The organism is Eubacteriales bacterium mix99, from assembly GCA_038396605.1.
Taxonomy (GTDB): domain Bacteria; phylum Bacillota; class Clostridia; order Caldicoprobacterales; family DTU083; genus UBA4874.
This window is the reverse complement of record CP121690.1, coordinates 1672474-1787816: the sequence shown is the minus strand read 5'-3', so window position 1 is coordinate 1787816 and position 115343 is coordinate 1672474. Positions and strand designations below refer to the sequence as shown.

The 115343-nt window shown below is 48.3% G+C and carries 120 protein-coding genes, 3 tRNA genes, 2 riboswitches and 1 other annotated feature (2 of these 126 only partly in view); of the genes, 17 read left to right on the top strand and 106 right to left on the bottom strand.

Annotated elements, in window-relative coordinates; all coding sequences use genetic code 11:
- The 9 genes from QBE55_07875 to QBE55_07835 all read right to left on the bottom strand — a co-directional run.
- Positions 1-265: the 5' portion of a zinc-ribbon domain containing protein gene (locus tag QBE55_07875; GenBank protein ID WZL77494.1), read on the bottom strand. Its footprint begins 14 nt before the window's first position; only the first 265 of its 279 coding nucleotides appear in the window; the start codon lies at positions 263-265; its stop codon lies off the left edge, out of view.
- A gap of 517 nt (positions 266-782) precedes the next feature.
- Positions 783-1526, bottom strand: coding sequence for a ComF family protein (locus QBE55_07870; GenBank protein WZL77493.1), 744 nt, complete (start codon positions 1524-1526; stop codon positions 783-785).
- Between the two features lie 85 nt (positions 1527-1611).
- On the bottom strand, positions 1612-3846 hold the full coding sequence (locus QBE55_07865; protein WZL77492.1) for an ATP-dependent RecD-like DNA helicase: 2235 nt from the start codon (positions 3844-3846) through the stop codon (positions 1612-1614).
- A gap of 110 nt (positions 3847-3956) precedes the next feature.
- Entirely contained in the window at positions 3957-4313 is a 357-nt protein-coding gene (locus tag QBE55_07860) for a hypothetical protein (GenBank protein WZL77491.1), read from the bottom strand.
- An 83-nt stretch (positions 4314-4396) separates the two neighbouring features.
- Positions 4397-5602 (bottom strand): methionine adenosyltransferase, encoded by a 1206-nt coding sequence (metK, locus tag QBE55_07855; protein ID WZL77490.1) that lies wholly within the window; start codon positions 5600-5602, stop codon positions 4397-4399.
- A 248-nt stretch (positions 5603-5850) separates the two neighbouring features.
- Positions 5851-5959, bottom strand: a riboswitch (SAM riboswitch).
- Between the two features lie 76 nt (positions 5960-6035).
- Positions 6036-6821, bottom strand: coding sequence for an ABC-2 family transporter protein (locus tag QBE55_07850; GenBank protein ID WZL77489.1), 786 nt, complete (start codon positions 6819-6821; stop codon positions 6036-6038).
- 4 nt (positions 6822-6825) lie between these two features.
- Positions 6826-7629 carry an ABC-2 family transporter protein gene (locus QBE55_07845; protein ID WZL77488.1) on the bottom strand — a complete coding sequence of 268 codons (804 nt, stop codon included), beginning with the start codon at positions 7627-7629 and terminating at the stop codon, positions 6826-6828.
- 13 nt (positions 7630-7642) lie between these two features.
- Positions 7643-8431: an ATP-binding cassette domain-containing protein gene (locus tag QBE55_07840; protein ID WZL77487.1), complete on the bottom strand. Its 789-nt coding sequence runs from the start codon at positions 8429-8431 to the stop codon at positions 7643-7645.
- Positions 8432-8574: 143 nt separating this feature from the next.
- Positions 8575-8659: transfer RNA gene (locus QBE55_07835), tRNA-Tyr, on the bottom strand.
- 235 nt (positions 8660-8894) lie between these two features.
- Here QBE55_07835 and murC point away from each other — a divergent pair.
- The 4 genes from murC to QBE55_07815 all read left to right on the top strand — a co-directional run bounded on the left by murC (position 8895) and on the right by QBE55_07815 (position 11126).
- Positions 8895-10286, top strand: coding sequence for a UDP-N-acetylmuramate--L-alanine ligase (gene murC / locus QBE55_07830; GenBank protein WZL77486.1), 1392 nt, complete (start codon positions 8895-8897; stop codon positions 10284-10286).
- A 72-nt stretch (positions 10287-10358) separates the two neighbouring features.
- Positions 10359-10514, top strand: coding sequence for a hypothetical protein (locus tag QBE55_07825; GenBank protein ID WZL77485.1), 156 nt, complete (start codon positions 10359-10361; stop codon positions 10512-10514).
- Between the two features lie 114 nt (positions 10515-10628).
- Positions 10629-10763, top strand: a complete 135-nt coding sequence (locus QBE55_07820) for a hypothetical protein (protein ID WZL77484.1) — start codon at positions 10629-10631, stop codon at positions 10761-10763.
- 18 nt (positions 10764-10781) lie between these two features.
- On the top strand, positions 10782-11126 hold the full coding sequence (locus QBE55_07815) for a cell wall hydrolase (protein ID WZL77483.1): 345 nt from the start codon (positions 10782-10784) through the stop codon (positions 11124-11126).
- A gap of 388 nt (positions 11127-11514) precedes the next feature.
- Here QBE55_07815 and QBE55_07810 read toward each other — a convergent pair whose 3' ends face one another.
- Both QBE55_07810 and QBE55_07805 read right to left on the bottom strand, forming a co-directional pair.
- On the bottom strand, positions 11515-12903 hold the full coding sequence (locus QBE55_07810) for an amidohydrolase (GenBank protein ID WZL77482.1): 1389 nt from the start codon (positions 12901-12903) through the stop codon (positions 11515-11517).
- A 73-nt stretch (positions 12904-12976) separates the two neighbouring features.
- On the bottom strand, positions 12977-14218 hold the full coding sequence (locus tag QBE55_07805) for an adenosylhomocysteinase (protein WZL77481.1): 1242 nt from the start codon (positions 14216-14218) through the stop codon (positions 12977-12979).
- A 502-nt stretch (positions 14219-14720) separates the two neighbouring features.
- Between QBE55_07805 and mgtA the strand changes: the two genes are divergently transcribed.
- Positions 14721-17366 (top strand): magnesium-translocating P-type ATPase, encoded by a 2646-nt coding sequence (gene mgtA, locus QBE55_07800; GenBank protein ID WZL77480.1) that lies wholly within the window; start codon positions 14721-14723, stop codon positions 17364-17366.
- 13 nt (positions 17367-17379) lie between these two features.
- Here the strand turns inward: mgtA and QBE55_07795 are convergent, their stop codons facing one another.
- On the bottom strand, positions 17380-18267 hold the full coding sequence (locus QBE55_07795) for a phosphatase PAP2 family protein (protein WZL77479.1): 888 nt from the start codon (positions 18265-18267) through the stop codon (positions 17380-17382).
- 180 nt (positions 18268-18447) lie between these two features.
- On the opposite strand from QBE55_07795, the gene QBE55_07790 reads away from it, so the two are divergent.
- Entirely contained in the window at positions 18448-18903 is a 456-nt protein-coding gene (locus tag QBE55_07790) for a Fur family transcriptional regulator (GenBank protein WZL77478.1), read from the top strand.
- Between the two features lie 42 nt (positions 18904-18945).
- On the opposite strand, the gene QBE55_07785 is transcribed toward QBE55_07790, so the two are convergent.
- The 62 genes from QBE55_07785 to QBE55_07480 all read right to left on the bottom strand — a co-directional run bounded on the left by QBE55_07785 (position 18946) and on the right by QBE55_07480 (position 65948).
- Positions 18946-20694 carry a glycoside hydrolase family 2 TIM barrel-domain containing protein gene (locus QBE55_07785; GenBank protein ID WZL77477.1) on the bottom strand — a complete coding sequence of 583 codons (1749 nt, stop codon included), beginning with the start codon at positions 20692-20694 and terminating at the stop codon, positions 18946-18948.
- 21 nt (positions 20695-20715) lie between these two features.
- Positions 20716-22062, bottom strand: a complete 1347-nt coding sequence (gene glmM / locus QBE55_07780; GenBank protein WZL77476.1) for a phosphoglucosamine mutase — start codon at positions 22060-22062, stop codon at positions 20716-20718.
- 65 nt (positions 22063-22127) lie between these two features.
- Entirely contained in the window at positions 22128-23051 is a 924-nt protein-coding gene (gene trxB / locus QBE55_07775) for a thioredoxin-disulfide reductase (GenBank protein WZL77475.1), read from the bottom strand.
- A 395-nt stretch (positions 23052-23446) separates the two neighbouring features.
- The gene (gene rpsI / locus QBE55_07770; protein ID WZL77474.1) at positions 23447-23839 is read right to left on the bottom strand and encodes a 30S ribosomal protein S9; all 393 of its coding nucleotides are present in this window, start codon (positions 23837-23839) and stop codon (positions 23447-23449) included.
- A 25-nt stretch (positions 23840-23864) separates the two neighbouring features.
- The gene (gene rplM / locus QBE55_07765) at positions 23865-24293 is read right to left on the bottom strand and encodes a 50S ribosomal protein L13 (GenBank protein ID WZL77473.1); all 429 of its coding nucleotides are present in this window, start codon (positions 24291-24293) and stop codon (positions 23865-23867) included.
- 164 nt (positions 24294-24457) lie between these two features.
- Positions 24458-25207: a tRNA pseudouridine(38-40) synthase TruA gene (gene truA, locus QBE55_07760; protein WZL77472.1), complete on the bottom strand. Its 750-nt coding sequence runs from the start codon at positions 25205-25207 to the stop codon at positions 24458-24460.
- Between the two features lie 77 nt (positions 25208-25284).
- Positions 25285-26085, bottom strand: coding sequence for an energy-coupling factor transporter transmembrane component T (locus QBE55_07755; protein ID WZL77471.1), 801 nt, complete (start codon positions 26083-26085; stop codon positions 25285-25287).
- Positions 26078-26941, bottom strand: a complete 864-nt coding sequence (locus QBE55_07750; protein ID WZL77470.1) for an energy-coupling factor transporter ATPase — start codon at positions 26939-26941, stop codon at positions 26078-26080. Before QBE55_07750 ends, QBE55_07755 begins: the two co-directional genes overlap by 8 nt.
- Positions 26932-27765: an energy-coupling factor transporter ATPase gene (locus QBE55_07745; protein ID WZL77469.1), complete on the bottom strand. Its 834-nt coding sequence runs from the start codon at positions 27763-27765 to the stop codon at positions 26932-26934. The genes QBE55_07750 and QBE55_07745 overlap by 10 nt, the downstream gene beginning before the upstream one ends.
- Before the next feature lie 201 nt (positions 27766-27966).
- Positions 27967-28479, bottom strand: a complete 513-nt coding sequence (rplQ, locus tag QBE55_07740) for a 50S ribosomal protein L17 (GenBank protein WZL77468.1) — start codon at positions 28477-28479, stop codon at positions 27967-27969.
- 20 nt (positions 28480-28499) lie between these two features.
- Positions 28500-29447 (bottom strand): DNA-directed RNA polymerase subunit alpha, encoded by a 948-nt coding sequence (locus QBE55_07735; protein ID WZL77467.1) that lies wholly within the window; start codon positions 29445-29447, stop codon positions 28500-28502.
- Positions 29448-29521: 74 nt separating this feature from the next.
- Positions 29522-30148: a 30S ribosomal protein S4 gene (gene rpsD, locus QBE55_07730; GenBank protein ID WZL77466.1), complete on the bottom strand. Its 627-nt coding sequence runs from the start codon at positions 30146-30148 to the stop codon at positions 29522-29524.
- Positions 30149-30166: 18 nt separating this feature from the next.
- Positions 30167-30562, bottom strand: a complete 396-nt coding sequence (rpsK, locus tag QBE55_07725; protein WZL77465.1) for a 30S ribosomal protein S11 — start codon at positions 30560-30562, stop codon at positions 30167-30169.
- A 12-nt stretch (positions 30563-30574) separates the two neighbouring features.
- A complete protein-coding gene (rpsM, locus tag QBE55_07720; protein WZL77464.1) occupies positions 30575-30952 on the bottom strand; it encodes a 30S ribosomal protein S13 in 378 nt (125 codons plus the stop codon).
- A gap of 42 nt (positions 30953-30994) precedes the next feature.
- Complete coding sequence (rpmJ, locus tag QBE55_07715) at positions 30995-31108, bottom strand: 50S ribosomal protein L36 (GenBank protein ID WZL77463.1); 114 nt, start codon at positions 31106-31108, stop codon at positions 30995-30997.
- Between the two features lie 15 nt (positions 31109-31123).
- The gene (gene infA, locus QBE55_07710) at positions 31124-31345 is read right to left on the bottom strand and encodes a translation initiation factor IF-1 (GenBank protein ID WZL77462.1); all 222 of its coding nucleotides are present in this window, start codon (positions 31343-31345) and stop codon (positions 31124-31126) included.
- Positions 31346-31367: 22 nt separating this feature from the next.
- Positions 31368-31640 (bottom strand): KOW domain-containing RNA-binding protein, encoded by a 273-nt coding sequence (locus QBE55_07705; GenBank protein ID WZL77461.1) that lies wholly within the window; start codon positions 31638-31640, stop codon positions 31368-31370.
- Positions 31641-31704: 64 nt separating this feature from the next.
- Positions 31705-32976, bottom strand: a complete 1272-nt coding sequence (secY, locus tag QBE55_07700; protein ID WZL77460.1) for a preprotein translocase subunit SecY — start codon at positions 32974-32976, stop codon at positions 31705-31707.
- 1 nt (position 32977) lies between these two features.
- Positions 32978-33418 (bottom strand): 50S ribosomal protein L15, encoded by a 441-nt coding sequence (gene rplO / locus QBE55_07695; protein WZL77459.1) that lies wholly within the window; start codon positions 33416-33418, stop codon positions 32978-32980.
- A 15-nt stretch (positions 33419-33433) separates the two neighbouring features.
- Positions 33434-33616, bottom strand: a complete 183-nt coding sequence (gene rpmD / locus QBE55_07690) for a 50S ribosomal protein L30 (GenBank protein WZL77458.1) — start codon at positions 33614-33616, stop codon at positions 33434-33436.
- A 13-nt stretch (positions 33617-33629) separates the two neighbouring features.
- Positions 33630-34130: a 30S ribosomal protein S5 gene (gene rpsE / locus QBE55_07685; protein WZL77457.1), complete on the bottom strand. Its 501-nt coding sequence runs from the start codon at positions 34128-34130 to the stop codon at positions 33630-33632.
- 13 nt (positions 34131-34143) lie between these two features.
- Positions 34144-34512: a 50S ribosomal protein L18 gene (rplR, locus tag QBE55_07680; GenBank protein ID WZL77456.1), complete on the bottom strand. Its 369-nt coding sequence runs from the start codon at positions 34510-34512 to the stop codon at positions 34144-34146.
- Positions 34513-34531: 19 nt separating this feature from the next.
- Positions 34532-35074, bottom strand: coding sequence for a 50S ribosomal protein L6 (rplF, locus tag QBE55_07675; GenBank protein ID WZL77455.1), 543 nt, complete (start codon positions 35072-35074; stop codon positions 34532-34534).
- A gap of 42 nt (positions 35075-35116) precedes the next feature.
- Positions 35117-35515 carry a 30S ribosomal protein S8 gene (gene rpsH / locus QBE55_07670; protein WZL77454.1) on the bottom strand — a complete coding sequence of 133 codons (399 nt, stop codon included), beginning with the start codon at positions 35513-35515 and terminating at the stop codon, positions 35117-35119.
- Between the two features lie 29 nt (positions 35516-35544).
- Entirely contained in the window at positions 35545-35730 is a 186-nt protein-coding gene (locus tag QBE55_07665; GenBank protein WZL77453.1) for a type Z 30S ribosomal protein S14, read from the bottom strand.
- Between the two features lie 29 nt (positions 35731-35759).
- Positions 35760-36305: a 50S ribosomal protein L5 gene (gene rplE / locus QBE55_07660; protein WZL77452.1), complete on the bottom strand. Its 546-nt coding sequence runs from the start codon at positions 36303-36305 to the stop codon at positions 35760-35762.
- A 26-nt stretch (positions 36306-36331) separates the two neighbouring features.
- Complete coding sequence (rplX, locus tag QBE55_07655; GenBank protein ID WZL79895.1) at positions 36332-36646, bottom strand: 50S ribosomal protein L24; 315 nt, start codon at positions 36644-36646, stop codon at positions 36332-36334.
- 36 nt (positions 36647-36682) lie between these two features.
- On the bottom strand, positions 36683-37051 hold the full coding sequence (gene rplN / locus QBE55_07650) for a 50S ribosomal protein L14 (protein WZL77451.1): 369 nt from the start codon (positions 37049-37051) through the stop codon (positions 36683-36685).
- Positions 37052-37080: 29 nt separating this feature from the next.
- Complete coding sequence (rpsQ, locus tag QBE55_07645) at positions 37081-37284, bottom strand: 30S ribosomal protein S17 (protein ID WZL79894.1); 204 nt, start codon at positions 37282-37284, stop codon at positions 37081-37083.
- Positions 37285-37362: 78 nt separating this feature from the next.
- Positions 37363-37566, bottom strand: coding sequence for a 50S ribosomal protein L29 (gene rpmC, locus QBE55_07640; protein ID WZL77450.1), 204 nt, complete (start codon positions 37564-37566; stop codon positions 37363-37365).
- Positions 37553-37990, bottom strand: a complete 438-nt coding sequence (gene rplP, locus QBE55_07635) for a 50S ribosomal protein L16 (protein WZL77449.1) — start codon at positions 37988-37990, stop codon at positions 37553-37555. The genes rpmC and rplP overlap by 14 nt, the downstream gene beginning before the upstream one ends.
- A 1-nt stretch (position 37991) precedes the next feature.
- Positions 37992-38657: a 30S ribosomal protein S3 gene (gene rpsC / locus QBE55_07630; protein WZL77448.1), complete on the bottom strand. Its 666-nt coding sequence runs from the start codon at positions 38655-38657 to the stop codon at positions 37992-37994.
- Positions 38658-38671: 14 nt separating this feature from the next.
- Positions 38672-39058 carry a 50S ribosomal protein L22 gene (gene rplV, locus QBE55_07625; GenBank protein ID WZL79893.1) on the bottom strand — a complete coding sequence of 129 codons (387 nt, stop codon included), beginning with the start codon at positions 39056-39058 and terminating at the stop codon, positions 38672-38674.
- A gap of 28 nt (positions 39059-39086) precedes the next feature.
- Positions 39087-39374 carry a 30S ribosomal protein S19 gene (gene rpsS, locus QBE55_07620; protein ID WZL77447.1) on the bottom strand — a complete coding sequence of 96 codons (288 nt, stop codon included), beginning with the start codon at positions 39372-39374 and terminating at the stop codon, positions 39087-39089.
- Between the two features lie 45 nt (positions 39375-39419).
- Entirely contained in the window at positions 39420-40250 is an 831-nt protein-coding gene (gene rplB, locus QBE55_07615) for a 50S ribosomal protein L2 (GenBank protein WZL77446.1), read from the bottom strand.
- 17 nt (positions 40251-40267) lie between these two features.
- Positions 40268-40561, bottom strand: coding sequence for a 50S ribosomal protein L23 (rplW, locus tag QBE55_07610; GenBank protein WZL79892.1), 294 nt, complete (start codon positions 40559-40561; stop codon positions 40268-40270).
- Positions 40561-41184 (bottom strand): 50S ribosomal protein L4, encoded by a 624-nt coding sequence (gene rplD / locus QBE55_07605; protein WZL77445.1) that lies wholly within the window; start codon positions 41182-41184, stop codon positions 40561-40563. The genes rplW and rplD overlap by 1 nt, the downstream gene beginning before the upstream one ends.
- Positions 41185-41212: 28 nt before the next feature.
- Complete coding sequence (gene rplC / locus QBE55_07600) at positions 41213-41842, bottom strand: 50S ribosomal protein L3 (protein WZL77444.1); 630 nt, start codon at positions 41840-41842, stop codon at positions 41213-41215.
- Between the two features lie 40 nt (positions 41843-41882).
- Positions 41883-42191 carry a 30S ribosomal protein S10 gene (gene rpsJ, locus QBE55_07595; protein WZL77443.1) on the bottom strand — a complete coding sequence of 103 codons (309 nt, stop codon included), beginning with the start codon at positions 42189-42191 and terminating at the stop codon, positions 41883-41885.
- 381 nt (positions 42192-42572) lie between these two features.
- Positions 42573-43784, bottom strand: coding sequence for an elongation factor Tu (gene tuf / locus QBE55_07590; protein ID WZL77442.1), 1212 nt, complete (start codon positions 43782-43784; stop codon positions 42573-42575).
- A gap of 31 nt (positions 43785-43815) precedes the next feature.
- Positions 43816-45882 carry an elongation factor G gene (gene fusA, locus QBE55_07585; GenBank protein WZL77441.1) on the bottom strand — a complete coding sequence of 689 codons (2067 nt, stop codon included), beginning with the start codon at positions 45880-45882 and terminating at the stop codon, positions 43816-43818.
- Positions 45883-45962: 80 nt separating this feature from the next.
- On the bottom strand, positions 45963-46433 hold the full coding sequence (rpsG, locus tag QBE55_07580; protein ID WZL77440.1) for a 30S ribosomal protein S7: 471 nt from the start codon (positions 46431-46433) through the stop codon (positions 45963-45965).
- A gap of 39 nt (positions 46434-46472) precedes the next feature.
- On the bottom strand, positions 46473-46847 hold the full coding sequence (gene rpsL, locus QBE55_07575) for a 30S ribosomal protein S12 (GenBank protein WZL77439.1): 375 nt from the start codon (positions 46845-46847) through the stop codon (positions 46473-46475).
- A gap of 52 nt (positions 46848-46899) precedes the next feature.
- The gene (locus QBE55_07570) at positions 46900-47187 is read right to left on the bottom strand and encodes a ribosomal L7Ae/L30e/S12e/Gadd45 family protein (GenBank protein WZL77438.1); all 288 of its coding nucleotides are present in this window, start codon (positions 47185-47187) and stop codon (positions 46900-46902) included.
- A 161-nt stretch (positions 47188-47348) separates the two neighbouring features.
- The gene (gene rpoC, locus QBE55_07565) at positions 47349-50930 is read right to left on the bottom strand and encodes a DNA-directed RNA polymerase subunit beta' (protein WZL77437.1); all 3582 of its coding nucleotides are present in this window, start codon (positions 50928-50930) and stop codon (positions 47349-47351) included.
- 23 nt (positions 50931-50953) lie between these two features.
- Positions 50954-54730, bottom strand: coding sequence for a DNA-directed RNA polymerase subunit beta (rpoB, locus tag QBE55_07560; GenBank protein WZL77436.1), 3777 nt, complete (start codon positions 54728-54730; stop codon positions 50954-50956).
- A gap of 321 nt (positions 54731-55051) precedes the next feature.
- Positions 55052-55423: a 50S ribosomal protein L7/L12 gene (gene rplL / locus QBE55_07555; protein ID WZL77435.1), complete on the bottom strand. Its 372-nt coding sequence runs from the start codon at positions 55421-55423 to the stop codon at positions 55052-55054.
- 31 nt (positions 55424-55454) lie between these two features.
- Positions 55455-55976 (bottom strand): 50S ribosomal protein L10, encoded by a 522-nt coding sequence (gene rplJ / locus QBE55_07550; GenBank protein WZL77434.1) that lies wholly within the window; start codon positions 55974-55976, stop codon positions 55455-55457.
- A gap of 51 nt (positions 55977-56027) precedes the next feature.
- Positions 56028-56160: a sequence feature (ribosomal protein L10 leader region), on the bottom strand.
- An 81-nt stretch (positions 56161-56241) separates the two neighbouring features.
- Entirely contained in the window at positions 56242-56931 is a 690-nt protein-coding gene (gene rplA, locus QBE55_07545; GenBank protein WZL77433.1) for a 50S ribosomal protein L1, read from the bottom strand.
- A 73-nt stretch (positions 56932-57004) separates the two neighbouring features.
- Positions 57005-57430, bottom strand: coding sequence for a 50S ribosomal protein L11 (gene rplK / locus QBE55_07540; protein ID WZL77432.1), 426 nt, complete (start codon positions 57428-57430; stop codon positions 57005-57007).
- Positions 57431-57473: 43 nt separating this feature from the next.
- A complete protein-coding gene (gene nusG, locus QBE55_07535) occupies positions 57474-58019 on the bottom strand; it encodes a transcription termination/antitermination protein NusG (protein WZL77431.1) in 546 nt (181 codons plus the stop codon).
- Between the two features lie 43 nt (positions 58020-58062).
- Complete coding sequence (secE, locus tag QBE55_07530) at positions 58063-58314, bottom strand: preprotein translocase subunit SecE (protein WZL77430.1); 252 nt, start codon at positions 58312-58314, stop codon at positions 58063-58065.
- Positions 58315-58346: 32 nt separating this feature from the next.
- The gene (gene rpmG, locus QBE55_07525; GenBank protein WZL77429.1) at positions 58347-58496 is read right to left on the bottom strand and encodes a 50S ribosomal protein L33; all 150 of its coding nucleotides are present in this window, start codon (positions 58494-58496) and stop codon (positions 58347-58349) included.
- A gap of 303 nt (positions 58497-58799) precedes the next feature.
- Positions 58800-60011 carry an elongation factor Tu gene (gene tuf, locus QBE55_07520; GenBank protein ID WZL77428.1) on the bottom strand — a complete coding sequence of 404 codons (1212 nt, stop codon included), beginning with the start codon at positions 60009-60011 and terminating at the stop codon, positions 58800-58802.
- An 86-nt stretch (positions 60012-60097) separates the two neighbouring features.
- Positions 60098-60173: transfer RNA gene (locus QBE55_07515), tRNA-Thr, on the bottom strand.
- Between the two features lie 108 nt (positions 60174-60281).
- Positions 60282-60355 (bottom strand) — tRNA-Gly (locus tag QBE55_07510).
- Between the two features lie 77 nt (positions 60356-60432).
- A complete protein-coding gene (gene sigH / locus QBE55_07505) occupies positions 60433-61065 on the bottom strand; it encodes an RNA polymerase sporulation sigma factor SigH (GenBank protein ID WZL79891.1) in 633 nt (210 codons plus the stop codon).
- 159 nt (positions 61066-61224) lie between these two features.
- Entirely contained in the window at positions 61225-61977 is a 753-nt protein-coding gene (gene rlmB, locus QBE55_07500; protein ID WZL79890.1) for a 23S rRNA (guanosine(2251)-2'-O)-methyltransferase RlmB, read from the bottom strand.
- A gap of 176 nt (positions 61978-62153) precedes the next feature.
- Complete coding sequence (locus QBE55_07495; GenBank protein WZL79889.1) at positions 62154-62561, bottom strand: ribonuclease III domain-containing protein; 408 nt, start codon at positions 62559-62561, stop codon at positions 62154-62156.
- Positions 62562-62774: 213 nt separating this feature from the next.
- On the bottom strand, positions 62775-64151 hold the full coding sequence (locus tag QBE55_07490) for an ATP-binding protein (GenBank protein WZL77427.1): 1377 nt from the start codon (positions 64149-64151) through the stop codon (positions 62775-62777).
- Positions 64152-64241: 90 nt separating this feature from the next.
- Positions 64242-65123 carry an ECF transporter S component gene (locus tag QBE55_07485; GenBank protein ID WZL77426.1) on the bottom strand — a complete coding sequence of 294 codons (882 nt, stop codon included), beginning with the start codon at positions 65121-65123 and terminating at the stop codon, positions 64242-64244.
- A gap of 169 nt (positions 65124-65292) precedes the next feature.
- A riboswitch (THF riboswitch) is annotated at positions 65293-65407 on the bottom strand.
- A gap of 115 nt (positions 65408-65522) precedes the next feature.
- Entirely contained in the window at positions 65523-65948 is a 426-nt protein-coding gene (locus QBE55_07480) for an ABC transporter permease subunit (GenBank protein WZL77425.1), read from the bottom strand.
- Between the two features lie 57 nt (positions 65949-66005).
- Between QBE55_07480 and QBE55_07475 the strand changes: the two genes are divergently transcribed.
- Together QBE55_07475 and QBE55_07470 are read left to right on the top strand one after the other, a co-directional pair.
- Positions 66006-66536, top strand: coding sequence for an AraC family transcriptional regulator (locus tag QBE55_07475; GenBank protein WZL77424.1), 531 nt, complete (start codon positions 66006-66008; stop codon positions 66534-66536).
- A gap of 206 nt (positions 66537-66742) precedes the next feature.
- Complete coding sequence (locus QBE55_07470) at positions 66743-67468, top strand: NAD-dependent protein deacylase (protein WZL77423.1); 726 nt, start codon at positions 66743-66745, stop codon at positions 67466-67468.
- A gap of 221 nt (positions 67469-67689) precedes the next feature.
- Here the strand turns inward: QBE55_07470 and QBE55_07465 are convergent, their stop codons facing one another.
- From QBE55_07465 to QBE55_07450, 4 genes are all read right to left on the bottom strand, one after another.
- On the bottom strand, positions 67690-69792 hold the full coding sequence (locus tag QBE55_07465) for a DUF4965 domain-containing protein (protein ID WZL77422.1): 2103 nt from the start codon (positions 69790-69792) through the stop codon (positions 67690-67692).
- A gap of 215 nt (positions 69793-70007) precedes the next feature.
- Complete coding sequence (locus tag QBE55_07460; GenBank protein WZL77421.1) at positions 70008-71408, bottom strand: DUF5808 domain-containing protein; 1401 nt, start codon at positions 71406-71408, stop codon at positions 70008-70010.
- The gene (locus QBE55_07455) at positions 71405-71797 is read right to left on the bottom strand and encodes a GntR family transcriptional regulator (GenBank protein WZL77420.1); all 393 of its coding nucleotides are present in this window, start codon (positions 71795-71797) and stop codon (positions 71405-71407) included. Before QBE55_07455 ends, QBE55_07460 begins: the two co-directional genes overlap by 4 nt.
- Positions 71798-71962: 165 nt before the next feature.
- Positions 71963-72388 (bottom strand): hypothetical protein, encoded by a 426-nt coding sequence (locus tag QBE55_07450; GenBank protein ID WZL77419.1) that lies wholly within the window; start codon positions 72386-72388, stop codon positions 71963-71965.
- Between the two features lie 483 nt (positions 72389-72871).
- On the opposite strand from QBE55_07450, the gene QBE55_07445 reads away from it, so the two are divergent.
- A complete protein-coding gene (locus QBE55_07445; GenBank protein WZL77418.1) occupies positions 72872-73669 on the top strand; it encodes an AraC family transcriptional regulator in 798 nt (265 codons plus the stop codon).
- 113 nt (positions 73670-73782) lie between these two features.
- Positions 73783-75288: an alpha-glucosidase/alpha-galactosidase gene (locus tag QBE55_07440; GenBank protein WZL77417.1), complete on the top strand. Its 1506-nt coding sequence runs from the start codon at positions 73783-73785 to the stop codon at positions 75286-75288.
- A gap of 351 nt (positions 75289-75639) precedes the next feature.
- Here the strand turns inward: QBE55_07440 and QBE55_07435 are convergent, their stop codons facing one another.
- From QBE55_07435 to QBE55_07425, 3 genes are read right to left on the bottom strand one after another with little or no spacing between them, the layout of a single operon-like run.
- Complete coding sequence (locus QBE55_07435) at positions 75640-76530, bottom strand: carbohydrate ABC transporter permease (protein ID WZL77416.1); 891 nt, start codon at positions 76528-76530, stop codon at positions 75640-75642.
- 13 nt (positions 76531-76543) lie between these two features.
- A complete protein-coding gene (locus QBE55_07430; protein WZL77415.1) occupies positions 76544-77515 on the bottom strand; it encodes an ABC transporter permease subunit in 972 nt (323 codons plus the stop codon).
- 32 nt (positions 77516-77547) lie between these two features.
- Positions 77548-79233: an extracellular solute-binding protein gene (locus QBE55_07425; protein ID WZL77414.1), complete on the bottom strand. Its 1686-nt coding sequence runs from the start codon at positions 79231-79233 to the stop codon at positions 77548-77550.
- 166 nt (positions 79234-79399) lie between these two features.
- Between QBE55_07425 and QBE55_07420 the strand changes: the two genes are divergently transcribed.
- Entirely contained in the window at positions 79400-79573 is a 174-nt protein-coding gene (locus QBE55_07420; GenBank protein WZL77413.1) for a hypothetical protein, read from the top strand.
- Positions 79574-79749: 176 nt separating this feature from the next.
- On the opposite strand, the gene QBE55_07415 is transcribed toward QBE55_07420, so the two are convergent.
- Positions 79750-80001: a hypothetical protein gene (locus QBE55_07415; protein WZL77412.1), complete on the bottom strand. Its 252-nt coding sequence runs from the start codon at positions 79999-80001 to the stop codon at positions 79750-79752.
- A gap of 79 nt (positions 80002-80080) precedes the next feature.
- Positions 80081-80896, bottom strand: coding sequence for a ZIP family metal transporter (locus QBE55_07410; GenBank protein ID WZL77411.1), 816 nt, complete (start codon positions 80894-80896; stop codon positions 80081-80083).
- A 229-nt stretch (positions 80897-81125) separates the two neighbouring features.
- Here QBE55_07410 and cls point away from each other — a divergent pair, with 229 nt between their 5' ends.
- The gene (gene cls / locus QBE55_07405) at positions 81126-82577 is read left to right on the top strand and encodes a cardiolipin synthase (protein ID WZL77410.1); all 1452 of its coding nucleotides are present in this window, start codon (positions 81126-81128) and stop codon (positions 82575-82577) included.
- Here cls and QBE55_07400 read toward each other — a convergent pair.
- The 7 genes from QBE55_07400 to QBE55_07370 form a co-directional block, all read right to left on the bottom strand.
- Complete coding sequence (locus tag QBE55_07400) at positions 82574-84529, bottom strand: CotH kinase family protein (protein WZL77409.1); 1956 nt, start codon at positions 84527-84529, stop codon at positions 82574-82576. The genes cls and QBE55_07400 overlap by 4 nt on opposite strands.
- Positions 84530-84547: 18 nt before the next feature.
- On the bottom strand, positions 84548-85219 hold the full coding sequence (locus tag QBE55_07395) for a DUF4956 domain-containing protein (GenBank protein ID WZL77408.1): 672 nt from the start codon (positions 85217-85219) through the stop codon (positions 84548-84550).
- Positions 85220-85280: 61 nt separating this feature from the next.
- Positions 85281-85928: a polyphosphate polymerase domain-containing protein gene (locus tag QBE55_07390; protein ID WZL79888.1), complete on the bottom strand. Its 648-nt coding sequence runs from the start codon at positions 85926-85928 to the stop codon at positions 85281-85283.
- 283 nt (positions 85929-86211) lie between these two features.
- Positions 86212-87666 carry a HAMP domain-containing sensor histidine kinase gene (locus tag QBE55_07385; protein WZL77407.1) on the bottom strand — a complete coding sequence of 485 codons (1455 nt, stop codon included), beginning with the start codon at positions 87664-87666 and terminating at the stop codon, positions 86212-86214.
- Entirely contained in the window at positions 87656-88330 is a 675-nt protein-coding gene (locus QBE55_07380; GenBank protein WZL77406.1) for a response regulator transcription factor, read from the bottom strand. Before QBE55_07380 ends, QBE55_07385 begins: the two co-directional genes overlap by 11 nt.
- Positions 88331-88403: 73 nt before the next feature.
- Positions 88404-90587, bottom strand: coding sequence for a glycoside hydrolase family 2 TIM barrel-domain containing protein (locus QBE55_07375; GenBank protein ID WZL77405.1), 2184 nt, complete (start codon positions 90585-90587; stop codon positions 88404-88406).
- A gap of 72 nt (positions 90588-90659) precedes the next feature.
- Complete coding sequence (locus QBE55_07370) at positions 90660-91376, bottom strand: GntR family transcriptional regulator (GenBank protein WZL77404.1); 717 nt, start codon at positions 91374-91376, stop codon at positions 90660-90662.
- An 819-nt stretch (positions 91377-92195) separates the two neighbouring features.
- Here QBE55_07370 and QBE55_07365 point away from each other — a divergent pair.
- Entirely contained in the window at positions 92196-93947 is a 1752-nt protein-coding gene (locus QBE55_07365; GenBank protein ID WZL77403.1) for a class I mannose-6-phosphate isomerase, read from the top strand.
- 235 nt (positions 93948-94182) lie between these two features.
- On the opposite strand, the gene QBE55_07360 is transcribed toward QBE55_07365, so the two are convergent.
- The 6 genes from QBE55_07360 to QBE55_07335 all read right to left on the bottom strand — a co-directional run bounded on the left by QBE55_07360 (position 94183) and on the right by QBE55_07335 (position 98800).
- The gene (locus QBE55_07360) at positions 94183-94977 is read right to left on the bottom strand and encodes a glucose-6-phosphate isomerase family protein (protein WZL77402.1); all 795 of its coding nucleotides are present in this window, start codon (positions 94975-94977) and stop codon (positions 94183-94185) included.
- Positions 94974-95939, bottom strand: coding sequence for an ROK family protein (locus tag QBE55_07355; GenBank protein WZL77401.1), 966 nt, complete (start codon positions 95937-95939; stop codon positions 94974-94976). The genes QBE55_07360 and QBE55_07355 overlap by 4 nt, the downstream gene beginning before the upstream one ends.
- Positions 95940-96677 carry a GntR family transcriptional regulator gene (locus tag QBE55_07350; GenBank protein WZL77400.1) on the bottom strand — a complete coding sequence of 246 codons (738 nt, stop codon included), beginning with the start codon at positions 96675-96677 and terminating at the stop codon, positions 95940-95942. It lies immediately after the preceding gene.
- Positions 96674-97243 (bottom strand): glucose-6-phosphate isomerase family protein, encoded by a 570-nt coding sequence (locus tag QBE55_07345; GenBank protein WZL77399.1) that lies wholly within the window; start codon positions 97241-97243, stop codon positions 96674-96676. Before QBE55_07345 ends, QBE55_07350 begins: the two co-directional genes overlap by 4 nt.
- Before the next feature lie 222 nt (positions 97244-97465).
- On the bottom strand, positions 97466-98431 hold the full coding sequence (locus QBE55_07340; protein ID WZL77398.1) for a sugar phosphate isomerase/epimerase: 966 nt from the start codon (positions 98429-98431) through the stop codon (positions 97466-97468).
- A 210-nt stretch (positions 98432-98641) separates the two neighbouring features.
- On the bottom strand, positions 98642-98800 hold the full coding sequence (locus QBE55_07335; protein ID WZL77397.1) for a hypothetical protein: 159 nt from the start codon (positions 98798-98800) through the stop codon (positions 98642-98644).
- Between the two features lie 432 nt (positions 98801-99232).
- On the opposite strand from QBE55_07335, the gene QBE55_07330 reads away from it, so the two are divergent.
- Complete coding sequence (locus tag QBE55_07330; GenBank protein ID WZL79887.1) at positions 99233-100579, top strand: citrate/2-methylcitrate synthase; 1347 nt, start codon at positions 99233-99235, stop codon at positions 100577-100579.
- A gap of 69 nt (positions 100580-100648) precedes the next feature.
- Positions 100649-101197 (top strand): flavin reductase family protein, encoded by a 549-nt coding sequence (locus QBE55_07325; protein ID WZL77396.1) that lies wholly within the window; start codon positions 100649-100651, stop codon positions 101195-101197.
- On the opposite strand, the gene QBE55_07320 is transcribed toward QBE55_07325, so the two are convergent.
- Positions 101194-102039, bottom strand: a complete 846-nt coding sequence (locus tag QBE55_07320; GenBank protein WZL77395.1) for a YihY/virulence factor BrkB family protein — start codon at positions 102037-102039, stop codon at positions 101194-101196. The genes QBE55_07325 and QBE55_07320 overlap by 4 nt on opposite strands.
- Before the next feature lie 168 nt (positions 102040-102207).
- On the opposite strand from QBE55_07320, the gene QBE55_07315 reads away from it, so the two are divergent.
- Positions 102208-102474: a hypothetical protein gene (locus QBE55_07315; protein WZL77394.1), complete on the top strand. Its 267-nt coding sequence runs from the start codon at positions 102208-102210 to the stop codon at positions 102472-102474.
- Positions 102475-102516: 42 nt separating this feature from the next.
- Here the strand turns inward: QBE55_07315 and QBE55_07310 are convergent, their stop codons facing one another.
- The 9 genes from QBE55_07310 to QBE55_07270 form a co-directional block, all read right to left on the bottom strand.
- A complete protein-coding gene (locus tag QBE55_07310; protein ID WZL77393.1) occupies positions 102517-103545 on the bottom strand; it encodes an exo-alpha-sialidase in 1029 nt (342 codons plus the stop codon).
- A gap of 89 nt (positions 103546-103634) precedes the next feature.
- Positions 103635-105041: a sialidase family protein gene (locus QBE55_07305; protein WZL77392.1), complete on the bottom strand. Its 1407-nt coding sequence runs from the start codon at positions 105039-105041 to the stop codon at positions 103635-103637.
- A 66-nt stretch (positions 105042-105107) separates the two neighbouring features.
- Complete coding sequence (locus QBE55_07300) at positions 105108-105869, bottom strand: IclR family transcriptional regulator (protein ID WZL77391.1); 762 nt, start codon at positions 105867-105869, stop codon at positions 105108-105110.
- Positions 105870-105905: 36 nt separating this feature from the next.
- Positions 105906-106856 (bottom strand): dihydrodipicolinate synthase family protein, encoded by a 951-nt coding sequence (locus QBE55_07295; protein WZL77390.1) that lies wholly within the window; start codon positions 106854-106856, stop codon positions 105906-105908.
- Entirely contained in the window at positions 106849-108129 is a 1281-nt protein-coding gene (locus tag QBE55_07290) for an FAD-dependent oxidoreductase (protein WZL77389.1), read from the bottom strand. Before QBE55_07290 ends, QBE55_07295 begins: the two co-directional genes overlap by 8 nt.
- A 66-nt stretch (positions 108130-108195) precedes the next feature.
- Complete coding sequence (locus QBE55_07285) at positions 108196-109776, bottom strand: extracellular solute-binding protein (protein WZL77388.1); 1581 nt, start codon at positions 109774-109776, stop codon at positions 108196-108198.
- Between the two features lie 153 nt (positions 109777-109929).
- Entirely contained in the window at positions 109930-110790 is an 861-nt protein-coding gene (locus tag QBE55_07280) for a carbohydrate ABC transporter permease (protein WZL77387.1), read from the bottom strand.
- Positions 110784-111752, bottom strand: a complete 969-nt coding sequence (locus QBE55_07275; protein ID WZL77386.1) for an ABC transporter permease subunit — start codon at positions 111750-111752, stop codon at positions 110784-110786. Before QBE55_07275 ends, QBE55_07280 begins: the two co-directional genes overlap by 7 nt.
- Positions 111753-112308: 556 nt before the next feature.
- Positions 112309-115029, bottom strand: coding sequence for a glycoside hydrolase family 38 C-terminal domain-containing protein (locus QBE55_07270; GenBank protein WZL77385.1), 2721 nt, complete (start codon positions 115027-115029; stop codon positions 112309-112311).
- Positions 115030-115267: 238 nt separating this feature from the next.
- Between QBE55_07270 and QBE55_07265 the strand changes: the two genes are divergently transcribed.
- Positions 115268-115343 carry the 5' end (the start) of an HAD-IIA family hydrolase gene (locus tag QBE55_07265; protein WZL77384.1) on the top strand. 785 nt of this gene lie beyond the right edge of the window, so 76 of the gene's 861 nt are visible here — the first part of the coding sequence; it begins with the start codon at positions 115268-115270; its stop codon lies beyond the right edge, outside the window.

The window sequence follows — 115343 nt, the reverse complement described above, 5'->3', positions numbered from 1 at the left end:
CTTGATAACAAGCATTGCAGTATATTGGTCTGTCATTTCTGGGTTCAAAGGGTACCTGAGTCGGAGCTCCGCACTCTGCGCAAATCGCATCGTACATCTGTCGGTTGCCGCCATTGGACCTTTTGTTCTTGCGTTCATCACGGCAACTCTTGCAGCGGGCCGGCTCATTCTGGAAACCCTTTTCTGCATAGAATTCCTGCTCACCGGCAGTGAATACAAACTCCTGGCCGCATTCCTTGCAGACTAACGTTTTGTCTTCGAACATGGATTGAATCCCCTCGCTTTATATAAGATATGACTGCTCTTATCTTAGCTGACCTGGTCTTTGCCCCCACACCCGCCGTCAGGAAGTCTCGCTCAGGGAATAACCCCTCCCACTACTGCTTCTCACTATATTTTTGAAGAGAAGAACTTTCAGGACAGTGCCAAATTCGGAACCTGCGTCTGCTCCATGAGTCGTAAGAATAAACCATGAGGACAGGAAATCAATGTTCGAAAACTGGAAACCACCGTGAATATCTGTCAACAAAACTATAGGCCGGACTTGCCTCTAAGCCGCACCATGATCATCGGAATTTTTCCGACTTACGTGGATCGTTTCGCCTGCGACTGGCATCGATTTTCAACCACAGACCTAAGAAAAGAACTCTGCTTTCATTATAACCCTATAATTGCCAGATAGCAATAGTTATAGCACAAATTACAAAATTAAAATGCATTTTAATTTATATATACCAACGGTTGAGTAAAACTGCCTGACAGCAATGGCAATGCCGCTGTTTTCATACATTTCGTCCCGTGGCAATGGTGAGCAGATAAATTCCTTTGGCTCCGGCCCGCCGCAGTACACGGCTGCAGCTGTCTGCCGTAGCTCCCGTAGTGTACACGTCGTCGATCAGCAGGATGCTTTTGCCCCGGATGGGTACCGGGTCCTTCACGATAAAGGCGTTTTTCAGATTTTCCGCCCTTTGCCGCCGGTTGAATCCGGTCTGGGTTTTCGTATCGATATTGCGGATCAGCACCTGGTCCATACAGGGAATGCCAAGATGTCCGGAAATGGAGTCTCCCAGCAGGACCGACTGGTTGAAGCCCCGGGACCGCAGCCTGTTTTTGTGCAGCGGTACCGGAACAATCCCATCGGCCTGCCAGCCGGACTCCCGCAGCAACTCCGACAGAAAGAAACCAAAAGTCCGGCTCAGACTGAACTCTTTTCCATATTTATATCGATGAATCAGTTCCCTTACTGACAGGGAAAATTCAAATACCGACAGGGCCTGATCAAAATCATGAGAATACCTCCGGCAGTCCGGACAATACCTTTGCTCCGTCACCTTCGTCCCTTCCGTTTCCTCCAGGGGTTTTCCACAGACCGAACACCTCGGCTCCCGGATAAAGGGCAAAAACTCCAGACAATTGCTGCAGATCCCCTGAACGGCATCCTTTTCCAGAGGCTGCCCGCAAAGAACGCAGTCCATGCGGGGATAAATCATATCCAGCACAGCATCCAGCAGCGGCCTCCAGTTCATGCGCTTCCGCATCCGCTTTACAAGCAGGGCAGATGCCTTTCCCCTCCCTTTTCGTGAAATAAAAATACGACTTAAAATACCATCATCAAAAGGTCGTCATCCCGTATGCCACCTTCAGACGTTCCGCCAGACCGGAGTACCTCCTGGCAATGTGATTGTTTGCCACCATCTGCCCGATGATTTTTTCCTTTCCAACCAGCACAACCATCTTTCTGGCCCGCGTCACTCCGGTGTAAAGAAGGTTGCGGGTCATCAGCATGGGCGGGCCGGATACAAGGGGAATCACAATAATGGGAAATTCACTTCCCTGACTCTTGTGAATGGTAATGGCATAGGCCAGCTCCAGCTCATCCATCTGGGAAAAGTCATACACCACGGTCTTTTCATCATCAAAGAGCACGGTCAGTGTCTGTTCCTCCCCGTCAATATCCTGAACAAAGCCCATATCGCCGTTGAACACGCCCTCCCCTTCCGCAGTGTCTTCTTTCCCCACCGCCGCCGGTTTGGACCAGGAAAGCTGATAATTGTTTCTGATCTGCATAACCTTGTCTCCCTGACGGAATATCGTTTCCCGGTAGCGTTTCTCTTTCCTGAAGGATGCAGGAGGATTCAGTACGCTCTGCAGCTCTGTATTGAGATGATTCACACCGACCATTCCCTTCCGCATGGGCGCCAGGATCTGGATATCCTTCAGCGGATCATAATCCCCATACCCGGGCAGTCTGCGGGTCAGCAAGTCGATCAGGGTCTTCAGGACATCTTCCGCCTTCTCCCTGCGGTCCAGAAAGAAGTCCTTGTTTTTTACATTGAGAATCGGCAGTTCTCCGTGATTGATCCGATGAGCATTCAGAACGATCATGCTTTCCCGCGCCTGGCGAAAGATCTCGGTCAGCTGGACGACACAGACGATTCTGCTCTGGATGATATCCTTCAGAACGTTGCCGGGTCCCACCGAAGGGAGCTGGTCCACATCGCCGACCAGGACCAGGCGGGTCCCCGAACGAAGGGCTTTCAGAAAATGATAAAACAACAGGATATCCACCATGGACATCTCATCAATAATCACTGCATCGGTTTTCAGAGGGTTGTCCTCATTCCGCTGAAAGCGATCCCCTTCCTTATCCCGGGAACCGTATTCCAATAGCCGGTGCAGGGTCCTGGCCTCCCGACCGGTTGCTTCCGTCATTCTCTTTGCCGCCCGGCCGGTGGGAGCAGCCAGTTCCACCGAAAGGCCCTCCTGCCTCAGAAGTTCAATGATGCAGTTGATGGTGGTGGTTTTTCCGGTACCGGGCCCGCCGGTTATGACCACCACTCCGTTTTGCATCGCCTGGACAACCGCTTCCTTCTGCCGGCCGGCCAGGCGGATATCGTGCTTTTTTTCAAAACGGCGGATCTTTTCCTCCATGCCCCGAACCGGGTCGGAGATCTCCTCCGAGGACAAATCCCGAAGCATTTTGGCCGTTCCGGCTTCCGCCTGAAAGAAAGCGGAAAGGTAAACGGCAGTATGGTCCTCCCTTTCTTCCATTACAATCCCTTGGGACAAGGCCAGGGATGTCAGGGCATTGTCTACAAGAGTCTCCTCCACGGACAGAAGCCGACAGGCTTTTTCCATCAGCTCCGTCTTTGGAAGATAGGTATGCCCGTTGGAAGCGGCCCGGGACAGGACATATTTTGTCCCGGCCGTAACACGGTAGGGAGAATGCATATCGATCCCCATGCTCACAGCAATCCGGTCCGCTGTCTTAAAGCCGATCCCCGTCACATCCTCCGCCAGACGATAGGGATTCTCCTGCACCAGATTCATGGTTCTGGCGCCGTATGCCTTGTAGATCTTCATGGCATAGGTCGTGGTAATCCCATAGGACTGCAGAAAAATCATCACTTCACGGATTTCCTTCTGCTCCGAAAAAGAAGAAGCAATCATTTCCGCCCTGGTGCTGCCAATGCCCTCCACCTCTTTCAGTCGTCCGGGATTGAACTGAATGATATCCAGTACATCCAGCCCGAAAGTCTCCACCAGCTTCCGGGCGGTGGAAGGCCCGACTCCCTTGATCAGTCCGGAAGCCAGGTAATTTTCCATGCCCACAAGATTGGAAGGCGCCACACTGCTGTAGGTTTCCATCTTCAGCTGCCGTCCGTACTCCGGATGAGTCGTCCATTCCCCCTCCAGCCGGACCCGTTCCCCCGGATTGATAAAGGGAAAATTTCCAACTGCAGTGACTTCCAGATTGGTGCTCTCTTCCCGCAACTCCACGACGGAAAAACCGTTGTCTTCATTGCGGAAGACAATATCTTCTATAATACCGATTACCTGTTCCATTCTTTTCACCTTGATTTGCCGTTGGGAAAACCCGATAGCCCATGACCGGAGATTCCCCTATTGTCTTCCCAGTGAATATGGTACCGGAAAAGTAAGGAAATTACAAGCTTTTAGAGCAAACTTCGAAGATACCCGGGTAAATCCTCCGGCTTGATCAGTTTGACCACGGAATAATCCCGACACAGGCTTTCCATGATCTTTGGCGTCCTGTCACCGGATCCAAGGTCAATCAATACAATCTGCAGCAGCTTCTCCTCCGTGGAATCCAGTCCGGCGTTCAGAAGTAAACCACGTACCATTCCCTCAATGACTTCTTCCTGATTTTTTGCAGAAATCACCAGGGTATAGACTTTGTTTTTCTTATTCCGGATTCCATCCAGACTGACAAAAATCCGAAACAGAAAATACAGGAATCCAAATATGGCGAAGATCCATAATGGAATCACTATGTACGGTTCTATATACATAAAAGACCCTCCTGTCTTACCGCATACTACCTTTCCATTGGATAATATATGGTATGCAGACAGGAGGATCCCGGTGACTTTGCCTATTTTACGAAGGCCTGTTGTCTTTCAAATGCCTGTTTGCGAAGCGTATCCGCCAGATCCGTTTTCTCCCACGGAAGATCCAGATCCGGGCGCCCAAAATGTCCGTAAGCCGCTATCTGCCGGTAGATCGGTCTTCTCAGGTCCAGACTTTTGATAATGGAAGCCGGACGCAGATCAAAGTTCTTATGGATCAGTTCCACAATCTGCTCCTCCGGTATGCGGTGTGTCCCGAAGGTGTTTACCGTAACGGAAACCGGCTTCGCAACCCCGATGGCATAGGCCAGCTCAATCTCGCACTGATCCGCGATATCCGCCGCCACGATGTTCTTGGCAAGGTAACGCGCCGCATAGGATGCGGAACGATCCACCTTGGTCGGATCCTTTCCGGAAAAAGCGCCGCCACCATGCCGTGCATAGCCGCCGTAAGTATCCACAATGATCTTCCTGCCGGTCAGACCGGAGTCCCCCTGGGGACCACCCACGGCAAAACGTCCGGTGGGATTGACCAGATATTTGGTGTTTTCGTCCAGAAGCTCCGCAGGAAGAACCGGCTTGATGACCCATTCAATGATGTCTTTTTCAATGGTGTCATGATCCACCTTCGGACTGTGCTGTGTGGAAACAACCACGGTATCCACCCGAACGGGCACATCCTCTTCGTATTCCACCGTAACCTGAGCCTTTCCGTCCGGCCGCAGATAATCCAGCTTCCCCTGCTTCCGCACGTCTGCCAGCCGTCTGGTCAGCTTATGTGCCAGGGCAATGGGCATCGGCATCAGCTCCGTAGTTTCCCTGCAGGCATATCCGAACATCATGCCCTGATCCCCGGCGCCGGTTTCCGTCCCGTCCTCCGAACCGCCTGTTTTTGCCTCCAGGGCTTTGTCGACTCCCAGCGCAATATCGGGAGACTGCTCGTGAATGGAAGTAAGGACCGCGCAGGTATCCGCATCAAATCCATACTTTGCCCTGGTATAGCCGATCTCCCGGATGGTATCCCGCGCAATTTTCGGAATATCCACATAGCAGTTCGTGGAGATCTCCCCCATAACCAGAACCATCCCGGTGGTAACTGCCGTCTCACAGGCGACCCTTCCATTGGGGTCCTGTTCCAGAATGGCATCCAGAACCGCGTCGGAAATCTGATCACAGATCTTGTCCGGATGTCCTTCCGTAACGGATTCGGAAGTAAACAGTTTTTTGTTCATAATTATAAACCGCCTTTCTGCGAAAGGCACCGACGAGGTTATGAAACACGGTGGCTTCCGCTCTTTTCGTTATATTAATGCTAGGTGGGCGTTCAGATATTTGTTTCAAGCTTTCTCCTCCCAGCATTTGGGCAATACATGCCCGGTTGATGTGCAAAAAATAAAGATAGCCTCTATCCCTGCCCTTCCCCAAAGGAACGAACGTTCGCATTAAAAAAAACCCATCCGAAAGATGGGTTCCTGTCTTGTCCTCATCTTTCAAGATATAAATATCTTGTGGGAATTGGCACCGGGCTTGAACAATCAAGCGGTTGCCGGGTTTCATCGGGCCCATCCCTCCACCTCTCTGGATAAGGTATCAATATTCTGCTATGCCTGTATTTTATCACAGCAAAAGGATTTGTCAAATAAAATCTAATCAAAAAGCCATCCATCAGCTTCCCGTTGATTTGTAGTGATAAACCCCAAACTTCCAGAGGCACAGGCATGGAATCAGAAACATCGCAGACAATAGGGGGAGAAAAGGATACCACCAGGAACTGTTTTTCTCCAGAATGTAACAGATGGGATAATACTGTATCAAGGCATAGGGAATGACAAAGGTACAAAACTGCAGCACCCGTTTCCCGTAGATGCTGATGGGGTATTTTCCGTATTCCCTGGCGCCGTCGGTCAGTATGTTCATGAATTCCAGCCCCTCTAGCGTAAAGAAACAGATCGCGGCATAAATCAGGAACAGTCCGGAAAACACTGCGGTCCCTCCAATGAGCATAAAAAGTACGGTGAGCACCTTATCCCACGACCACAACACATGACTTTTCATGATTCCATATATAAATAACACAACAGCCTGAAAAAATCTCCCTACTCTGGTGAGCTCGATCCTGCTGCCCAGCACCTGCAGGATTTCATTTCTGGGCCGCACCATGATCCGGTCAAACTCCCCGTTGCCGATGATCCCGGAAAAGGTATCAAATCCCCTGAAAAATGCCTCAGCCAGGGAAAACTCCATCAGGGTGATCGAAAAGCAGAGGAGGACTTCACTGTAGGTAAATCCCTCCACCGCATGAAACCGCTGAAACATAAAGTAGATGCCAAGAAAGACATTGAAAGAGGTGAGAAATTGTCCGATCGTTGTCAGAAGAAAAGAAGTTTTGTACTGCATCGCACTTTTTACCTGTATCAGAAAATACCTTTTATAAAGACGTAAGCCGCACATCCTGTCATCCTCCCTGTAATGTAACTTTTTTGGATGCCCTGTTCATCAGAATCACTCCCGTGCCAACCAGCACCACAAGCCAGAAGGCCTGCAGGGAAAGTGCACGGATTGCCTCGTATCCTGAAATATCCCCGCTGTAGATCCTTAAGGGCACATTCTGCATGGCTGCAAAAGGGAGAATCTCCAGGACTCTCCGCATTCCTTTGGGGAAAAACGGGATCGGAAGGATGGAACCGGACAGGATCTCCAAAGCGGACAATGCCACCATTCGGATTCCTGCTGGAGATATTGTAAAGAACGCCAGACTGTAAATCAGCATGGTAAATGCCACGGAAACGAAGAGGCCGAGCGCCATCCCCGGCAAAAACAGCATACCGGCGGCAGGGGTCGGCGGAAGGGAAATCCCGTAAGGCGAAGGCAAAAACGCGGCGATCAGTAAAATCGGAAAACATCGCAGCACAGTTCTTGACAGGCGATATGCCAGGGATCGGACAAACAGCATCCGGTAAAGACCGATGGGCCTGCACAGTTCATAGGCAATATTTCCATTTTGAATGCTCTCAAAGATTTCATTTTCCATGACCCATCCCATAAAAAGCGCCAGAAAAGCCTGCTGAAGCCATACATATGCACTGGTGGATTCCAGGCTCATCGGAAACGCTGAGGGATCGGCCCGGTAAAAGGCGCAGAACATCAGAATCTCCATGCCGCCCCAAAAAGCCTGTGTGGAAATGCCCGCAAGGGCCGCCGCCCGGTATTGAAGCCCCATGGAAAAACGGAGCCGGAAAAAAGAAACATACTTTTTCATCCCATCTGCTCCCTTATATCCCGTAGTCCCGGTAAAGGTCCGCCATGGCCTGTTCCATATTCCCATGGGATCCCGGAATATCCTCCAGAGTCCCGTCCAGGAGAATCTTCCCCCTGCCAATCAGAATGATTCGTTTCGTCAGTGCTTCGATATCCTGCATATCATGTGTGGTCAGAATCACAGTGGTATGATGAAACTGATTACGTTTCAGAATGAACTTCCGGACAGCCAGCTTCGAAACGGCATCCAAACCGATGGTCGGCTCATCCAGAAACAATATTTTCGGATTATGCAGAAGGGATGCCGCAATTTCACACCGCATCCGCTGCCCCAGCGACAACTGCCTTACAGGCGTTTTCAAAAGTTCCGACAGATTCAACAGATCCGTAAGCTCTTCCAGATTTTCCTGATAGACGGCTTCCGGAACTTCATAAATATCCCTCAGAAGCTCATAGGAATCCAACACCGGAACATCCCACCACAGCTGCGTGCGCTGCCCGAAGACCACTCCGATCTCCCGTACATGGGAAATACGGTCCTGCCATGGAACCCGGCCATTGATGATGCAGCTTCCGCTGTCCGGAACAAGGATTCCACTCAGGATCTTGATTGTGGAGGATTTCCCGGCGCCGTTTGGCCCGATATATCCGACCATCTCCCCTTCCTGAATGGAAAAGGAGACGTCGTCCAGCGCCCTGATCTCTGCATAATCTTTACGAAACAGTGAATGAAGTGCCTGCCCGAAACCGGCACCACGTCTGGCAACACGAAATGTTTTACATAGATGCTGCACTTCAATCATGATTTTGGTCCTCCCCAAAAACCTGTTCCAACACAGTACGAAACGTCTGAATTTTTCATTCCACAGAAAGCAGAAAATAAAAATGGAAAACGGAAAATAAAAAGCCGGCTGCTCATTCAACCGACTTATATCAATAACCAATATGGTGGAGGAGGGTGGATTCGAACCACCGAAAGCTTAGCTAACAGATTTACAGTCTGCCCCCTTTAGCCACTCGGGAACTCCTCCATGTCGTCCGCCCTTCCTGCTTACCTGCAGCAGGGCCAACCTCGTGACAATATGTAATTATAACGGAAGCCCGTCACAAAGTCAACCCAAAAATAAATTTTTTTGGATCCCCCGTTGATAAAAAGCGAGATTCGTGGATATAATAGGTATTATGAATCTTAGGTGAAGTATCGCCATTTTATTATGCCGTGGGAACCGCATCCAACGGCATGGAAATACATGAGGAGTGGTTGAAATGGAAGATTACCATGTCAGGGAATTTTTAGGAAAACATATACATTTTATCGGCATTGGCGGAATCAGCATGAGCGGACTGGCAGAAATACTGCATGAGAAAGGCTGCCATGTGTCCGGATCGGATCTTCGGCTGTCTCCCCTTACCGAGCGCCTTTCCAACAACGGCATTGCTGTTTTCAAGGGCCATGACCGCAAAAATATCGAAGGCGCCGATTTGATTATATATACTGCAGCAATCCATGAAGATAATCCGGAGCTGAAAGAAGCAAAAAAACGGAGCATCCCCTGTATGGACCGGGCAACCCTGTTGGGGCAGATCATGGAAACGTATCCATTTGCCATCGGTGTATCCGGCACCCATGGAAAAACAACAACGACCTCCATGCTGTCCATGATCATGTACCAATCCGGCCTGGATCCCACCATCCTGGTCGGAGGGGAACTGGATGAAATAGGCGGGAATGTACGGGCCGGCCACAGCAAATACTTTATTACCGAGGCCTGCGAATATGTGGACAGTTTCCTGAAATTTCATCCGGATATGGCAATGATTCTGAACATTGACCGGGATCATCTCGATTATTTCAGGGATATCGATCAGATTTACGATTCTTTTGTCAAATATGCCGCACTCGTCCCGAAGACGGGTTATGTCATCGGCTGTGGAGATGATCCCCTGGTGTCCCAATTGATGGATCAGGCAGACTGTCATACCGTTTCCTATGGAATCGATCATCCTGCCGACTGGACCGCAAAGAAGATTTCCTATGATCAGGAGGGCTGTGCACGCTTCGTGGCCGTAAAAAACGGAAAGATATTCGAAACCTTCGGATTGAAAGTGCCTGGCAGGCACAATATCTATAACGCTCTGGCTTCCATTGCCGCAGCAGATGTCATGGACATCCCGGCGGACCGAATCAAAAATGCCCTGTCCCTTTACCATGGTGCCCACAGAAGATTTGAAATCAAGGGAAAAACGGGAAACGGGGCAACCATTGTGGACGATTATGCGCATCATCCCACGGAAATCAAGGCAACGATCCAGGCAGCCCGCAACTATCCGCATAACCGATTGTGGTGCATCTTTCAGCCCCATACCTACACTAGAACGAAAAAGCTCTTCCGGGAGTTTACAGAGGCCTTTCAGGGAGTGGACACCCTGATCCTTGCTGATATCTATGCTGCAAGGGAAAAGGATACCGGCGAGATCAGTTCCCGTATGCTGGCGGAAGCAATCTCCGGAAAAGGCCAGGACTGCACTTATCTTCCTGATTTTCAGGAAATAGAAGATATGATCCGGAAACATGCCCGGCCCGGCGATCTAATCCTTACCATGGGAGCCGGCAATATCAATCAGGTAGGAGACGATCTGAAAAGCAGCGGGAAATGATTTGTCACCGTTTCCAAGGGCATTACATACTATGGAATCGTAAATCAATATCACGGAAATGAGGTGCGGTCCATGGATGATGTGAAAGGATTTGGCAGCGACAACGGAAATGGAATTCTCGGCGGCTTCGGCGGTGGAGGAAGTATCCTTACATTAATTATTATATTGTTTGTAGTTATGCTGTTATTCGGAGGAAAGGGTGGTTTCCGCCCTTATGAAGAGGAGTAGCATTCCTGCAAGCCAAGGGCTGTAAAAAGCCCTTTTTTTAAATTTTGTTTTTAAAATTTTTCCAGCTATATTCCCGCACATTCTGCAAATGATATTTTCAGAGGAGGGATAAATGTGAAAAACGTTATGTCTTTCTGCCTTGCTCTGCTGATATCACTGTTTCCCGGGCTGAGCCTGGCTCAGAACAAAAGCAATGAAGATGCGCAAATTGCTCCATTGGTTGATAAACTATCCCGGGAAACCGGTTGAAAGGCACAGGATATCCTTTTGCTGGCCCGTGTTGTTTCCGGAGAAGCCAGAGGAGAAGACTACATCGGTAAGGTGGCAGTGGCTGCCGTTGTTCTGAACCGCATGAAATCTTCCCGCTTTCCCAATACCCTTAAGGAGGTCATTTATCAAAATCATGCATTTACCTGTATGGAGGACGGTCAGATCCATCTGGAACCGGATCCGGAATCCTGCCATGCTGCCTCCGATGCCATATTGGGAAACGATCCGACCGGAGGGTGTCTGTTTTATATGAATCCCAGAACAGCAACCTCCCGATGGATGGTCAAACGGATATCCGCGGATGCCGCAACGGTGATTGGGAACCATATTTTTGCCCGATAAAGCAAAAAGCCGTATCCATGGATTGGATACGGCTTTTTTTACAGGAATATCAAATGTATTCCTATCTTTCTTCCAAAGCCCTGCTATTTGAAACAGGTTTACAGTGAGTGGAGGAGCTCCATCAGAAGCAATGGCAGAATGGCCACAACGACAAACCCTGCTGACAAAAACGCTGCGGTAATCCCCCGGCCAATATCTGACTTCAAAAACTTTTTCATCGCTGCTTCCTCCCTTTCCGGATCTCTTTTTCGTCTATAACTATGATACCCTATAATTGTTAAAAAAGTTTTACAGAATCTTTGTCAAACCAATAAAACCTTATGACATCGTATTCATAATCATGGAAAAAGAAAAGGGAAAAGGCATCACACCCGGGGAGCCCGCAGCATTACAGCATCCGATGGGCGATTCTTTCCACTTCCCGGTATACCCTGTCAGCATCAATGGTGACCAGATTGCCATCCTTCATTACAATTTGCCCATTAATCATCACGGTATTCACATCTGCAGAATCACCGCTGTATACCAAATGAACCACGGGGTCCTGCCTTGGAAAATAGTGGGGCTTTTTGAAATCAATCAACTGAATATCTGCCTTCTTTCCGGGCTCCAGACTGCCGATCTCCTTTTCCAGCATCAATGCCTTTGCCCCCTGAATGGTTGCCATTTCCATGGCTTTTTGGGCCGGCAGTGCTTTTGCATCTCCGCTGCGGCCCTTGGCAATCAGGGAAGCAAGGGACATTTCCTTCCATATGCTCAGATTGTTGTTGCTGGCGGCGCCGTCTGTCCCCAGCGCCACGGTCATCCCGCGATCTAGGAATTCATCCACCGGCGCAAAGCCGCTTGCCAGTTTCATATTGCTGGAGGGGCAATGAACCACTTTCACCCGGTGCGCATCCAGCAGTTCCATGTCCTCATACGTCAGATGAACGCAATGGGCTGCCGTAACCGGAAGCTCCAGGAGGCCCACATCCCGCAGGAGCTTTACCGGCGTTTTCCCATATTTCCGGACACAGTCCGCCACTTCCTTTTCCGTCTCGCACAGATGAATATGAATTCCAACGTGGTATTTTTCCGCCAGCTGCCGGCAGGTTTTCAGATAATCCGGGGTACAGGTATACACCGCATGCGGCGCAATTGTCATGTGAATCCGCCCCCGGGCATCCTTTTGCCGCTCGTACAGATCCTCCACTTCCCTGTGCCGCCGTTCCGTATCCTGATCCGGCCCGGAAAGACCTCTGCCCAGTACTGCGCGCATCCCACAGTCTGAAACGGCACGTGCGGTCTCGGACATGAAGAGATACATATCGGAAAAGGTTGTCACACCGGCGGATATCATCTCCGCCGCCCCCAGGAGGGACAGCCAGTAAGCATCATCCGGCCGCAGCTGATCCTCAAGGGGCCAGATCCTTTTGGACAGCCATTCCCACAAGGGCAGATTGTCTGCATATCCGCGGAACAGGGTCATGGAAACGTGACAATGGGCATTCACAAAGCCGGGAAGCGCCAGCATCCCCCTGCCATCCAATACCTCCGTATCGCCATTGTCGGTTTCCGTGCTGTCCGCAGCTGCAGCATGGCCTTTTCCCGGACTCTCCGGACTCTCCGGACCATCCGTCCGACGGAGCTCCACACTGCCCGGATTCGAAAGCCGGGGTCCGGCGTACTCAATGGTATCCCCGTTGATTTCAATCACACCATCCGGATAATAAGAATTTTCCTTATCCATGGTCAGGATATCCACGTGTTCGATCCGTTTCTTTGTTTGATCCTTCATTCGATTCCTCCGTTTGCTGTCCTTATTGAACTGCTTCATTCCTCTTTAATCTTTCTGTTCCTTTCCGGAGCAATTAATAAGCATGAAGATATTCTTCCTGTTCCTTCGTCAAATGGTCGATCTCCACCCCCATGGCTGCCAGCTTCATTTTGGCAACCCGGTCGTCAATTTTCTTTGGAACAGAATAAACACGATGGGAAAGGCTGCCCTGATTTTGCAGGAGATAGCGAACACACAATGCCTGAAGGGCAAAGCTCATATCCATGATCTCCGCAGGATGGCCATCCCCTGACGCAAGATTCACCAATCTCCCCTCTGCCAGCAAATTCAGGATCCTTCCGTCCTCCATCGTATAGCCCATAATATTCTGCCGCATGGGCTTCTTCGAAACACACAGCTCCTCCAGTGCAGGCTTCCAGACTTCCACATCAAAATGGCCGGCATTGGCAAGCAATACGCCATTCTTCATCTTCTCAAAATGTTCCCTGCGGATCACCTTTTTGCAGCCGGTTACCGTAATGAAAATATCCCCGACAGAAGCCGCTCTCTCCATGGGCATGACCCGGAAGCCATCCATCACCGCTTCAATGGCCTTAATGGGATCCACTTCCGTAACAATCACATTGGCACCCAGGCCTTTGGCCCGCATGGAAACGCCTCTGCCGCACCAGCCGTACCCTGCCACCACAACTGTTTTGCCCGCCACGATCAGGTTGGTATTCCTCATGATGCCGTCCCATACGGACTGTCCGGTCCCGTAACGATTGTCAAACAAATGCTTGCAGTATGCGTCGTTTACCGACATCATGGGGAAATCCAGCTTTCCCTCCTTTTCCCGTGCCCGAAGGCGCAGTATGCCGGTGGTCGTCTCTTCACAACCGCCTATGACATTCCTTTTTTGGGAGCTGCAGGTGGAATGAAGCAGGTTCACCAGATCCCCGCCGTCATCAATCACGATGTGTGGACAGAAGGCCAGTGCCCGGTTGAGGTGGTCTGCGTATTCCTCAGCTGTTGCGCCATGCCAGGCATAAACCGTCAGGCCTTCCTCTGCCAGCGCCGCCGCAACAGCATCCTGTGTGGACAGGGGATTGCTGCCCGTCACCGCCACATCCGCACCTCCTGCCGCCAGTACCAGCGCCAGATAAGCTGTCTTTGCTTCCAGATGTACGGATATGGTGATCCGCTTGCCCTGAAAGGGCTGTTCCGCCTGAAATTCCTTTTCCAGTGCATTCAGCAGCGGCATATACTGCCTCACCCAGTTGATTCTGGCCCTGCCTTCCGGTGCCAGTTTTCTGTCTCTGATGATGGATCCCATGTAAAATAACCTCCCCTGTATTTTCTCTTGTTTTCAGAATGCTTTCCTCTTAAGCTTTTACAGGAAACCTGCCTGCTTTTTGACTTGTATCCTGTGTTTTATCTTATCACGAAGAGATTCGCTTCACAAGATTCCATGACAGGCATGGAACGGATGGCCCATATTTTGTGCCGGATCACATTTCCTTGACCTCAGGCAAAATATTCTATATAATGGGGGCACAGAGCAATTCATGCTCAATTCAGATTAAAGGGAGTGAAACAATGGACGGCAGTCCTGACGGTTTGTGCAATATCCATGATTTGTGCAATATCTTTTTCAACTTCAATGAAACAGCAAACCGATCCGTCGGTGGAAAATTCAGGCTGTGGTTCATTGCATCTTCATCTATTTGTTGATGGCCACTGGGCCTGTTTATTATGCCGTCTGACCGGACGGCTTTTTTATTGCCGGTATTCTGCTCTCATTGGGGAATTCTACTGAATAGGAAGGAATGATTCCAATGGCTTTCAGAAACAAAAAATCGGTAAGCAGACAGGTTCAAAAAAGCAAACACGATACGGAAGCAAAACTACGGTTCTTATCGCTCCTTTCGCAGGAAGGGCTGCTGGACCATTTCGCTACGGGAAAAGCCGGTCTGACAAGCCAGGAGGCTGAAGAGCGGCTTGATGAGTATGGAGAAAACACAATCACTGCAGGACAGGGAAACACGGTGATGCATCGGCTGAGGGAAGCCGTTCTGACCCCCTTCAACATGATCCTTCTCGTCATTGCCGTTGTCACCTATTTTACGGATGTCGTTGCCTCTTCCAAACCCGATTATGCTACAGTACTGATTATTTTATGCCTGGTGGGCCTGTCCAGCCTGGTGGCCTTTATTCAAAGCCGGCGTTCGGACATTGCCGCAGAAGAACTGCTTTCCATGATCTCCAATCAGGCGGATGTCTGGCGGGACGGAGAGCTGACGGAAATTCCTTTCTCAGAAGTCGTGCCCGGCGATATCATCCGGCTATCTGCCGGAAATATGCTGCCGGCAGACGTCCGCTTTCTGACAACCAAGGATACCTTCGTTGCCCAGGCTTCCCTGACGGGTGAATCCAACCCTGTGGAAAAATTCAGCGCTCCTGAAAAAAATGAGGATGCAGGTCTGACCGATCTCTGCCATATCGGATTCATGGGCACCAATGTGGTGAGCGGCGTTGCCACAGCGATTGCCCTGCGGACCGGCGACGACACGTATGTCGGATCCATGGCAAAGTCCCTCTCCGGAGACCGGGCAAAAACCAGCTTTGAACGGGGCGTCTCTTCAGTCAGCAGCCTTTTGGTCCGCATGATGCTCGTCATGGTCCCCATTGTCTTCCTGATCAATGGTGTGGCAAAAGGGGACTGGGCACAGGCTCTGCTTTTCGCTATCAGCATCGCAGTCGGTCTGACCCCGGAGATGCTGCCCATGATCATGACCTCAACGCTGGCCAGCGGAGCAGTCTCCATGTCCCGGCACAAGGTCATTGTACGGACCCTCGGTGCCATACAGACATTCGGGGAAATGAACATACTCTGCACGGATAAGACAGGTACCCTGACTGAGGACAAAATCATTGTGGAAAAATATATGAATCTTCATGGGGAAGCGGACCCAAGAGTCCTGCGTCATGCCTATCTGAACAGTTATTTTCAGACCGGGCTCAAAAATCTCATTGATCTGGCCGTCATCAAACGGGCAAAGCAGTCTGATCTGGAACCAATCCTGAAAAACTATCAGCGTGTGGACGAAATCCCCTTTGACTTTACCCGCCGCAGAATGAGTGTGGTATTGAAGGATCAGAAAGGAAAGCGTCAGCTGATTACCAAAGGGGCTGTGGAGGAAATCATTGGAATCTCCTCTTTCGTAGAGATCAACGGGCGTGTGCTGCCAATGGACAGGGAAACGCGGCAAGTCGCGCTGGAAACCTACAGGCGGTACAATTCGGAAGGGCTGCGGATGATTGCCGTTGCACAGAAAAATGAGGTGCCGGACAGCGGTACGTTCAGTGTAAAAGATGAAAAGAATCTGGTATTGATCGGCTTTATCGGCTTTCTTGATCCGCCGAAGGAAAGTGCCGGGGCTGCTGTTCAGGCACTTTGGAATCATGGGGTCCGTACGGTGGTCCTGACAGGGGACAGCGAAGGAGTGGCAAGGAAAGTCTGCAGCAAGGTGAACATTAAAACCTCCCGTCTGCTGACCGGACAGGAAGTGGAGAAAATGGACGAGAACCAGCTGCGGGCGGCAACAAAAGACTGCGATCTGTTTGCCAAACTGTCTCCTTCCCAAAAGGAACGGGTGGTAAAAGCTTTTCAGGATACAGGAAATACCGTCGGATATATGGGGGACGGCATCAACGATTCCCTTGCGCTCCGACAGGCGGATGTGGGCATTTCCGTAGACAGTGCCGTGGACATTGCCAAGGAAACAGCCGATATTATTCTGCTGAAAAAGGACCTCATGGTGCTGGAAGAAGGAGTACAGGAAGGCCGCCGTACCTTCGGGAATATCGTCAAGTATATTAAAATGGCCGCCAGCGGCAACTTCGGCAATATGATTTCAGTCATGGCCGCCAGCTTTTTCCTGCCGTTCCTGCCGATGCTCCCGGTTCAGATCCTGACACAAAATCTGCTGTGTGACTTTTCTCAGATGGGGATCCCCTTAGACACGGTGGATCCGGAGTACATTCAAAAGCCGCATAAGTGGGAGACCGGATCCATCAGATCTTTTATGGCATACATGGGCCCCCTGAGCTCCATATTTGATATTCTGTGTTTTGCCATAATCCGTTGGGCATTCGGTGCCAACGGGCCGGTACCGCCCGCCATGTTCCAGTGCGGATGGTTTGTTTACGGAACACTATCCCAGGTATTGGTGATCCATATGATCCGTACGGCAAAGGTTCCCTTCCTGCAGAGCAAGCCATCCCGGTCCCTTTTCTTCTCCACGTTTCTTGTTTCGGTGACAGCCCTGCTGATCAGTTTTACGGACTTTGCCAAAGGGCTGGACATGATGCCCTTGCCGCTCAGGTTTCTTCCCTGGCTGGGACTGATCCTGGTGGGATATCTCTTCAGTGTGATGTTTGTCAAAAAATATTATGTGCGCCGCTATGGGGAATGGATGTAAACCGTTCCCGCTGTCAGCGGCTCTTTGCAGGATTGCGGAACAAACTGCGGAATAAAAGTGGGGCTCCTGCCGTCATCCACAGGACCATACCGGTATAGCTGACAAAATTACAAAGCAATCCGGCGGGCAAAACCGCCTTCAGCAAAAATCGGAGCACTGACAAACCGGCAAGTCCGATCCCCATTTTCGCGATCTGCCGGGGGAAAGATGCCTCCACACAATAATGGATGCACCGAAATTCCATCAGGTAGCCCAGCCAAAACCCGAAGGCCGACCCGGCCGCCTTGTAATAGGAAGGAATTCGGAGAAAGAGCAGCCCGATCAGCATGGGAACGATAAACACCGCCAGCAGGACCGGTTTTTCCTTTCGCTTTGACCAGTCGAATACCGCATTGGAAACAAGAACCCATGCCAGTCCGGTCAAAAGGCCTCCCACGACATCCAGAAGTGTGTGTACGCCAAGATACAGTCTGGACAGACCCACAAGGAATATCAGGATTCCGCCGGCAGGAGCCATCCATTTTTTCCGATATTTTAATATCAGCGAATACCAGAACACCCCAATCTGCTGCGTATGTCCGCTGGGAAAGGAATATCCGCCGGCGGTCTCCTTCCGCAGGGATCGGATCCCCGGATAGCCGATGGGCCTTGGGATTCGGCAAACCGCCTTGATCACCGTATTGACAATCACGCTTGTCAGACAGGCAAATCCCATCCGGTATCCGAAGTCCTTGTCAACGCACCAAAAAATCCATGCAACGACAATCAGGGAGAACATCGTTTCTCCCAGCATGGTAATCCACTGGAAAGCCACATCCAGAAATGGATTGGAAAAAGACTGGATCCATCGGATGATGGCAAGCATCTGCTCCTGAAATGGTATTCCGACCTGGAGGATCATATTTTCAGCCTTCCCTTCCTTATGTCTCTTAATGCCTCTTACAATACGATAGGTCTTACGATATCACTCATTTTTGCCCAATAAAGCCCCTTGCATTATTGCAACTATGTAGGTATAATAAAATTATAAGGATTACAATTATTGTATTGTCATACGAAATATAGGAAGGAAGGGTATATCATGTCGATTCCCCTGCAAGAAATTCAAAAGTACCTGTTGAAGAATCATATCAAGCCTTCCTTTCCCAGGCTGAAGGTGTTTGAATACCTTGCAGCCAACGCAAGCCATCCAACTGTGGACGATATTTACCGGGCACTGGTGGCGGAAATGCCGACCCTGTCCAAAACCACCATTTACAACACGCTCGATCTGTTTCTCCGGGCCAATGTAATCCGAGCCGTTACCATAGATGGCAACGAGCTGCGATACGATGTGGACATCACGGATCACGGACATTTTAAATGTGAGCGCTGCAACAGCATCTATGAATTTGACATCAATCCCGACGCTCTGTCCGCCAGTGAGCTGGATGGCTTTGAAGTACGGGAAAGGAATGTCTATTACCGGGGCATCTGTCCCAAATGCCGTGCTGAAGAAAAAGCGCCGGAGATCAGTGCCTCCGAAGCCAAAAAATGAGTCCCCCGATCCTTCGGCACCTTCAGCATATAGGGCGTAGCTTTACTCTATCGCTGCTTTTTGGCTGTTTATGGCCCTTATGATTTCCGGATCGAATTTGGGTTTCCGGTCATAGGTGTACAATCCGTTGACTTCCTGCTCCACGTCGTAGAGTTGGGTATAGCAGAAGGCACAGATCCGGGGATGCTTCAGCAGGGCTTCCGTCAACCCCCGATAACGTTCCAGAAACTCCTTTTCACTCCCGGGACGGGTCCCGTAACCCCAGCCCTGCTTATCCCCGGGTTTCCACCAGATCCCGCCGTATTCACTTACGAAATAGGGCTGACCCTCATATTTCTGCCGATCCGGGAAAGTGACATAAACCCCTTCACCGGTTCGCATCGGTTCCAGTTTGGCCCGCAGGGATTCCGGGTCCTGATCATAATCATGGATATCAAAAATATCGGTTTTCACATGAAAGTTCCCGCTGGTATCGATGACCGGCCGGGATGGATCCATGGATTTTGTAACCTGCCAGGCGATGCGAAGCACCTCGTCATCCTGCCGGGTTCCGTTTTTGTCCCAGGTCTCGTTGAATGGACACCAGCCGATGATGGACGGGTGATTGTAATCCCGTTCCACAGCCTCCATCCATTCCGGCAGAAAGCGTTCCAGTCCCATGGGAGCGGTAATGTCCAGCCCCCAGCTTGCGGACTCTCCCCAGACCAGATATCCCATCTTATCCGCCCAATACAGATATTCCGGCTCAAAAACCTTCTGATGAAGCCTTGCTCCGTTAAAGCCCATCTCCATGGAAATCCGGATATCCTTTTTCAGATCTTCCTCAGTGGGAGCCGTATAGATCCCATCCGGATAAAATCCCTGATCCAGCACAAGCCTTTGAAAAACAGGCTTTCCGTTGATGGCAACAGCGTGGTTCCGGATGGTTACAGATCGCAGCCCAAAATAACTCCGGACCCTGTCAATCGGTTCCTTCCCTTTCTGAACGATAAAATTCAAATCATACAGCTCCGGCTTTCCCGGTTCCCACAGATGGATTTCCTCCAACTCTATGGTAAGATATGCGGTTTCCCCCGCAATCCCAGCCACGGAGCTTCCCACGCGTCTGCCCTGATACCAGGCTTCCGCTTCCAGCAAAAGCCCATTTGTATTCCCCTTTATCCTGGATTCGATATGTACCCGTTTGTTTTCCGGATCCGGAAGGATTTTCAGGGCGGATAGATACTGCTGCGGAACGCACTCCAGCCAGACAGTCTGCCAGATGCCCGTGGTTCTGGTATAATCGCACCGTGCCTGGATGAAATGATGCTCCCTCCTTTGCTTGCCCACGGGCTGCAGTCCGGAGCGCGGTTCATCCTCCGCACAGACGGTCACGACATTGCTGCCGGGCCGGAGCTGCTCCGTGATATCAAAGGAAAAGGAAGTATATCCACCCCGGTGCGTGCCTGCGGATACTCCGTTGATCCAGACCTCCGTATCATAATCCACTGCCCCGAAGTGGATCAGAATACGACTCCCGTTCCAGCTGCCCGGGAGAGCAAACTCCCGGCGATACCAGACAGCCGGTATAAAATCCTCGTAGGCGATGCCGGACAGTCTGCTTTCCGGGCAAAAAGGAACCACAATCTGTGTCTTCAGCTTTTCCGACCGGTATACTTCCCTTGCTCTTCCGCTTCTTCCAAAATCCATTTCAAATTCCCAGGGTCCGTTCAAATTCATCCAACGGTCCCGAACCAGCTGAGGCCTGGGATATTCCGGCCTCGGAACAGTATTTTTCTGCGTTGTCTGCATGAAAATTCTCCTTTTCTCAGTCTAAGCCAGACGCTGTTCAATCAGCCCGGCCAGCCGAACAGCTTCCTTTTCCATAAGCTGTTGGTCCGTTCCCTCTATCATAATCCTTACCAATGGCTCGGTTCCCGAAGTCCGGATCAATACCCGGCCTTCTTCCCGAAACCTGGATTCGATTTTCCGGATTTCCTCCTGTATGACCGCATCCTCTGCATAACGATGTTTCTTTGCCTCGGAAACCCTGGCATTCACCAGTACCTGAGGCAGTTTTGTCATGCCGGCTGCCAGAGCGGAAAGCGGCTTTCCGCTGCGTTGGACAACGGACAGCATCTGCAGTGCCGTCAGGATCCCATCCCCTGTCGTGCTGTGATTCCGGAAAATAATATGTCCTGATTGTTCTCCGCCCAGACAATAATCCTTTTCCAACATTTTTTCCAGCACATACCGGTCTCCTACCCTGGTTTGCTCCAGTCTGCATCCCGCTTTTTTCAGGGCAATTTCCAGGCCAAGGTTGCTCATGACCGTCCCGACAACCGTATTTTGCTTCAGAAGGCCCCGGTCCTTCATATCCAGGGCGCAAATCAACAGAATCTGATCCCCATCCACCAGATTCCCGTTTTCATCCACGGCAATCAGCCGATCCGCATCCCCGTCAAAGGCAAGACCGGCATCCGCTTTCTCCTCCGTGACAAAGTCCTGAAGTCCCTCCGGATGGGTGGATCCGCAGCCATCATTGATATTGATTCCATCCGGAGCATTCTTCCGAATCCGTACCTCCGCTCCGAGAGATTCCAGCACTTTTGGAGCCACCCGATACGAAGCGCCGTTGGCACAATCCAGAGCCAGCTTCAATCCTTTCAGATGCCCATCAATGGTGCTCTTCAGAAACTCTGCATAATCCTTTTCGGCGGCCCACGCCGGAACCCTTCTGCCCACTTTTTCTCCCACCGGAACCGGTAATTTGCCGGTGCCGTCTGAAATAATACGTTCAATGCGGTCTTCCAACTCATCCGGCAGTTTATATCCGCGATGATCAAAAAATTTGATCCCGTTGTATTCCATTGCATTGTGAGAGGCAGAGATCACAACACCGGCGTCCAGACCATAGTGATGGGTCAAATAAGCAATGGCAGGCGTAGGCAGGACACCGGCTACAACAGCCTCTGCTCCCACAGAGCAAATGCCTGCAGTCAGTGCAGCCTCCAGCATATCGCCGGAAATGCGGGTATCCCGCCCAACCAATATCTTTGGCCTGTGCCTCGCCTTCGTCAGTACATAGGCGCCGGCCTGCCCCAGTTCAAATGCCATTTTGCAGGTCAGCTCCGAATTTGCAAGTCCCCTTACGCCATCTGTTCCAAACAAACGTCCCATCCAGGCTCCCCTTCCCTCTTTCAGACTCTCTCAATAAACAACAATGCAGCCGTAAACAAGTCCCATCACTGAGACATAAATTCCTTCATGATGTACCTCTGGGCAGATACAGCTGCCACTGCTCCGTCCGAAGCCGCCGTCACCAGCTGCAGCAAAGGCTTCTGCCGGATATCCCCTGCGGCAAATACACCCGGAATGCCGGCCTGCATGGACTCATTGGTGATCACATAACCGGATCGGCTCATGGGTATTGGATCCGGAATGCCTTCGCTGTTGGGGTGCACTCCGACGGCGATAAAAAGCCCGTCCGCCCTGATTTCCCGTTTCTTGCCCGTTCTGCGATGAACGGTCCGTACTCCGGTCACCCGGTCATCCCCCAAAATAGCTTCCACTTCCGAACTCCAGACCATTTCCACATTCTCTCTGGCCAGAACCCGGTCCGCCAGAATTCTGGAAGCACGCAGCGTATCGCGCCGGTGCACCAGATAAGCCTTACGGACATACCGGGACAAAAACATGGCGTCCTCCGCCGCAGTATCCCCGCCGCCGACCACGACAACATCCTTTCCCTTGTAGAAGGCACCGTCACAGGTTGCGCAATAGGATATCCCCTTGCCCCGGAATTCCTTTTCCTTCTCCAGGCCAAGCTGCCTTGGCTCCGCTCCCATGGCGAGGATTACCGCTTTGCATTCGTATGTTTTCCCTCCCGCCTCCACCTTCTTTGTTCTTCCCTCCAGGTCCAGACCGGTTACCTCATCATAGAGAATTTTCAGGCCAAACTTCCGGGCCTGATTTTCCATCTTTTCGACAAGATCCGGGCCGCTGATCGGTTCGTCAAAACCCGGGTAGTTCTCAATCAGACCTGTCGTGGATGCCTGGCCACCCGGAAACATTCTCTCAAACAGCAGAGTGGACAGACCGCCGCGATTGGCATACAGCCCTGCGGTCAATCCGGCTACCCCGCCTCCCACTATAATGACATCCAGCATAAAAACCCCTCCATTATCCTATGAAACACTGCCTCCGTCCATGATCGTTCGGCAGCATCCGAAAATCCGTTTTCCATGGAAATCAAATAAACTTCTACTGCATAGTATATCCTATTTCGGCCGATCTGGAAAATTGTTTTTTGAAAGAATTAATTTCGCTGTTAATGCATAGCTAAACATAGTAAAAATTCGGGAAATATGACGCCGAAGATGAGAGCTCTTGTGGATAAAAGCAACTGCAAAATTGATCCTTTTTGTCACCCATTTTGATGTGTAACCCATTAGTAACCCATGTAGAAGTGGTCAAATTTCGTCAGGCTTCGTCAAACCTCTTAGAAAAGGAAAACCCCGGAAACCATTGATTTTCCGGAGCTTTTGAATCTTTTGGGCTTTGATTATCTCTTGCTGAACTGCGGAGATCTGCGGGCAGCCTTGAGACCGTATTTCTTTCTTTCCTTCATTCTGGGATCCCGTGTCAGGAAACCTGCCTTTTTCAGAGTGGGACGCAGGCTCTCATCTGCTTTCAGCAAGGCACGGGAGATTCCATGACGGATTGCACCTGCCTGTCCGGTAAATCCGCCGCCATGTACATTCACGATGACATCGAAACTGCCTGTCGTGCCCGTTTCTTCCAATGGCTGGCGGGCAATTACCTTCAATGTATCCAGTCCGAAATATTCATCAATGTTTCGTTTATTGATTGTAAAATTTCCCTCTCCGGGAATTAACCGAACCCTGGCAACGGATTTCTTTCTTCGTCCCGTTCCGAAGTATTGTACTTTGGCCATTCTTCATTTCCTCCTTTCGTATGCCTTATAAATCAAGCATTTCCGGCTTTTGAGCTTCATGGTTGTGATCCGGCCCTGCATAAACTTTTAATTTCCGGAGCATATCCCTGCCCAGACTGTTATGCGGCAACATTCCCTTTACTGCCCCATAGATGACAGTGGTGGGCTTTTCCTTAATGAGATGATTAAAGTTTGTTTCCCTCAATCCTCCCGGGTAGGAAGTATGGTGACGATAGAGCTTCTGCTCTCCCTTTTTACCGGTTACCTCCACCAGTTCGGCGTTGATCACAATCACATAATCACCGGTATCCACATGAGGAGTATAGATGGGCTTATTTTTTCCTCTCAATATTTTTGCAATTTCAGATGAAAGACGTCCAAGGGTTTTCCCTTTGGCATCCACTACATACCATTTCCGTTCTACCGTATCGGCATTTGCCATATAGGTCTTCATAATGGGTTCCCTCCAATCCGACTGAAATACGCTTTGACATTCGTATCTCAGGCATTTCGTTTCGATATCATTTTCATTTTATTCCGCAAAGATCCGGAGACCGTCCGGGGCCAGTGGATCTTAATAGACACTATTCCTTATTTTAATGCATGTGCTTCGACGTGTCAAGAAAATATTTTTTCATAATATACCTTTTCCAGTGACAGGCCCTGGGGAGGAGCTGTCGGGCCCGCCATTTTCCGATCCCTTGTCTGAATAATTTCCGGTACGGAAAGGGAATCGATCCTGCCCCTTCCCACTTCAATCAGGGTTCCAGCCATAATGCGGACCATATGATATAAAAAGCCATTCCCATTTACCATAAAATACAAAAAAGGATCGTCCCAATCCAGCCGGACGCCGGCAACCGTTCGTACCGTTGTCCGGACCGGGGAACCTGCCGCCATAAACGAAGCAAAATCATGCGTGCCCTTAAAATATCCTGCTGCTTCCTGCATTGCCGAAACGTCCAATGGAACACAAACATGGTACAGATACCGGTACCCTATGGCAGTGTCCTGCGGACGCACGATCATGGAATATTTATATTTTTTCCCGGTCGCAGAAAACCGGGCATGAAAATCCCTGCTCACCTCCCGGGAACAGACAATCCGTATGTCCCTGGGAAGCCGGGAGTTCAATGCAAAGCTGAACTTTTCCGGCGGAATGGAAGAATCCGTCCTGAAATTTGCGGTCTGCCCTTTCGCATGCACTCCGCTATCCGTCCGGCCGGAACCAATGACAGGTACGGTTTCCCCGGTGAGATCCTGTAATGCCTCTTCCACTTCCTGCTGTATGGTCATTGCATTGGACTGCCTCTGCCAGCCGGCATAGGAGGTGCCATCGTATTCCATTGTCAGCATAATATTTTTCATAGGTTCCTCCCAGTGTGACAGTATCGGCCTTTTCTATCAAAACAATATGAATTTCCGAACCGATATTTCCCGGAAAATCAGCAGTAGGAATTGATCAGAACCGCTGCAATAAGGAGCAGGGTAACACCAAATGCCCCATAATCGATTCTTTCCATCCGCAATACCTTCATACGGGTCCGGTTCTCTCCTCCCCGATAGCAACGGGCTTCCATAGCCATGGCCAGTTCATCCGCCCTTCGGAACGCACTGATGAACAGGGGGACCAGCAGCGGCACCATGGATTTTGCCCGCTGGATCAGATTGCCGCTTTCAAAATCCGCCCCCCTTGCCATCTGTGCCTTCATGATCTTGTCCGTCTCTTCCAGCAGAGTGGGGATAAAGCGCAGCGCAATGGTCATCATCATGGCCAGCTCATGAGCGGGAAAATGAATCGCCTGCAAAGGTTTCAGCAGTACCTCCAGCCCATCTGTCAGGGAAATCGGAGAAGTGGTCAGGGTCAGCAGGGAGGTTCCCATCACCAACAACAGCAGCCGCAGCATCATAAAAATGCCCTGTTGGAGGCCTTCCTCCGTTACCTTCAGGAATCCCAGCTGAAAAATAACTTTTCCACCGGATGTAAAGAACAGATTGATTCCGAACGTCAGCACAATAATGAACAGCAGGGGCTTCAGCCCCTTTACAATGTATCGGAGCGGAATCCCGGAAAGGGCAATGGTCAGTGCCAGAAAGAGAAAAACAAACAGATAGCCAACAGAATACCGCACAAAGAAAATAACGATAATATACAAAAAGGCAATCATCAGCTTGGTCCGTGGATCCAGCCGGTGAATCGGAGAGTCAGACGGATAATACTGGCCGATCGTGATATCCTTAAGCATGTCTTTTCTCCCCCAATACCTTGATAAGTGCTTCCTTAGCCTGTTCCACCGTATAAATGTCGACCGGAACATCCATTCCCTTTTCCCGGAGGGCTTTCATCAGCCTGGTAATCTGCGGCACGCCCAGGCCCATACTCTCCAACTCTTCCGCATGGGTAAAGATCTCTCTGGGAGATCCGGTCAGTACCACCCGGCCTTTGTTCATGACAACGATCCGATCCACCAGCCGGGCGATATCCTCCATGCTGTGGGAAACCAAAATGATCGTATAGCCATTTTTTTCATGAAGGGCCCGGATTCCGTTCAATACTTCGTCCCTTCCCATGGGGTCCAGTCCCGCCGTAGGCTCATCCAATATCAATATCGCCGGATGCATTGCCAAAACGCCGGCAATGGCAACCCTTCGTCTCTGTCCTCCGCTGAGCTCAAAGGGCGAACGATCCTTCACCTCTTCAAAAGACAGGCCGACCAATTCCGCGGATTCCTTCACCCGATAATCGATCTCCTCCCCGGACAGCCCAAGATTTTTCGGGCCATAGGCAATATCCTTTCCGACGGTTTCCTCAAAAAGCTGCTGCTCCGGATATTGAAATACCAGGCCTACCTGCTGCCGCAGTGGCTTGAGATCCCTGCTGTTTTTCCCTATCCGCATTTCATTGACGATCACCGTTCCCTGTGTCGGTTTCAGCAATCCGTTCAGATGCTGAATTAAAGTGGATTTTCCGGAACCGGTGTGCCCGATGAGCCCGATGAACTCCCCGTCCCGGATTTCCAGATTCACATCCAGGAGAGCAGTGGATTCAAAAGGCCCCCCCTCCATATAAACGTGTGTTACCTGCTCCATCTTCACCGGCATAATGCATCCACCATCTCTTCCAGACTCATGGGATCTCCTTCAATATCAAACCCTTCCCGACGAAGCTCATGACAAAGCTCCACAACCTGGGGAACATCCAGACCGATGTTTTTCAACGTTTCGACCTGACGGAAGATCTCTCTGGGAGTCCCGTCCAGCACAATCCTGCCGTTGTCCATCACGATGACACGATCGGCGTGAATGGCTTCCTCCATATAATGCGTGATATGCACAATGGTGATTCCATCCTCTTTATTCAGACGATGTATGGTGTCCATTACCTCCCTGCGGCCGGAAGGATCCAGCATGGCAGTAGGCTCATCCAGAATGATAATTTCCGGATGCATGGCGATTACGCCGGCAATGGACACCCGCTGTTTCTGTCCACCGGACAAAAAGTGAGGGGCAGAAGTCGCATACTTCGTCATGTCCACGGCGAACAGGGCATCGTCCACCCGCTTTCGGATTTCTGCAGGCGGAACAGCCAGGTTTTCCGGGCCAAAAGCCACATCCTCCTCCACGATGGTGGCCACAAGCTGATTATCGGGATTTTGAAAGACCATGCCCGCCGCCTGTCGGATATCCCAGAGCTTATCTTCTTCCTTCGTGTTCATTCCCTTGACCCATACATTGCCGGACCGGGGTTTCAGCAACGCATTGAAGTGCTTGGCCAGGGTGGACTTTCCGGATCCATTGTGTCCGATCATCACGACAAACTCGCCCTTTCCAATCGTAAGGGATACGTTGTCCAGAGCCGCCGTTTCTTCCCCTCCCTGACCGACATAATCAAACGATACATTCTGAACCTGAATAATGGGTTCCATGCTGCCGTCCCCTCCTTACCCATAGATACCCGGGCTGTCCTGTCATAACCCCTTTCCTCCGAATTCTCAATTACAAGACTTGAGATAATGAAAAAGGTCGGAGAGGAAGCCCGCAAAACAATAAAAAATATGGATTAAGCTATAGGCTGATATCCCATGAACTTAATCCGCTTTTCCGAAAAGGTTTTCCGTAATGATTCTTCAGACCAACTCGATGATAACCGCTTCCGCTCCGTCACCTCTCCGGTGACCTTTTTTCAGAATCCGGGTATAGCCGCCGCCGGAAGCCTGCTTCTCATTTCTTTCCCTGTACTTCGGACCATACTCATTGAACATCTTTTCGATCAGGGGATGCTGAACCTTTCTCAGGCGTTCCGCATAATCCTCCTTGGTTTCGTCCTCCTCGCGCAGTTCCTTGATATCATACAGACAGGCCATCATTTTTCTTCTGGCATGAAGCCGGGACGGCATGTCATTGGTAACTTCCATGGACACGGTCTGGCCTTTTTCATTATTTACTTCCTTTGTTATCCTGACAGTGTTGTCATATTCCTTTACGGCAAGGGTAATCAGCTTCTCTGTTATGCTTCGGACTTCCTTGGCACGGGCTTCCGTTGTCTCAATCCTGCCATGCCATAAAAGGTCGGTGACCTGATTGCGCAACATGGCTCTCCGCTGATCACTGGCCCTGCCTAGTTTTCTGTATCCAGGCATATTCTCCCTCCTTCACTTCTTCATTCTTCGTTCTTTTTCAGACTTAAATCCAATGCTGCCAGCTTCTGCTGTACTTCTTCCAGGGACTTTCGCCCAAGATTCCGGACCTTCATCATTTCTTCTTCTGTTTTTTGGGTCAGTTCTTCAACTGTGTTGATTCCTGCACGTTTCAGACAATTATAGGAGCGTACGGAAAGATCCAGTTCCTCAATGGTCATTTCCAGGACCTTTTCCTTTTGGTCTTCTTCCTTTTCCACCATGATTTCCACATCGCTTACATTTGCCGTCAGGTTGATAAACAGGGAAAGGTGCTCCACCAATATCTTCGCTGCCAGGCTGGTTGCCTCATCCGGTGGAATGGTTCCATTGGTCCAGACTTCCAGGGTCAGCTTATCGTAATCGGTGATCTGCCCGACACGGGTATTCTCCACATTATAATTCACCCTGCGAATAGGAGTAAAAATGGAATCCACGGGAATAATCCCTATTGGCTGGCCCTCATGCTTGTTCCGTTCTGCAGGAACATACCCCCTGCCCTTCTCAACGGTAATCTCCATATACAGCTTGGCATCTTCATTCAGGGTGGCAATTGGGTGCTCCGGATTCAGAATTTCCACTTCGGCATCCGTAATAATATCTCCTGCAGTGACCTGTCCCGCACCCTGAGCATTGACAGTTATGATCTTTGGCTCGTCGCCAGACATCTTCAGGGCAAGTTCCTTCAGGTTGAGAATAATCTCCACCAGATCCTCCTTGACGCCCGGTACCGTGGAAAATTCATGAAGAACCCCGTCCACCTTGATGGATGTGACGGCTACCCCCGGAAGGGAGGACAACAGCACCCGCCGCAGGGAATTCCCCATGGTGATTCCAAACCCCCTCTCCAGGGGCTCCAATACGAACTTGCCATAAGTGTTATCCTTGCTTATTTCCACTATATCTATTTTGGGTTTTTCAATTTCTATCAAACGAAACCCTCCTCATAACATTTTCCAATCTTTTTCGAGGGCAACTATCTATCAACAAATCCGCTCCCACGGTATTATCTGGAATACAACTCAACAATCAGATGCTCCTGGATTTCAATATCAATATCCTGCCTGGATGGAAGTAATGAAACAGTTCCTTCCAGTTTTTCGTAATCCACCTGCAGCCACGGCACAACCGCCCTGCCGGCTCCCTCTTTCAATGCCTTGAAGTGTTCCATTCCGGAAGCACTTTTGCCCTTGACAGCAATGGTTTCCCCAACGTTGGTCAGATAGGAGGGAATGTTTACTTTCCTGCCGTTCACCATAATGTGCCCATGGCGAACGAATTGTCTTGCCTGAGCCCTGGAATCCGCAAAGCCCATGCGATAGACAACATTGTCCAGTCTTCTCTCCAGCAGCTGAAGCAGATTTTCACCTGTGATGCCCTTCGCTTTCTCTGCTGCTGAAAAATAGTTGCGGAACTGCTTTTCCTGCACCCCGTAAATTCGCCTTACCTTCTGTTTTTCGCGAAGCTGCATGCCGTATTCGGAAGGCTTCCGCCTGCTGGTTCCATGCTGCCCCGGAGCGGCCGGCCTGCGGGCAAATCCGCATTTTTCCGTATAGCATCTGTCGCCTTTCAGATAGAGCTTCATTCCCTCCCGCCGGCACTGGCGGCACTGCGGTTCTATATTTCTTGCCATCTTTACACCTCCATCTCCTTATACTCTTCTTCTCTTTGGCGGGCGGCAGCCATTGTGAGGGATCGGAGTAACGTCCTTGATCATATTGACTTCCAATCCAGCTGCCTGCAGGGAACGGATCGCAGCCTCCCTGCCGGACCCGGGGCCTTTTACATAAACCTCCACTGTTTTCAGGCCATGCTCCATTGCTGCTTTTGCTGCTGTCTCTGCAGCAGTCTGTGCCGCAAATGGCGTGCTTTTTTTGGACCCGCGGAATCCAAGGCCGCCTGCACTCGCCCAGGACAGTGCATTGCCCGCTGTGTCCGTAATGGTCACAATTGTATTATTGAACGTCGACTGAATATGGGCAGCGCCGCGCTCAATATTCTTCTTTTCACGGCGTTTCCGTGTTCTGCGTGCTGTTTGTTTCGCCATTCATACCCCTCCTCAAACGATACTTTTTCTGCGCACACCAACGGTGCGTTTTGGTCCCTTGCGGGTTCTGGCGTTTTGCTTCGTGCTCTGCCCACGTACCGGCAATCCCTTCCGGTGACGGATCCCCCTGTAACAGCCGACTTCCACCAGCCGCTTGATATTCAGGGATACTTCCCTTCGGAGATCTCCTTCGACCTTTACATCCTTATCGATATATTCTCTCAGCCTGGATACTTCCGCTTCGGTTAAGTCCTTGACACGAGTGTCGGGATTGACTCCCGTGGCTTTCAGGATCTCTCTGGACTTGCTCTGTCCGATGCCGTAAATATAGGTTAAACCAATTTCCACTCTTTTTTCACGAGGCAAATCGATTCCGGAAATACGCGCCATCCTTACACCTCCATATGTTAATTATTTCATATTTTACGAATTTTAACCCTGTCTTTGTTTGTGTTTGGGATTCTCACAGATCACCATGACTTTCCCTTTCCGCTTAATGATCTGACATTTCTCACACATACGCTTTACAGACGGTCTTACCTTCATCTTTTCAATCCTCCTTTATGCTTTTCCGCGCCAGGTAATCCGACCACGGTTCAAATCATAGGGGGACAATTCCACCGTTACCTTATCTCCCGGCAAAATCCGAATAAAGTTCATTCGAAGCCTTCCTGATATATGGGCCAGTATCTGGTGTCCGTTTTTTAATTCCACCTGAAACATCGCATTTGGCAGTGCTTCAAGCACTTTGCCTTCCACTTCAATTACGTCTTCTTTTGACAATGAATACCATCCTCCTTACCGCTCATAATCCAAAGGACTCCAGGGCTTTCCGGATATCTGCATCCAGTATCAATTCCCCTGCTTCCAGTTTATTTTTCAGTTCCCTGACCAATATTGGCTTTGGAGTCAAATGTTTCGCTTTCTTCTTTTTGGGTTTTGCAACGGTTCTGCTCCTGCCATCTGCGATGAGTACATACTCATCGTCCAGCCGCCTGATGATAAGAAAAGCAGCCCCTTTCTCCCTGCCGGCTTTCGCCAGCACAACCCTGCCAACCTGAAACTCCGTTTCCGTCATGTCTGCCACTACCCTTCCAAAGTCATAATCATGGTATCGTGGGAATGGGGATGATGTCTTTCCATTACTTCAGAAAGCCCTTGTAATGTCTCATGAGCATCTGTGCCTCCAGCTCCTTTGTCGTTTCCAGTGCAACACCCACAAGAATCAGGATTGCCGTACCTCCAAAGGACATGGGGACTTTCGTGATGGCAGTCAAAGCAATCGGCAGAATGGCAACCAATGCCAGATAAACCGCTCCTACCAGCGTCAGGCGGTTGGAAATCCGCATCAGATAATCTGAAGTGGGCTTTCCCGGACGAATGCCCTGCACAAAGCCGCCGTATTGTTTGAGATTATCTGCAATCTCCACCGGATTGAACGTAATCTGCGTATAGAAATACGTAAAAAATACAATCAACAGTGCATATAATACAGCATACAACGGTTTATCCTGGGTAAACCATTTCTGCACCCATAATACAAACCCGCTGTCCTGCGACATAAACTGTGCGATGGTCTGAGGAACCGCCAGAATGGATACGGCAAAAATAATGGGAAGTACACCGGATGAATTTACTTTCATGGGAATATGGGTGCTTTGCCCGCCGTACATTTTCCTCCCGACCACTCTCTTGGAATACTGCACCGGAATTCTTCTCTCTCCCTGATCAATAAAGATCACTCCAACAATCAGGGCAATCATGAATACGACCATCAGCAACAGATAAGCCGGATGGATCGATTTCGCCCGAAAAGCCAGATTCCAAAGCTTCACCACGGAAACCGGCGCTCTGGAAATAATACTGGTGAAAATAATCAGGGAAACGCCGTTTCCTATTCCCTTATCGGTAATCTGTTCGCCCAGCCACATTAAGAATGCTGTGCCCGCAGTCAGGGTCAGGGATACAACAATATAAGTCCAGGCATTGTTCTGAAGCAATGCGCCTGCACTCCTCGCCAGGCCGAACGTGATTCCGAACGCCTGCAGAAAAGCCAGGACAACTGTGAAATATCTTGTATATCTGGCGATCTTCTTTCTTCCATCTTCCCCTTCCTTGGACAATCGTTCCAGCTTGGGGATGGCTACGGTCAGAAGCTGCATAATGATGGAAGAATTGATGTACGGAGTGACAGACAAGGCAAAAATCGTAAAGTTCCCGAAAGCGCCTCCGGACATAATATCGAAAAATCCGAGCAGACCGCCCTGATCGATAAGATTTTTGATAAAGGAACTATCCACACCGGGTACCGGAATAAAGGATCCAACCCGATAAACCAACAACATCATCAAGGTATACAGAATCTTTTTTCTCAGATCTTCTATTTTCCAGGCATTCTTAAATGTTTCGAACATCTCAGATCACCTCAGTCTTTCCACCCAGGGCTTCAATTTTTTCCTGAGCAGTTTTACTGAACTTATGAGCCTGTACGGTCAGTTTCTTTGTCAAATTTCCATTGCCAAGAATTTTGACACCGTCATTATCTTTCCGGACCAGACCCGTTTTCTTCAAAAGCGACGGCGTAACTACCGTACCCTCTTCAAAAGCCTCCAGATCCCTCAAGTTTACTATGGAGTAAACCGTTGCATATATATTGGTGAACCCTCTCTTTGGAATACGTCGTGCAAGAGGCATCTGTCCGCCTTCGAAGCCAGGCCTTGTCCCGCTTCCGCTTCTGGACTTCTGACCTTTTTGGCCCCGTCCGGCAGTTTTGCCGAGTCCGGATCCATATCCCCTTCCCTTTCGCAGGGAAACGGTCACAGAGCCCTCAGCAGGCTTTAAATCATGTAACTTCATGGAGCTGCACCTCCTTTACTCTTCGATTTTTTCAACAGAAACAAGGTGACTCACCTTGTGGATCATTCCCCGGATAACTGCATTGTCCTCCTGTATCCTGCTGTCTCTGATCTTCTTTAAGCCAAGAGCTTCCATTGTTGCAATCTGATCCTTCTGGCAGCCTATGGTACTCCTGGTTTGGGTAACTTTCAGCTTCATCCCAAGTTCCCTCCTAACCTAAGATCTCTTCGGTGGATTTGCCTCTTAATCCCGCAACATCTTCTGCCGTTTTCAATCTTGCAAGTCCGCTCATGGTGGCATTGATCACATTTCTCGGATTGCTGGATCCCAGGGATTTGGTACGGATATCCTGGATACCGGCAAGCTCCATCACCGCACGGACAGGTCCTCCTGCGATCACACCGGAACCTTCCTTGGCAGGCATCATCAGGACAGAACCGGCTCCAAACTCTCCCTGAACTTCATGCGGTATGGTGGTATTCACAATCGGTACCTTAATCAGATGCTTCTTTGCATCCTCCACTCCCTTGCGGATCGCTTCCGGAATTTCAGCCGCTTTTCCCATTCCTGCCCCGACAATACCATTTGCATCGCCCACTACCACTACGGTACTGAAGCGCATATTCCGTCCGCCCTTTACGGTCTTGGCAACACGGTTGATACTCACTACCCTTTCCTTCAGATCCAACGTGCTGGCATCGATACGGTTCATCTGTTTCCCTCCTTTAAAATTCCAGTCCGGCTTCACGCGCTCCGGATGCAACTTCCAAAACGCGTCCATGGTAAACATAGCCGCTCCGGTCAAATACCACACGGTGGATTCCTTTTTCCATCGCCTTTTTTCCGGCCGCCTCTCCAACGATCTTTGCGGCTTCTTTTCTGGTTTTGCCGACGACTTTTTCCTTCAAATCCGGATCAAGGGTAGAAGCAGCTGCCAGAGTTGTTCCGTTCTGATCGTTGATGATTTGAACATATATATGATTTAAACTCCGATAAACGCAGAAACGTGGCCTTTCCGAAGTACCGGAAATTTTCCTCCGGACCCGATCATGCCGCTTTTTCCTGCTCGCATTTTTGTCTTTTTGTTTGATCACCTAAGCTTCACTCCTTCCCTTATTTCTTACCTGCTTTTCCTTCCTTGCGAAGGATTCTTTCATTCTCATATTTGATGCCCTTGCCCTTATAAGGTTCCGGCTCACGAATCCGCCGTACCTTTGCGGCCATTTCACCAACCGCCTGTTTGTCAATTCCCCTGACAATGATCCGGTTGGCTGCTGGTACTTCAAATTCCACTCCGTTTTCCTCCGGGATCTCCACCGGATGCGAGTATCCAACGGTCAGAACCAGTTTCTTACCCTGCTTCTGCGCACGATAACCGACTCCATTGATTATCAAAGCCTTTTCATATCCTTTGGTAACCCCGTCCACCATGTTCTGAATCAACGCCCGGCTCAAACCGTGCAGTGATTTCTGAGGTTTACTGTCGTTTGGACGCTCTACTTTTATAAGATTCCCTTCCACGGAAACCCGCATATCCTTGTGGATTTTCTGTGTCAGCTGTCCCTTTGGCCCTTTTACGGCTACCACATTGTCATCGCCGACTGATACGGATACTCCATCGGGCACGTGTACAGGAAGCTTTCCAATCCGTGACATACATTACACCGCCTTCCTTTTGCTAATTCTGCTGCCCATCCGTTACCAGACGTAGCACAGGACTTCTCCGCCGACGCCCAGTTTTCTGGCCTTCTTGTCCGTCATTACGCCCTTTGAGGTGGAAATGATGGCAATCCCCAGTCCACCCAGTACCTTGGGGATCTCATCCTTGTTTGCATAAACTCTCAGACCGGGCTTGCTGATTCTCTTCAATCCGCTGATGACACGTTCATTGTCTTTGGTATATTTCAACGTAAGCTTCAAAGTACCCTGATTTCCGTCGTCAATTACGGTATATCCCTTGATAAGCCCCTCCTCTGCCAATATATCTGCAATCGCCTTCTTCATATTAGAAGCCGGTACCTGTATCACTTCATGCTTTACAACCAGTGCATTCCTTATGCGGGTCAGCATATCTGCAATGGGATCTGTCATAACCATATCTTCTACCTCCTTCCAGTCTCGACCCTCTACCAGCTCGCCTTCCTGACACCGGGGATCTGTCCTTTATAGGCCAGCTCCCGGAAGCATATCCGGCAAATACCATATTTCTTCAGGACTGCATGGGGACGTCCGCACAATCTGCATCTTGTATAGGCACGGGTTGAATACTTGGGCTTACGCTGCTGCTTCGCCCTCATTGATTTTTTTGCCACTTATCTGTTTCCTCCTTCCATTGGATTCCTCAGCTTCTGGTAGCAAAAGGCATACCCAAAAGCCGTAACAGTTCTCTTCCTTCTTCATCGGTCCGGGCGGTTGTCACAAATATGACATCCATTCCCCTTACCTTATCCACCTTATCATAGTTGATTTCCGGGAAAATCAGCTGCTCTTTGATTCCCAGCGCATAATTGCCCCTGCCGTCAAAGGAATTCTCCGATACTCCCCGGAAATCCCGTACGCGGGGAAGAGCAATGCTTACCAGTCGATCCAGGAACTCATACATTTTATCGCCGCGAAGCGTCACCTTTGCTCCGATATTCATGCCTTCCCTTACCTTAAAGGCAGCCACGGATTTCCTGGCTTTGGTTACAACGGGCATCTGTCCTGTTATGGTCGCCAGCTCCTGGACAGCGGCATCAAGAAACTTCGGGTTTTCCTTCGCATCCCCGACTCCCATATTGATCACGATCTTTTCGAGTCTGGGAACCTGCATCACATTTTTATATTCAAATTTGTCCATCAGATCGGACATCGCTTCATTTTTATAAAAATCTTTCAACCGAGCCAAATCTTTTACCTCCCTTCTGAGAAGAACTAATCATTGAATAATTCGTTGCAGACCTTGCAGACGCGCACCTTGGTTCCATCTTCCAGTATTTTGTGGCCTACACGGGTCCGCTTGTTGCACTTCCCACAAACAAGCATGGCTTTGGAAGCATCAATGGCGGCTTCCTGACGGATCCTTCCTCCCTGCTGGTTTGCACCTGTGGGTTTCTTGTGCCGGGTCACAAAATTGACCCCTTCCACAATGATTTTGCCTTCCCTGGGATATGCAGTCAGCACTTTTCCCCGCTTTGATTTATCTTTTCCGGAAATGATTTCTACGGTATCTCCTTTTTTCACATGCATTTTCCCTGGTTTTTTCACCACAGCAATCACCTCCTTTTATAATACTTCCGGGGCGAGAGAGATGATTTTCATATAATCCTTCTCTCTCAGTTCTCTGGCGATCGGGCCAAAGATACGGGTACCCCTGGGTTGCTTCTGATCATCTATGATTACTGCCGCATTGTCATCAAATTTAATAAACGAACCATCCGGCCTTTGCGTGCCCTTGGTCGTGCGAACAATGACAGCCTTTACGACATCGCCCTTTTTAACAACACCGCCGGGTGTTGCACTTTTAACAGATGCTACAATCGAGTCCCCTATATTTCCATACTTTCTCGTGGAACCTCCCAGGACATTGATGCACATCAGTTCCTTCGCGCCGGTATTGTCCGCCACTCTCAACCGGGTCTGCTTCTGAATCATATTATACCCTCCTTTCGGTAGTGGACCGATTATTGTGCCCTTTCAACGACTTCAACCAAACGCCAGCGCTTGTCGCGGCTGATCGGCCTGGTTTCCATAATCTTTACGCGGTCCCCGATCTGACAGGTATTTTCTTCGTCATGGGCTTTCAGTCTGTTTGTCCGATTCATGGTCTTTCCGTACAGCTTATGCTTCACACGGCTTTCGATCAAAACCACAATGGTTTTATCCATCTTATTGCTTACGACTTTGCCGATGCGGACCTTCCGGTTTCCTCTTGTTTCCTCGGCCACAAATATTCCTCCTTTTCCTCAAGCCTCCATGGCTTTCAATTCCCGTTCTCTAAGAATCGTTTTTACTCTGGCAATATCCTTTTTTACTTCCCGGATCCTCATGGGATTCTCCAACTGCCCGGTGGCCAGCTGGAATCGAAGGTTAAACAACTCACTCTTGAGCTCGGAACATTTCTGATTCAGCTCATCCTGTGTCATATCCCGGAATTCATTCGCCTTCATTGCCTTCACCACCCAATTCTTCTCTAGTCACAAACCTGGTCTTGACCGGAAGTTTGTGCGCTGCCAGGCGGAGTGCCTCTCTGGCTGTCTCTTCGGGTATTCCTGCCACTTCAAACAGGATCCTGCCGGGCTTTACAACTGCCACCCAATATTCCGGGGAACCTTTTCCCTTCCCCATGCGGGTTTCAGCAGGTTTCTCCGTAACAGGCTTATCCGGAAATATCTTGACCCAGACATTCCCGCCCCTTTTCATAAAACGAGTCATGGCAATCCTTGCTGCTTCAATCTGATTGCTGGTGATCCAGCAGGGATCCAATGCCTGCAGACCATACTGACCGTAAGTAACGGTATTCCCGCGGGTTGCCTTGCCTTTCATCCTGCCCCGGAACACCCTGCGGCGTTTTACTCTTTTCGGCATCAACATATTATTTTCCTCCTTCCGCAACCGGTCTGTTTTTCGCCTTCGGAAGGACCTCTCCTTTGTAAATCCATACCTTTACTCCGATTCCTCCGTAGGTTGTTTTTGCTTCCGCAAACCCATAGTCGATATCAGCCCGCAATGTCTGCAGAGGTATGGTTCCTTCATGATATCCTTCTTTCCGTGCAATATCCGTTCCGCCAAGACGCCCGGAGACCATGGTCTTGATTCCCTTTGCCCCGGCTTTCATGGTTCTCTGCATTGTCTGCTTCATCGCCCTGCGGAAGGAAATCCTGCGTTCCAGCTGTGCTGCAATATTCTCTGCGACCAACTGCGCATCCAGGTCCGGGTACTTGACCTCTACTATATTCAAAATTGTCGTTTTCTTCGTAAACTTTTCGATTTCTTTCTTCAAGGCATCCACGCCCGTACCGCCTCTTCCAATTACAATACCGGGCTTGGCTGTAAAAATATTCACCTTTACGCGGTTAGCAGCACGCTCAATTTCGATTTTCGAGATCCCTGCATGAAAAAGTTTCTTTTTCAGCATATTCCTTAACTGCACATCCTCGATCAGATTGTCTGCAAAATCCTTCCTGGAAGCATACCATCTGGCATCCCAATCCTTGATGATTCCGACTCTAAGTCCATGGGGATTCACTTTCTGACCCACTTATCCATCCCTCCTTATTTCTGTACTTGTTCCAGTTCATCCAATACGATATTGATATGACTGGTTCGCTTCCGAATGCGGTTTGCCCTGCCCTGAGCCCTTGCCCGCAAACGCTTCAGGGTCGGTCCTTCGTTTGCGGTAACCTCAGCGACATACAAACGATCCGGATCCATTTCCAGATTGTTTTTTGCGTTGGCCGCTGCAGATTTCAACAGCTTGACAACCGGCTCGGACGCCGCCTTCGGCGTATATTCCAATATGCCAAGTGCTTCGCTGACCGTTTTTCCGCGTATCATGTCAATCACAATCTTTACCTTTCTGGAAGAAATGCGGACATAACGGGCGGTGGCATGAGGCCGCTTTTCCCTGCTCTCGTAGCGGGCTTCTGATTTTTCTTTCATCCTTGTCGCCACTGTGATTCCTCCTTCACTATTTCAGCTCCGTAGTCTTTTCTGAATGCTGTCCGCTGTGACCCCGAAAGGTTCTGGTAGGCGCAAACTCTCCAAACTTATGTCCCACCATCTCCTCGGTAATATAGATCGGAACGTGTTTCCTGCCATCATGAACGGCAATGGTGTGTCCGACCATTTCAGGAAAAATGGTGGATGCTCTGGACCAGGTCTTTATAACTGTTTTTTTGCCCTGTTTGTTCATGTCCTCTATCTTCTTTAAAAGGTCCGCACGGACATAGGGCCCTTTTTTCACCGATCGACTCATTCAATTGCCTCCTTCCGACTTTTAAAATCAATGAAACCAGATCCGTTATTTTGTTCTGCGTTTTATGATATATTGGTCGGACTTGTTCTTTTTCCTTCTGGTCTTATATCCCAACGTTGGTTTGCCCCAGGGGGTAACAGGAGAGGGCCTTCCGATGGGAGCTTTGCCTTCGCCGCCGCCGTGCGGATGATCCGATGGGTTCATAACGGAACCACGTACGGTCGGGCGAATCCCCATATGCCTTTTCTTGCCTGCTTTCCCGATGGTGATATTTTCATGTTCTGCGTTTCCCACCTGGCCGATCGTAGCCCGGCACTCGGAACGAACCATGCGTACTTCACCGGAAGGAAGCTTTACCTGAGCAAATTTCCCTTCCTTTGCGGTCAGCTGTGCCGCATTGCCTGCAGATCGGGTAAACTGCCCGCCTTTGCCGGCATGAAGCTCGATGTTGTGAATCACGGTACCCACCGGAATATTCTGAAGCGGCAATGCGTTTCCGATCCGGATATCCGCATCCTTGCCGGATACCACCGTATCCCCGACATGCAGCCCGTTGGGACTGAGGATGTATCGCTTTTCCCCGTCCGCATAGTGCAGCAATGCAATATTGGCGCTTCGGTTGGGATCGTACTCAATCCCTGCAACCTTTGCGGGAACCCCATCTTTATTGCGCTTAAAATCAATAATACGATATTTTCTCTTTGCTCCGCCGCCCTGATGACGGACGGTAATCCGTCCTGCATCATTTCTGCCGGCTTTCTCCTTCAGAGCTACCAAAAGTGCCTTTTCCGGCTGTGCTTTGGTAATTTCTTCAAAAGAAGAAACGGTCATATGCCTTCTGGCGGGGGAGGTTGGTTTATAATCTTTGATTGCCATCTTGTCTTACCTCCTTTTTAGGCCATTCCTTCGAAGAACTCAATTGCCTTGCTCTCGGCAGTCAGCGTAACAAAGGCTTTCTTAAAGGAAGGCTTCCTGCCGGTATGAACTCCCACACGCTTCATTTTGCCCTGCTGGCGAAGCGTGTTGACGTTTTTTACCTTTACTCCGAAAATGGTCTCAACTGCCTGCTTGATTTCCGTTTTATTGGATCTGGCATCCACAAGAAAGGTGTATTTCTTATCCGGTATGGAATCATAACTCTTTTCCGTCAATACCGGCCGTAGAATAATATCATGAGGAGCTTTCATCATGCATACACCTCCTCAACCATTTTTACGGCATCCTGCGTAATGATAAAGCGGTCATAATTCAAAATATCCAATACATTCAGTGTATTGACAAAACAAAGTTTCACATTGGGAAGATTGCGGGACGCTCTCTCCACGTTCTCGTCCCTGCCTGAAAGAACAAGGAGAGCCTTTCCCTCCGACTTCAGGTTTTTCAGAACCCGGACCATTTCCTTTGTCTTCGCCTGAGGAAGTGTCAGGGAATCCATCACCGTGATATTGTCTTCCTGCACTTTTGAGCTCAGTGCACATTTCATGGCAAGCCTTTTGATCTTTTTGGGAACCGTATAGCTGTAATCCCTTGGCTTGGGAGCAAATACAACACCGCCCTTTGTCCATATGGGAGAACGGCTGCTCCCGTGCCGGGCACGGCCGGTTCCCTTCTGCCTCCAGGGCTTGGCGCCGCCTCCCCTGACTTCTGCGCGGGTCAGGGTGGATTGGGTACCTTGCCTTTTATTGGCCAGTTGCATCCTGGTAACCTGATACAACGCATTTTTGTTGACTTCAATCCCGAAAATCGCATCCTTCAATTCGATATCGCCGACTGAAGTGCCTTCTATATTATATAAAGCTACTTTAGGCATAATCTTTCCTCCTTTCCGTTTAGATGTATTACCTCTTTACGGTATCCTTGATGGTCAGTAAAGTTCCCTTTGGGCCGGGAACGGCGCCTTTGATCAGCAGCAAATTGCGCTTTGCATCCACTTTGACAACTTCAAGGTTGGCAATGGTAACCCTGTCCCGCCCCATTCTGCCAGGCAGGTGCTTTGTCTTGAACACACGACTCGGTGAACTGCCCGGTCCAAGGGATCCGGGACGACGATGGTATCTGGATCCATGTGCCATGGGGCCCCTGTGCTGGTTCCATCTCTTGATGACACCGGCAAACCCCTTACCTTTTGTAATACCACTGACATCCACTTTCTCTCCCGCAGCGAAAACATCCGCTTTGATCTCATTGCCGACCTGGTAATCCTGTGCATTATCCAGTCTTATTTCCCTGAGATACCTTTTGTAGGGTGTGCTGTTCTTATCAAAATGTCCCTTCCTGGGCTGATTGACCAGGGTGGATCGAATATCATCAAATCCGATTTGAAGAGCACGATAACCATCTTTTTCCTGAGTTTTGACCTGAGTGACGACACAGGGACCGGCTTCCACTACGGTAACGGGTACCATCAGGCCTTTTTCTGTAAAGATCTGGGTCATGCCCAGTTTTTTACCTAGAATGGCTTTTTGCATTTCTTAAAACCTCCGTTCTGAAACTATAGTGTCCGAAGCTCTATAATTTGATTTCGATATCAACACCGGCCGGCAGATCCAATCGCATCAGGGAATCCACCGTTTTGGACGTTGGGCTTAAAATATCGATCAAACGCTTGTGTGTCCTCATTTCAAACTGCTCACGGGAATCCTTGTACTTGTGAGGAGCTCTTAAAACAGTGATCACTTCCTTATCTGTCGGCAATGGAACGGGACCGGAAACCTTTGCTCCGGTTTTCCTTGCAGTCTCAACAATCCTTTCTGCCGACTGATCAATCAAAGTGTGATCATAGGCCTTTAATTTAATTCTGATTTTTTGGCTTGCCAAAAAATTCCCCTCCTTTTACTCATAGCCGGACGCTTTTTCGTCCCGTCAAGTCAGAAGCAGGGCAATCCATCACCTTGTTACCACTTAACCACGTGTGCCATTTTCAACGAAAAAAAGAAAAGCACACAAAAGGAACAAGGCAGTTCGCCCGATTCAAACGGACTGGTCCATAAAAATTCCCCGACGCGATTTCATCGGCAACCTTTTACTTCATCCCTAGTGTCCTAATAATAACACAACCATTACATACTACAATAAAACTTACAGAAAAGCAAGTATTTTTTGAGTTTTTACAAACTCTGCAAAGCAGGCCCAACAGTGAAATACACTATCCCTTCCTGTTCCGGGAAAGGATAGTGTTGAATCTTCAAAGCCTTTCCACTATTCTTTTATGGAAGAAACAACGCCTGCGCCAACAGTCTTTCCACCTTCGCGAATGGCAAACCGCAGACCTTCCTCCATGGCAATGGGGGTAATCAGCTTTACGTCCATCGTTATATGATCCCCGGGCATGACCATTTCCACGCCCTCCGGCAGCTCAATGTCCCCGGTCACATCTGTCGTCCGGAAAAAGAACTGTGGGCGATAACCGTTGAAGAACGGGGTATGCCGTCCGCCTTCCTCCTTCTTCAATACGTAAACCTGTCCGCTGAACTCCGTGTGTGGATGAACCGTCCCGGGCTTGGCCAATACCTGCCCACGCTCCACTTCCTCCCTCTGAATGCCACGCAGCAGCACTCCGATATTGTCTCCGGCCTCTGCCTGATCCAGCACCTTCCGGAACATCTCGACCCCGGTAACCACTGTGGATTTGGCCTTGGGCTCCAGTCCCACAATCTCCACCGGATCGGAGATCTTTACCGTACCGCGCTCCACTCTCCCGGTCGCAACCGTTCCCCGTCCAGTAATGGTGAAGACATCCTCCACCGGCATCAAAAACGGCTTGTCATTGCTGCGCTTTGGTGTGGGGATATATTCGTCCACTGCATCCATCAGCTCAAATATCGACTTGCACCACGGATCCGTCTTCACATCCGCTCCGCTGTTGACTGCTTCCAGTGCCTTCAGGGCAGATCCTTTGATAATCGGTACGTCGTCCCCCGGAAAGTCATACTCTGTCAGCAAGTCACGCACTTCCAGCTCCACCAGCTCCAGAAGCTCCTCATCGTCCACCTGATCAATCTTGTTCAGATAGACAACGATGTTGGGCACTCCCACCTGCCGTGCCAGCAAAATATGCTCCCTTGTCTGCGGCATGGGGCCGTCTGCTGCGGATACCACCAGAATCGCTCCGTCCATCTGGGCAGCTCCTGTGATCATGTTCTTTACGTAGTCCGCATGCCCGGGACAGTCCACGTGGGCATAATGCCGTTTATCGGTCTCATACTCCACATGGGCGGTATTGATGGTTATTCCTCTTTCCTTCTCCTCCGGGGCTTTGTCAATCTCATCATATTTCGTGGCCTGTGCTTTTCCCAGCTTTGCCAGAATCGTTGTAATCGCTGCCGTCAAAGTGGTTTTGCCGTGGTCTACATGCCCGATTGTCCCAATATTGACATGGGGTTTTGTCCTCTCATATTTTGCCTTTGCCATGATTCATTTGTCCTCCTTATCGATCCATCTGTTACTTTGTAATAACTTTTTCCATAATATTCTTCGGAACTTCTTCATAATGGGACAGCTGCATGGTATAAACGCCGCGTCCCTGGGTCCTGGAGCGAAGATCGGTTGCATATCCAAACATTTCTGCCAAAGGCACCACTGAACGAATAATCTCTGCGCCCCGTTCGGGTTTCATGCCTTCTATCCTGCCCCGTCGGGAATTGATGTCTCCCATCACATCGCCCATATATTCCTCGGGTACTGTGACCTCCACATCCATCACCGGCTCCAGCAATACGGAACTTGCCTTTTTCAATGCGTCTTTCAGCGCCATGGAACCTGCAATCTTAAAAGCCATTTCGGAAGAGTCCACCTCATGATAGGAACCGTCCACAAGTGTGGCACGGATATCCACAACCGGGTAGCCTCCCAGGATACCGCTCTGCATTGCTTCCTGAATCCCATTGTCAGCCGGTTGGATATATTCCCTGGGAACCACACCGCCTACAATCTTGTTTACAAACTCATAGCCGGAACCGGGCTCCAAAGGCTCCACTTCCAGCACAACATGTCCATATTGGCCATGCCCGCCGGACTGCCGGACAAATCTTCCTTCGCTCCGGACGGGTTTGCGGATGGTTTCGCGGTAGGCCACCTGCGGCTTTCCCACGTTTGCTTCCACCTTGAACTCCCGAAGCAGACGGTCCACAATGATCTCCAGATGAAGCTCGCCCATGCCGGCGATAATAGTCTGTCCGGTCTCCTGATCCGTATAGGTCCGGAAAGTCGGATCCTCTTCTGCCAGCTTGGCAAAAGCAATGCCCATTTTTTCCTGCCCGGCCTTGGTTTTGGGCTCTATGGCAACCTGGATCACCGGATCCGGAAACTCCATGGACTCCAGGACCACCGGATTGTTTTCATCGCACAGGGTATCCCCGGTTGTCGTATTCTTCAGGCCAACCGCAGCCGCGATATCTCCGGCATACACTTTCTGAGTTTCTTCCCTGTGGTTCGCGTGCATTAACAGAATCCGGGCAACTCTCTCCCTTTTGCCCTTTACGGAATTATATACATAGGATCCGTTTTCCAGCGTTCCGGAATAAACCCGGAAGAAAGCCAGTTTCCCCACATAGGGATCCGTCATGATCTTAAATGCCAGCGCACTGAACGGTTCCTCATCCGAAGAATGCCGATCCACTTCTTCGTCCGAATCCGGCTTCTTTCCCTTTATGGACGGTACGTCCAGGGGAGAAGGAAGATACTCCACAATGGCATCCAAAAGCATCTGAACTCCCTTGTTCTTGTAAGAGGATCCACACACCACCGGAACCATCTTCAGTCCTATGGTTGCCTTGCGGATTGCCCTATGAATCTCATCAACCGTCAGTTCCTCGCCGTCGAGATATTTCATCATCAAGTCATCATCTGTCTCTGCGACAGCTTCAATCATTTTGGTACGATATTCCTTCGCCATATCCAGCATATCGTCCGGGATCGCAGATTCCTCACTGTGGGTTCCTAAATCATCTGTATAGTGATAGGCCTCCATATTGATCAGATCGATCACACCTGTAAAGTTGTCTTCCTTGCCGATAGGCAGCTGGATGGCAACCGGATTGGCCTGTAGCCGCTCATGAATCATATTGACGACACGCAGAAAGTCGGCGCCCATAATATCCATCTTGTTTACATACGCGATTTTTGGAACACCATATTTATCTGCCTGCCTCCATACCGTTTCGGATTGAGGCTCTACGCCTCCTTTGGCACAAAACACTGCTACTGAACCATCGAGGACGCGAAGAGAACGCTCCACTTCAACGGTAAAGTCAACGTGCCCTGGCGTATCAATAATGTTGATACGATGCCCCTTCCACTGTGTCGTAGTGGCGGCGGATGTAATCGTGATACCGCGCTCCTGCTCCTCTTCCATCCAGTCCATTGTCGCATTGCCGTCATGAACTTCGCCAAGCTTATGAACCCGTCCGGTGTAGAACAATATGCGCTCTGTTGTTGTTGTCTTACCGGCATCGATATGTGCCATGATACCGATATTCCTTGTCTTTTCCAATGAAAATTGCCTAGGCACTAAATTAGCCTCCTTTCAATTCATGCTAAATCCATTACCGTTCCCCAAATTCAGTTTCAGTCCGTTTTCTACCTGTTCTCTTACCACCTGTAATGGGCAAAAGCCTTGTTGGCTTCAGCCATCCTGTGGGTTTCTTCCTTCCTTCTCACTGCACTGCCTGAATTATTGGCGGCATCCATGATCTCGCCGGCCAGACGCTGTTTCATGGTCTTCTCCCCGCGGTTCCTTGCAAAGCTTACCAGCCATCGCAGTCCCAGGGTCTGACGTCTTTCCGGACGGACTTCCATGGGTACCTGATAGGTGGCACCGCCGACTCTCCTGGACTTTACTTCCAATACAGGCATAATATTATTCAATGCCTGCTCAAAAACTTCCATCGGATCCTTCCCTGCCTTTTCCTGGATCAGGTCAAAGGATTCATAGCAGATTTTCTGAGCCACACCGCGTTTCCCGTCCTGCATTACCTGATTAATCAGCTTCGTGACAACTTTATCGCCATAAATCGGATCAGGAAGTACTTCCCTCTTGGAAACATACCCCTTTCTTGGCATCCTATTCCCTCCTTAACACTCTATTTTCTCCAAAATCCATTACTTCTTTGGCCTTTTGGTACCATATTTGGATCGGGCCTTCATTCTATTTGCCACGCCGGCCGTATCCAAAGCACCGCGTACGATATGATAACGCACACCGGGCAGGTCCTTTACCCTGCCTCCGCGGATCAAAACAACAGAGTGCTCCTGCAGGTTATGTCCAATCCCCGGGATATAAGCGGTTACTTCCATTCCATGAGTCAAGCGGACTCTGGCAATTTTCCTCAAGGCAGAGTTTGGCTTTTTTGGAGTCGTTGTCTTAACGGCAGTACAAACTCCACGCTTCTGGGGCGACGCATTCAGCGCCGGAGCATCTGACTGGTAGGTTACCTTTTCTCTTCCTTTTCGTACCAATTGATTGATGGTAGGCATTCCTCCACCTCCTTTCAAAAATATCGTTCCTATAGCAAATTACATTTCGGAATCAACGGATGGGTACGGTTTCTTTCTTTTTGCCCGGCGCTTCCTTCCGGATCGCAGCTGTCGCAGCTCCCACCTGAATGCCACAGGCTTTTCCCAATTCCTTCATGGTGGCAATCTCCGTAACCGGAACATGGAATTCGCTGCAAAGATCCTTCATTTCGTTTACCACATAATTCTCCGCATCGCATGCCAGAAACACACGCTGTGCTTTTCCCTGCCGAATGGCTTTGGCGGTTTGTTTCCGCCCCACGACAGTCTGGGATGGGATAAATTTCAGATTATGCGGCATCCTTCCAACCTCCTGCGACAACACAAATGCCCAAAATAAGCGCACTTAATTATTTTAGCACTTACGGCCTGTTGCTGTCAATAAAAAAGGCGAAAAACAAGGAAAAAGAAGGCGGAACCATGAAGCAGGCAGAGCCTTGCTTTTTCCATGCGTCGACAGGATCAGGCTTCAACAAGATCCTTCTTCGAAGGGAGCTCCAGCTCAATGGCATCCGGAGCGTCTTCTGATCCGACTTTTTCATTTACAATTTCGATATTCCGGTAGCGTTTCATGCCGGTTCCCGCAGGAATCAGCTTTCCGATAATAACATTTTCCTTCAAGCCGGCCAATGGGTCATTCTTGCCTTTTATGGCCGCATCAGTCAGGACTCTTGTCGTTTCCTGGAACGAAGCGGCAGACAGGAAGGAATCCGTGGAAAGGGCGGATTTGGTAATACCGAGCAGAACTCTCTTCGCCTGGGCAGGCACGCCATCTTCCTTCATCACGCGCTCATTTTCCCGCTCGAAATCAAAAATATCAACCAGACTGCCGGGCAACAGGTCCGTATCCCCGGCATCCTCCACCCGGACTTTGTGCAGCATCTGCCGGATGATCACTTCAACATGGCGGTCATTGATATCCACACCCTGCAGCCGGTAAACCTTCTGCACCTCCTGCAGCAGATATGCCTGCACTCCCTTGATCCCCTTGATCTTCAGAATATCATGAGGATTGATGGAGCCTTCCGTCAATTCGTCTCCGGCCTCCACGACCTGTCCTTCCTCCACCTTGATGCGGGATCCATACGGTATCAGATAGGTCTTGGAATCGCCCTCGTCATCATTGATAATGGTGATTTCTCTCTTCTTTTTCTGTTCATTGACCGAAACCTTGCCGGACAATTCCGAGATAATGGCCAGGCCTTTTGGCTTCCTGGCTTCGAAAAGCTCCTCTACCCTGGGCAGGCCCTGCGTAATATCGTCTCCGGCAACGCCGCCGGTATGGAATGTTCTCATGGTCAGCTGGGTACCTGGTTCGCCAATGGACTGAGCGGCAATAATTCCGATTGCTTCGCCGACGTTGACCGGATCTCCGGTGGCCAGATTGCTGCCGTAACACTTTGCGCATACGCCGTGCTCAGCCCGGCAGGTCAGAACCGTCCGGATGCAGCACCGTGTAATGCCCGCTTCAATGATCCTGGAAGCAATCGCCGGCGTAACCAGATGGTTTGCTTCTACAATGACTTCACCCGTTTCCGGATGCACCACCGTTTCTGCAACATAACGTCCTGTGATGCGGTCGGAAAACGGCTCAATGATCTCATTGTCTTCCTTGATCTCACTGACCCATATGCCGCGGATCTTTTCCCCGGATTCCTCAAAGCAGTCCTCCGACTGGATAATCACATCCTGACTGACATCCACCAGACGACGGGTCAAATATCCGGAATCTGCGGTACGCAGTGCAGTATCCGCCAATCCCTTCCTGGCACCGTGGGTGGAAATGAAGAACTCCAGAACGGTGAGACCTTCCCGGAAATTTGCCCGGATCGGCAGTTCGATAATCTTGCCGGACGGATTGGCCATCAGTCCGCGCATCCCGGCCAGCTGACGGATCTGGTTGATGTTTCCACGGGCGCCGGAAGCCGCCATCATGTTCAGGGGATTGTATTCATTCCATGCGGATTTCAGAGCCCCAGTAACAGCGTCCGTCGTTTCATTCCAGGTGTCAATGACCCTTTCATAGCGCTCATCATTCGAAATCAAGCCACGACGGTACTGACGATGGATCTTCTGAACCTCTTCATCGGCTTTGGCAAGAAGTTCCTTTTTCTCTTTCGGGACGACCATGTCGGAAACACTGACAGTGAGAGCACTTTTGGTGCAATAATGAAACCCCAGTGCCTTTATTTTGTCCAGCATCCTGGAAGTCTCAGCTCCGCCAAATTTATGATAACATTTATCGATTATCCTTTGCAACATTCCCTTATTTACCGGCTTGTCAATTTCCGGCAAAAACATCTGATCCGGGTCGCTTCGATCCTGACAGCCCAAATCCTGCGGAATGGCTTCATTGAAAATAACGCGCCCGGGAGTGATATCAATCAGCCGGGAAACTTTTTCCCCGTCCACTTCCCGGAAGACCCGCATCTTCACTTTTGCATGCAGCCCTGCAATGCCTTCCTGGTATGCCATGATCACCTCATTGGTATCGCCAAATACCTTTCCTTCTCCCTTTTCCCCGGGCTTTTCGATGGTCAGATAATAACATCCGAAAATCATGTCCAGAGTGGGAGTAACAACCGGCCTGCCGTCCTGAGGCTTCAAGATGTTGTTGGCAGCCAGCATCAAAAACCTGGCTTCCGACTGTGCTTCCACGGAAAGCGGTACATGAACGGCCATCTGATCGCCGTCAAAGTCCGCATTGTATGCGGTGCATGCCAGAGGATGCAGTTTCAGCGCACGGCCTTCCACCAACACCGGTTCAAAGGCCTGAATACCGAGGCGGTGAAGAGTCGGGGCACGGTTCAGCAGAACGGGATGCTCCCTGATGACTTCTTCCACCACATCCCACACTTCCGGCCGGACTCTTTCGACCATACGCTTTGCACTCTTTATGTTATGAGCCAGGCCTTTTTCCACCAGACGCTTCATTACAAAGGGCTTGAACAACTCCAGGGCCATCTCCTTGGGAAGGCCGCACTGCGTCATCTTCAGATCCGGGCCGACCACAATAACGGACCGTCCGGAATAATCCACCCGTTTTCCCAGCAGATTCTGCCGGAATCGTCCCTGTTTGCCCTTCAGCATATCGCTGAGGGATTTCAGGGGCCGGTTTCCGGGGCCGGTAACGGGGCGTCCTCTTCGCCCGTTGTCAATCAGGGCATCCACTGCCTCCTGCAGCATACGCTTTTCATTGCGGACAATGATATCCGGCGCTCCCAGATCCAGCAGCCGTTTCAACCGGTTGTTGCGATTGATGATTCGCCGGTAAAGGTCATTCAGATCCGAGGTGGCAAAACGGCCGCCGTCCAGCTGAACCATGGGGCGCAGCTCCGGCGGAATAACCGGTACGGCATCCAGAATCATATATTCCGGGCGATTGCCTGATTTCTTGAAGGACTCCACAACCTCCAGCCGTTTTACAATCCGGATCCTCTTCTGTCCGGTGGAATTCTTCAGGTCCGAGCGAAGCTCTTCGGACATGGCATTCAGATCAATTTCCTTGAGCAGCTCCTTGATTGCCTCTGCTCCCATGCCGCAACGGAAACTGTCGCCGTATTTATCGAGGTTTTCCCGGTATTCCTTCTCATTTAAGACAAGCTTTTTTGACAAAGGAGTATCTCCGGGATCCAGAACGACATAAGAAGCAAAATACAGGATCTTCTCCAGGGATCGGGGGGACATATCCAGTATCAAACCCATCCTGCTGGGGATTCCCTTAAAATACCAGATGTGCGATACCGGAGCCGCCAGCTCAATATGACCCATCCGCTCCCGACGCACCTTGGAACGGGTTACCTCTACACCGCATCGGTCACAGATGATTCCCTTATAACGGATCCTCTTGTATTTCCCGCAATGGCACTCCCAGTCCTTTTGGGGACCAAATATTTTTTCACAGAACAATCCATCCTTTTCGGGCTTCAAGGTACGATAATTGATGGTTTCCGGCTTCTTCACCTCGCCCCTGGACCACTCCCGGATTTTATCCGGAGACGCCAGGCCTATCTGAATGGAACTCAAATTATTCAGCTCGAACAAGGGCTATCTCTCCCTTCTTTATGTTATTCATCATCGTCATCCAGGTTGATATCCTCCAGAAGGTCATCCGATTCGTCGGAATCATCGGAATCATCGGAATCATCGGAATCGTCGGAATCATCGGAATCATCGGGTTCGTCCGCAGCATCGTCTTCGTCCATGCCCGGAATGGCTGCAATATTGTCCAGGTCCAGATCCAGCTCATCGTCTTCGTATTCCTCCGACTCTTCTTCCGGAGTCTGTTCCTCACGTCCCTCGATATTGATATCCAGATCATCCACATCATCGTCGTCGGATTCCTTCATGACGATCTCTTCGTTTTTATCGCTCAGCACCTTTACATCAAGGGCCAGGCTCTGCAGTTCCTTGATCAGGACCTTGAAAGCCTCCGGAGCTCCGGGCTCCGGGATATTTTCGCCTTTCACGATCGCCTCATAGGTCTTGACCCTGCCAACCACATCATCGGATTTCACCGTCAGGATCTCCTGCAGGGTATGGGCTGCGCCATACGCTTCCAGGGCCCAGACTTCCATCTCACCGAAACGCTGCCCGCCGAACTGTGCCTTGCCCCCCAGCGGCTGCTGCGTTACCAGCGAATAAGGTCCGGTGGAACGTGCGTGAATCTTGTCGTCCACCAGGTGAGCCAGCTTCAGGAAATACATATATCCTACCGTTACCGGGCTGTCAAAAGCTTCCCCGGTACGTCCGTCATAAACCGTGAGCTTTCCGTCACGGTTGATATTGGCTTTTTCCAGAGTATCCATAATATCAATCTCGGATGCTCCGTCAAAAACCGGAGTGGCAATATGCCATCCCAGCTCTTTTGCAGCCAGGCCCAGATGCACTTCCAGCACCTGGCCGATATTCATACGGGAAGGAACCCCGAGCGGATTCAGGCAGATTTCAAGAGGCGTCCCGTCCGGCAGGAAGGGCATATCCTCCTCCGGAAGCACCCGGGAAATCACGCCCTTGTTCCCATGGCGCCCGGACATTTTATCTCCAACGGATATTTTTCTCTTTTGCGCGATATAGCAGCGAACCAACTGATTGACACCAGGGGGTAGTTCATCGCCGTTCTCCCGCAGAAAAACCTTCACATCCACAATGATGCCGCTTTCCCCGTGGGGTACCTTCAGGGAAGTATCCCGAACCTCGCGGGCCTTTTCCCCAAAAATAGCACGGAGCAAACGTTCCTCTGCCGTCAGCTCAGTCTCCCCCTTGGGGGTTACCTTGCCCACCAGGATGTTTCCGGCCCGCACCTCTGCGCCAATCCGAATAATGCCCCGCTCATCCAGATCCTTCAATGCTTCTTCCCCCACATTGGGGATATCCCGTGTGATTTCCTCGGGGCCCAGCTTGGTATCCCGGGCATCCGATTCATATTCCTCAATATGGATGGAGGTAAAGACATCGTTTCGAACCAGCTTTTCACTGATCAGGACGGCGTCTTCATAGTTATAACCCTCCCAGCTCATAAAGCCGATCAGCACATTGCGGCCCAGCGCAACCTCTCCCTCATCGGTGGAGGGGCCGTCAACGATGATCTGTCCTTTCGAAACCCGCTCGCCTTCGGAAACAATCGGCCTCTGATTCATGCAGGTTCCCTGGTTGGATCGTTTGAACTTCAATAATTTATAGCGGTATTCCCGGCCGTCGTCCCCCTTGATCCGAACATAATCGGCATCCACTTTCCGGACTACGCCGGCTTCCTTCGCCAAAATCACAACGCCGGAATCCCTGGCTGCCTTATACTCCATACCGGTGCCCACAATGGGAGCTTCCGGCTTGATCAAGGGAACGGCCTGCCGCTGCATGTTGGATCCCATCAAAGCACGGTTGGCATCGTCATTTTCCAGGAAGGGAATCATTGCCGTGGCCACAGAAACCAACTGCTTCGGTGATACGTCCATATAGTCCACCTGGTCCCGGGGGACCTCAAAAATATCCTCACGAAGCCTCACCATAACACGCTCGTTGATGAAGCGCCCTTCCTCGTCCAGGGCTTCATTGCCCTGAGCAATGATGTATTCGTCCTCTTCATCTGCCGTGAGATACACAATCTCATCCGTAACAACGTTTTTATCATGATCCACCCTGCGATAAGGCGCTTCAATAAAACCGTATTCATTGATTCTCGCATAGGTGCTCAGAGAACCAATCAAACCGATATTGGGACCTTCCGGGGTCTCAATGGGGCACATGCGGCTGTAGTGGGAATAGTGCACGTCACGCACTTCAAATCCGGCCCGATCCCGGCTCAGGCCACCGGGTCCCAGAGCACTCAGCCTTCTCTTATGGGTCAGCTCAGCCAGGGGATTGGTCTGATCCATAAACTGAGACAGCTGGCTGCTCCCGAAAAACTCCTTGATGGCAGCGGAAACCGGACGAATATTGATCAGGGCCTGCGGCGTGATCACATCCACATCCTGAATCGTCATCCTTTCCTTCACAACCCGCTCCATTCTTGACAATCCAATCCGGAACTGGTTCTGAAGCAGCTCCCCGACAGAGCGAAGCCTCCTGTTCCCGAGATGGTCGATATCGTCCACATGTCCGATCCCATCGGATAAATGAAGATTATAACTGATGGAAGCAACAATATCATCAATCAGGATATGCTTTGGCATCAGTTTGTCGTGAGAACTTTTTAATTCTTCCTTCAGATCCTCCTCACTCAGATCCTTCTCCAGAATGGCCTGGAATTCCGGAAAATACACCCTATCCGTGATGCCCGCCTCCAGCGGATTAAAATCCAGATAACTTCCGGCATCGACAAAGTGATTGCCAAGAATCTTTGCCGTTTTTCCATTGTCCATCTGAAGTAAAACGGCATTTACCCCTGCATTCTGAATGGATTCTGCTGTCTTCCGGGTAATCTTTTCCCCGGGCTCTGCCAGAACCTCTCCGGTGGTCGGGTTCACAACCTGCTCTGCCATGCGCTGTCCGGAAATCCGGGCTGCCAGAGACAACTTCTTGTTGAACTTATACCGGCCCACCCGGGCCAGATCGTAGCGCTTTGGATCAAAAAACAGGGACCGGATCAACTGACTGGCGCTATCCACCGTGGGAGGCTCTCCGGGCCGGAGACGCTTATAGACTTCCAGAAGCCCTTCTTCCACAGAATTGGTATTATCACTGTCAATGGTGGCGGAAAGGATCTCATCTTCCCCCAGAAGATCCTTGATCTGAGCATCCGTTCCATACCCCAGTGCCCTCAGGAGAATGGTGACATTGATTTTCCGGGTACGGTCCACACGTACGGATAATACATCATTGGAATCGGTTTCGTACTCCAGCCATGCGCCCCGGTTTGGTATGACTGTGGCGGAATACAGCTTTTTGCCTGTTTTATCCACCTGCTCGGCATAATAGACGCTGGGCGAGCGAACCAGCTGGCTGACGATGACACGTTCTGCCCCATTGATAATGAAGGTGCCCTGGTCGGTCATAATCGGAAAGTCTCCCATAAATACTTCCTGTTCCTTTACTTCACCGGTTTCCCGGTTGATTAACCGGACACGTACCTTGAGAGATTTGGAATACGTTACATCCCTTTCCTTACACTCATCCACAGAGTATTTGGGATCATCATCCAAATAGTAATCCACGAATTCCAGAATAAGATTCTCGGAATAGTCTGAGATGGGAGATATATCATCGAAAACCTCCTGGAGCCCCTTTTCGAGAAACCATTTGTATGAGTTTTTTTGCACCTCAATTAGATTTGGCATATCCAGAACCTCATCGATCTTGGAATAACTCATCCTGGTTCTCTTTCCTAACTGAACTGGATGCAGCATGCACATCTCACCCCTTTAGATTTTATAACACCAAAAACAACCGCAAAACAATGGCTATTTGGCAATTTAAGTAATAGGGCATTAATATTTATTATACCCTTGCATTTTATCCTTTATTCAGTATAGAATAGAGATAAGAAAGAATAGCATAGGGTTGTCTACTAAAAACTATTAATGCAATTTACAATCTTATCATAGGATTGCCAGATTGTCAATGGTGATGTTTTTGCTTTCTACGGAAAATCCGTAGAAAAATAAGGAACTCTTTCTTCCTGTAAAGAGCTCCTTATTTTATTCCGATAACGGTTATCCGATCATACCTTACTTGATTTCTACTTTCGCACCGACTTCATCGAATTTTGCCTTGATGGACTCCGCTTCCTCTTTAGAAACGCCTTCCTTGACTGCCTTTGGAGCAGCATCCACGAGATCCTTCGCATCTTTCAGGCCAAGTCCGGTGATTTCGCGGGCTACCTTGATGACTTTGATCTTCTGATCGCCGATCTCCGACAGAACTACATCAAACTCTGTCTTTTCCTCTTCCTGCTGGCCTGCGCCACCGGCGGGAGCTGCTGCAACAGCGACCGGAGCGGAAGCGCTCACACCAAATTCATCTTCCAGAGCCTTTACCAGTTCGGAAAGCTCCAAAACAGTCATACCTTTTATCGCATCCAACATTTCCTGTTGATTCATTCTGAAATCCTCCTGTTTCTTTTCATAATTTTTATGCTTCTTTCTTTTCCTTCACTGCGTTCAATGCATAGACCAGGGAACGAATCGTACCGCTCAATACGGTAACCAGACCGCTGACCGGAGCATTCATGCTGCGCAGCATTCTGGCAAGCAATTCTTCTCTGGACGGCAACTCTGCCAATGTTTTGATCTCATCAACGCTGATCACCTTGCCATCCACCAGGCCGACCTTGAATTCCATCTTGTTTAGCTTTTCCATATTTTTGGACAAAATCTTGGCAGGAGCCACCGGATCCTCCGTTCCAAAGGCAATTGCCGTCTGTCCTTTCAGATACGGGATCAGGTCCTCCATATGCAGCTGTCTGGCCGCAATTTGCATCAGAGTATTCTTGTAAACCTTATAGTGCACTCCGTTCTCACGGAATTCTTTTCGGAGCTCGGTCACTTCTTCAACGGTCAGTCCTTTATAATCTATCAGCACTGCACTGCTGGATCCTGAAAGATTTTCCTTTATTTCCTCTATGGTTTTCGCCTTTTCCTCTCTGGCAGGCATAAGAAAACACCTCCTTTCCTGTTTGGATATGGCTGATTCTTATCACGGAAAGGTCATATTTGAAATGCCCTCTCGCCAAAGGCAAGAGGGCAGTATCTTCAAAATACATTCCCTTACCTCGGCAGGCTGATTGGTTTAAGCTTCAAGAAGCGCCTGCTGTCTACGATAAGACCATGCTTCCATCCTATTCAAATTTCATGCAACATTATAGCGCAGCAACCGCTTGCTGTCAAGCGTTTCCTGCTGATAGCCGGTTCCTGATGAATCAAAACTTTGCAGCATTCAGCCGGATCCCGGGACCCATAGTGCTGGAAAGGACTGCACTGCGCAGATAAGTTCCCTTGGAAGCCGCCGGCTTTGCCTTGATGATGGCATCCATGAGAGTCTGCAGATTTTCAGAAAGCTTCTGTGTGCCAAAGGATTTCTTTCCAATGGGTACATGAATGATTGCTGCCTTGTCCAGACGATACTCGACCTTACCAGCTTTGATATCGTGAATGGCCTTGGCAACATCTGTGGTTACGGTACCGGATTTGGGATTCGGCATCAGGCCCTTGGGCCCCAATATACGTCCGAGACGTCCCACCTTGCTCATCATATCCGGTGTAGCCACGCATACGTCAAATCCAAACCAGTTTTCATTCTGAATCTTTGCGGTCATATCCTCAGCGCCTACAAAATCAGCGCCGGCTTCCTCAGCTTCCCTGGCCTTTTCCCCTTTGGCAAAAACCAGAACCTTAACCACTTTTCCGGTGCCATGAGGCAATACAACCGCGCCGCGGACCTGCTGATCCGCATGCTTGGGATCCACTCCCAACTTGATGGAAATCTCAACTGTCTCATCAAAATTTGCTCTGGAAGTCTGCTGTACCAACTCCAAAGCTTCTTCCGGATCGTATAAACGGGAACGATCCACAAGTTTCATGCTTTCCTGATATTTCTTACCATGTTTCATCGTGATTCCTCCTTGTGGTCCTAACGGGCACTCCAGATTACCCTGCCACTTTCTCATTTCACAGAAGATGGGGTTATTCCTCAACCGTGACGCCCATACTGCGGGCAGTTCCTGAAACCATTTTCATCGCAGCTTCCAGACTGGCAGCATTCAGATCAGGCATCTTTGTTTCCGCGATTTCCTGAACCTGCTTTTTGGTTATTTTTGCAACCTTGTTTTCATTGGGGCGGTCGGAAGCCTTGTCAATCCCGCATGCCTTCTTGATCAGAACGGCAGCAGGAGGGGTTTTCGTAATAAATGTAAAGGATCTGTCCTGATAAACCGTAATTACAACAGGTATGATCATACCTGCCTGCTTTGCGGTCCGTGCATTGAATTCCTTGCAGAAGCCCATGATATTCACGCCGTACTGTCCCAGAGCAGGGCCTACCGGTGGTGCAGGTGTTGCCTTGCCGGCGGGAATCTGCAGCTTGACATAGCCGGTAATCTTTTTCGCCATTGGTACACACCTCCTTTTTCGAAATTAAAACAACGTAATAGCGTTAAATTTTTTGTATCTGATTATACTCCAACTCAACAGGGGTATCCCTGCCGAACATGGATACCAATACCCTGACCTTTTGTTTCTCCGGAAATATCTCCTCAATGGAACCGATAAAGTTCTCCAGGGGGCCTTTTGTGACACGCACATTGTCGCCAATCTCCGCATCCAGCCGAATCGGAATATTTTCCACTCCCATAGAGCGCACTTCATCATCGGACAGTGGAACCGGCTTGGATCCCGGCCCGACAAACCCGGTCACGCCCCTCGTATTGCGTATGACATACCAGGAATCATCCGTAATGATCATCTTGATCATGACATACCCGGGAAATATCTTGCGCATGACGGCTTTTCGCTTGCCGTCCTTTTCTTCTATCTGTTCTTCCATGGGAACCTTGATCTCAAAAATCAAATCCTGCAGGCCGCGGTTTTCCACCGCCTTCTCCAGGTTGGCTTTCACCTTGTTCTCATATCCGGAATAAGTGTGAATCACATACCATCTGCCTTGTGGATTTTCTTTTTCTGTTTCAGATATTTCAGACATAAAACCAAAGGTTCAGGTTTTCTCCTGACCTTCTCCTCCTTCTTTAAGTAATCAGTTTAAGAAGTGACCCCAGGCCTAAATCAATCAGACCTACAGCAGCGGCAAAAACTACAATGAAAACCAAAACAACTGCTGTGGAATTGATCAGCTCCTTTCGGGTCGGCCAGCTGACCTTCTTCAGTTCAGAAGCAACTCCCCTGAAATATTTCCGGATGCGGAGCCACATGCTTCCCTTTTTTGCAACCTGCTTTTTTTTAACGTCCTTCTCTTTCCTGGCTTCTTTCTTTTTCCCCATCTCTCTCACATCCTTATCCCCCGAGTGGTGACCTATCTCGTTTCTTTATGGAGGGTATGCGTCCCGCAGAATTTACAGTATTTTCTCATTTCCAGTCGATCCGGGTTATTCTTCTTATTTTTCATGGTGTTGTAGTTACGCTGTTTGCATTCGGTACAAGCCATAGTAACCTTCACTCTCATTGTCCACACCTCGCTTCAGTATCCGGCATCCATCCGTTGTTCCTTTCTTATGGAATTTCTCATGGCAAAGGGCTGAAAAATACCTGACTTCGCAATTATCCTGACACCATAATCATTTCCAGCGGACTGCAAAAACGGTAAAAAAGACCTTTCATCGTAACCATTATACCTATATAATTTACCATATCTCAAAACAACTGTCAACCAGGATATTTCTTCCGAAAAAATAAGCAAGGGGAAACACCCCTTACTTATCCCTATTCCCATTTTTCTATTGGAATCTTATTGGATTCCCTGCCTCATTTATTCTTTTATGGAAGAAACAACGCCTGCGCCAACAGTCTTTCCACCTTCGCGAATGGCAAACCGCAGACCTTCCTCCATGGCAATGGGGGTAATCAGCTTTACGTTCATCGTTATATGATCCCCGGGCATGACCATTTCCACGCCCTCCGGCAGCTCAATGTCCCCGGTCACATCTGTCGTCCGGAAAAAGAACTGTGGGCGATAACCATTGAAGAACGGGGTATGCCGTCCGCCTTCCTCCTTCTTCAATACGTAAACCTGTCCGCTGAACTCCGTGTGTGGATGAACCGTCCCGGGCTTGGCCAATACCTGCCCGCGCTCCACTTCCTCCCTCTGAATGCCACGCAGCAGCACTCCGATATTGTCTCCGGCCTCTGCCTGATCCAGCACCTTCCGGAACATCTCGACCCCGGTAACCACTGTGGATTTGGCCTTGGGCTCCAGTCCCACAATCTCCACCGGATCAGAGATCTTTACCGTACCGCGCTCCACTCTCCCGGTCGCAACCGTTCCCCGTCCAGTAATGGTGAAGACATCCTCCACCGGCATCAAAAATGGCTTGTCATTGCTGCGCTTTGGTGTGGGGATATATTCGTCCACTGCATCCATCAGCTCAAATATCGACTTGCACCACGGATCCGTCTTCACATCCGCTCCGCTGTTGACTGCTTCCAGTGCCTTCAGGGCAGATCCCTTGATAATCGGTACGTCGTCCCCCGGAAAGTCATACTCTGTCAGCAAGTCACGCACTTCCAGCTCCACCAGCTCCAGAAGCTCCTCATCGTCCACCTGATCAATCTTGTTCAGATAAACAACGATGTTGGGCACTCCCACCTGCCGTGCCAGCAAAATATGCTCCCTTGTCTGCGGCATGGGGCCGTCTGCTGCGGATACCACCAGAATCGCTCCGTCCATCTGGGCAGCTCCTGTGATCATGTTCTTTACGTAGTCCGCATGCCCGGGACAGTCCACGTGGGCATAATGCCGTTTATCGGTCTCATACTCCACATGGGCGGTATTGATGGTAATTCCTCTTTCCTTCTCCTCCGGGGCTTTGTCAATCTCATCATATTTCGTGGCCTGTGCTTTTCCCAGCTTTGCCAGAATCGTTGTAATCGCTGCCGTCAAAGTGGTTTTGCCGTGGTCTACATGCCCGATTGTCCCAATATTGACATGGGGTTTTGTCCTCTCATATTTTGCCTTTGCCATGATTCATTTGTCCTCCTTTGTTTGATCCATGAAAATCCGTAAGTGGTCTGTACAACTTATCCTGGTGTTTCATGAACGAATTCATTTGGAGCCCACGATCGGATTTGAACCGATGACCTCCGCCTTACCATGGCGGCGCTCTACCTGCTGAGCTACATGGGCACTTTAAGATTGAAAGTTGGAAATCAGAAGGTGGAATCCAGTCCGCCGCTTTACGGTTTCTCTAAAACAGATCCTGACACCAGGCTTCTGACATTCCAGTCTTCCTTATGGAGCGGGTGATGGGAATCGAACCCACGCAGCCAGCTTGGGAAGCTGGAACTCTGCCATTGAGCTACACCCGCATTGCCTGTCACAAAACCATTTACTATTTTAATCCCGGGCACTTCATTTGTCAATGATATTTTTATTTATTTCTTTTTCAGTCCTTGCTCTTCAAATAACGTTCCAATTTACGCTTAACACGCTGCAATGCGTTATCAATGGATTTCACGTGACGATCCAGATCCGTGGCGATTTCCTGATAGGACTTCCCTTCCAGATAGGAAGACAAAACCTCCCATTCCAGATCACTAAGCAGCTCACTGATCTTGGATTCAATGCTGCTGAAATCCTCCTGACTGATAATAAGCTCCTCCGGATCCGATATCCGCGTGCCGGACAATACATCCAGCAGGGTCCGGTCCGACTCATCATCATAAATAGGCTTATTCAAAGATACATAGGAATTCAGGGGGATATGCTTCTGACGGGTAGCCGTCTTGATCGCAGTAATAATCTGACGGGTAATGCAAAGCTCGGCAAAGGCGCGGAAGGAAGACAGCTTGTCCGCCTGAAAATCCCGGATGGCTTTATATAATCCGATCATTCCTTCCTGAATGATATCCTCCCGATCCGCTCCGATCAAAAAATAAGAGCGCGCCTTGGCACGTACAAAATTGCGGTATTTCTTAATCAGATATTCCAGGGCTTCCTCCTCACCGGCTCTGGCATACTCCACCACCTGTTCATCGGGCATTTCAGAATAATGATCGTAAGGATCTCTCCATATCATAACTTCCACCCGCGTCTCCCCCAATGTTCCATCGCTTGAGTTACACATCATATTTCATTATACATTACATAATTCTGATAAGTCAAGCTCTCTTTGCGCCTCCGGCGCCTCCCGCCCGAAACGAAGTTCTGCATTTTTCCGGGCTGCCGGGATCCTCTGTCATCCTCTCTGCCGAACCACCTCATACATCAGAACTCCGGCTGCCACAGAAGCATTCAGGGATTCTATCCTGCCTCTGAGGGGAATCCGGACCAGAAAATCGCATTTTTCCCGGATCAGACGCCCGATTCCCTTTCCTTCGCTGCCAATTACCAGTGCAATCGGCCCGGCAAGATCCTGAGCTGTATACTCCACACCTTCCGTGGCTGCACCTGCAATCCAGATCCCCCGCTGTTTCAGATCCTCCAAGGTATGGACAAGATTGGGAACCTTTGCAACAGACAAATACTCCGCAGCACCGGCAGAAGCCTTCATTGCAACAGGAGTCATGCCCACCGACCTCCGTTTTGGAAGGATCACCCCATGGGCACCGCAGCATTCCGCTGTCCGAAGAATCGCGCCAAGATTATGGGGATCCATGATCTCATCCAAAACGATCAGGAAAGGTGCTTCCCCTTTCTCCTCTGCCCTGGAAAGGATATCTTCCACCTCCACATACTGATAGGGGGTGACAAAGGCCAGAACTCCCTGGTGCGCCCCGGATTCGGAAATCTCATCCAGGCGCTTCCGGTCCACTTCCTGAATCACAATTTTGGCTTCCCTGGCGCGACTGTATATCTCCCGGACGGACCCTTCCCTGCTTCCGCGGGCAATCAACAGTTTTTCCACTGTCCGTCCGGATTTCAAAGCTTCCAGCACCGGACGTTTTCCTTCGATATAACCTTCATCGCAATCATCATGGACCGGATCCATCCGGCCCGTTTCGGACCGCCCATCCTCCTTTTTTTCGTAGCGGCGGTTTCCTCTTTTCCGAATATCCCGCTCCTCCCCATATCTATCGTTCAGTCTGGGATTCTGCCGCGAACCATTTGCCCTTTTGCCTTTTTCCCGATTTTCTCTTTTCATAAACAACATCCTTTCTCCCGCATTCAATCCTTTCGGGGGCGGTTTCCCCCTTGTCTGGCATCCATTGCAAAACCAAGAACCTCGCACAGGCGTTCTTCCTGTCCGCTCAGATACAAATAGCCCAAAAGCGATTCAAAGCCGGTGGCCCAATGATATTCCGCCACATCTGCATTTTTCGGAACAGAACCGGGTTTTGCGTTTCTTCCCCTTCGGACAATGTATCGCTCTTCCTCCGTCAGCCGTTCCTCAATATCATGCAGGGTCTCCGACTGGGAACCGGCATTGACAAAGGAAATCGACCTGACATGCAGCTGGTGAACCGGGATGTCATTGGTAAGGATCAAATGGGTTCTTACAAACAAATCGTATACCGTATCCCCGATATAAGCCAGTACCAGCGGATGCATCCTGCGCACCCGGGACCGGTCCATTGCTTCCCCCGTGCTGCTTTTGATATAATCCAGCAATTCGCTCACTAAGCTTTCACTCCAAAATAAAAATAGGAATATGAGTAGTCTTCCCATATCCCTATTCTACATCAGTTTTTCATGCTTGTCTTTCTTTTTTATCGGAAGGAACCGTCCGATTCCATATGGCGTAAATCCAGGGACAATAAAGAGGTTAAATTTTTGAAAAAAATGACATCAGATATGACTCTTCAACATGGAATTGTTCGGATCAACATGTGATGAGACAGATTTTTCACTGCGGCGAAACAAAATACGGAATTCCGTTTCAAACTCTGAGCTATTGAAGATAATCTTTCCATTGTTCCGGTCCACCAGCTCTTTCACGATGAACAGGCCATAGCCCCGCTCCCCTTCCCCTTTGCTTTTCGTCGAATACTTGTAATCAAAAATATGTTTCTTATGAACATCGGAAATTTCCGGGCCATTGTTGGATATGGAAATACAGCATTTCCCCTCTTCTTCAAAAATATCAAGGGAGACAATTTTTTTGCTCTCCTCCGGATTTGCTGCCACAGCATCGAAGGCATTGTCAACAATGTTTCCGACGATCGTTGTCAGATCAACATCATCCACCTCGATATCTTCCAGAGACATTTCCGTATCCACCTCAAAAAAGATTTTCTTATCCTTCGCAAGATTGTTTTTTACCGCCAGCAGGCCATCCAGATACTTGTTGCCGGTATTGTAAAAGCGGAAACTTGTGCTGGTTGCGCTGGTAAGCCTCTGGGCATAGGACTTGACCCGGCCGATTGCCTCCGGTTCATCCATGGTGCAAAGGGCGACCAAAGTACTCAGATGATTCTGATAGTCATGCTTTTCCTTTCGGACTGCGTCAATCACCAGCTCCATGCTTCTGGAATATTCCTTCTGAAGCTTCAGCTGATTTTCAATGTCCAGCAGCTTCATCCGCTCCTTTGTATCCATGATGCCCATGACTAATACAGCGAGAAACAGAAGACCACTGGTTACCAGAGCCCTGATATTCTCTATGTACTTTGCTATATTGCTGTAAAAGAGACTCATGAACAAGAGGACAATAAACAGATATGCGGAGGAAGAATTATCCTTGCGGAAAACCTGGCTCTGAAAAAAACTGTTATTGAATCGGAACCTGGTAATCAGAAAAATCAGCGCAATCTGTATCGGCCGGATCACCAAAAGTGCTTTTGCCTGCATACCCCTGTTACCCAGAGCAGCGGGAAAAGGCAAGCCCATAACCGCCAGGACAGGGATCGAGGTAACCACTTCCGTAACCCCATAAATTAAAAATACAGTGACACTGGCGATGGCGGAAAGATAAAGATTCGTTTTGGTCAGGTACGCAAGCACCAACCAGCAAAACAGTACATAAAGCAATGTGACCGGGAACTCCCGATACAATGCAAAAACATGGCCCACGACGAGATACAGGGCTATAAAAAAGATAGCTTTGGTCGGACTTTTGCGGAAAAAGTCCGAATCACCCAGTACATAAAGGAACAGGTAGAGAAGTGTAGCTCCTTCCAGGGCAACAAAAATCACATCATTTAGTAAAAATAGCAGCAAATCCATTTTTTGTATACTCCTCCTCCATTTATTCCCCCTTTATAAATAGAATACAATAAATATGTATAAAATCCTTCCTTTCAGACAAAATTTTTTCTAGGAGACCATTTCTTTTATCCCTCTCTGTCGGTTCAGAGCACTGAGGAGCACTGCAACAAAATAGGTCTTGATGATATTTGCAAGAATCTCTTCGATTACGCGGGGAATCCACAGAACGACAAACGGCAGCATTTTCCATGATGTATAGACCATCTCCCTCATTACCATTGTATTGAGTGTGGTAACGATCAGGCCGGAACCTATCATGGCCAGAAGCAATGGCATCGTCTGCCCTCCCCCCTGGTTACTCCGCACTTTCCTGGAGATCAGAAGATCCAGGAGCAACAGAAGGATTCCGAACGCGGCGCTTCCGATCAGACCGGAAGTTGTAAAAAATAGATATGTTGCAAGATTCCCGGAAGGGTCCTTCATATTCATTGTCCTGGCAACAAGAAGTCTGCTGACAAGGTGCATCCGTTCCGTATGGATGTCGTCCATCCGTACCCTGTCATAAAATGATTTATCAATACCGTCTGCGGACAGAAATGCCATATTGCAGATGCCGAACAGCAGCAATAATACAGACAGGACAGCCACTGCGATCCGCATCCTCCTGACATCCCGATTCCGCAGAATCTTCCACAGACAGCCACGGATCCATCCGCCGGCAGCAGCAATCAGTGTCATGAGAGGAATAAAGGGACCCATGGGCTTCAGGAAGTGTCCCAACAGGTCCGAAAGTCCGGATGTCACAGCCCCATAAACAGGCCCAAATAAAATGGAAGGAAGGATAGAAAAAATACCGGATATGCCAATGCTCATTCCATTCTGTCCAAACAAGGGGATTTGAAATGAAAAGGCTGTTTTAAGTACAAGCGAAATACTGAGAAATACCGCAGATATTACAATGCGGCGCAAACGTATAGATGATTTATCCATTTAACGAACCGCTCCTTTCGCGATGAAATTGCCGGACAAGACACATTCGTGTCTTAAAAAATGAAGCAACGTTAAACGGACATGCCAGGTCGTTATCATAAAAGCACCTCCTGTTATGCAGCTCGGCTACATAACAAGAGGCACTGAAAAATACTTCTCCTTATTATGTAGCAGCGGGATGCGAACCTTGTACCGCAAGCCAATCCGGCTTTTCGTCCCTCTGACAACTCCCCGTTCAGAAGGCACTGCAATCGTGTGATCAACGCACAAGATCCTACTCTGCTTCTGGTTCTACACAAACCTTATTACTTGCTTATCATAGCAAATCCCAATATCGTTGTCAATCCCCGGGAACCTGAGTTTCCACAGGAATTATCAGCCCATTTCAGTTCTTCGCGCCTATCCTTTAATGGATCCGACCATAACCCCTTTTACAAAGTACTTCTGAATAAAGGGATAGAAACACAACACCGGCACAGTGGCAATTACTATTGTTGTATATCGGATCAGCGGTTTATACATATCCAGGTCTCCGACCTTTATCACCTTGGAAAACTGGGAAACAGTTGCCGTCTGACTTTCTTCAACCAGTAGTTCCCTTAAAATCAGCTGCAATGGAAACTTTCCCCTGTCCCTCAGATAAATCATGGCATTGAACCATTCATTCCAATGCCCCACTGCATAAAACAACAACATCACTGCCAGGACTGCCTTGGACAAGGGCACGACGATACGAAACAGAATGGTCCATTCATTTGCGCCATCAATCCTGGCAGATTCCTGAAGACTTTTGGGGAGCGTTTTGAAGGCTTTAACTTCAACCAATACCCCCATATGCAAAATGCCTTGATTCATATTGAAAAGATGCTTCAGAAGGTGGATGTGCCCTGCGCAAGAGACTGCCTGGATATTGACATTCCCTTTCGTCAGGTACTGAGAGAAATCAACCAGGTCAATGAATATTCCCAACTGATGATCAAGATACTGCTGCAACAGATCCTGGTATATACCTATCGGAGTTTTTGTTCCTCCTGGGAACAGAAGTATATCCCAAATCCGGAAAAGTCTCAGGGAGATACCATTTATCAGATTATCAATTACATTGACAGCAAGCTGTTGAGCCTGACGGGGCTTGCAGATATCGGACATGAGCTGGGCTACAGCTATCCCTATTTGTCACGGGTGTTTTCCGAAGAGACAGGGTTCACCCTCCAGGAGTACTACACCAGGAAACGGATGGAGAAGGCGATCCAATGGCTGCAGTCCAATGAATACAATATCACTGAAATTGCATACCGGCTGGGTTATCAGACGATTCAGTCCTTCAGCAAGGCCTTCAAAAAAACGATTGGAATCTCTCCCACCCAGTATCGGCAGTTTCATAAACAAAGGAAGAGGGAAACAACAGACTGACAGCTTGTTGCCGCCCCTATAATATCTATGATCAGATCATTCATGGTATCGGCAAGCGCCTATTCTGCTCAGCAATTGCGAAATTTGAGAAACAAGACAGAAAAAGGGATTCATGATATAATGAAGTGGAACATGCCGGAACTGAAATTACGACATGGAACAGAAATAATTATATGACAAAGATTCAGGAAAGGAAGCGTAATGGCATGGAAGTTCAAAAATTAAGTTCGATCATTGCCCAAAGTTCCAACATTGTGTTTTTTGGCGGCGCAGGGGTTTCCACAGAAAGTGGAGTACCGGACTTCCGAAGCAAAAACGGTATCTACCGGACAAAAACGAAATACGGAAACTCTCCTGAAGTCATGTTGAGCCACGGCTTTTTTACAAAGCACACCGCAGAGTTTTTTGATTTTTACAGAAATCAGATGATTTATAAGGACGCCGGACCAAATCCGGCCCATCTTGCACTGGCAAAGCTGGAGCAGGAAGGGAAGCTGAAAGCGGTCATAACACAGAACATTGACGGACTCCATCAAATGGCAGGAAGCAAAAACGTCCTGGAACTCCATGGGTCCATCCATCGAAATTACTGCATGAAATGCGGACAAAGCTACGATATGGACTATGTGGTAAACAGTACAGGCATACCAAAATGCAGCAAATGCGGCGGTATCGTGAAGCCGGATGTCGTTCTCTATGATGAAATGCTGAATGAGGATACCCTGGTCCGGTCCATTCGTTATATTCACAATGCCGATGTATTGATCGTAGGAGGAACTTCCCTGGCTGTTTATCCTGCAGCCACTTTGATTGAGTACTACAGGGGCAACAAGCTGGTACTGATCAACAAGACCTCTACCCCCTATGATAAAAAAGCGGATCTCATTATTCAGGACAGCATCGGCAAAGTGATGCAGGAAGCCGTCCACTGATATCCTGCTTGTTCAAAGCCTTACGGAATAGTTCCCGTGAGGCTTTATATTTATCCTATCACTATATACTTTGCTCTCCCTTCACTATTAATACAATCGGACAGGCCAAAGTGCCGGATCCAATTCAAGATTATTTATGGCATAACTGGCGGCGCATCTTTCACGCCGCCAGGAAAAATCTGCATTATCAACTTATCGACTTATCGACATATGGAAATTCATCAATCAATGGAGCATTTTCCGGATTGACGAAGCAAGGGCATGAACAGGCCTCCCTGCACCGTCCGGTTCCGGAAATTCCTGGCGTCTCCTGACTCCGTATCATACCAGTCCGAAAACGGAACACGGCTCCTGCTTTCCTGCAGGAACAGATAAACAGGACGGATCAGCTCCTTCAGGTCCTCTTCCGAATCCGCCATGGCGGCACACCACAAAGTCCAGTCTGTTTTGCTGTCGCTCATTCTGGAATCCAGCGGCAGACCATATCGATTCTGTTTTTTCCGATACCATTGGATCTCGTTTTCCATCATGTCTTTATCAAACAGTTCGGTGCCAAACAGGATATCCCACACCAGATTGTATTTCATGCTCCAACTGTCTTTCCTGTCAAAGGCCAGAAGGGTATGGTCCCCTTCCACAGCGGAGGTCTCCCAGGTACGGGCCATTTCTCCGGCGCGCTGCATAAACTGTTCCGCTTCTTTCTTCCTGCCCATCATGCGGCACAAAATGGACCAGGATGCCACTCCCATAATCGCCTTTGCAGACAGATTGACATTATGGGCAAGGTGCCCTGCAAAATCATCCGTACAAAGCTGCTCGCCCGGATCCTGTCCATATTTCACCAGATACTGCACCCATTTCTGAAGCAAATCGGAATGCTCCTCCGCAAAGGCTGCCTCTCCATCCACAACTGCAACTGCCGCTGTCATAATCAGCATGTTGGCGCATTCCTCCACCGGCATCTGCTGCTTCAGGGAATAAATCCCGCATTCCCCGGGGTACATCCAATAAGGCGGATAGACTTCCCCGTTCCCGGCTCTCCACTGTTTCCCTCCATCCTTCCCTGCTGTATCGGAAAGGCCGTATACCTGCCCGTTGGCATAAGGATACCGGCCCACATCATGCGGTGCAAAATCGTACTCCCATATAGGCATTTCCGCAAAATGGAAGATCGGTCGAAGCATTCCCTTTACCAGCTCGGTATTGTAGAGCAAAAACAGGGGAACGGAAGGATAGCTGACATCCACCGTACCAATGCAGCCATTGGAAAAGCACTCCTTGGACAGGAACAGTATCTCCCCCTCCGGCCCTGCAACAAGCTTGTGTGCTGCAATGCTTTGCCGATAAGCCAGAGATACGATGGAGGCATATTCCTCCCCGCCAGTTTTCCCGGCGGCAGACATCAGATCCCTGTCCAATGTATCACATTTCCGTACAATATCGTCAAAAGAACAAATGCTGTCCTCCAATGCTTCCAGTATGCTCTTTCCATCTTTTGCCCAATAACCTCTCAGAGGATGGCCAAAATACATAATGGAAGCCACATCATCGTAAGCCATGGTAATCAGACGATCTGCCCTTTCCCTGCCCACCTCTCCAAAGGACAGACTGGCTGCTATGGCAGGGCGGCTTGTTCCCGTTCCTGCAGGCTCCATTTCGGGATTCCCGTCATGGGTGTAAAATACCCGGCTCCCTTCCTGATCCGGAACAGCCAGATAAGCATAGCCCCAATCGATGGTAATATCATCCCCGCTGTGACAGAGGATTCCCTGCCGGGCACGGCCCATCCAGGCCGCCTCGAATCCTTTCATATGGTGTACCCCTCCGCAGACAGCTGGCTCTTTCGATGGATCTTTCCCGCATCCGCTTCCGGGGTTATCCTGCATTCCTGTCGTTTCGTCCTCATCTGTATGATAACAGAGTTCTGCGTCCACTTCCCACAAAAGGGATGCCTGATGTGTCCTTCCGTCTACGGAACGTAAGGATATGGAAGCATAGGTACAGGGCCTGGAGGTAAGTTCCAGATCGTTCAACAGAAGCGGAGTGATGAACTTTACCACCAGCTCCATCCCTCCGGCTTCAAAGGTATAGACTGAAGAAACAGGGGTTACTTCAACGGATTTCTGCTTTGCGGTTTCCCCGTCACCGGATCCCATGAACCGATAAGTTCTGTCGCCAACCTGCAGGAAACCTCTCATGGCTTTTCTGTGCCCTGTCCAATGGCGGGTATCCCCGTCATACAGATGATCCGCAAAGGACCATACCGAAAAATAGGGGTCACAGGTAATCAGCGGTACTGCAGGGATACGAAATGCTTTGCTCAAGTTTTCCACTCTCCTTGTTCCATTGTTCTGCTCTTGTTGTCCCGAACTGTCTTTTTCACTGTTTCCCCTCCATAACAAATGAAATCAGGAAGGCTTTCTGTTTCAGTGAATCATTGATAAATATTGGAGCATCGCTGCAATTGTTACACTGAAAACTATAGCATATATAGTCCGGAAGTCAAGAAAAGAGTGAGAAAGAGTAAAAAGGAGATCCGCTATTTCCCCGATAACCAGCGATCGATTGTCCGGTGCAGGTCTTTCGTTTTTTCCGGGGTTTTGTCATTCAGGATAACATAACCAGGATCCCTGCCTTTCAGCTGAACGACGATATACTGATCCACATGGTTATAAATATACATCATGCATTTTCCGTATCCTTCCATATTAAAATGTCCGAAGCTTTTATTTGCGCCGCCATATCCATTGGTACGTGTTCCACCCGGAAGCTGATCCGTCGTGGATATCGAAACAACCTGATCCCTTTTTATCGTCATGTCATACATTGCAGCATCAATATGGATGTTCGAATCCTGTACAGTAACCTGATAATCCCTTGCTCCCCCAAAGGCGACAAGCCCGATGATCAGCAGAATCAGTATCCCTGTGCCAAAATAGAGGAGTTTTCCAGCCGGACGTCCGGCATTGATCGTCCATCCCATGCCCGTAACCCTCTTGGGAACAAAGATGCGGGGATCGTTGGGATTGTGGTAGACGCCCCACTTCCATCTATTTTGCTGCTCCTGAATCGATTCCTTCCCGTCGGACGAATCATCGGAACATGTCTCTTGCAGGCCGCGCATCTTACTCTGCTGCCATTGTGCAATACCCAGCAAAGCGGCAATCAGCAAAATCACCGGAACGAGGATAAATAAGCCATTCTTGACATATAACAATAACATGGAGAAATTAAATAAAAGCCAGAATACAAGCATCGCAAGTGCAGATAAGGTAGAAGATATGCTGTTGATCCGCTCCTCCCGCTGTGCAAACGATGGACGAACCCCCGCTCTCCCATCTGCCATCCGGGAATGCAGACTTCTCATCTGATAATACAGGGAAACCATCAAAGCCTGGCAAAGCGGACCGATCAAACTCAGTCCAATCGGATAAAGATCCCTTTTATCAGGATGAAACAGCAAAAACAGTGTCGGTATAAAGCTCAGCAGCAAAAACAGCCACACCCAGGCGGAAGAAATACTGGACTTTCCCGTTTCCCTTGCGACATCCAGGTCTGCCGTTATAATATTCTCTTCTCTGGTCTTCTGATAAACCCAGTCATTTTTCTCTTTGATCTGTATCAGAATCTTTTGAAAGTGACCGATCACAATCCAATTGACAAAAAGATTCAGTGCTATCAGAACAAGCATGACAAACTCTGCAAAGCCACCGATCACCGGAACCAAAAGGAGAAAGCTGCATCCGACAGAAACAATCAGAATTACATAGCAGACTTTTGTAAAGAAAGCAATCGTTCCCTTTATTTCCGGATGCCGGGAATGCGCCTTGCTTAATGTCACTCCAAGGACCTGATGATTCTGATACTCTCTGAAAAGCAGGGACGACGCTGTCATTACTCCAAACACCAACCACGATACAATAAGTAAAAACAAAATCATGAAAGAACCTCCTTCATTTCATATACTCTGTTCATCAGCTGAATCATGCGTTCTTTCAGCTCCTGCCCGGAAGCACCCTTTATCCGCGCTTCCGAAATCAAAAGCGTCAGCCTCTGGTCAAAATCCAAATCCATGGCATCACCTTCTACCGGAAGGCTATGGATCTGAGCACCGTTTCTTCGATCCATTGAGATTACCCCTTCTCCTTTCAGCAATCCATACGCTTTGCTGACGGTCATCGGATTAATACCAATTTCACCGGCAAGCTGACGAACGGTGGGAAGCGGATCTCCGGCTTTCATTTGTCCTGTGGCAACTCCCAGAACAATTTGATTTCGGATTTGCTGATAAATAGGAATATCAGCTGCCATATCAATTTGTATGATCACGCACACACCTCCATATATTTGTATTATGTATTATAATACAAATATACACATAAGGCAAGAAATATTCAAAGGAATTCTTTAACAAAAAGCCATCCGATGTTCTGGATGGCTGAAAAGTGACCGGAAATCCGGCAAATTATGGATCATAATAGTGATTTGCAGGGTTTACCGTGAGGAAGATTTTAATACCGTGATTTCCCTCCGATTATCTGCAGTGGTCATTTCCAACTTCACTATCACAGCACGGATATCCTTGAGCATTTGTCCCATTTCCTGTCTGAATTCTGTTAATTCTGCGGTTTGCTCCATGATCACTGCCACGGTTTGCTGAATCTTGTCCTGCCCCGTCTCTACCTGGCTGAGTCTTGTATCCAGCTGCTTCTGCCCCGTCTCTACCTGGCTGAGCCTTGTATCCAGCTGTTTCTGCCCCGTCTCTACATGGCCAAGTCTTGTATCCAGCTGTTTCTGCCCCGTCTCCACACGGCCAAGTCTTGCCTCCACATGGCCGAGCTTTGCCTCCAACTGTTTTTGACCGCCACTGAGATTCTCCAGACCTGTAAGCATTGCTTTTTGAAACTCTTCATTGGTCATTCCGGCGCCCCCCTGTGTATAATCGTATTCATTATATCATAATTCTTTCAGAATAGATCTGAAGTTTTCATTAATATAGCAAACGGGTCCCGCCTTACTTTTCTGACCGCTAATATTTGTTCACGAGTCCATTCTTTTTCACTACACAAGGGCTGGACAAAAATGAAGCGGATTTGAGGAAAAGAAACAGCCAATTACGGCCAACCAGCCATACAATGCACCATGGATCCGATACATACCCGCCTGGCGGTCATCTTGCAAATGGTACCTTTTCGTGTATATAATCATTATACGGACGTTTCTTTCTTATCAACAAACAAGGGAGGTCCATAAACTGCCCGGAAGTTTTAACTGCCCGCAGCAATACATCCTGGCAGCAAAGCAAATATAATGGAGTACAGTCTCTATCGTAGAAAATGGATTACCGGTCAGTACCAACCCAAAGTGGCAGCCTACTATTACCGTGAATGGGAGGACTATCATATGAAATTTCATCGGCATGATCAGGTGGAAATCATGTATGCCATAAAGGGGAAATGTACTGTGGAAACCTCGGATCATTCCTTCTCCCTTTCAAAAGGAGATCTTATCCTGTTGAATGCAGGCAAAGCCCACAGGTTAGTGGTGGAGGAGGGCTCTCCCTGCCGTATGCTCAATATCGAGTTTCAGTTCGCTGAAAAGAATAACCCTTGTCCTTCCCTGCAAGATCTGTATCAAACCGTTCCCGGCTTTCGAAAATTGTTGTCATCTGCACAGCCTTATATCCTTTTGAAAGATCCCGATGAAATCTATCCCTCTTTGAAAAAATTGATCATGGAGCTGGACAGAAAGCAACGTGGGCAACAGGAGCACAACGTAATGATACAGCTTTTATTGTGCCAGATTTTACTGGACGTCGCCCGCCTCAATCAGGATACGCAGGGAAGAGAATCCCTAATGGGCAACATACATATTCGTAAAGCTGTTGAATACCTCCATCAGCACTATGATCAGGACATCAAGACCAACCAGCTGGCTGCCGTGCTCCATATTCATGAAGGTTATTTCTATCGGATTTTCCGAAAATGCATGGGAGTTACTCCCAATGAATATCTGACCCAACTGAGGATGGAAAAAGCGAAAATGCTGCTTGCCTACACGGATATTCCCATCATTGAAATATGCGGTTATGTCGGGATCAACAGCCGACAGTACTTTAGCTTCCTGTTTAAAAAGCATACCAATGTGACACCTTCCCAATATCGGAATCTGGCGCGCAAATCAGAAATCCCAGGAAATTAAGGTTAGAATATCTGACATACCGGCTCGCTTTCGTCAGAATTCTTAAAGCGCAGAAGCCTTGCTGCATGATATGATTTTTATATCGTATAAAACATATCAGGAGGGATGATTCCATGTCGTTTAAAGTTACCTTTATTGGTGCCGGGAGTATCGGCTTTACCAGGGGACTGCTGCGGGATTTGCTTTCTGTACCGGAATTTCATGACATACAGGTGGCATTTACCGATATCAGTCCCCACAATCTGTCCATGGTTACCCAGTTGTGCCAGAGAGATATTAATGCCAACGGACTGGATATCCGGATCCAGGCGACAACCGATCACCGACAGGCGCTTGAAGGCGCCAAATATGTGTTCAATGTGGTGCGGATAGGCGGTCTGGAGGCCTTTCAAACAGATATCGATATTCCATTGAAGTACGGGGTCGACCAATGCGTGGGCGATACCTTATGCGCTGGGGGAATCATGTACGGACAACGGGGCATACCGGCTGTATTGGATTTCTGCAGGGATATCCGGGAAGTCGCCCATCCTGATTGTCTGCTGCTCAACTATGCCAACCCCAATGCCATGATGACCTGGGCCTGTAATCAATACGGCAAAGTCCGGACCATTGGACTGTGTCACGGTGTCCAGGGAGGACACCGACAAATTGCCGAAGTCCTGGGACTGAAACCGGAAGAAGTGGATATCATCTGCGCGGGTATCAATCATCAGACCTGGTATATTTCTGTCAAACATAAGGGGGAGGATATGACCGGAAAGCTCCTGGGGGCTTTCGAGAAGCATCCTGTATACAGCAAGACCGAAAAAGTCCGGATCGACATGCTTCGCCGATTTGGTTACTTCAGCACGGAATCCAGCGGCCATTTAAGCGAATACGTACCCTGGTACCGAAAACGTCCTGAAGAAATAAAGGATTGGATTGATCTGGGGTCCTGGATCAATGGCGAAACCGGCGGCTATCTGAGAGTATGTACGGAAGGCCGCAACTGGTTTGAAACTGATTTTCCCAACTGGATGAAGGAAGAGCCCCAAAAATACGAGGCTTCGCAACGGAGCAGTGAACATGGCTCCTATATACTGGAGGGCCTGGAAACCGGTCGAATCTACAGAGGGCACTTCAATGTGATAAATAACCGTACCATAACCAACCTTCCCGATGATGCCATTGTGGAAGTGCCGGGATATGTGGATTACAACGGAATCAATATTCCGAAAGTCGGGGATCTTCCCCTTGGATGCGCGGCGATATGCAATGCCAGTATATCCGTGCAGAGACTGGCAGTGGAAGCAGCTATCCAAGGAAATGATACGCTGCTACGGCAGGCTATGATGATGGATCCCCTGGTAGGAGCTGTCTGCAATCCTCCTGAAATCTGGCAGCTGGTGGATGAAATGCTGATCGCTCAGGCCCAGTGGCTGCCGCAATATAAAATGGCGATTGGAGAAGCCAAAAAGAGAATGGCGTCCGGAAAACTGATCCCCACCAGGGAAAGCTATAAAGGAGCTGCCCGGCTCAAAACAAAAACCGTGGAAGAGATGGCCAGGAACCGAAAAGCAGCCAGCGAAAATGCCGGTGCTGCCGATAAAGCCATAAAGCGGCCTGAGGTGGAGTAATGCTTCCATTCCTTCACGAAGCAATCCGGATAATGTTATGATTCAATGCTCTCCGGAAGGAACGAAATCGTCCCCATTTATGGTAAAAAATTATGATGAATGAGGAAAAGGCCCAGACATCTGCTTGGACCTTTTCTCATCTTTAAATTTTGTCTACATCTTCGTGTCCATACGTCGGGTAAGCGGGCTCCATCACCTTTCATCTTTTATGCCAGGGAACATTTTGTCATCTTCACAGTACCTGCCAACCTGCCGCTGTTAACGGAACAGCAGGTCCATGATATACTCAAAAGGCAGTCATACCAGCGGTTCGAGACTCCAGACATTACTCTACGCGACGACGCGCTGCACCTATCCTTTTATGGATCCGATCATAACTCCTTTTACAAAGTACTTTTGCAGAAATGGATAAACACAGAGAATCGGTACCGTTGATACCACCATTGTTGTATATTGCAGCAATTCCTTATAATAGCTGTCCGTTTGCATATCCGACAGGGTTAGTTTCTGCCCGCTTGCCGGGGCGCTCTGCATTAAGATTTCCCTCAGGAAAAGTTGAAGCGGAAACAGTTCCCTGTTTCGCAAATAAATCATCGGACCAAACCAACTATTCCATATTCCAACGCCGTAATAAAGCACCATAACGGCGAGAACCGGTTTGCTGAGCGGAATGATTACTTTTGAAAATATTTCCCAGTCATTTGCTCCGTCAATCAGTGCAGCTTCCTCCAATCCCACCGGAATCCCCTGAAAGAAAGTCCTCATTACAATTAGATTCCACGAACTGATTGCACCCGGTAAAAGAACCGCCCACACTGTATTGTATATTTTTAACTGTTTAATGACCATAAACATAGGAATCATTCCTCCGCCAAAAAACAGGGTAATGGTAATCATCAGCATCAAAAAGCCCTTTAGCTTAAAATTTCGTCTTGAAACAAGGTAAGCGCCTATGGATGTCAGGAATAAACTTATCATAACTCCCACAACCACATAGAATATTGTATTCCGATATCCAATTAATATATTGGGATTCTGAAATGTCAGTCTATAGCCCCGGATTGTCGGTACCCCTAATGGTTTCCATATGAATCCCTCTGTCCCCATCAGTACCTTCGGATCTGAAAAAGATGCAAATACTACATATAGAAGCGGATAGACCGTTACGAACATCAGAAGTATCATCAATAAATAATTGAAGAGATCAAAAATAATTTCATGAATGGATTTCTTTCCAACCACGTAATTCACCGCCTTACCATAAACTTGTTTCCGTTACCCTGCGGCTGATCCAGTTCGCTCCCAGAACCAACACCAGATTGATAACAGAATTTAATAAACCAACCGCTGTACCGTAACTATAATTCATTTCCCGCAATCCGGAACGATATACATAAGAGGAAATAACATCTGATGTTTCATAAGTAATTGGGGAATACAGCAGAATGATTTTTTCATGCCCGACAGACATAAGAGATCCGATCCGTAATATCAGCATTATGATGATGGTTGGGGCAATGGACGGCAGGGTAACATGGATGACCTGCTGAAAACGTCCTGCGCCGTCCAGGTAGGATGCTTCGTATAATGCCGGATCCACACCTGACAACGCTGCAAAATAGATAATGGATCCCCATCCAAATCCCTGCCAGATACCGGACACTACATAAATTGTCCGAAAATATTTTGCATTGGACAACAGATTCTCCGATTTATTTCCTGTAAGAGTTGCCACAAGTTGGGCCAAAGGGGAATTGCTTTTGGTAAACGTATAGATCAAGCCGCATATCACCACCAGAGAAATAAAATGGGGCATATAGGTAATGGTCTGTGTCACCTTTTTAAATTTTGTGTTTTTCACTTCATTCAGCAGCAATGCAAACAGAACAGGCATAGGAAATCCAAACAGCAGATCATAAAAGCTGATCAAAAAGGTGTTTCTTACCAGTCTCTCAAAATTCATGCTGTGAAAAAAACGGGTAAATTGATCCAACCCTACCCATTCGCTGTTCAGGAACCCTTTGGCAGGCAAGAAGTTCTGAAAACCAATTGCGATTCCAAGCATCGGAATATAGTGAAACACCACATAATACACGATAATTGGTATGGCCATGAAATAAAGCAGCGGACGTTGCCGGATATTCATCAGGAAGGTATTCTTCCTTTCAGGATAACGATAGGAATGATCTATTTGAAACGCTGTTCCTTCTGGTTTTATTTTACTCATATTTCATTCTCCCTGCATAATGGTATTGTCCGTCAGCGATCCAGATACCGTTCATATGCCTGCTGATGAATTTCACAGGCTCTTTCAATCCCCAGCTTCTCCAATTGCTTTACGAAATTATCAAAGTGGTCCAGGGGTTCCTGACCGGATATAAACTTTTGTACCATTTCACCGGAATAAGTATCAATTTCATCCATTAACGTATTCAATTCCCGTTCTTCTTCTGCCGTACGGGTAACATATTTAGGTATTACATCAGAATCGTCCGTATTGTAAGACCATACGCTCCAGGGCTGCTGAACCTGAGGAATTTCATATTGAAGCTTCTCCATTTCGGTATCCCACATACCCTGCATGGGATTAAAGGTATATCGCTGCCGCATGGTCTCATAATCGACCTCAGGGTTCTTGACCATAAAATCCGTCCAGGAACGGCTTCCATCCGGATTGTCCTTCCAAAGAGTATGCTCTTTGGTATTCACACCCCAGGCAGTCATCTTCATCGTTTCCTGCTTATATAAATAATCTACAAACCGAACCGCTTCCTCCGGGTGCTTGCAGCCGGCAGAAATGTACCTCGGCGCCATTTCCGGGTTGCTCAGTACGGCAGAAAATGTTGTCAGCATATCATCCTCCTTTAAACGTGGCAAAGCCAATCCCACAATCTCAAAGCTGGGATCGGATACCTTTCCAACCGATTCGCGTGTGATATTTTCCCATGAGCCGGATAACACTGCGCCTGCAGTACCCGCCTGAAAGCTTTTTCCTGCATCGGCCGCTTTCTGATTGAAAGCATCTGAAGATATATAGCCTTTCTTCACCCACTCAGCCATCTTCTTCAGGAAATCCTTGTATTCCGGCAAACAGCGGGAATATGTAACTTTCCCATCCCTTAACTGAAATCCACTGTATCGAACGCCGTATGCCGATGCAACCGGAGCATAGTCATTAAACTGCCATTCCGACAGGGCAACTGCCCAGGGAGTAATATCCAAACCAAGATAGGCGTCAAACATTTTTTCATATTCTTCCATGGTAACAGGCAGTTTTGTGATTCCCACTTTGTCCAGCAGATCCTGCCTTGTAAGAAAGCCCCCATGCCTTACCCCGTCCAGGTATTCCGGCAAAAAGGTAACACCAAACAGTTTGTAGCGGCCATCGTCTGACATCACCCTGCGGCGTAATTCAGGTCCCCCCTGGTCCAGAATACCGTTGTAGTAATAGGCATATTTATCGATCAAATCGGTGGCGTCCAGCAAAATTCCATCATCCATGGCTGCCATGGGGCCACCCGGATAGGAACCGAATCCGTCACGAAGAATATCCGGCAAACTCTCACTGGCTATCATGGTATTGAAGAAGGTGCCGTCGTCACCTTCCGGCGCATGTACAAACTCAAGCTGTAAGCCGGTCTCTTTCATCATTTTTTTTACAATGTCCGTTTCGGCCATACTGCTGTAAATCTGCCTGGCTCCGGTGGGGAAACCATCATATAATACCAGCTTAATATTTTCTGTGGTAATAGGCAATTTATTCTTCCGGGGACTGATCTTCTTTTTGCCTTCCGCTGTCTTGTCCGATCCGGAGTTGCCCGCGGAATCAGAAAATTTGCCAGCTGATGGCTTGTTAGACTTTTTTGTTGATCTGCTGCAGGCAGCCAGATTCCATGCCAGCATCATCACCAGAACAATACACAAGAAACGATAAGCTTTTTTCATTTGAATTATTCCTCCTCATCCCTCTGGATTTCTATTTGATCATTTATATTATAACATTTGCACTTATTTTTTCAAGTGTATTTTACAATATTTTAATAAGTGTTATTCCGCCGTGTATATTGTTCTTCGTTATGGATATAGAATTAACATAAAGGAGGTGCTTCTATTGTTCAGGGTCAATAAAACAGAAATGGTAAACAAAACATTTCGTATGCCGGTAAAGCTGGTAAAACAGCTGGACAAGCTTGCCCACAATAATGATATTTCAACAAATAACCTTGTTATTCAATGCTGTGAATATGCACTTGCTAATTTAGCTGAAGATAGGAAAGAAGAATAAGGAACTCCACAGCTTGAAATTATGACTTTACGAAAACTTTGCTCCCTATATCAATTTATATGCTGATAAAAAGCGGCAGATCGGAGACGTAGATGTCAAAGAAAAAAATAAAGCCCCGCAATCCAGAAATGCATGGGGCTTTATCATTCATTCCATTATTCCTTGCAATGCCATTGTTATAGGTCTTCTGTCGCCTGATCCAGTTCCGGATCCTTTACCGCCATAATGATCAGATCGGCCGGATCTCCTTCAAAATCCGGTGAAATCACGTGGAAATGATGGGTTACACCATTCAGCGTAACTCCACCGGACACGATCCGGTCCCTGCGTTCCCCTGAGGCCAGTACACGAAAGCGATCTTTCCCAAGGCAGGTGTTAAGTTTCGGTGCCGCTTTCTCTTTTCCGCTTTTTCCTTCCTTATTTTTCATTCCACAGCCCCGGCTCTTTTTCCTTCCTGGCATTGCTTTTTTCTGATTTAAGCTGATTTATCCTGTCGCCCGGTTCGGATCATCCCAACACAACATCCATGAACATCATGATGACAAACCCGACCATAAGTGCATACGTAGCCAGTTTTGAATTTCCTCTGTCGGCCTGACTCTCCGGTATGACTTCATGCGCAATGACGAAAAGCATGGCCCCTGCGGCAAACGCCAGCAAAAACGGCAGCATGGGCCGGGCAATGTTTACGAGCCCGATGCCGAGCAAACCTCCGATGGGCTCTACCAGCCCCGTTGCCGTCGAAACCAGGAAAGCCTTCCATTTTGGGCAACCCTCCCGGAGCAGCGGCAATGCAACTGCCAGCCCTTCCGGCATGTTTTGCAGACCAATTCCGATTGCAATGCTCAGGCCATTGGAGATATCCCCATCGCCAAATCCAACCCCTACAGCCATTCCCTCGGGGAAGTTGTGAACGGTAATCGCCAGGATAAACATCCACACCTTCCTCATCTCAGGCCGGTGAAGATCAAATAATCCACTTTTTGAGCCGGTATCCGGCATGGAGTTGGCCATTAAGTTTGTATTTGGGAAACATTTGTCGATAAGGTCCAGGAACATACCGCCAGCCAGAATTCCGACCAGGACAATTCCGGCACCCCTGGCACCGCCGCCAGCCTTGTCGATGGCAGGAATCACCAGGCTGAAGGAGGTTGCTGCCAGCATAATGCCTGCAGCAGTTCCCAACAATGCATCCATCACCCTTTTGGAAATATCCCGGGCAAAAAATATCGGCAGGGTACCGGCACTGGTCGCCAGCCCTGCTGTCAAACTGGCAAGAAAGCCCACTAAAATAATATTGTATTGCGAAAGATATTGTACCATTCTGTTTCCTCCAATAAAAAAACATAATAAACTATTTCATAATATGGATCCGGAAAGGGGAATGTGAAAAACTGCGGAAATGCTGTGTTTGTCCAGCCCGTCTGTGGTATACTTAAGTATGCGGATGTGGAATGAAAAACAATCGGATCCATATGGAAGGAAGCGTGTTACCAACCCAGTGGAGGATTGGTTGTCCGTTCAAAAAACCAGGAACTGCAGGTGACGATGTATGGTTTCAAGCGACAGCAACATTGATTTATCCATAATTGTTTTAATTGTCAATATTATACTTGCATTCATTGTCATCTTTTTAAGCCGGAAAAACCCCAGTGCCACCTGGGCATGGGTCCTGGTTCTGATGTTTGTTCCCATTGTGGGATTTATCCTGTACCTGTTTCTGGGACAGGATCTGAGAAAAACCAAGGTGTTTTCCCGTAAGGAAGACGAGGATATAAAAAAGCTGGAATCCCGGTATCAGAAGCTGCTGACGGAAGAAAGCCGTGGCGATATTGATCCTGCTGTTGAAAAAGACAAGGATCTGATTCGCCTGCATTTGCAGAATGCAGATGCCATTTTTACCAATAATAATCGGATACAAATTCTGGAGAACGGGCAGGAAAAATTTCCGGTTCTGATCAAGGCATTGAAAGCCGCAAAACAACACATCCATATGGAATATTACATTATCCGGAACGATGAAATCGGCAGGGAAGTCCGTGACATCCTGGCATCCAGGGCAAGGGAGGGCGTGGAAGTCCGGCTGCTCTATGACGGGATGGGCTGCCTGCATCTGCGCCGTTCCTTTTTCAAGCCAATTATTGAAGCAGGCGGAAAAGTGACAGTGTTTTATCCTCCTTTTCTCCCCTATGTCAATATTCGCTTAAATTACCGGAATCACCGGAAGATAACCGTTATCGACGGCAAACAGGCCTTTATCGGTGGCCTGAATCTGGGCGATGAATATATGGGAAGATCCGCAAGATATGGCTTCTGGCGGGACACTCATTTTCGAATAGAAGGAAGCGCTGTGGACTTTCTGCAGCTGTGGTTTATCTCAGACTGGGAATTTGCATCCAAAACCGATCTTCTGTTCTGCGATAAATATTTTCCAAAAAAGGAGATTGTCGGGTCAGTGGGAATCCAGATCGTCCCCAGCGGTCCGGACTCCAAATGGGCATCCATCCATCAGGGATATTTCAAGATGATCGTCAATGCAGAAAAAAGCATTTTTATTCAAACTGCATACTTCATCCCGGATGACAGCCTGTCGGAGGCTTTGAGGACGGCTGCCCTGGGCGGCGTGGATGTCCGGATCATGATACCCGGCAAAAAGGATCATCCGTTCGTCCATTGGGCATCCACCTCCTACCTTTCCGATCTGCTGGATTCCGGAGTAAAAGCATATATTTACAACTATGACCGCTTTATGCACACAAAAGCGATCATGGTGGACGGCAGAATTGCTTCCGTGGGAAGCGCCAACTTCGATATCCGAAGCTTCCAATATAATTTTGAGATCAATGCCGTTGTCTACGATCCTGCTACCGTCTCTCAATTGGAACAGCAGTTCCGGGAGGATATGAAGCAGTGCATTGAGCTGACCCGTGAGCTCTACGACAACCGCAATATCTTTGTCCGTATCCGGGAGTCGGTTTCCCGTTTAATCTCACCTTTGCTTTAAAAATTCCCAAACCTTCTCCGCCGAAATCGTATGGCAAAAAGCAAAGCAGCAATCTGAAAAACAGCACAGACAATTGCGGTCTTGATCAGGGACGGATCATCTGTCGTCCAGATGCCTGCTGCATTCTGCAATGCATCATCTGCACCAGCCTGCAAATCCGGCGCCTCATCACGGCTGCGGAAATCCTCCCCGTCGGGAACCGGCCTGCTGAATGTTTTCTTCCCCCGATCCCTGCCCGGTCCTCCTTTCCCTCCGCCCATGGATCCCATGGCACTCATATCCAGCCCCGCAGCATCAATCAAAGCAGACGAATCACTGCTCTGCCCTTTCGAAGTGGGTGGAATGGTGCCGCTCAGCTGTGCCCGGACACTTTCCGCACGAAGCTGCCCGAATGTCTCCAAAGCTTCCAAACCGGAGCGGTATTGATCATACGTATAGAATGCGGAAGAATCCTTTTTCACATAGTTTCCGATCAGGCTGTCCACTTGATCCAGCTTGTTTTCATAATTCCTTTTGTCAAAGTATTCATCACATATCTGTTGGAGATATTCATGGTACTTCTCCTTATATTCCTGCACTCCAAGCAATTTTCCAATCATCGGTCTGTCTGCCAGCTCCACTCCGGATACCGGCGTGTCAATGGGAAAATTGACGGCAGACGAGGCATTGCCCGGCTGGAATCCTCCAAAGGCCATATTATAGTCCCAGGGAAGCATAGCCAGCTGCCCATCTTTCTCATAGAGATAGTAATTATGCCCCATATTGGATGCATAATGATCCAGATTGACGATAAAGGTATTGACCGCAAAATAGCGCAGGACTTCATCCACATTGATGTATTTATCCAGTTCCGTACCATCATTGAGATTTTTCAGGGCTTTGATTACTTTGGCATAGTCTTTCTTATTTGCCTTAAACACCGCATTGTCAAAAATATCGGAGTAATCATCCGGATCATCGCTCTGATAGACCAGATTAACTCCATTTCCGGAATCCGCTCCACCCGGGACAGGGCCGCCTGCGCCTTCCCTGAAATTTCCTGCCTTTGGCCCATCCCGCTGTACACCATGCTGTGCACCATCCCCATTGTCCGGAAACTGCATTGCATTACCCTTGTCTTGTGCGATACTGTCCTTATCCGGCATTGCATTTCCCTGACCTTGTATAACATTGCTCTTATTTTGTATTGCATTGTCCTGGTCCTGTATGATATTACCCGGCTTCTGCGGCATCTGTTTCTGTGTTTGTTCCGTGTCCTCACCGGACCTTTCCCGATCCTGCATTTTCTCCATGGTATCATTCATCTTTCCGGATCCTCTTTCGCCCATTCCCTCCGGTTTATAAAACATGCCATATCCTGTACCGTAGTTTCGCAGGGCAAAGCTTTCCTCCAGGGACTCCACTGCCAGATAAAAGCCCCAGGGCTTTCCGTTCACCGTAACATTCGCATATGCAAAAAGCGGTGTGGGAACTTCCATTTGGGACATTAAGTCGTAGGACAGGTATTCCTTCATATAAGTCGTATCACTCTGGATGTTGTTGATCACCATTTTGTCCAGCCCTTTCAGGGTCTGATGATCCACATAGTGATCAAACTCCAGTTTGAAGCTATACCGGTCTGTGTCCTCACTGGACGCAATCATGGACAGACTGGAATTTCCCTTTGGCCGGATTCCGACATTTTGAACCTTTGTCCCGTTTACCGTAACATTGCACTTGATGTATTCCTCTTTCCTTGCGTTATCCAGCATCTCCTGAAAATCCTTTTCCTCTGCATCGATATTTATGTTCATCACAGCATTTTTATCAAAAAGGCTGGTATAGTCCGGCGTAGAGACCTCTGTTTCCGAAAGGATGGAATCTTCCGCACCAGCCATGACAAAACAAGTCAAAAAAACTGCAAATACAAGCAGTACAGCAATCAATCCGCCCAAATGCCTTTGCCCAATCATCCGCAACCCACTCCATTTCTAAGACACATAATCGCCGCTATATCCGACCAGGACAGCATTTCTTACCCCGTTCAGACCACTGAGGCTGTTGATGAATTTCGTGGACATCCCGTTGAGCCGGACGTCCAGTGTCAGCTCAATTCCTTCCGTGGATACAGTTTTGGACTTTACAACAAATTTCTTCACATTCTCCTTGATATGTTTCATGATCTCCTCTTCATAATCCTCACCGGTATAACGGACCATGAGAATATAGGGATTCTCAAAACTCTTTTTGTTCACAAACAGCAACAGGACCACGCCGACAAAGATGGAGCCGAACACCGCCAGCGGAATCATGCCCGCGCCCAGTATGATACCTACCGAAATGGCCCAGAACAGGAAAGCGATATCCAGCGGATCCTTGATCGCTGTCCGAAACCTTACGATGGACAGGGCACCGACCATGCCAAGAGAAAGGACTACGTTGGAAGTCACCGCCAAAAGGATCATGGTCGTAATCATGGACATGGCCGTGAGAGATATGCCAAAGCTGGCGGAATACATCACTCCGGTGAACGTCTTTTTATAAACATAGAAAATAAATAAACCGAGAATAAAGGAAAGCCCCATGGCAATGATCATATCCAGGGCAGAAAAGCCCTTCACGTTCTCAATAAAGTTGGATTTGAAAATATCCTTAAAACTCATAATGTTTGTCTCCTTATATTATAATGTCTGTCTCCTCGTTCTTTGATTAAGCCTGACAAGATCAACCGTAAATCCTGGCAGCAGCATATTTGGAAAACGGGGATTGCCGCCTGTTTGATATTCTTACAATGTCCGCAACGAGATCCGGCAAAAATTCATCGTATTTCACTTCCAGAATTGCAATATCCGGCCGGCAGGCTGCAAGGACCGGCAAATCCGGATTGAACAGATCCTTCCTGGTAAGACCGGTCTGTATCTGGCTGTCTAGGGTAATCCGCACATTTCCGGGACGGTAAGCATAAGCCTCCCGCTCATAGTCCACCACCGTTCCGGGCCGAAGCATCTGATAATGCATTTTGGTGTATAATTCCAGAATCAGGGGGTTTCCGCTCTCTCTCATCCACTGGCTATCACCGCGGATCAGATACTCACACTCTTCCCGGGTCAGCATTGTGGCCTGTTTGCCGCAAAGCCCGTTTATTTTTGACTTTTTTTCCAACCGGATAAAACCCGGATCGTTATTGTAATAGCGAATCCGGAATTTTTCTCGGTTATTCACCCCGTCCAGTTTCTGACGAAGCACCATATTGTCCGGATTGTCAAAGTAGAGGCTTCGAACCTTGTACTTTCCGTTGACATCGGCATGGTCATCATACTCGAAAAAGAGATGCAGCTTTGCCCGAAGAGCACAGCAATCTACAGGGTTCATCGTATGTTTCAGCTCGTGCCGCAAAGCGACCGCCTGATTCTGCCCGGAATAGGACAAGTTCGGCACATCCGGATGATTCCTCCCGGGACTCACCCGAATGGAACGATTCTGTTCCGGGATCGGAAGATCCGGACCGTTCTGTTTTTGGTACCACCTTTTAATCATCATCCATCACCCTTTCCTTATATTGTTATACTAAGGGGGCAATGTGACGGCTTTGTGAAATGCAGCTGAAAATCAGCTGAATGTATCAAATGACGAACTCACTTCCATCCCATACGGATTAAGCGTCCAGCGTGTTCAGCTCAAACCAAAATGTGCTTCCTTTTCCCATCCTGCTCTGGACACCAAACCGGGCACCGTGAAGAGTCAGAATGGATTTTACAATGGAAAGCCCCAGGCCGGTGCCCTGGACCCGGCTGTGCATTTTGTCAAGCTTATAATATCTGTCCCATATGTTTTTCAATTGATCTTCGGGAATGCCGTCTCCCGTATCCCTCACCTCAATTCTTACAAATCCCCTGTATTCCGTTTGTACAACGGAAACCTTCCTGTCCGGTCCGGTATAGGCAACGGCATTGTTGATCAGGTTATAAATCACCTGTGATATCCGCATTCCATCGGCACGAACAGATACATCCCGATCTGACTGAAAAGTAATATGATATCCTTCCGGCCGGATCATGGCGGAATACCGATCCAGAATACTGCGAATGCTGTCTGTCAGATTGAATTCCGTAATATTCAACTCCTGCGTACCGGACTGAAGCTTGCTGTAATCCAGCATGTCATTGACCAGCTCCGTCAGATACTTTGCTTCATCAATAATGATCTGCACATTCTCAACGGTATTCTCACCGGGCAAATCACACATGGCTTCAGCATAACCGGTTATCATGGTCAGAGGGGTCCGAAGATCATGTGAAACATTGGCAATTAACTCCCGGCGCAGTTTTTCCGTCTTGGAAAGCTCCTTTGCCGCATAAGTAAGAGTATCATTGAGTTCGGATATCTCGCGATAGCCACCCCCATCAAATACAATGTCCGGATTGCCATTGGCCAGATTCCGGGCAGAGCGGTTGATCCTGATGATAGGACCCGCGATTTTCCTGGAAAGAAGCAAAGCGATGAAAAAGGCCAGCAAAAGCATGATAATGGTGATACAAATCAGCTGGACCCGCAGCGTGTCCACCGTTGCGTTGACCGGACTGATCATGGAATTCAACAAAACGATCCGCTGAGAACCATCCTTTACAGAAACCATTCGGACACAGATCACGACTTCCGATATTTTCCGGTCCGGAGGCGGAACCCTCCCTATAAAATTTCTTTTTTCCTCCCTGTTTCCAGGCTTGTTCAACCGAAAACGTTCCAGAACAGTGCCGCCCTTTTCCTCCGCCAGCTTCTTCAGCCGCATAAATTCTATGGCAGGCATGCGCCGAAGGATGCTCTCCGGCAGATTGTCCGCCGAATACAACGCTATGCCTGCTTCATCCGTCACCTTAATGTTCAGATCATTTTGTTCAGAAATGCGCACAACCAAATCCTGCAAATCCGGATTGTCTATATTCTTTGCTATGCTCTCAGCAGAGGATTTGATCCGATGAATCTTGATACTTTTATAAAAGCTATCCAGAAATACCGTTTGAAACAGCCACAGCAGTATAAGCATCGATGCCGCGAAAAAAGTAAAATAGAGAAAAAGATTCCACTGAACGCTCATTCGTTTAAGCCTCAAAGCGATATCCCACCCCTCTGAGCGTAATAATGAATTTTCGATATCTGCCAAGGCTGTTCCGCAGCAACTTGATATGAGTATCCAGAGTGCGCTCATCGCCAAAAAAGTCATAGCCCCATACTTCAGTAAGAATCTTTTCCCTGGTCAGGGCAATATTCCGGTTTCTCACCAGATAGAAGAACAGATCATATTCCTTTGGTGTCATATCGATTCGTCTGCCGTCCACGATAACCGTTCTTGAGGTAAAATCCACGGTCAGTCCTTCCAGAATAAAGAGATCCCTGTCCGGATCATCCGTTTTCTTCCGATATCGCTCCGTGACTGCCTGGACCCGTGCCATCAGTTCCCTGGGAGAAAAAGGCTTCACCACGTAATCGTCAATGCCCAGCTCAAACCCATAGAGTTTGTCATACTCCTCACCCCGTGCAGAAAGCATGATGACCGGAGTATCCCGGACTTTCCGAATCTCCTTGCAGGCAGAAAACCCGTCAAGCTCCGGCATCATGATATCCATGACAATAACATCGAAATCCCGCATGCGGCACACTTCCACCGCTTCCAGACCATCTGATGCCTCAGCTACTTCGTAGCCCTGAAATTCTGCATATTTCCGAATTAGATTCCGGATTCTTTCTTCATCGTCGACAATCAGGATTCGATTCATTCTTCACCACTTCCAAGTAAAATCATTTTCTATTATACACGCTTTTTGTGATGAGAATGTGAAGGGATATCGTTCACGCGGAAACAAACTCCCGGATGCTGCTTATTTCCTCACCAGAAGCATCCGTATAGGAGGCAACCAGTCGGTAGTTCCCCTCCTCCGGGGGAATGGAAACCGAAAAAGTTTTCTCGCAGCGTCCAAACTTTTCAACCATATAACTTTTTTCGGAACAGCTTAGCTCGTTGTTTTCTCTATATAGCGAAAACCGGACAATACCCTCCCAATCATCGGCCTGATCGTTATACATGGAGACACGAAAGTCCTTTCCGCCAGGTGTATGAACCTCAGCCCAATCCTCAATGCATATACCGATGGGAGCCATTGCGTCTGCTACTCTTTTACGGAAAAGCGGATCGTAGGCAGGATGGGCAATATCGGGGAGAAACGCATCACAGGTAAAGCCTTCCTTTTTGCAGTAGGTTAAGCCACAAAAATACAGGACACCAGCCGCCTTGCGCCCGCTGCGCCAAAACTCGGTCAACTTACCGACGGTATGGGCATAAAAGTGACGCCGCCCATCAGGAGATGCACCTGGCAATCTTGTCTCGTAAAGTTTTTTTGTCAAAGCTGTAGGAGTTGCATCGCGGTTCATCCAGAGCCAACAATATTCATTGATGATACGCGGATTGGACGGCAACAGCCGCAAATCGGAAGAGCGGCTGTAATTATAGAAATACGGAGATCGGAGCGCCGGATCTTTGTCAATTTGATTCATTTCTATCATTTTAAAGCGATAGTCGCTGAAAAGATACGGATGACATTCAATCGGGTCACTCGCGGCGGCAGGAGGCGCCCAGCCGTTGTCCCAAGGCCGGTTTGAAAGATCCACGCCAGATTCCCGCACCTTTTTAATCATGATTTCAGTCAGAAACGTCGTGGTTTCATTCTGAATGTCCCAGATCACAACGCAGGGATGATTGGCACGTTCATTGATCCAATCGATCAACTCGGGAATGATCATTTCTTCGATGGGTGGCAGAGTATCACCCCATACGGGGTATTTCCCATCGAGCGCCTCAATATCCTTCCAATACAAACTGTCGGCCGTATATGGAATTTCCAACTGTTCTGCAGAAGTGCGCCATGAATCTGTATATACTTTCTGGATTTCCAACCAGATTGGATATTCATCGTCGATCAGAAAGCCAAGTTCATCCGCCAGCTCGTACCAAAGCTCGGGAGGGAAACCAATACAATAACGAATGCTATTCATGTTGAGCTCCTTATAACTACGCAAAACCTTCTCTGCCCAATCCCGATTCCAGGGGAGTGTACCGCGATCCGGGTCCTCGAAGAAGCGGTACATGGTGATGTTGTTACCCCGCAGATAATATGGTTGCCCGTTGAGCATCGGAAGCTTGGTTTCGGGATTGAAATCAAAGGTGCGCATTCCAAAACGCTCGGTTAAAGAATCTCCTTGTGTTTTGGCAGTAATGTCGTATAAAAATGGGTTTTCCGGACTCCAAAGCATTGGATGCGATAACGTTATTTTTTCGGTGACTATCTTCGCTCCCAGGGCAGGTACGCATATCTCTGTTTCTTTTTCTGCCACCATACTTTTACCGACATGTTCATGAACTTCCAAACTCACCTTAGTCATGATGCCCCGGGGCAAATTGTTCGCTAAGGTAAGACGTACAAGAACAGCGCTGTCCTTCAATTGGGGAGAGGTCTGAATATAACGAACGATTGGGTTGTTTGCGAAAAATAAACTAACATCGTCATAAATACCAGGGATGTATTCAAACTTCTCCTTATCATATCCTACCGGATGTCCCAGGGCACGATCCTGCGTTCCCATCGCACCTATCTTAATCAACAGCACGTTTGAGCCTGTGTGAAGGAAAGGAGTAATGTCCACATAGGCGGGAGTAAAATTGGGATGATGATCACAAACATGGGTGCCGTTCAGATAGATATATTTCCCCCAAAAGGCTTTTCCAATTTTTAGAATAACTGATTCAGGGATTTTCCCCTCAAGAAAAAAGGCCTTTTTGTACCATGCAGCTTTTTCAGTAATCGGCTCCTCTGCCAGATCCCAAAGGCCGGGAACAGGAATGGTATTGGAAAAGTGATCGGGCAAGGAATCGATAGACATAGCAGGATCTGCTCCTAAAATTTCCCATGTTCCGTTAAGGCAAATGGTTTTCCGTTCCGTAAGGTTGTCCGGAAGGTTGATTGTGAGATGCATGCACATCTTTAAGTCCTCCTTTAATTAAGGTATATAATCTTCTTTCCAAATGGCTTAGTCATACCTACAGGATTGGATTCAACGATTGATTCGAATAATGAACTTATTCCGTCCTGCCGGATAGAAGCTTTCCGAGTATTCCATAGGTTTGCCACTTTGATCATATCCTACCGATGAAATAAAGTGTGCCGGAGAGCCTTTTGGAACCTCCAGAAGCTTTGCAGCTTTTCCATATACCAATTTGATTTCCAGCTCCCGTTCTGCCTTGCATATGGTGATGCCCTGCCTTTCCAATGTTTCATATAAAGATGTGTTTTCCAGATCGCAGGACAATATAGCCGACGCCTCATTGTAGGGCAGATATACGGTAGTCAGCAGCACCGGCTGTTCCTCATAATAGGGCGTGGCATAGCGCAAACGCGTCAGCCTGATTACCTTGTCATCCGGTCGGATATCCAGTTTGGATGCGATCCTGTCGTCACATGGGATGACACGAAACTCCAACACCTGGGTTTTGGGTACAAGCCCCTTGGCTTTCATCTCCTGATTATAACTTTCTATAAATTGGACGGATTCCTGCTCCAGCTTCGGCTTTGTCACAAAAGTTCCATTGCCTCTCACCCGAACCAGATATCCCTGATTTGCAAGCCGCAGCAAAGCATTTCGAACCGTGGGGCGGCTGACACCAAACTCTTTGCTCAGCTCCATTTCCGTAGGCAACTTATCGCCTTCTTGCAATCTGTTCGTCTCAATGGCTTTCATGATTGCGTCAATAATCTGATCATACAGCGGCATTTTTGCTCCTCCAAATAAGCCTTTTTATCTGACCAGCATGATCTGATTAAATGGATGCTTTTCCTATGCCGGCCTTCCTGATACCTTATTATACTATGAGCATCTGTAAAATGTAAACACATGCAGAAAATATTAGCACCATTTTATCCATAAATGTAATAACATATTCTATAATCCAGCTTAGGAATCATTAGGAGGTAAGTACATATACGCATTCCTTACCATTATGACAAAAATCCCGGTTATCCGATGTAATTGGCTACGCAGTCTTAAGCATGGAAGTGGGCAGCAGAGCAGTATTGACCTCAATACCGCCCCTTACGCTGCCAGCTTGGAAATAGCATCATATTCCAGGAAACATTTTCACTTTCCCAAACAATCCTTCGAGATCACAGATAATACTTCTATTATTGTAAAGAAGATGCTTTTGTTAATTTCATCCTGTATTTTGAGCATCCTGCAGGTAAGCGCCATCTGTTTCCCCCTATCTGTTCGAGTTTTACATCCGATTCTGTAACTGCTCCTTTCCAATTCAGGATAATATCAACTGGCGACTGGTTGGCTTTTTCCCGGACAAAGGCCAGTTCATATTCCCCCTTTGATTTTAAAGTCAGCTCTATCGTAATCTTTCCATTAAAAAGCCCCCTTGTACATCGTTTGAAACACAATATGGGACGTGGCATTGCAACTTTCCGATATCTTATTATACTATAAATCCATGTAAAATGTAAATACATGCACAAAATATATGCACACTTTATTGAATAATGTAATAACATATGCTATAATTCAACTTAGAAATCATCAGGAGGTAAGTACATGCATGAATTCCCTTATCATTATGACAAATTTCCAGAGACAAAGATTACAGGCTATGACAGCCATGCTTTTTCCGGCTATTCCTCCATTGCAGCGGAATTGAAAAGAAGGATCGGCAGCAGGAAACGTGCCGTTGTTGTCCTGGACTTCTACCCCGGAGTAGATGAAAAGGAAGTGCTTCGCGGACTGTCCGGTTTACACTATCAGCAAAGCTTTCCGGCTGATCTGTGCATCTATGATACCGACACCTACGAATCCATGATCCAGGATAACCTGACAGATGACAGGGTTTTTGGAGCCCTTACGACCAAAAAACTGTCAGATTTCTTTATCCGGGAAAAAGTTCTGAAACTAAGGAGTATCATCGACAGAATCGAAAGCGGAATTATCCTGGTTTACGGTGTCGGTGCATCCCTGATCACCTTTGGCGATCTATTCATCTACTGTGATCTGGCACGCTGGGAAATTCAGAAACGATATAAAAAAGGGATGCCGAACTACAACGGCAGAAATTCAGAGGATCCGCAGCTGGCAAAGTTTAAGCGCGGATATTTCGTCGATTGGAGACTGGCGGACCGTCATAAGAAGAAATTGTTCGATCGGTTCGATTATGTACTGGATACCAATGAAGCGGACCATCCCAGAATGATAACAGGGGAAGCCTTTGTGCATGCCCTGAAAGTTCTGGCCCATCAGCCTTTCCGTCTGGTTCCCTACTTTGACCCCGGTGTATGGGGCGGGCAGTGGATGAAAGAAGTCTGTGGCCTGGACCGGAGCAAGGCCAATTTTGCGTGGAGTTTTGACGGCGTGCCAGAGGAAAACAGCCTTTATATTCGATTTGGAAAAGTCCGGGTGGAAATCCCTGCTGTCGATGTTGTATACTATCAGCCCCGCACTCTCCTGGGAGAGAGAGTCCATGCCCGCTTTGGAGATGAGTTCCCCATCCGGTTCGACTTACTGGATACCATGGGCGGCGGGAATCTCTCCCTTCAGGTACATCCGCTGACCGAATACATTCAGCAGGCCTTCGGGATGCATTACACCCAGGACGAAAGCTATTATATCCTGGACTGTGCGGAAAATGAAGATACTTATGTGTATCTGGGGCTGAAAGACAACATTGATTCCAGGAAGATGATCAGGGAATTAAAACAGGCTTCCAGGGGAGAGCTTGTTTTTGATGCAGAGAAATATGTAAATAAAATACCGGTCAAAAAGCATGATCATATTCTGATTCCTGCAGGTACCATCCACTGCTCCGGGAAAAACACCATGGTTCTGGAAATCAGCGCCACCCCTTACATCTTTACCTTTAAACTCTGGGATTGGGGGCGCGTGGGATTGGACGGCCTGCCGCGACCCATCCACATTGAGCATGGAGAACAGGTGATTTGTTGGGACAGGACGACCAAGTGGGTCTCGGACAACTTGGTGAACCGTGACCGCGAGCTTTCCTCCGAGCCCGGAATCCGGGAGGAACAAACCGGGCTTCACGAAAGGGAATTTATTGAGACGAGACGTCATACCTTTACAAAGCCGGTCCCCCATTTCTCCAATGGAAGTGTATGCGTTTTCAACCTGGTTGCAGGGGAAGAAGCGGAAATCATCAGCCCGGATGACCGGTTCGAACCCTTCCCTGTTCATTATGCAGAAACGTTTATCGTTCCCGCCTCCGTTGATAAATATATCATCCGGCCGACATCCCGGTCGCAGGGGCAAAAGCTGATGACCATAAAGGCATATGTGAGGTAAGCCAGCGAACTAATTTATGGTAATATAGAAAAGCAATGCAATACCAAAGCTCAACTAGCTGCGGTATTGCATTGTTTTTGTGGATATGCCATCGATTTTCCAGCCCATATTACAAGATTCTACAGTTCGGCCTAATAAAGGGGATTTCAGTTTATGTAAGAAAATGATTCCCTCTAGAGCTGTGCATAGCAAAAAATAGTATCACTACCGACTCAGAATAATGGATGTGGCTCTTTCAGGGAATAAAATGATCCCACACTTCTTTTTTTCCTGCCGGGTGGGATACAAACAGAAACGTATCTGAACTTTGTTCAAACTGCGTATAGATCGGTATTCCATTCCTGATCCCCAGATTACCATAGTTTCCAGGAGCCTTTTGAATGAGCTCAGAATCCATATAACAGGTATTCCGCTGCCAATCCAGTTTCCCGTCCGTCCCAATCAGTGGAAAATAAGCAAGGCCGCCATGTGCACGTACTTCTTCATATTCAAATCCATAATCTCTGTCACACCATGCGCCGAAGGTGAGGGGCTCATTGGGATCCGCACTGACGGTGGCATGAGCCCAATAGGGAGGCACCACCACAATGTCACCGGGAGACGCATAGACCGCAAAGCAGCAGCCCGGATCGTCATGTGCAGATTCCTGCATCAGAATGACAGCGCTTCCCTTCCATATCTCATAGATTTCCGGTGTGGACCAGCCGCAGTGCGCACTTATCCTATGAATATGTCCCTGGCTTCGGATTGGTTCGCTGCCCAACCTCCCCCTGGCATAAGTCACCACGCCGAACAGCAGCATTTGCTCTCGAAGTAGGGTCTCATGGCCTTTTTTCCCCACATCCATGGCAATGGCATAAACATCCTCCGGGCCGTCACAATCCGGATCCAAAAGACTGGCCCGGATACTGTCCAGCTTCCGGATTTCCGGTAAAGGGCCAAAGCAGTCCGGACCGTAACGAAAACCCACTGGATCTTCCATGGGACAAATATCGATTCCCGGATAAAATATCTTACCGGATATCATCATATATCTCCTTTCATCTCTTCCTTGTTTATTTCCATACCGGACCGTAAAAACTGAAGCAGGAGTCCATGAACACCCAGTACCACGGATTGTTCCGGATCTTTTGCAATACGAAATTCCGGTTCTCCCCATGGAGTCCATGCATATTTCCTGACCCGGCGAACGATCGGTTCATAAAGTTCCTTAAACTTTATCACCCCACCACTTAAAATCACCAGTTCTGGATCATACGCATGGATCAGATTGATGATTCCTGTACTCCAACACTTTACACTGTGATTAAAAAGCCGAATAGCCAGCGGATCACCTCGCTTATACCAAGTCTCCAAAGCCAGATAATCAATGGTACTTTCCCTGCTCAAACCACTTTCCGCAAAGCCCGGATCCTCCCTGGCAAGAAGAGGAAGGGCCCAGGTACTTGCATTGGCCTCCAGACATCCTCTGCTCCCACAGGTACATGGCCTTCCATCCACTTCCACAGCTATATGTCCGCCCAGACATCCTGCCTGATGATGTTTGCTTCGCAGCAAATGCCCTCCCATCGCTGCCGCAGTCCCAACACCTGTTCCGAGAATCATAATGACAGCGTCGCCATAGCCCCTTCCGGCGCCATAGGACAATTCTCCTGCCAGAGCCGCATTGGCATCATTCTCCAAAATCATTTCAAGTCCAAAGGTCTTTTGGCACCAGGCATCCAGATCCATCTTCATGGCATCGGTATATTTTCCATTCACGGATAGGATCCGTTTCCCTGTTGGATCCACAATGCCCGGGAAGGCAATTCCCATACCATCGATCGTACGTAAGTCCACCATTTCCCTGATCCTCTTTTCCAGATCAGGAAGCCGCTCCTTGAGCCCTTCTCCGGAAAGAGCAGGTATGTGGCTCTGTGTCAAGACACTGCCATCTTTGACAACCGCCAGTTTGATAGTTGTACCTCCCAAATCGATTGAAACAGACTTCAACTACTTTTCCTCTTTTCTGATCTGAATGGAATAGACAAATTTATCCGAACGATAATAGGCATAACATAACTCCAGCAACTTGCCTGCTGCATTCAAAACTTCCCGCTTTCGGCACAAAATCGGCATGTCCATAGATTGGGAAAGCTTTTTCGCAAAGTAAGCATTGCATTTTATGGCGCTGATCTCTTCGTTGGAAACAGTAGGAACCTGGTGATATTTATCTTCCAGGATACGATATAACTTTCCATTGAAGGCTTCATCCTTGCATATGCCCACGCGGGGATGAAAATAACTGAGGAACAATACCACCGGCTGCCTTCCGATCCCTTTCAGCCGCTCCAGACAGCAAATGTGTTCCCCTGTGTTGATTCCCATGGCAATGACTGTTTCATTCTCAGGCTCCTTCCAGGTCACTTTTTGGGACAGAGAAGTAAAAGCAATTCCCTTTGCATCCATTTCATCGGAAAAACTGTCCCATTTGGATAATGCTGTATTAATAGGCTCTCTGTTAACAAAAGAACCGATACCCGGCTTTCTCAACACCAGTCCATCCCGCACAAGTCTATCCATTGCCATACGAAATGTATTTCGACTGACTCCGAACTTCCGCGACAGCTCCATCTCGCCTGGAAGAGCCTTTCCTTCCAAATATTCTTTTTGTTGTACCAGTTCACGCAGATACTTCTCGATTTGCATATACAGCGGAACAGGCGAATTGTAGTCAACACTGTTTTTCATGCTTCACTTCCTGTAAAAGCCGGTTTCCCATCTGCTTTTTTCACACGCACAGGAAAGCCTCTCTCCACAATTGACCGATAATCATGCCCTGCATCTGAAGGCCAACAAGCACCTACGGAAAGTATGGAATCCCCCACATTGATTAACCTGTGGCCAACATTTCCGGGAATATAATGCAGGCTACCCGGATACATTCTTTCCCAATGCCAATTGGCATCTGTATCCATGAGCAATAAAACCCCGTTTCCCTGAATGCACCAGTAGTATTCAGCACAGAATAGCCTGGCATGAAAATGCCCTTTCGTCATAAAATACTCATCTCCCACCAGCCCGGGATATAGAAAACTTGTTCCGAAAAATAGCCCTCCGCTTACACCTTCCTTTTCCTTTGCATGCACCTGGACCTTGTACACCACCGTGTCCTGTGGCATTCGCATCCGGGCATGTTCATCCCCAAAAAAACCTTTCAGCTGCCCCAGGGTGCGGATACTTTCGGATACAAAAGGCCCTGACAGAATACCATCCTGTAAATTAACCCTCGTCTCCAAAGACTTTTCCACGATCATCACTCTTCCCTCATTCCTGTTCTTTAATCGCCCCGGAATATGTTCAAATGTTTAAACATATGATACCATGCGCTCATTTTTCTGTCAATATCAATGAGTTTCTGCATCCTTCCTTCCTCCGACAGTCAAAAACAACACGGGCAGCAGCACTCCCATAGATCTTATCATGCAAGAAAAGAGGACGCCGCAGCGTCCTCTTCCTCTTTTCATTGTACTCGGTTTTTATGCCCAGAACATTTTCCCGGTATCCTCATATATCAATACTTCCTTCAGGAAGGAGATCGCTTTCTGAAGGCCTTCGTTCCCGGACATCAGGCTGTCTTCATGTTCAATGCTGATCACATCGTCATAGCCTACCATCCTCAGGTTGCTGATGATATCTTTCCACAGCTGATAATCATGGCCATACCCGACTGAACGGAAGACCCAGGAACGATGAATCTCATCGCTGTAATGCTTGGTATCCAGAACGCCGTTGATTGCACAATTAATCGGGTCAATCTTGGTATCCTTCGCATGGAAGTGATAAATTGCCTTGCCCAGATAGCGGATGGAGGCAATAGGATCAATGCCCTGCCAGAACAGATGACTGGGATCATAGTTTGCCCCGAGAATGTCCCCGACAGCGTTTCTCAACTTCATCATGGTCTCCGGATTGTAAACGCAAAACCCGGGATGCATTTCAAAGCAGATTTTCTTTATACCATGATCCTCGGCGAAAGCGGCTGCCTTTTTCCAGTAAGGGATCAGGATTTCGTTCCACTGCCAGTCCAGAACTTTCAGGAAATCATCCGGCCAGGGACAAGTCACCCAATTGGGATAGGTAGCGTTGGGACCATCGCCGGGACATCCGGAAAAGGTAATGATCTTTTCAATCCCCATTTTTTCTGCCAGCAATACGGTTTTCCTGAAATCGGAATTCGCCTTGTCTGCCACTTCCTTCTGCGGATGAACACCATTTCCATGGCAGCTCAGAGCATTGATTTCCAGATCATATTTTTTCGCGAGATCCTGCAGGTCTGTAATCTTACTTTCATCGGCCAGCAATATATCCGGATCACAATGGGCCTTTCCGGGAGAACCGCCGGTTCCCAGCTCCACTGCCTGAACTCCCGACTTGTTCAAATACGCAAAGGCTTCTTCCGTGCCCATGCTGTTCAAAACCGGACTAAATACGCCTAATTTCATCGAAAATTCCTCCTCGTTGTATCTATGTTCCTTTACACCTTCCTATTCTGTATTCTTCATTTATGCTGAAATTCCTTCTTATCTTCCATTGGTTTCTCCATGCTTACGTCAATCTGCGCGCCCGAAATGAAAATCTGACAATGACAAAGGCTCACCGGCATGCTGCCTTTTGTACAAAAGGCCAAAGCAGTGCGCCGACAAGCCTTTATGTCAGAATAGTAACCAGCTCAAAAAACCGAACTGCACCAGATAATACAGCAACAGTGCAATCACGCCCAGTGTCAATACAAATTTCAATACCTTGAACGCAATCCTGAGGATAAAGAATATAGCTACCATTGCAATAATAATGGCCAATATATCCATCATATCTTAAACCCCCTGTCCTTCTGTATCTTCAATCCCTCCCTTATTATTTTATCATATCGACATAAATTTGCTACTGATTTTGCCAAACTTAAAATAATCTTAAGTGATCAACAGGAAACCAATCAGGAATTGTGCGGAAACCGCTGAAACCTGAAGCAGCTGAAACCATATCAAAAGACAGTGAATGCAAGCAGAGAAGCATGGGATAATCCACAAAGGCAAAAGCAAAAATCAAGATAAATGAAATATACAATTCAAAATCCTTCATTATAAAAGTTTACTTGCAGAAAGCGGAAAGAAGTTGTACAATGGTTCTTAAGTTATAAATGGCATGAGTTTAACAAAAAACCCAAAAACATTAACGTATTTTTTAAAATGCCAGTTCAAAGGGGATAGGATGAAATGAATAATCATGATGGGAATAATGCAAACATGGAAAGGGATCAGTTTGTCGCCAGGCTCTCGGAATTTGCTGCGGACAATAACAAAATCGATCCCTTTCTCTTTGATTATTTTGGTGTCAAAAGGGGCCTTCGCAACAATGATGGTACCGGAGTCCTGGTTGGGCTGACCCAGATCGGGGATGTCCACGGCTATATCATGGATGAAGGCCGGAAGGTGCCCGTTGAAGGCCGCCTTCGTTACCGAGGCATCAACGTGGAGGATATCATAAACGGATGCCGGACGGATGGACGTTTTGGCTTTGAAGAAGTATGCTTCCTGCTGCTCTTCGGAAAACTTCCCAACCAGTATGAGCTGAATACCTTCCGGCATATTCTGAACGAAAGAAGGGCTCTGCCCGACGGCTTCGTGGAGGATGTCATTCTCAAGGGAACCGGCAGCAACATTATGAATAAACTGACCCGGTGCATTCTTGCCTGCTATTCCTATGAGAATGATCCGGACAACTTGTCCATCAGCCGGGTGCTGTGCAGATGCATTGACCTGATTGCCAGAATGCCGGCTTTCGTAGCTTATTCCTATATGGCAAAACGCCATTACCTGGATAACAAGAGCCTTTACATCCATAATCCCAAGGACGGTCAGAGCACGGCAGAGTGTTTCCTCCATATGGTGCGGCCGGACAGCCAGTATACCAGACTGGAAGCGGAGACCCTGGATCTTGCCCTGATCCTGCACGCAGAGCACGGCGGCGGCAACAATTCCACGTTCGTCACCCGAGTAGTCACTTCCACGGGGACCGATACCTATTCTGCCATAGCTGCGGGAGTCGGTTCCCTGAAAGGGCCCAGACACGGCGGCGCCAACGCCAGGGTCATGGAAATGATCCATGATATCCAAAGCCATGTTTCAAACTGGGAAAATGAATCCGCCGTCCGGGATTATCTGATTAAAATACTGGACAGGAAAGCGTTTGACCACACCGGTCTGATATATGGAATGGGACATGCGGTTTATACCCTTTCGGATCCCAGGGCCGTCTTGCTGAAAAACAAGGCAAAGGAACTGGCAAAAATAAAACACATGGAAAGTGAGTTTGCGCTATATGATACAATAGAGAGGATCACACCGGAGCTGTTTGCGGAGAGAAAGGGAAAAGAGAAGACATTGTGCGCCAATGTGGACTTCTATTCCGGCTTCGTTTACAAGATGCTTGGAATCCCTGCGGATCTTTATACCCCGATATTTGCCATTGCCAGGATGCCGGGCTGGTGTGCCCACTCCATGGAGGAGTTGATCAGCGGTGGAAAAATCATTCGTCCCGCCTACCGTACACTGATACAAATTAAGGATTACAAGCCGCTGAAGGAAAGATAATTGGACCATTTCAAGACAAACCAGACAAATTAAGAGCTAAAACGAGTTAAAATGAAGAGGAGGAATTGTATGACGGATCATTCCCAGCCAAACAGGAAAGCAAGAAATGAGATCAGCAGGAAGGATGTTTCCTACGAACAATATCTGAAGAACGTCAATCATTCCCTGACCCACGGCGGTGTCTTCCTTACGACAAAGGGAGAGAAAGCCAACAGTATGGTGATTGGATGGGGCGGCATCGTATATTTCTGGAACAAGCCAATCTTTCTGGCACCCGTCCGCGCCTCCCGCTATACCTATCCGGTTCTGGATTCCACCGGATACTTTACGGTCAGCATCCCCCTGGAACGGGATTTGAAAAAGGAACTCGCCTTCTGCGGAAGCAAATCCGGAAGGGACTGTGACAAACTGAGGGAATGCGGGCTGACGCCGGTTCCCGGAAAAGCCGTTCCGGTGCCGGTCATAGGGGAATGCAGTCTGCACTATGAGTGCCGGGTTGTTTACAAACAGACGATGGATCCCGCCTTACTGGATCCGGAAACCAATGAAAAATGGTATCCGGATTATCACACCATGTTCTATGGCGAGATCCTGGCATGCTATACCACAGGAGTTTAAGTTCGATTTTTCAGCCGGGGACCGGATTTCCCTGTCCGGTCCCTACGGTTGAAAATCAGGATGGCATTGACTTCACCGCCGAGAATGATCAGCTGGGCACTGATAAACAGCCAGATCAACAGGGCAATGATTCCGCCAAGGTTTCCGTAGACAAGGGTTGGATCCCAGAATTGGTTCACATAAAAAGTAAATATCAGGGAAACAAGCAGCCACCCTACCGTTGTAAAGACAGCACCCGGCAGGGCATTTCGCCATCTTATCCTCTTACAGGGACTGTATCGGAACAAAAGGGTAAAAACGCCAATCATAATCAGAACAGCCGACATATACCGTATGACATCCCATCCCTTCCAGTACTCCCACCTCATTCCGGCACAGACCAGCAATTCACCGATCTGCTCCCCAAATATCAGGAGAATAAAGTAAAAAACGACCAATAATGTAACCAGAACAGTAAAAACAATCGAGAGAGGGACAGAAATCCAGAATGGCATCCTGTCATCCCTGCACAACGCCTTGTTGATTCCGCGCATAATCGCGCGCATGCCACTGGAGGACGCCCAGAGCATAGCCACAAACCCAAAGGACAACAGCTGCATATTCCGGGTTTTTACTACCTGCTCCACATTTTCCCGAAGTACCTGATAGGATATCGACGGCAGGAGATTGGCCAGTGGATCCAGAATATCAGCATCGGATACCGGCAAATAGCCGATAATCGTAATCAGGAAAATCAAAAAAGGGAAAAAAGCCAGTAAAAAATAATAGGCCATCTGTGCGCTGTAGGCCGGCACCTCATCATCCACATATCTCCGGAACAACATTTTTATAAAACGCAGCAATCGGATTCTCCCCACTCCTTCCGCATTTTATTTTACAGCAGGTCTTCTTCTCAGCTGCTTCAAAATTTTTCACATCTCCATCTTATCTATAATTATTGAATCACCTGTGTTTAATATGCCCGTTTTTTGTTATAATGGTACCGAATCAAAAAAACAAAGGGTGAGGAAATGTTTCGTATATGGGGAAAGATACGAAAAGACAACAAAACAGTCCGGGATATCGTCGTAACCAGCGAAGAGCCCGGACTGTCCAATGAAGAAAGGCTTCAGGAATGCATCCGGAAAATCTGCTATGAATTTGACCTGCAAAGGCCTATGTGGCTGCCCAACAATCAAAGGGACTATGACAAATATCAACGGGTGGAACTGATACAGGACAACTTCATTGAAGTCATAGATTTCGACTTCCTGGAACTGGAGCTAATTGATGAGTAAAAACTGTTATCCCGAAATTGTCCTGAAGTCATCCTGGTCCTGTCACAGGAACGAAATGGGAATTATCCAAAGAACAATCCTTTCCCGTTTCCAGGTATAGGTCACGAGGATTTCATCCTCATCGGCAATGATTGCGGGATAGGAGTATTCTCCTTCCTCCTCTTCCAGCGTCCATACCTGCTTCCAGGTTACACCGTTATCCCGGGACATGCTCAGGATAAGAGGCGTCCTGGCGCCATGGTTCCGGCCTACCGGATTATATGCCAGGATCAGTCTGCCGTCCGACAGTTTTACAACATCAATTCCACTGTTGTTATTCGGCAGAACAGTCGGATACGCAGGGCACCATGTTTTTCCGCTGTCCGTCGAATCGCTGCGAAAAATCCGTCCCTCCGTGCTCCTCAGCAGCATATGCACCATTCCGGGAGCGGATTCCCAAAGCGTAGGCTGTATAACCCCTTTCCCGTGAAAAACATATTCCGAACCCGAAAAATCTGCAGAATCCGATCCGGCTGCCTTCCCTCTCTGCTCTGGCTTTTGATGAACAATTGGAACCATTGCGCTTTTGATCCACGTTTTCCCCTGATCCCTGGAAATATCCACAAAGGCATCCCAGGATTCCCCCTCTGTCGAAGCAGGGGCCAGCCATGTACCATCCTTCAGCTTTATGAGCTTATTCCGGACCGGACCCCGGCCGCCCCGGTCCCCTTCCACCAGGGGCCTGGGACTGGACCAGAAATATCCGTCCTCAGAAGTCATAAAGCGGGTATGCCATTGCGAAATATGATGCCCGACCTTATAATACAGGATAATCCGACCATTTTGTCCCATAAACAGGACTGGATTCCAATGCGGCAAACCGGGCTCATCCGCAAGCTTTTCCGGGTAGTACCAGCCATCTTCCGTGCGCCTGGTATACCAAATCGCCACATCCTCCGCACCTTCTTTTGAGCCTCCGAACCAGGCGACAAGAATCTCTCCGTTGCTCCGCCTCAATACGGTGGACGCATGACAGCTTCGAAAGGGCCGATCATTCAAAAAGATAAATTCCCTGATAGGTTCGATAATCATTTTTTTCCTCCCTCCTAAATTCTTCTGTGGAATATTACCTGAATTTCCGCAGATACGTAGAAACAGATATTTTTACTTATGTTAAGATCTCATGTATACTTCCTAAAATTCTCTATCACATGAAAAGTAATATAGTTCGCATCATGAAAGTTTCCTGATCCGTTCATGGATGTCCTGGAAACATAAAGAATATCCTTTTCATCGATCAGGAAGGTAATATACTGAAATCCCACTTTCCCCGGATCCTCCTCCCGATAATCCATCAGAATTCTGACCGTCTTCCAGTGATACAAATCCTGAGAGGCCTGCAAAGCCAACACATTTCGCTGTCCGGGAGTGGACGGATCCACACAAATATTCCCAATGGCAAAATAACAATTGCTCACAGAATCAAATAAGATATAGGATTTACTGTTGCTCCCGCCAGGCATATCAATAAAACGGTGAAAGACAGGCCGGCTTTCCGGATGCTCCGGGTTCGCTTCCAATAAAACTGCGACGCCATAACCCGGATCGCATGCAGTAAGGCCAATGCGCAGAAGATCCAGCAGTCTGCCATCTTTGCCAATCACCATATTCCCCTCCAGGAGACCGGTACTCCTGCCCCTGGGGGCCCCGGGCCAGGAAGGATCGTATGCCGTCAAATCCGAACAGGTCCAGTTCGGGCTGTCCAGAAGATCTGCATCTTCCGGTACAGAAATCACGCCGATGGCATGACCGCCTTCCTTCCATGCGCCATAATCCACCGACGCAAACAACCGGCCGTCTTTTATGACCATTGGAAGAGGTGCACGTCCCCAGCCGGCAGACAGGGAAGAACCGCTGCCGGAAAATAAACGGGCCGGTTGGGACCAGGTATCCCCGTCATCATCGGAAACTCCTATCAGAATATCTCCGTATTCCGTGGAACACCCCAGCATATACAGCCTGTTTCGGTGTACAAACAGCGTACCCCAGTAGCATGGGAAAAGATCCGTCACATAGTACCAGGTTTTTCCCCGATCATCGGACCGAAACAGCAAGGTCAGATTCTGGGGAGCGCCGGAAGCAAAAAGATCCATGGAAACCAAAAGGGATCCCGAAGGCAGTTTCACGATGGACGGACTGCACAGGGCACGACCGGAAAAGGCATATAATCTGTCTTCCGGATGCAGATAGTTTATGACCTGTCCCGGTACCGAGCCGGTCCTTGCCAATCGGATGGCGCTGGATTTCCATGATTTGTCCTTTCTCTCAATACAAAGTTCGTAGTTCCTACCTTTTTCCAATCCGTCGATGCACAGCCTTGCCTCATCCACAGACTTTGTGCACCAGGGACGATCCCTTCCCTTCTCCCTCCACTTTAAAATATGAGGCCCTGGGCAACCCTTGTCAAACCATTCCAGCTCAATTGCGCTCTCATTTGGCGCAAGGCGGCAGATAAATGGCAAGTTTGCCTCTGCCATCTTATGGGCTGGTCTGTATGGATGATATTCCCAGCCTGTATTTCCTCTCATTTCCCCAACCTTCCTTGTCTGGCCCACCTGCCCGGAACCCTGCGATAATGATTTGGCTCGTCTTCCTTAAAACTTGTAGTCCTCTTCTATCGTCCGGATATTTTCCTGTAAAAGCCCGGCAAGCAGCTCTGTTTTTTTATCATCAATGCGGGGAGACGGACCTGAAACACTTAACCCGGCATAAGCTTCTCCGGAACTGTTTTTGATCGCCATGCCCACACACCGAATACCATATTCATGCTCCATGTCATCAATGGCGTATCCCCTGGATTGAATGAGCTTCAGCTCCTCCTCCAGTTTGCTCTTTTTCGTGATCGTTTGTTCCGTAAACTTACGTACCTTATCCTTATAAACTTCATCAATCACTTTCTGCGGGGAATAGGCAAGCATCGCCTTTCCGATCGCAGTACAATACATTGGCGCCCTTTCTCCCTGCAAATTTCTGGAAGGAGCAATTCCATAGGGACAGCATGATTCAAGGTACACCACTTCCGTTCCGTTGGGCACAGCGAGATACACATTTTCACGGGAAGAATCCGCTATCCTCTGCATGTGAGGCAAAGCAATGCGCTGAATGGACATATGCGAATTAAAAACAAAACTCCGGTTCAGTATTTTGATTCCCAACCTGTACTTACTGTTTTCAGGATTCTGGGACACATACCCCAATTGCTCAAAGGTAGATAAAATATTGTATACATTGCTTTTGTATAAACCAAGCTTGCAGCTTATTTCCGTGATGCTTAATTCCGGTTGTTCCACAGTAAAACATTCCAAAACCTTCATGGCTTTATACAAGGACTTTACCTGATTTATCTTTCTCTCCATTTTATGTCACCTCACTTCCCCGTTCTCTTTCCAATTCTATAAATCCATCACCCGGGCTATGAATTTCTCCAGCGTACACAACTGCCGAACCTCTCTTCTGAAAAGAGGTGATAACTTTTCTTCGTCCACGCAGCGCGTATGCAGCGACATGGGAATGCCCATCCGGTTCATATGATATTTCGCACATACAGGGTACGCTCTGGACTCGATCAGGGATGCAATGGCCAAAAAACTCTGCAGGTCTTCCGCTCCTTCTTTGTTTGTTGCATAATTTTTACAAAGCTTTTCATACAAATGGGGATGAAAATTCGCCATAACACCGCAATATCCCGCTGCGCCGGCACGAAGTGTCGGCAGCAGCGTCTGACCATTTGCGTTAAATAATTTCATACCCGATCCCTTTAAAGTATGGATTCGTTTTATAATCAAATCCTGATCACAGCACGTATCCTTAAAAAACAAAAATCGGTCTTTTGCAGCGCACCATGATAATATCCTGTCGGAGACCAGCCTCTTCCTGGGATACGGGCATTCATACAGTCCCAACTTCACATCGGGCAGCAGCCCAATGAGTTCTTCCGCTTGTTCTATCCATTGCTGATCTGAATTTTCTTCGCCAAACCGATTTGTAATCAGCACAATGACATCCGCACCTGCATCATACATTTTATTCATCATCTCAGCCTGTCGCTTTTTATCCGTGCCCGTATGACCAGAAGCCAACACAGGAAAATTCCGAATTCCCCTGTTTCGGGCTTCTGATTTTGCATATTGCGTAACAAACTCAACCAGCTGAATTTTCTCCTCATCCGAAAGAAAGAACATTTCACTTGATTGACATACAGCAAATACGCCACTGCAGCCATTCTCCATATACCAGTCTATCATATTTGCAACTGCAGTAAAATCAATTCTGTTGTCCTCAGTAAATGGCGTAATCATCGTTGGATATACGCCGCCCGGAATATAATCCGTGCCATTAGTCATATAAGTTAACTCCCATAGTTGTCAATGCTTTTTGGACTTCCTGATAATCAAGTTCACGCGGCTTGATGCCTTTTTGTGCACAAAGGGACGCGGCTACACCGCTTGCCTGTCCGATGGCCATACAAATATTCATGACCCTGTACGAAGCCATCGCACGATGCGTTCCGGATATGCACCTGCCGGCGAGCAGCAGATGATCAATCCTTTTCGGTACCAGGCAGCGATAGGGTATATCGTACGGCGGCACCTTCCTGTCTTCCTGTTGCCCGCCTTTTGTGATATGGTGAATGTCGACAATGAACTCCGCATTATGCACCACCATATCCTCAAACTTTCTCCCTTTTTCGATATCTGCATCGTTCAGGACATAGGTACCCATGATTCGTCTGGTTTCCCGAACCCCCAAGGTGGAAGAGCTGCTGGTTACATAAGCATTTTCAAATCCTTCTATATGTCCCCGCAGAAATTCAGTGACATGATATATTTGATCCCGGAGATCACATTCCGCTTTTTCAATATCATATACATTGGTCCCGTCAATAAAGTTGGCCTGAGTGGTATTTATCATACATTCGCCATCCCGCACTCCCCTGTAGATGCGCACAAAGCTCGCTTTTTCCGGTAACAGTCCCGTTTTGGCTGCTTCCTTTCCCAGTTCCCTGAGGCTCATCCCCGGTACCTTCAAATTGTATTTTCTGCTGTCCAGCGGCGGCATGCGCTCCATATCAAGACCCGCAAGCCGGAACATCAAAGTAACAGGCTGCATCAAATGATCTTCCTTCCTGCCCTTTTCGTACTCTTCTCCTGCCAAAAAAGAAACGAACCCATCGCCGGTCGCATCCACAATACATTTCCCTGTGAGAACGCCGGGCCCATCCGGGGTCGATACGATAATCCCCCTGAGGTCGTTTGCATCCTGTACCACATCAATGACAGGGCTTTGCAGGAAAATGTCCACACCTTCCTTCTTCATCCATGCAGGAAATGCAGATTTTGCACGTTCAAAGTCCGGTGCCACCCGGGCAATGGGAAGCTTGGTACCAATCATCCGATTAACCTCACCGGCCAGAGTGCCTTCTCCGATCCGTCCCATAACAGGTCCCACATGTCCGGATGTTAAGTTGCCGCCCAGAATTCCATATCGTTCAACTATGGCAGTTTTTGCAGCATTCCTGGCACTTGCCACTGCAGCACACAGGCCGGCAGGACCGCTTCCGGCAACAATCACATCATATTCACCAAGTACCGACAATTCCCGTCCGTTATACAGCACATTATCGCCCCTTTCATTCCTGTTCCATATCTATTAATATACACCTTTATGCTTAGGATACTCAGCTTATTTTATATATTCTTTCTCCTTTAGCTGAGTTTGGGCAGCTTTCAGATATTCATCAAACTGGAAGGAGTCACTCAGCTCTTTGATAAAATCATCGTACTCGTTTATCGGACGCTTTCCATAGATAAACTTTATCATATTGTCGGAGATATAGTTGTCCATGTCCGATTTGTGCAATCCCTCCGGAAGATCCACTTCCCCGTTATAGGTATGATAACGGTCCATATGAAACCCGGTTTCAATAGCGGTTTTTGCCTCCGGAAATTTGGTTTCGCAGTACGTCAGATCATCCCGGTTACAAATCTGATAGACATATATATAATCACATTCCCTGGACATCAGTTCAGTTGGTACAACCTTTCCATCCTCGATATTGAAATGCCGCCCTTCTACTCCATAGCACAGCAAATTTAATCCTTCCCCGCTGACAGTATAGTTGAGGAGATCGAATATCCTGTCTCTCTTTACCTCATCTGATTCTATTTCCTTGCTGATTACCCAGCGTCCGGCAACGTTATCTATATCCGAAGTCCCGTTCTTATGACCGTGCGGCCCCTCAAGGCCATTAAAGCAAACCCATTCTGCTTTTGGATTCACTGCCAGCACCTGATCCATATAAATTTGCTTGTATAAGCCGGCCCAGGTATAAAAGGTCATGCCCGACATTCCCTGAATCAGTTTATCCCTGACCGAGTTGTTGTCGTCTGCAACCAAATCCGGATCGACAACTCCCCCGTCAACAAATGATTTGCACATCTCCAGGGCCGCTTTCATATCAGGCTGCAATATGGAAGCCATAACCTCGTTGTCTTTGATGATAATATCACTTTTTAAGCTGCCCCCATAGGAGTTTACGATTGCATCAAATGTATTGATGCCGGGCCCGGCAAAACCATAGGTATCCTTTTTCCCATTCCCATCCGGATCTTCAAAGGTAAACCTTTTGGCAACATCCAGAGCTTCCTCCGGTGTGGTTGGAATCTGTGCCTTTACCGCATCCAGCCAGTCCTTACGGATACTCCATATTTTGTAATTATCAATACCAGGCTTCTTTGGAACACGATACAACTCACCTTTGTATGTGTTGGGAGTTAAACTCTCCTTCCCGCCAGCCCAATCCACAACCGGCTGAATCTTATCCAGATAAGGAGTAAGACTCATCAACAGACCGCTGTCGGCATATTGCTGAAAGGATTGTTGACTTGGCACATAGAACATATCCGGTACATCACCACTGCTTATCCTGGTATTCAATGCAGTAGCATAATCGGTGCCGCCGCCCAAAATGGACATCGTCAGGTCAACATGCAATGCCTTATCCAGTTCCTGATTGATAAAATTATCTTTTTCCTCAGGCATTACGACATTATCTCCCATAACCAGGTCAATTTTTACCTTCTTCTTGGCTTCGGACGCTCCCTTGCCCCTGGAATCGGACGAGGTACTTGCTGAAACGGAATTTTCCTTCTTATCGTTTTGCTTTTTCCCTTGCCCCGATGAAGTGCAGCCCGATGCCAGACTCACCATTACACACAGGGACAGCAGCAGTCCAGCTGCCTTCTGAAAACCTGATTTCCTCAATTTTGATACCCTCCCATTTTTATATTGTGTTTTTCTTTTTACTTAAATCCTTACGAATTAAAAGCCATTTCTATTTTATTGGATTCGACGGCTTTCCTTCCCACATTCCTCTTTCACGGCGGTTTCATCCCAAAGTGCCGCCATCCCATGTACTCACCCTTTTATTGCTCCCAGCATGACGCCCTTGGTAAAATACTTTTGGATAAAAGGATACACAAGAATAATTGGAACAGTGGAGAAAATGACCGATGCCATCTGCATGGTCTGGGTGGGGACCACCGTATCAACGTTCATGTTCAGCTCCGGATTGTTGTTCAGTAATTTCCGGAGTACAACCTGCAGCGTATGCATCTTTTCATCCGATATATACATAATTGCAGGGAAATAGGTGCTCCAATGCCCTACTGCATAAAACAATCCCACTGTCATCATCACTGCCCTGGAGAGAGGAATGGCAATCTGCCACAACACCCTGAATTCACTTGCTCCATCGATCCGGGCAGATTCAAACAGATCATTCGGCAGATTTTCAAAGAAGGATTTGATTACTATCATGTTATAGGTACCAATGGCACCAGGCAATGTCATTGCCCAATAGGTGTTCATCAGTCCAAGATTCTTCACCATCAGATAGGTGGGAATGGTGCCGCCCCCGAAGAGCATGGTGAATATAACAAAATTCATAAGAACCTTTCTCCCCGGCAGATCATCCTTGCTCAAAGGATAGGCCATCAGCACCGAAAGAAACATGTTGATGGCAGTGCCCAATACGGTGATATATACGGTTACCCCCATTGCCCTGGGCAGAAGTCTTTGCTCAATGATCCTGCTATAGGCTTCCAGGTTAATAGACTTCGGAATAACAACAAAGCCTCCGTTTTTCAGAACCTCCTCAATGGGGGTCAACGATACACTGAACACATACAGCAGCGGAAAAACACTGATAAATCCTACAATAAACAAAATGACATCTACAAAGCTATCGATAACGACGTCAGACTTTCCTTTTACCATAGCGCCTTATCCCACCTTCTTGCCAACTTATTCGTAGAGAGGACCATAATCATTCCAATGACGGATTTCAACAATCCAACAGCACTGGCAAGACTGTAGTTCATTCGCTGCAGCCCTTCCTTGAAGACCCATGTATCAATGATTTCCGATACACTGTTCACCTGAGGTGTTGACAGAATGTAGATCTGATCGAACCCTGCATCCAGAATGCTTCCTACTTTCAATATCAGCTGCATAATAAATACCCCGGTTAAATTGGGTATGGTGATGTACCATATCCGCTTGATACGGCCGCATCCGTCAATAATGGCAGCTTCATACAAATTGGGGTCGATTCCTCCTATGGCTGCCAGATAGATAATCGCGCCCCAGCCGGTATCCCGCCAGATTTCAGACCCTACCAATACCGCCCGGAAATGTTCCGGCGAAGTAAGAACGGGATAGGCTTTCCCACCGGCATCTACAATCAATCGATTGATCAGCCCGGCGCTCTGGGAAAACAAGGCTATCAATATCCCGTAGATAATGACCCAGGATAAAAAGTGAGGAAGATAGGACAGCGTCTGTATCACTCTTCCAAACCATTTCTTTGAACATTCATTGATCAGCAATGCAAGCAAAAGAGAAGGAAATAGTCTAAAAAATAGCTTTAATCCACTGATGATCAAGGTGTTGCCAATCACCTGGGAAGCATAGGGACTGTTGAAGAAATACTGATAATGCTTATACCATGGATCTGCCCAGGGACTGCCAACGATCCCTTCGGTAACATTGAAATCCTTAAAGGCAATCACTACACCATACATGGGACCATATTTAAAAATAATATAATAGATCAAACACGGAAGCAGCATGACATAAAACGGCCAATACCGCTTCATACCTTTTTGAAAAGCCTGTAATTTCCCTTGTTTTTTATAGCTACTTTCATCCTTAGCTATATGTGCCACTTTTGTACTCATAATACTGTCCCACCACCTGTTTTCCAATATCATACTTACCATTCGTTCTAAAATTTTTCCTGAAGAGTTCCCTATTGCCAGCGATCTGTTGATCAGTTATTTCAAATCACTATTCTAAAATCCCCCCCTGTTCAGAAATCCAGGTACAAAAATACATGTTTTACTTTTCGTCTTGTCTTCTAACGTTTTGTGCACTATTTATTCTATAATGTAGAACAATATTATTTATTATAGAATTATCAGTGCTTATTATATTACCATGTTTTATAAAGTCAATATATTTAGAACAAGATTCTCTATAGAAGAACGATTTGTTTGGAATGGCCATATAAGATCCAAAAATATTTAAAATTTCTCTTTTTAGAATGTTTATTTTTTGTGCGATTGGTTATCATAATGGTGTAAGTTACCCAAACCCCCAAACCCCTTACATAAAAGAGCCTCCCAATTTGAGAGGCTCTTTTATTTTTATCCATTTTTCATTTGTTGTTCTTTCTATCCTGTCGTTGTTCTTTCTGTTCTGTTGTCGTTCTTTTGTTCTTAGCTTCATCCGCCTTTACAGAAACTCCACCCGGAACGTAAACACCTTATAGGGTTCCACGCCAAAGGATACATGATTTTCTGAAATCCGGACATCCAGCTCCGACTCCACCGGTTTTTCATTGATATCCACACAATATGCCTTCGCAACGTTTCGACTGAAGGACATTTCCACTCTGGTCCTTCTGCCTTCCGTCTCAAATCCTCTCAGTATCAGACTATTGGTATCCGTGCTGTCTTCCGGCATTTTAATTGCCTGGACGGCAATGCCGCCTTCCTGTATCTTCATAAAGCTGCCGCGGGGCAGAAGCTCGCCTTTATGCGGCCTGCCGGATACCACACAAATCGGGTGACTGCAGTTATAAGCTTCCTCAATCAATTCCCGGTTGGAGGTAATATTGGGCAGGGAAGCAAAGAAACCAAACGCATGATGGCCTACCTCCGGATAAGGATCCGGGTCATAGGAGGCGCGGATCAGGCTGAGACTGATGGAATTTTTCACACAGCGGAATCCGTGTTTGGTGCCGGCAATCAGGGTAAGTGCCTTTCGTCCCGAATCTTTTGGCATGGCTGCCGCCCAGCTGCTGGCGGGAACATCCATATCGGTTTCATCCCGTTCAATGGTCCCGGAGGGAATATCATACCGATAAGCACGGCAATCATACCCTACCGGCATATGGAAATTCAGCTGCGGAACCCCCTTCTCGGAATTTCCCAATTCCCGGAAATCGCACTCTACTTCAAAGCCAAGCCTTGAGCTGTCCCGATCCAGGTAAATGCGGACCCGAAGCGTGGACTCCCCAAAGGATGCGGTATAGGACAGGGACTGCCGGAGCAGGCCTTCCCCGTTCTGAAGCGAAGTGAACTTCACACCGCCTTCGTTGATATTTGTAACCCTGCGGTAATTTCCCACTACCCACGAGGTCATGCCCGGGCTGTCTTCCTCCTCAATCAGCCTAAAAATACCGGCAGGCTGGTTGGGATCAATAATTTCGTGCCGGTTGGCCTTGTCCGTCATGGAAACGATGGCACCGGTGCGGGAATCAAACACCACTTTCAGGCGTTCATTTTCCAGAGTGTAGCTGTTCCGTCTCTCAACTCTGGGCTGCACTGGAAATGGGGGCAAAACATCCTCCGCTTTTTTCTCCGTAAGAACATATGTCGCATACCCCATTGCCGGAACATGTGCAGAAATCAGTGTCTTGAAACAATGATGGCCCCAATAGGGAATGTCCTGTTCGGAAAGCAGCTGATAAGGAACCTCCTTGCCATCGGAATCCAGGAACTGTATATTTTCCTTCTTTCCTTCCCAGTCCCAAACCGTCACCTCAACCAGCTCCGTTCTGGCATAAAGGGAGGGATTAAAGAGGTGATAAATCCCTTTGGAAGCCCATGCAGAAGTATCAATATGGGATGCGATGCTGCGAAGGGCACGGCTGGTCTCTGTATCTGTCCGTGCAGCCGCCTGCTGATAAAGACCCATGGCATATTCCCTGGCATCCGCCGTGCACGATCCGGGCAGGATATCATGGAATTGATTGAACAATACCTTTTCCCACGCCTCTTCCATCTGCCGGGTGGGGTAGGCCGCTCCCACAGATAACGAAGCAGCCGATGCAAAAGCTTCGGTTTCATTCAGCTTATCCTGCAGAATGGCATTTCCTTTTTTGATTCGGGACTGACTGGTATAGCAGCCGGTAAATATGGGATTCAGTTCACCGGTTACCACCGGCAGCTGATCGCTGATCTCCTCCACCAATGCAAAGTACTCCCCATAGGTTCCAAACTCCATCCTTGGAAAAACCGGCCAGTCCGCCATATCCATAATCCGCTCAATATCCCTTCGGGTAGGGCCGCCGCCATGATCACCCACGCCGTAAACCTTCAGCATGGTGTCCATATGGTGTTCGCTGCAGAATCCCGGCACATAATAAGCCATGGAAGGCTCGATGGCGCCCATATACCATGTTGGTTCCCGATAAGCAATGACCGATTTGCGGGAAGGCGCTTTCCAGCGGTAAAGCTGATAGCCGTCATACCCCCGGCAATGATAATAATACCGGACTCCCCCCCTTGCAAGAATCTCCGGTACGTTCAGGCTGTGCCCGAAGGTATCCGGCTCAAAATCCAGGTTCAGGCTGTCCGGGTCGATGTCCAGTAGTTTGGACAGGGTACGCTTTGTATAAAGGATATGACGGGCCATGCTTTCCCCATTGGCCATATTCTTGTCATGTTCCACCCATGTGGAGGCCGTAACTTCCCAGCGGCCCTCGTGAATCCTTTTCCGGATTTCCTCCAACATGGCGGGGTCATACTTTTCCACAATCCGATAGACGGAAGCCTGGGATTGGGAAAATTTAAACTGGGGGTATTCCTCCATCAGGTCCAGCATGGTACGGAACGTATTCAGAACAATGGTGACCGTCTCCTCCCACCGCCACATCCAGTTCATATCCATATGGGCATGGGCAACACACAACATCCGGTATTTCTTCGCATCCTCCGACAACAGATCCAGCTTCTTTTCCGCTGCCTTCGCCGCTGTTTCCGTTATGGTGCCTTCCCGGGCAATTTCACCGGATAGAAAATCCAGGGAATCTGTCAGGTCCTCATCATATTTATGCTCCAATACCTTATTCAGCTGAATGGCATATTCCAATTGGGATGTGATCCTCTTCGCCCAATAATGGTCTGCCTTTTCTTCCACAAACTTCAGTTTGTCCATAATATTACTCATCGTTATGTAATCACACTCCTTTGCATGGGGTCACTCCGATATCTTTTTTACTTTGCTGTTATTTTTATAACCAGTTCCTGACCCTATTATATTATTCTTTACGAAAAAAAGAAATCCTTTCTTGTATCCGGAATCGAAAGATGCTAAAAATTGCTGAATCTGCTCTTTCTGTGTTATACTCATTTTGTTCGGCCGGAAAGTATGAATAAGACAGCTCCCCAGGGATAGGAGATATATAATGTGTAAAAAATTGAAGGACAACAAGAAATATTTCATATTGGATATGGATGGTACTTTCTATCTGGGAAACCAAC

Bases quoted from the DNA above. Each gene is read 5' to 3' on its own strand.
- QBE55_07870 (WZL77493.1), bottom strand. From the start codon at position 1,526: ATGAACTGGAGGCCGCTGCTGGATGCTGTGCTGGATATGATTTATCCC.
- QBE55_07865 (WZL77492.1), bottom strand. From the start codon at position 3,846: ATGGAACAGGTAATCGGTATTATAGAAGATATTGTCTTCCGCAATGAA.
- QBE55_07860 (WZL77491.1), bottom strand. From the start codon at position 4,313: ATGTATATAGAACCGTACATAGTGATTCCATTATGGATCTTCGCCATA.
- metK (WZL77490.1), bottom strand. From the start codon at position 5,602: ATGAACAAAAAACTGTTTACTTCCGAATCCGTTACGGAAGGACATCCG.
- QBE55_07850 (WZL77489.1), bottom strand. From the start codon at position 6,821: ATGTGCGGCTTACGTCTTTATAAAAGGTATTTTCTGATACAGGTAAAA.
- QBE55_07845 (WZL77488.1), bottom strand. From the start codon at position 7,629: ATGAAAAAGTATGTTTCTTTTTTCCGGCTCCGTTTTTCCATGGGGCTT.
- QBE55_07840 (WZL77487.1), bottom strand. From the start codon at position 8,431: ATGATTGAAGTGCAGCATCTATGTAAAACATTTCGTGTTGCCAGACGT.
- murC (WZL77486.1), top strand. From the start codon at position 8,895: ATGGAAGATTACCATGTCAGGGAATTTTTAGGAAAACATATACATTTT.
- QBE55_07825 (WZL77485.1), top strand. From the start codon at position 10,359: ATGGATGATGTGAAAGGATTTGGCAGCGACAACGGAAATGGAATTCTC.
- QBE55_07810 (WZL77482.1), bottom strand. From the start codon at position 12,903: ATGAAGGATCAAACAAAGAAACGGATCGAACACGTGGATATCCTGACC.
- QBE55_07805 (WZL77481.1), bottom strand. From the start codon at position 14,218: ATGGGATCCATCATCAGAGACAGAAAACTGGCACCGGAAGGCAGGGCC.
- mgtA (WZL77480.1), top strand. From the start codon at position 14,721: ATGGCTTTCAGAAACAAAAAATCGGTAAGCAGACAGGTTCAAAAAAGC.
- QBE55_07795 (WZL77479.1), bottom strand. From the start codon at position 18,267: ATGATCCTCCAGGTCGGAATACCATTTCAGGAGCAGATGCTTGCCATC.
- QBE55_07790 (WZL77478.1), top strand. From the start codon at position 18,448: ATGTCGATTCCCCTGCAAGAAATTCAAAAGTACCTGTTGAAGAATCAT.
- QBE55_07785 (WZL77477.1), bottom strand. From the start codon at position 20,694: ATGCAGACAACGCAGAAAAATACTGTTCCGAGGCCGGAATATCCCAGG.
- glmM (WZL77476.1), bottom strand. From the start codon at position 22,062: ATGGGACGTTTGTTTGGAACAGATGGCGTAAGGGGACTTGCAAATTCG.
- trxB (WZL77475.1), bottom strand. From the start codon at position 23,051: ATGCTGGATGTCATTATAGTGGGAGGCGGGGTAGCCGGATTGACCGCA.
- rpsI (WZL77474.1), bottom strand. From the start codon at position 23,839: ATGGCCAAAGTACAATACTTCGGAACGGGACGAAGAAAGAAATCCGTT.
- rplM (WZL77473.1), bottom strand. From the start codon at position 24,293: ATGAAGACCTATATGGCAAATGCCGATACGGTAGAACGGAAATGGTAT.
- truA (WZL77472.1), bottom strand. From the start codon at position 25,207: ATGAAAAATATTATGCTGACAATGGAATACGATGGCACCTCCTATGCC.
- QBE55_07755 (WZL77471.1), bottom strand. From the start codon at position 26,085: ATGCTTAAGGATATCACGATCGGCCAGTATTATCCGTCTGACTCTCCG.
- QBE55_07750 (WZL77470.1), bottom strand. From the start codon at position 26,941: ATGCCGGTGAAGATGGAGCAGGTAACACACGTTTATATGGAGGGGGGG.
- QBE55_07745 (WZL77469.1), bottom strand. From the start codon at position 27,765: ATGGAACCCATTATTCAGGTTCAGAATGTATCGTTTGATTATGTCGGT.
- rplQ (WZL77468.1), bottom strand. From the start codon at position 28,479: ATGCCTGGATACAGAAAACTAGGCAGGGCCAGTGATCAGCGGAGAGCC.
- rpsD (WZL77466.1), bottom strand. From the start codon at position 30,148: ATGGCAAGAAATATAGAACCGCAGTGCCGCCAGTGCCGGCGGGAGGGA.
- rpsK (WZL77465.1), bottom strand. From the start codon at position 30,562: ATGGCGAAACAAACAGCACGCAGAACACGGAAACGCCGTGAAAAGAAG.
- rpsM (WZL77464.1), bottom strand. From the start codon at position 30,952: ATGGCGCGTATTTCCGGAATCGATTTGCCTCGTGAAAAAAGAGTGGAA.
- rpmJ (WZL77463.1), bottom strand. From the start codon at position 31,108: ATGAAGGTAAGACCGTCTGTAAAGCGTATGTGTGAGAAATGTCAGATC.
- QBE55_07705 (WZL77461.1), bottom strand. From the start codon at position 31,640: ATGACGGAAACGGAGTTTCAGGTTGGCAGGGTTGTGCTGGCGAAAGCC.
- secY (WZL77460.1), bottom strand. From the start codon at position 32,976: ATGTTCGAAACATTTAAGAATGCCTGGAAAATAGAAGATCTGAGAAAA.
- rplO (WZL77459.1), bottom strand. From the start codon at position 33,418: ATGAAGTTACATGATTTAAAGCCTGCTGAGGGCTCTGTGACCGTTTCC.
- rpmD (WZL77458.1), bottom strand. From the start codon at position 33,616: ATGAAGCTGAAAGTTACCCAAACCAGGAGTACCATAGGCTGCCAGAAG.
- rpsE (WZL77457.1), bottom strand. From the start codon at position 34,130: ATGAACCGTATCGATGCCAGCACGTTGGATCTGAAGGAAAGGGTAGTG.
- rplF (WZL77455.1), bottom strand. From the start codon at position 35,074: ATGTCACGGATTGGAAAGCTTCCTGTACACGTGCCCGATGGAGTATCC.
- rpsH (WZL77454.1), bottom strand. From the start codon at position 35,515: ATGGTTATGACAGATCCCATTGCAGATATGCTGACCCGCATAAGGAAT.
- rplX (WZL79895.1), bottom strand. From the start codon at position 36,646: ATGCATGTGAAAAAAGGAGATACCGTAGAAATCATTTCCGGAAAAGAT.
- rplN (WZL77451.1), bottom strand. From the start codon at position 37,051: ATGATTCAGAAGCAGACCCGGTTGAGAGTGGCGGACAATACCGGCGCG.
- rpsQ (WZL79894.1), bottom strand. From the start codon at position 37,284: ATGGATAAAACCATTGTGGTTTTGATCGAAAGCCGTGTGAAGCATAAG.
- rpmC (WZL77450.1), bottom strand. From the start codon at position 37,566: ATGAAGGCGAATGAATTCCGGGATATGACACAGGATGAGCTGAATCAG.
- rplP (WZL77449.1), bottom strand. From the start codon at position 37,990: ATGTTGATGCCGAAAAGAGTAAAACGCCGCAGGGTGTTCCGGGGCAGG.
- rplV (WZL79893.1), bottom strand. From the start codon at position 39,058: ATGAAAGAAAAATCAGAAGCCCGCTACGAGAGCAGGGAAAAGCGGCCT.
- rpsS (WZL77447.1), bottom strand. From the start codon at position 39,374: ATGAGTCGATCGGTGAAAAAAGGGCCCTATGTCCGTGCGGACCTTTTA.
- rplB (WZL77446.1), bottom strand. From the start codon at position 40,250: ATGGCAATCAAAGATTATAAACCAACCTCCCCCGCCAGAAGGCATATG.
- rplW (WZL79892.1), bottom strand. From the start codon at position 40,561: ATGAAAGCTCCTCATGATATTATTCTACGGCCGGTATTGACGGAAAAG.
- rplD (WZL77445.1), bottom strand. From the start codon at position 41,184: ATGCCTAAAGTAGCTTTATATAATATAGAAGGCACTTCAGTCGGCGAT.
- rplC (WZL77444.1), bottom strand. From the start codon at position 41,842: ATGCAAAAAGCCATTCTAGGTAAAAAACTGGGCATGACCCAGATCTTT.
- tuf (WZL77442.1), bottom strand. From the start codon at position 43,784: ATGGCAAAGGCAAAATATGAGAGGACAAAACCCCATGTCAATATTGGG.
- rpsG (WZL77440.1), bottom strand. From the start codon at position 46,433: ATGCCAAGAAAGGGGTATGTTTCCAAGAGGGAAGTACTTCCTGATCCG.
- rpsL (WZL77439.1), bottom strand. From the start codon at position 46,847: ATGCCTACCATCAATCAATTGGTACGAAAAGGAAGAGAAAAGGTAACC.
- QBE55_07570 (WZL77438.1), bottom strand. From the start codon at position 47,187: ATGCCGCATAATCTGAAATTTATCCCATCCCAGACTGTCGTGGGGCGG.
- rpoB (WZL77436.1), bottom strand. From the start codon at position 54,730: ATGCTGCATCCAGTTCAGTTAGGAAAGAGAACCAGGATGAGTTATTCC.
- rplL (WZL77435.1), bottom strand. From the start codon at position 55,423: ATGAATCAACAGGAAATGTTGGATGCGATAAAAGGTATGACTGTTTTG.
- rplJ (WZL77434.1), bottom strand. From the start codon at position 55,976: ATGCCTGCCAGAGAGGAAAAGGCGAAAACCATAGAGGAAATAAAGGAA.
- rplA (WZL77433.1), bottom strand. From the start codon at position 56,931: ATGAAACATGGTAAGAAATATCAGGAAAGCATGAAACTTGTGGATCGT.
- rplK (WZL77432.1), bottom strand. From the start codon at position 57,430: ATGGCGAAAAAGATTACCGGCTATGTCAAGCTGCAGATTCCCGCCGGC.
- nusG (WZL77431.1), bottom strand. From the start codon at position 58,019: ATGTCTGAAATATCTGAAACAGAAAAAGAAAATCCACAAGGCAGATGG.
- secE (WZL77430.1), bottom strand. From the start codon at position 58,314: ATGGGGAAAAAGAAAGAAGCCAGGAAAGAGAAGGACGTTAAAAAAAAG.
- rpmG (WZL77429.1), bottom strand. From the start codon at position 58,496: ATGAGAGTGAAGGTTACTATGGCTTGTACCGAATGCAAACAGCGTAAC.
- tuf (WZL77428.1), bottom strand. From the start codon at position 60,011: ATGGCAAAGGCAAAATATGAGAGGACAAAACCCCATGTCAATATTGGG.
- sigH (WZL79891.1), bottom strand. From the start codon at position 61,065: ATGATATGGAGAGATCCTTACGATCATTATTCTGAAATGCCCGATGAA.
- rlmB (WZL79890.1), bottom strand. From the start codon at position 61,977: ATGGATCCGGTCCATGATGATTGCGATGAAGGTTATATCGAAGGAAAA.
- QBE55_07495 (WZL79889.1), bottom strand. From the start codon at position 62,561: ATGGACCGGTCCCGGGTGCGCAGGATGCATCCGCTGGTACTGGCTTAT.
- QBE55_07490 (WZL77427.1), bottom strand. From the start codon at position 64,151: ATGGATTTGCTGCTATTTTTACTAAATGATGTGATTTTTGTTGCCCTG.
- QBE55_07485 (WZL77426.1), bottom strand. From the start codon at position 65,123: ATGGATAAATCATCTATACGTTTGCGCCGCATTGTAATATCTGCGGTA.
- QBE55_07470 (WZL77423.1), top strand. From the start codon at position 66,743: ATGGAAGTTCAAAAATTAAGTTCGATCATTGCCCAAAGTTCCAACATT.
- QBE55_07460 (WZL77421.1), bottom strand. From the start codon at position 71,408: ATGATTTTGTTTTTACTTATTGTATCGTGGTTGGTGTTTGGAGTAATG.
- QBE55_07450 (WZL77419.1), bottom strand. From the start codon at position 72,388: ATGACCAATGAAGAGTTTCAAAAAGCAATGCTTACAGGTCTGGAGAAT.
- QBE55_07445 (WZL77418.1), top strand. From the start codon at position 72,872: ATGAAATTTCATCGGCATGATCAGGTGGAAATCATGTATGCCATAAAG.
- QBE55_07440 (WZL77417.1), top strand. From the start codon at position 73,783: ATGTCGTTTAAAGTTACCTTTATTGGTGCCGGGAGTATCGGCTTTACC.
- QBE55_07430 (WZL77415.1), bottom strand. From the start codon at position 77,515: ATGAGTAAAATAAAACCAGAAGGAACAGCGTTTCAAATAGATCATTCC.
- QBE55_07425 (WZL77414.1), bottom strand. From the start codon at position 79,233: ATGAAAAAAGCTTATCGTTTCTTGTGTATTGTTCTGGTGATGATGCTG.
- QBE55_07415 (WZL77412.1), bottom strand. From the start codon at position 80,001: ATGAAAAATAAGGAAGGAAAAAGCGGAAAAGAGAAAGCGGCACCGAAA.
- QBE55_07410 (WZL77411.1), bottom strand. From the start codon at position 80,896: ATGGTACAATATCTTTCGCAATACAATATTATTTTAGTGGGCTTTCTT.
- cls (WZL77410.1), top strand. From the start codon at position 81,126: ATGGTTTCAAGCGACAGCAACATTGATTTATCCATAATTGTTTTAATT.
- QBE55_07400 (WZL77409.1), bottom strand. From the start codon at position 84,529: ATGATTGGGCAAAGGCATTTGGGCGGATTGATTGCTGTACTGCTTGTA.
- QBE55_07395 (WZL77408.1), bottom strand. From the start codon at position 85,219: ATGAGTTTTAAGGATATTTTCAAATCCAACTTTATTGAGAACGTGAAG.
- QBE55_07390 (WZL79888.1), bottom strand. From the start codon at position 85,928: ATGAACCCTGTAGATTGCTGTGCTCTTCGGGCAAAGCTGCATCTCTTT.
- QBE55_07380 (WZL77406.1), bottom strand. From the start codon at position 88,330: ATGAATCGAATCCTGATTGTCGACGATGAAGAAAGAATCCGGAATCTA.
- QBE55_07375 (WZL77405.1), bottom strand. From the start codon at position 90,587: ATGTGCATGCATCTCACAATCAACCTTCCGGACAACCTTACGGAACGG.
- QBE55_07370 (WZL77404.1), bottom strand. From the start codon at position 91,376: ATGCCGCTGTATGATCAGATTATTGACGCAATCATGAAAGCCATTGAG.
- QBE55_07365 (WZL77403.1), top strand. From the start codon at position 92,196: ATGCATGAATTCCCTTATCATTATGACAAATTTCCAGAGACAAAGATT.
- QBE55_07360 (WZL77402.1), bottom strand. From the start codon at position 94,977: ATGATGATATCCGGTAAGATATTTTATCCGGGAATCGATATTTGTCCC.
- QBE55_07350 (WZL77400.1), bottom strand. From the start codon at position 96,677: ATGAAAAACAGTGTTGACTACAATTCGCCTGTTCCGCTGTATATGCAA.
- QBE55_07345 (WZL77399.1), bottom strand. From the start codon at position 97,243: ATGATCGTGGAAAAGTCTTTGGAGACGAGGGTTAATTTACAGGATGGT.
- QBE55_07340 (WZL77398.1), bottom strand. From the start codon at position 98,431: ATGAAATTAGGCGTATTTAGTCCGGTTTTGAACAGCATGGGCACGGAA.
- QBE55_07335 (WZL77397.1), bottom strand. From the start codon at position 98,800: ATGATGGATATATTGGCCATTATTATTGCAATGGTAGCTATATTCTTT.
- QBE55_07330 (WZL79887.1), top strand. From the start codon at position 99,233: ATGGAAAGGGATCAGTTTGTCGCCAGGCTCTCGGAATTTGCTGCGGAC.
- QBE55_07325 (WZL77396.1), top strand. From the start codon at position 100,649: ATGACGGATCATTCCCAGCCAAACAGGAAAGCAAGAAATGAGATCAGC.
- QBE55_07315 (WZL77394.1), top strand. From the start codon at position 102,208: ATGTTTCGTATATGGGGAAAGATACGAAAAGACAACAAAACAGTCCGG.
- QBE55_07310 (WZL77393.1), bottom strand. From the start codon at position 103,545: ATGATTATCGAACCTATCAGGGAATTTATCTTTTTGAATGATCGGCCC.
- QBE55_07305 (WZL77392.1), bottom strand. From the start codon at position 105,041: ATGAGAGGAAATACAGGCTGGGAATATCATCCATACAGACCAGCCCAT.
- QBE55_07300 (WZL77391.1), bottom strand. From the start codon at position 105,869: ATGGAGAGAAAGATAAATCAGGTAAAGTCCTTGTATAAAGCCATGAAG.
- QBE55_07295 (WZL77390.1), bottom strand. From the start codon at position 106,856: ATGACTAATGGCACGGATTATATTCCGGGCGGCGTATATCCAACGATG.
- QBE55_07280 (WZL77387.1), bottom strand. From the start codon at position 110,790: ATGGTAAAAGGAAAGTCTGACGTCGTTATCGATAGCTTTGTAGATGTC.
- QBE55_07275 (WZL77386.1), bottom strand. From the start codon at position 111,752: ATGAGTACAAAAGTGGCACATATAGCTAAGGATGAAAGTAGCTATAAA.
- QBE55_07270 (WZL77385.1), bottom strand. From the start codon at position 115,029: ATGAGTAATATTATGGACAAACTGAAGTTTGTGGAAGAAAAGGCAGAC.